The organism is Clostridium ragsdalei P11, assembly GCF_001675165.1.
GTDB lineage: Bacteria > Bacillota > Clostridia > Clostridiales > Clostridiaceae > Clostridium_B > Clostridium_B ragsdalei.
The window spans coordinates 1-107982 of sequence record NZ_LROS01000006.1; the positions used below are offsets into that span (position 1 = coordinate 1).

The following is a 107982-nucleotide window of genomic DNA, read 5'->3' on the forward strand; positions in this document are numbered from 1 at the left end:
TTAATTCAAAGTTTCCACTTTTGTCTGATTCTGTAGACGTCCATATACTTGGTATATATCTCTCGTCCCCAACTACTGATCCTGCTGCTTCCTGCCTATCTCCTCCTGCTGTTATTATTACTGTTCCCCCCGCAGCTATACTATCTTCATCCAAACTTATTGTGTTATTAGATGCATTTGCAGCGGTTGGTGCAGGATTCACTGTTACCGTATATGTTACCTTTGTCGTTCCATCTTCTGCCGTCACTCCTAGCTTGTCTCCACTTAATACAGGATCATGTAGTGAGGCTTCGTCAAAGCTCTCATGAGATTCTCCCTTTGTTATGGCTGCTATGAAATCTGATTTTGTTGTCCCATAAGGCACATTTGTTATACTCTCATCTGCCGTTCCTCCTGCACTTACTGTATAGCTGTCTGATGTCACCGTTGCTACCGTGCTCTTTGCAGGGTTAACTGTAATTGTGTATGTCACTTTCGTTGTTCCATCTTCTGCCGTCACTACTAGCTTATCTCCATTTACTACAGGATCATGCAGTGATGCTTCATCAAAGCTCTCATGGGATTCTCCCTTTGTCAGTGCTGCTATAAAGTCTGCTTTTGTTGTACCATATGGTACATTTGTTATACTCTCACCTGCCGTTCCTCCTGCACTTACTGTATAACTGTCTGATGTTACCGTTGCTATATTACTTGATGAACTAGGGAAAAAATCATTTACATCTCCTGTAATAAATCCATAACTCAAACTAGTGTTATCAAAATAATGAACCATTAATTTATCTATTTGAGGTATAATTGGATATATGGTAACACTATATTGACTTGCTGCATCTTTAAGATAATTTAAGCTGTCAATATCCATTTTACCTTTTGTCCATTTACTGCTTCCTGCCTTCATACCATAAAAGTATAGTCCATTTATTTGCCAACTATCAGGATCATATACTTCCGAAATAAAATACATATTATCATTTGCATCAATTACCAGATCTCCAATGTCTCCACAATTACAAGAAAGTATATCTTTAGCTTCTATAGATGATGTTACCCATGCACCATCATCTCCTGTGTCAGAGACGATTCCATTTCCCCCATTTAAACTATCAGTATACGCTAAGTATATATTGCCTGCCGAATTCGAAACTGCACCGTAAATATCATATACATATCCTTTTGTAGAACCATCAAGTATTTGATTGGGATTATCATATGGATAAGGAAGAGCATATACATCATTACCATTGCTTCTTGTTATAGTATAAATAATGGTAAATTTGTCCAAGGCATCACTAACAAAATACTTTATACTTCCTGATTCACCAGAAGATAAATTCAAAGATAATTCTTTAACTTGTGACCACGTGCTATTTGAATTTGCACCAGACTTAACAACGATATAGCTGTCTGAAGTATTATTACTATTTCTTTTTATGTATGCTAAAGTAATATCACCAGAAGCATTTATTTGCATTTTAGCATATTCATACTGATAATGTGTAACTGAAAGTGACCCATCACTAAGAGCTTGTGTTTCAATTGCATTAAAAGATCCATCCCATGTTCCTGAATTTGTGTTGTATTTTCCAAAACATAGCTCTTTATTGTATTTGCAATATACTCCATTGTCAGTATTGAGAACTGTCCCATTCTCAACAACTACAATATTTAAAATTCCAGATGAATCTATGAGCATAGAAATTCCATCATAATAATTGCTATCTTGGTTTAGTCCTATCTTTGAATTTAAGCTAACAACACTTGTCCATATATTAGTTGAAGGAACATATTTGTATATCTTATAGTCAATGGTACCAGAACCGCCTTTTACACTTCCTTGTACAGCAAAAGCACAATACATATCACCATTTGGCGCTTTTGTAATTGCCATGGGACTTCCATAATAAGAGCTTCCCGAACCATAAATGCCAGAGGTTACGGATGCCTTAACCGGGTTATAATATACAAATGTTAGTAAAATAGCACTAACCATAAATAGAAAAACTCTCATTAAAGTAAAAAAAGCTATTTTTTGTTGTCCAGATACTGTACTTTTTGTACAGTACATATTAACACCTCTTTTCTATAAATTATTAGTCACCTATAATTTAAATTTCAATTCAATCTTATGACGTAAAAATAACTGCTGATAAAAATTAATTTCTTTTACAGCTTAATAGATTTTCCTCCATATTATTGAAAATACATTTCTTATTATAAATCGACTTTTTCCGACATGTATTTATTATATCATGAATTTCTGATAATACAGAAAATTTTTACTAGATATTAAATAAAAACTAATTATATTTATTTCTAAATTTAAGCTTTTCAGATTATATAAAGAAATGATCTCCAAAAAAATTTTTCCCTAGATACTATCCATAGTACCTAAGGAGACAATCAATAATAAATTCACAAATAATGATATAATTATATTATTATTTGTGAATAAGTGAGGTATAGTATGCTGGAAATATTTATTTGTGACGACAACAAATCTTATAGAGATAAAATTAAACAAATTATTGAAAACACTATTTTGAGGGAATCTTTAGATTTGCATATACCCCTCTGCACTAACAGCCCAATAGAACTATTAAAGTATGTAAAAGATCATGCAGCAACTGGGATTTACTTTCTGGATGTTGATTTAAAAAGCAGCATGAATGGAATAAAGCTTGGTGAAAAAATAAGAGACTTAGATCCCTTTGGATTCATAATATTTACAACTATCCATATGGAAATGAGCTATCTCGTATTTAAATACAAAGTTGAAGCAATGGATTATGTTGCTAAAGACGAAGATGATTTTAAAGCACGGGTAACAAGTTGTCTTATGAAGGCTTATAACATTTATACTAGAGAAAATCTTAGTGAAGGATATATTAAAGTAAATGAAGATTCTAGAATAATAAATATAAAGCTATCTGATATCTTATTTATTGAGACAAGCAGTACCCCTCATAAGATAAGAGTACATGAGGAAAATAGACAAATAGAGTTTTATGGAAATCTTAAAGATATGGAGCAAAAACTAACTTCAAACTTTTACAGGTGTCATAAGTCCTATATTGTAAATAAAAACAAGATTGATGAAATAGATCTGAAAAATAACAAAATCATTATGGTAAATGGAGAAGAATGTTTTGTTTCTTTTAGATACAAGAGAGGCCTTATAAAATGATCATCAAAAAATTTCCCATAAGTAAACTTTTTACAGACGTGATCTTCCCTTCACTGCAAATTAGCTTATTATGTTGTATTTCAATATACATATTATTTAAAGATAAAGTTACCTTAAATGTAATGAAAAAGTACTTTCTCATATCTTTTGTAGTTGGAGTGGTGCTTCAAACTGGTTCATATACCATAATACTCCCTATCTTTACAATACTAATAATATTCTTATTAAAAAATAGTAAAGACATAAAAAGTACTATAGAAATACTCATAACCATTTTTACAATATGCTTTATTAACATCATGTATAATGGAATTTTAAAATTAGATGTTTATAAAACAATATCTTTTAAAAATTGCATTGTTGAACTCATAATTATTCTATTTTTTACACTTTTAATATATATAATTAAAAAGTATATTCCATGTAAACTTAGAAAATCAAGAAAAATTTCAATACAGCAAATAAGATATAGGATGATTCTAATTATAAGTATTCCTATAGCCTTAAGTATATTCTTTATTTATCCTCTGGCAGATTCAGCAAATTACTTTGGAATATATTTTATAATTGAATGCTATCTTCCACTTGGGATTCCTCTTATTTCAATAATACTCATACTTATAATAATTTATAATTATGACAAGAGTTTAAAAATTGAATTTGATTTAAAAAGAGAAATTGAAGAAAAAGACAGAATAGAAGAATATGCACATGTAGTTGAAGAAATGTACAGTGAAACCAGAAAATTCAAGCATGATTATATAAATATGCTTATTCCTCTTAAGGAATATATAGATACTTCTAATGTGAATGATCTGAAAGATTTCTTTTATGACAATGTACTCAACATAGACAAAGATATAAAGTGGAATAACACAAATATAGATAAGTTAAAATATATTAAGATACTGCCTTTAAAGGCCCTGATTTCCACAAAACTAATAAAAGCATTATCCTCAAGGATAAATATAAAAGTAGAAATAGTGGAAGATATATCTCAAATATCTATGAACATAATGGATTTATGCAGAATACTTGGAATACTTTTGGATAATGCAATAGAAGCATCACTAAAGTGTAATTTGCCTAAGCTATATTTCTGCATTTGTGTAAAAAAGGATTATGTGGTTATAGCCGTTCACAATAACTTTGGGAATACAAAACCAGTGATACACAAAATATATGAAAAAGGTTTTTCAACTAAAGGAGATGGAAGAGGCCTTGGCTTATATATCTTAAAAGATACTATAGATACAAAATATAATAATGTATTTATAAATACATCCGTTGAGGACAATATGTTTATACAGGAATTATGGATTAAGAATATGCATGGGACATCCTAACTAGGATGTCTTTTTCTTTAACGTAAGTTTTTTAATCTTAACCGTATCAGCTTCTGCTATTTATGAATTCAGGACATCCTTTTTGGACTAATATATAAAATATGCACTAATACCTGTTAATATGTAATGGATGTTTAGGTTTGCAAACTAAAAATTAATCTTTTAAGAAAGGATAAAAAATGGAACCAATTTTAAAAGTAAAAAATTTAAGTAAATACTATAAGAGTCAAAAAGTAATTGACAACATCAATATGAAGGTATTCAAAGGAGACATCTATGGTTTTATAGGTCCAAACGGAGCTGGGAAAACAACAACTATAAAAACTATTTTGCGTTTACTAAAACCTTCAAGTGGTGAAGTCTTCATAGATGGCAAAAATGTATTTAAAAATGGAGAAAACAATCCTTCAGATATAGGAGCCATGATAGACTATCCAAGCTTTTATAATAATTTATCTGGATATAAAAATTTAATACTCTATGCAAATGTCTTGAATCTCAGCAAAGAGAGAGTTTATGAGGTTTTGGAATTAGTAAAATTGATAGATGATAAAGATAAAAAAGTAAGCAATTATTCTATGGGAATGAAGCAGAGGCTTGCAGTGGCAAGAGCATTTTTATCTAAACCCCAAATTGTTATATTAGATGAACCAACTAATGGCCTCGACCCTGAAGGAGTAAGAGATATGAGAAATTTAATTAACAAATTAGCTAGGGAAAATGGTACAACTTTCATATACTGTTCTCACATTTTAAATGAAGTACAAAATATATGTAATAGAGTTGCAATGATAAATAAAGGCAGAATAATTGTTGAAGATTCTATGAAAAATCTACTTAAAAGTGCTAATTCTCTAGAAGACTATTTTATGAAAGCAGTGGGACTCTAATATGATAAAAAATGAATTTATAAAATTTTTTACTCCTTTAAAAATATCAATATATGGAGGTATCATATTTATATTCATTTTATTGAATGATGTAATATTTGGAGATAAAGCCTCCGCTATAGTTACTTTTCACAGCTTGCTTTATAACGATATGTCTTCCCTTGTGTTTATGCTTCCAATAATTTTAGCACCAATAGCTTCCGATATGATTACACGTGATTATGAATCTGGCTGCATGAAATTTGTTGTAATTTATAAAGGCAAAGCAAAAGTACTTTTATGCAAAATAGTTTCTCTTATTTTAATAACAGGCATTATGATAATTTTTACATTTGCTATTTTAAATGTAATCTATATTTTCAAAGATTCAGTACATATTAATTTACTTTTAGATATAAAAATGGGATTGTTGTTTTTAACTGCACTTATGCCAGTATTACTTATATATGTTTTAATTTCTATACTATCCAAAAACAGCACTATACTATCATTGCTCGTATTTCTTTTAATTGTAATGTCAGACTTTATTCCTAAGACAATTGGAAATATAACTCCACGAAGATTTCTATGGGAATGTCTTTTAAAAAATCAAACTGATAAATTTTCTATAATCTTATTTTCAATATACATTATAATTCTTGTATTTTTAAACTTTAAGTTATTCAATAAAAAGGAGCTGATACATTGATACTCAAACTTTTTAAAAATGAAATTATAAAAATGCTGCATTCTAAAAAATTATATGTACTTATGGTATTTGTCATATTCATGATTTCAGCAATATGTTATATGATATATTTAGAGAAAGGACATATAATGAATAATGCACCTATGTCACGCAAATACAACAGTCAGCTTAAAATTGAGATCTTGAACATGAATAGTGTAATATTTTTAAAGCAATTCAGCACAGAATTTATATTTAGGACAGTCGTACCATACTTTGCATTCTTCATGACTGTATTTTCAGTTAGCATATTTGGTGAAGATTTTTTTAGTGGGAACATGAAATACTTTGCAAGATTAACTAAAGATCATGTTAATGTATTTAAAGCAAAAATACTTAGTATTATTTTTTATTCAGCACTAGTAGTTATTTTGACATTGATATTAGGATTTACAATAAGTGCATTTGTTTTTAAATTGAGTTTTGATGGTTTAGGAAGAATTGTATTAATTTATTTTTCTGCAATAATTCCAGTTGCTTCATTTGGATTAATTATAGGAATAATATCTTTGTTTTTTAAAAACACAACAATTAGTATATCTATAGGCATTGTAAGTTCCATATTTTTAACTGTTTCAGACAGACTTACAATCACAAGTAACTTTTCGCCTATAGGAGTACTTGGTCTTATGGAGAAGTTCAGAGCTGACAATATATCATTAATCTCTTTGCTGATGGTAAATGGAGTATCCATTATATATTTGCTAGGTGCTTATTTTATAGGAAGAAAATTGTTCAAAAATAAGGAATTTGCCTGAAACTTTTCTAATCATTTTCAATCTCCAGAGTTAATAATAAAAAAGTACCTTAATCCATTATATTTATATGGTTTAAAGTGCTTTTGTGGTACTTGTCCTATTTTTGATTTTCTTTCATAGAGTTTATTTCTTCAAACCTTTTCTCTGCTGCGTTTATTGCCTCCACTCCTGCTTTACATAAAACATTAATACCTTTAACAATAGTTACAATCACAAATGCTTCTACTAATTCTTCCATAGTCAAACCTGCTTCTATGGCAGCAACAGCATGTGACTTTGCACCACTTACTTCATCATCTAAACTATCCAATATGGCAAAAATTAATTCTCTTGTTTTTTTAGGTAAATGTCCTTCTTGAACCGATTCACGCATGGTTAAATAACCCTTTAATCCATCAGGACAATATTTAGATAAAGCTTTAGCAAAAGGCGGATCCCATTTCAATTCATTCTTATAATAATCAAGTATACTTTCTAAATCTTTCACAATTAATTCCCCCACTTTTATAATATATTATTTTTTCCTTTATTCTACATTTTCATTATAGTATAAAAACTATTTTGAATATAGGGTTTTCTAACTCAAAAATCAACTTATACGCAGGTATATGAAAATCTAAAATTCAAAAAGCTGCTGACAAAATATTTCATCAACAGCCTTACTAATACAAAATACTATATTGTTTAATTTTTAATTAATTTTATCACCATGATACTGCATTCCATAACCAGGCATATTAATGGTAATACCTGTAATTTGTCCATTTGAATTTTTATCAAATGTAGTATCTCCATATAAAATTCTCATAAAGAATTTATCTTGAGATTCAGCAAAAAGCTCATATTTTTGATTTGTTCCATCTGCTAAATAATAAAGATGCCCACCTTCATTTGTTATTGAAATATTTCCCATATCTTTAGATTGATATTTTCCTACATATTTATTTAATACACTATTATCAAGTTTTATAACATTCTTTGCTTTAGGCATACTATAATTATTTTTTCCAAGTGCTATATTTGAAAGAGTGTATGTAAGTGGATTTATAGTATAGTATCCTGAATTTGTAAGTATAATTATACTTAAACCTTTATCTGTATACCTTGCTATATTGCTTGTAAATCCAAGTACATTTCCATCATGAAAAACCTCATGGCCATTATCTCCATCAACTATCATCCAGCCATAACCATAGTAGATGCCGCTTCCTTTTGCCATTTCAACATACTTTGAAAACACTTTGTCCATAGTTTTCTTGCTTACAAGCTTTTCTGTATCAAGTGCCATATTCCATCTATATAAATCTTCTGTAGTAGAATATAAATTACCTGCTCCATGTACCCCATCAACTATAATTTCATCGCTTATTGGTGTAGTATCCAAATATCCTTGATATCCACTTGAATTATACATTTTTTCTTTTCCTATATATCCAATTCCCGTATCATTCATATTTAGTGGTTTAAATATATTCTTATTTAAATAATTTTCATAATTCATTCCACTTACTTTTTCAACTATATATCCAAGTAATAAATATCCTGAATTAGAATATTCAAATTGAGTGCCTGGTTTAAAATTAAGAGGTTTATTCTTAAAAAAGTTAATTGCAGTATTTATATTTTGCAAGTCCTCAGGCTTCATATTCAAAAATCCAGGCATCTCATTTAAACTTTTAATACCAGATGTATGAGTAAGTAAATTATAGATAGTTATTTCATCTCCATGTGGAAAATCAGGTACGTACTTTGAAAGTTTATCTTGTTCACTTAAGAGTCCCTTTTGTTCAAGCTGCATTATTGCCATTGCTGTAAATTGTTTCGTCATTGATCCTATCAAGAATCTAGTCTGAGATGTATTTTTAATATTTTGTTCGAAGTTTGCCATACCATACCCTCTATTTAAGAGTATATTTCCATCTTTAGCAACTAAAACACTTCCATGAAAGTTATCTGATTTTTGTAAGGCAGTTAAATAATCATCCAACTTTGTAGCAATTATTTTATCATTTGCATAAACTAATTGCTTATTCAAGCTATCTTCAGTATTTTTTTTCATATCAGATATTTTGACTATCTGAGTAGTACTGTCCCAATCAACTAATTTATTAAATGCTTCACTAAAAAACTCAAGTGGTACAAAAACTTGTCCATAATTTACTATTGGAATTGTGGAAAGCGTAATAGCCTTACCGTTAGCAGTTACTTTCTCATCTCCACTTTTAAATGTAATATTTACGTTAGAACCTTTTATTGTAATATTACCATCCTTAACCTGTAAAACAGCATCACTTCTGATTTGTTTAAGTATTGGAATAAGTGGCATCATAACTTTTGAATTTGAATTCACATATGGTTTTGGATCTAATATAATTGCTTTATCATTTACCTTTACTACAATTGAACTAGTTTTAGATGCAGTTATAGCTGTTCCAGTCCCAGCAATCGCTTGTGCACTTACAGGTGTTACAGCTGAATAAGTGACAAGAGTAAGCGATACAAGAAGACCTGATATACACTTTTTAATCATTCACACATCCATCCCTTCAAATTTTTGATTGAGGGATTGAATTTTACAAATCTTACTTATCTTCAATAAAATTCCCCCCCTATTAATATATCATTAAATGATACACTGTAAATAAATCATATCATTTAATGATATACGTGTCAATGTATAACTTAATTTCCTATATGCCCAAATTATACCGTCACTTTGATAAGTAATATTAAAGAAAGTCTTAAGAAAAACTTAAGATTAATTCCTCCATTTTCATAATGTATTATTAGTTCCTATATTATAATCTTAAAATTATTTATAATAAACAGAGTTCTAAGCAAAAAATCAAAGAGTTCACAGCTAATTATTGAAAACTGTAATCTCTTTGATACCTATAGTGATTCTAATTTAAATTGAAACTTATGCATGAAATATAATGACAAAATTGAAATCACATTTAAAAACTTTTTCATAAGTCTTAGCGAGATATTTTAGAAAATCTTAGAAGATTAGATATGTCTGAGGTACGAGTTTATCTAATCTTCTTTAGATTTTCAAAATACGAACTTTAGACTTATTAAAAGTTTTTATAGTGATGAAATTTGTTATTATATGATATTGTATAAGTTAACTTTCAATCTAGAAACTCTATAAAAATTTTACTTAGAAAATATTAAAGGTTTTTTTCTTTCTGGTGGAGTCAATTTAGTTTTCATATATCCCATACTCATGGTAGAAACCAATTCATACTTTTCAGGTACCCCATGCTTTTCTTTAAATTCTTTTGTATTTAATAGAGCTTCTGCAAATCCAATCCAGCAAGTCCCAATCCCCATGCTGTGGGCTGCAAGCATAATATTGCCTGCTGCAAGACTGCAGTCATAAACATGCCAGTGAGATTCTTTATTTCCGTAAATAACTAGCACTGTACCTGCATTATTAAATATATTATATTTAGGATTCTTTAACCAACTCTCATATTGACCTAAGTAAGGATATTTTTCAATATTTTTCAATAAATACTGTTTTGTAGCTTCAGATAAAGAATCTATTTCATCCTTGTCCTGAATAACTACAAATCCCCATGGTTCAAGACCTGAACCAGTTGAAGCTTTTGTTCCAAGCTCTATAAGATTAGTTATAGTTTCTTTAGATATTACTTCATCTGTATATGCTCGAACACTTCTTTTACCGCTAATGCATTCTAAAACTTCCATTTTATTACCCCTTTCAAGACCTGTTTTTTTAACTCAACCTTCAGATATACAAAGTTTTGATTAATAGTTAAGAATGAAGAATTAATAGTTAATGTGGATTTTTTTTCCGTTACACTACAAAAAATCTTTGATTAAGCTTTTCACTACTCGTTTTGCTAAAGCAAAATATTGCTGATTTATATAAATTTAAAGATTTTTTGCGACAGCTAAAAATTATCCTTTACTATTAATTTTTCATTATTAATTCTTAACTTGCGAAGCTTTGCTTCGCAAAGTTTTTAAACTGTGAAAGTTGAGTTTTTAATAGTTAGTATTCTATGTTTCTAATTTCTTTATATTTTATTTTTCTTTTCTTGTCAATAAAAAATGCCAAAAAATTTATAAGAATAATTTTTATATATAATTCAAATAATTAAATTAATAACTATTTTTCAATAAAAAGTGAAGGTGATATTAATAATGGGTTATTATGGATATGGAATGATGGGATACGGCTGGGGACTTTTTATGATGATATGTATGATTGCCTTAACAATTTTAGCTGCTGTGGCTCTTATACGCTACCTTCATCAATCAAGTAAGCCAAATAACCAAATAGCTGGAAACAATAATGCCTTAAACATACTTAATGAAAGGTATGCCAGAGGAGAACTAACTGAAGAAGAATATAGAAACAAGAAAACTCAAATTCAATCATAAACAGAGTTCTTAGCATCAGATGGAGTTTTGACTCCACCTGACGCTTAGAAATCGTTATCCAGGGACGTAACTGCTCTTTACTCCCACTTGGAAAAGCGGGAGTATTAGAGCAGGTAGTCATCGGATAACATTATATAAAAAATACCAGCAAAAATTACCTGGTATTTTTTAATTACATCTCTATTATTTCTCTTTCATCTTTTCTGCAAAAATAGCATCAAGCTGTTCTAAAAAATTAATTATATCTGAAAATATTGCTGACTTTTGGGATGACTGCATATTTAAATCACTAATTTCATTTTTTACAACTTTTGAAGAGTTAATTATGTTCCTTATATCATTTGATATTTCTTCAACTTCTTTCTCATTGCTGCTTATAGAACTGCTAATTTCTCCCGATCTTTCTTTTACTTCCTTAGATGAATTAAGAATTTCCGTAAAAACTTGTTCTGTACTTTCTGCCGAGGATATTCCTTCCTTTAAAGCTGAACTAGAATTTTTTATAGCTCCAGATAATTTACCCAAGTTGTCATTCATACCTGACATCTTTCTATTTATGCCTTCCACCAATTCTTTAGTTGAATCTGCAAGTTTTCCAACTTCTCCAGCAACAACTGCAAATCCTTTTCCTGCTTCTCCAGCCCTTGCTGCTTCAATATTAGCATTTAACGCCAGAAGATTTGTCTCATTAGCTATATCACTGATATTGCTTGATAATTCTCCTATATCATTAAAAGAACTTTCAAGTGTCTTAAACATATCGGCAAATTCATTCATACTGCTTTGAATATTACTCATTTTTTTCTCTAAATCACCAACAATAACTTTGGCATCATCTAAAGATTTTATGGAATTATCTGCAGCTGCATTTATATTATTCGAACTTGTCGAAAAATAACTGAAATTATCATTGAAGTTATTTAGCACATCTTCTATTTTACTTATACTTTGAGAAACTTGATTAAATGTATTTGAAACATCATATACAGCCTTTGATATTGTAATTTCACTATCCATAAGATTGGACATTCTTTCTTGTATATAATTCAAACTATAATTAATATATTTATTCTCATCAATATCAACATTTGACTTAGCTTTGCTTTTTTCACTGCAGCTGCTATCTACTATATCCACTTCTTCATTTCTTTTAAATATTTTAAGCATATATGTCCTCCCTTGTATTTATTCAAAAACACCAATTACCATAGTTTGATTAAAATGATAATCCCCCATTTGTTCGCCATAGCTTGCAAATCCTACATAATCTCCAAGTTCACCTAATTGTTTTGCAAATTTCTCTGCAAAACCTTCCTTTTCAAAAAGCATGGTTCTCGCAATACAATTGATCACTATCGCACATGAGATATGATCAAAATCATTGTTTATTTTAGATATGGTGGATTTTAATATTTCTTTATAATTATCCGGTTCAAGTAAAACCACAGTGGTGTTTTTATATAGTCTGCTGTAATAGGAAATTGCTCTATCGTCAATTAGATTCCTATTTGCTGAAATGTATAGATCATTACCTACAACTCTTCCCAGCGGATGAGTATCAAATAGTTCTTTAATACTACTTACAGGAACATTTAAACTTTCAGCAAGGACTTCAGCACAGGGTCTTTCATTGAGCTCATACACAATCCTCTGTTTCGGATCTACTTTAGTAACCAAAAAGGAGTGATTTGTTTTCTTGAATATATTTTCCTTATATATTTTTATTTTTCCACTCAAGTTTCTGATTAACACAAATACACAATTATTACTGTATACCTTTCCATTTAATCCTACATAAGTAGTTTGGAACTCTCCATCATCTGCCGAAGTTCCTCCAAACAAAGGTATCTTATATACTTCTAGTAAAGAATTCATAGTTGATATAACCTTCTCTTCGCTATTGGTCGTCCCAACACAAAACTCAAGACATACTGTATTATTTGTATTCTTAAATTTACTTACAGCATCTTGAAGTCTTTGAATGTACTTTACTGGATACTTGTCTATTTCTTCAATTACACCAGCAAAACATTCTATGCCATCTTCAAAACTCATGGCAAGCAGTGCACCATTCGTAAGTCCATACCTGCAAATTTCTCTATATGCAGAAGAACCAATTAATATGGAATTGGGAAATTTGTCATGTAGTAATTTGCTAAATTGTTCAAATCGGCTCTTACTCGTATAGTAAACTATCAACTTAGGATTAGTAAAATCTTGAGTAGCTTCTTCTAATGCTGACTGGAGATTATTAGATTTTCCTATTCCAACTTTCGTCTTAATCATCTTTAAATTTCTCCTTTTTTCTCAAAGTATATCTTTATCAAGTGATTCTTAGGTTCAGATGGAGTTTGCCTATAAGGATGACTTTATCCAGCTGAACCTTAGAAGAACTTATCCAGGGACATAGCTGCTCTTTGCTCCCACTTAGAGAAAAGCAGATGTCTCAAATTCTTTGATTTGGTGACAGTCGCTTTCACAGAGTACGTGGGGGTATTAGAGCAGGTAGTCATCGGATAAAACAATTTTGCATTTTTTATAATATCATTGTAATCCTTTACCCTACAAATTTCTACATTTTTCAATAATAAAAATCAAACTCAGTTAAAACCTTTTTTGTAAATTTTCGTTAATAATCAAAAAAGATTATCTTTTTAACTATATACAAATCATTAAAAAGTAATCTTTCCATTAATTAAATATTATGACTTATGGATAAATAGGCATTTCACATAATTGATCATCGCACTCACCGGATTGTTTGGAAAAAGCTTTTTCCCAAATAATATAAAGACAATTATAATAACTAATGCCAATATATCTCTATAATCCATTTATCTTACACCTCCAAAATAGTAGCAAAAGATTTCTTTTACATATCTTTATTAGAATATACCTTAAGAGATATGGAATATGAAATTAGCACAGCTAAAATTGCTATTAAAAGTAATATAACAGGCAAGTACTTCAAAATAATATGTATATATTGTACAGCTAAAGGAGAAAATTTTAATTTAGCAAATTTGGATTTGCCAATAACTATGCCAGCAGGTGCTAAAAAAACTAAAAGTATAAGAACACGTGATTTCTCCACTCCAAATTTATAAATAACAGGCAGCGTAACACTTATAAATAAAAAACCACCTGCCATAGCTGCTCCATTGACTGTAAATATTTCTATGACATCTAAATTATGTTTATTAATTCCCTGAGCAAAACTGAGAGCTGTTGCTAGTATTGACCCGATAAAAATTACAATGATGGAAACCATATATTTTGAGAGAACTACATCTCTTCTTGTAACCGGCATGGTAAGTGCATATTTATCCCACTTTGCTGTATTGTCATATGACATAGTATTTATAACAAATATACTTACAAAAAATATTATAAATACATCCCAAACTTCCATATTAATGCCCTGTAAAAAATAAAATAAGCTGAAGACTACAATTGGAATAAACAAAGATTTTCCACTGCTTTTTAAGTTATACAAATCTTTTAAAATCAACCCATTCATTATTTATCACCCCTAATATAAAATATCAGAATATTCCTCTATCATAAAACTTGCTACATATCCTTTAAAATTAAATTAATATACAAAAATACACAAATTAAACATTTTACATATCTCTATTACTATATACTTTTATGGATATGGCATAGGAAATTAGCATAACTAAAATTGTTATTAAAAGTGATATAATAGGCAAGTACTGCAAAATAATATCCATATACTGTTTCTTCAAAGGGGAAAAACTTAACTTTGCAAGTTTAGATTTAGAAATACCTGTAATGCCACCACATACTAAAAAAAATACTAAAAATATAACAATACGCGACTTCTCTACTCCAAATTTATAAATGACAGGTAATGTAATGCTTATAAGCAAAAATCCCACTGCCAAAACAGCCCCAGTAACTTCAAATATCTCCACCATATCTAAGTTATGCTTATAAATTCCCTGAGCAAAACACAAAGCTACTGCAATCCCTGCCCCAATAAGACTTAAAATAATGGAAATCAGATATTTTGAAAGTACCACATCTTTCCTTGTAACTGGCATAGTCAGTGCGTATTTATCCCACTTTGCTATGTTGTCATATGACATAGTATTTATAACAAGCATGCTTGCTAAAATTACCACAAGTCCATTTAAAAAACCCATATTATCTTGTTGAAAAAATATAACCCCAAAACCTATAAGCCAAATAATTAAAAATTTACTACTTTTTTTTAAATTGTATAAATCTTTTAGAATTAACCCCAGCATTATTTATCACCCCTAATATAAAATAACATGATATCTTCTATGGAAGTGTTGTCCACCACAAGTTTTGGATGCTTCTCTATAAAATCGTATTTGTCATTTATTAAAACCTCATACCCAAATTGATTTTTTCTGTAATTTATAAATTCTTCTTTAGAAAGATTATTAAAATCTGAAGTTCCACATTTCAATATACCCATATTTTCTCTCAAATCATCTTTGCTTTTGCTAAAAACTACCTGTCCATCGTGAATGAAAGTAATGTAATCTGCTATCTTATCAAGGTCGCTGGTTACATGAGATGATAACAAAATAGAATGTTCTTCATCTTGAATAAAATCCAAAAATATATCAAGAATTTCTTCCCTGGCAACAGGGTCAAGGCCTCCTGTTGCCTCATCCAAAATCAGAAGTTTTGGCTTATGAGCCAGTGCAGCAGCAATACACAATTTCATTTTCATTCCCCTTGAAAATTCTTTTACAATTTTATCTTTAGGTACTTGAAATTTATCCAGGTAGCTAAAAAAGAGATTGCTGTCCCACTGTTTATAAATCTTTGCCATAAATTTTGAAATGTTTTTTGCATTTAAAGTGTCATGAAAATTACTTTCATCAAAAACTACACCAATCTGTTCTTTTATATACTTTTCATCTTTTATATTGTCATGATCGAGTATTTTTATCTCTCCACTTTCCCTGCTAATCAAATTTAAAATAGCTTTTAATGTAGTAGTTTTTCCTGCACCATTCTCACCTATAAATCCTACGATACTGCCTTTAGGTACAGAAAATGAAACATTTTTCAAGCTAAAATTTTTATAAATTTTGTTTAATCCCCTAACACTTATTGCTTCATCCATAATTATTCTCCTTTATATAATAATTTTAGAATATCTTCTAGTTCCTCATAACTAATGCCACTTACCTTTGCAAGATCCACAGCTTTTTGTAAATGTTCTTCTGCAAGGCGCAGCTGTTCTTCTTTTATAATCTCCATATTCTTGCCTGCTACAAAACTTCCCTTTCCCTTTACTGTTTCAATAAAGCCATCTCTCTCTAAATCTGTGTAGGCACGTTTTGTAGTTATAACACTGATCCTCAGTTCTTTAGCCAAAAGCCTCATGCTGGGCAGAGCATATCCTTCAGCCAAGGAACCTCTTATAATCATGTTTTTTATTTGGGCTGATATTTGTTCATAAATTGGTTTATCGCTGGAGTTGCTTATGATGATATCCAACTAATCACCCCTTATCTTAAATTATGTATTTCATGTATATTGTATATATCATATATATACAATATAGCAATATGTACTCTCTGTCAATAGTAAACTAAAAAAATTTCCTACTGAAGTTGTAACTGAAGTAGGAATTTTTTATACTTAAATATTTTCTTCTTCAAGCATTCGCATAAGTTCATTTAAATCATGAAAATTTAATATACCTTTAAGATAATCCAGCACTATCTTAGCTTCAACAGCTTTTAATTTTTCCACAGCCTCTTCTGTTTTTGGATAATTAACTATAACTTTTATGGTCATAACCATACCCCTTTTAGCATTTTTATCATAATATGAGATTAATTTTAAAAGGTGATTAATATTATATAAATAGATGGGGGTGATAATCATAATAAGGGCTGCCATATATTCAAGGAAATCAAAATTCACAGACAAAGGTGAATCCATAGGAAACCAGGTAGATATGTGCCAGGAATATTTAAACCGGATGTATGATAATATTAAAGAAATAAAGATATATGAAGATGAAGGCTTTAGTGGTTCTAATGTTAAAAGACCTCAATTTCAAAAATTAATGGCAGATATAAAAAAGAAAAAATTTACACACTTAATATGCTACAGACTTGATAGAATATCAAGAAATGTAGCTGATTTTGCAGGTACTCTTGAAATTCTAAATAAATGCAATGTATCTTTCATTTCCATTAAGGAACAATTTGACACATCTTCCGCCATGGGCAGAGCCATGATGAACATAGCTGCAGTATTTGCTCAACTAGAAAGAGAAACTATAGCAGAAAGAGTACGGGATAATATGCTGGAACTTGCTAAAACAGGTAGATGGCTCGGAGGTACTCCACCTCTTGGATTTGAATCTGAACCTATAAAATATGCAAATTCTAATGGTAAAGGGAAAAAAATGTTTAAGTTAAGCAATGTATCAGCTGAAATAAATCTGGTAAAATTCATTTATAAACTATACTTGAGTAAAAAAAATTTTAGTTCCACTGCAAGTTATCTTTGTAAAAATGAGTACAAAGGTAAAAACGGTGGAGAATTTTCCCGGGGCACTGTACAACAAATAATACTAAATCCTGTATACTGTACAGCAGATGAAAGAATATTTAACTGGTTTAAAAGTAAAGGAGCTATAACTTGTGGAATCCCTGACGGAAAGCACGGACTTATGGTATATAATAAAAAAGCAGGAGGCAAAAAAGAAAACTCTATAGATAAATGGATTGTATCTGTGGGAAAACATGAGTCCGTTGTGAGTTCTGATATATGGGTAAAGTGTCACGATATACTAGAGGAAAGTAAGCAAAAATCTTCTCCTCGCTATGGTACTGGCAGAAAATTTTTGCTTTCAGGGATGATTATTTGTGGTGAATGCGGCTCAGGCATGTCCTCCTGGTCTCATTACAATAAAAAGAAAGATTTCTTAGAACGCTATTACCGATGCAATTTAAAAAATAGAGCCAGCAGCAGATGCAAAAATAAAATGCTAAATGCCTATAAGGCAGAAGAATACGTAGAAAAATATTTTTTGCATTTGGATATATCTGCACTTTTACGTATTTATAAATCAGATCCGTCAAATAAGGTGAACAAATATAAGTGTTCCAAACAAATACTTATATTTAAAAAAAAGATTGATGCTAATAACAAAATTCTTAAAGGTTTGATTAGAAAATTCTCCCTTCTGGATGACAATATAGATATTTTGCAAATAATAAAAAAAGAAATGTCTGATATAAAAAAAGAAAATGAGGATTTGGAAAATAAAATAACTAAATTATCAACTTCTACAAATTCAACTGTATGTTCTGAAAAATTTTTAAATTCAATAAAAGATCAGCTTTTGGATTTTAAAAAGTTCTTTGCTTCAATGGATATTGATAGTAAAAAATTGCTTTTAAATTCTTTAATAAAAAATATAGTTTGGTATGGTAAAGACGAAATTTTACAAATAAATCTTATTGGATGTGATAATAATATTAAGAAGACGTAATCTCACAGCTTGCGTCTTCTTGTGTTTTTGATATGGCAGCTTCTGCACCCTGACCTGTTGTTAGATCTATATTTATCCCCTGCTCTTTAAACATTCCCTTATTTATTGCCACATACATAGGCGCATAAAATACAGACCTCGCTACCTCATTCAATTTTACTGTAACTAATGCCTTGCTATCTTTTTTGCCACCGCATCCCGTAAAAATAGTAACTATAAATATAAAGGAGAGTAAAATACAACTTATGCAAAACTTCTTTCTAGTCATAAAATCCTCCAAAAACATTAATATTTATATTATTAATATGAAGGATACTACAATTATGTTAAAATGTTTAGAAATTCTATCATCTCTATAGAATTTCTAAACAAAAAATCAACTCATACCTCAGACAATTCAAAAGTTCTAAGTTTTTACGAATTTTTTTCTAAGACTTATATGCAAAATATTTAAAAGAGCTTCATTATTGTAAAAATATGCTTGCTTATAAGTTGATTTTTAAGTTAGAAAACCCATAATTTTATAGAATGTTTAATTTTACACTTATGGAGTTTTCTAATTGAAATTTAAACTTATACACAAAATGAAATTTGTCATTTCATGATTTGTATAAGGTAACTTTCAAGCTAGAACCCTATATTATTTAGTTCCACTTTGTACGAGCACTGCTTTAGGCACTAATTTCTCTTTCCGTTTCTGAGTAGGAGCTTCGTTTTCCATAGATTTAAATGCCACAGATAGCATAAGTTTTAATCTATTTAACTGATTTACTTCACTTGCTCCTGGATCATAGTCTATAGCAGCAATATTACTTCCCTTGTATCTTCTCTTTAATTCCTTTATCATTCCCTTACCTGTTACATGATTAGGCAGACATGCAAAAGGCTGCATACATACGATATTTTTTGTTCCACTTCTTATAAGTTCTATCATCTCAGCAGTCAAGAACCAACCTTCACCTGTTTGATTTCCTATAGAAAGCACTTTAGAAGCATACTTTGCCAGTTCTTCAATGTCTGATGGAGGAGTGAACCTTTTACTATTTTCAAGGGCTTTTCGCATATGCCTTCTAAAATATTCAATACATTTAATTGCCCATTTATTTATGATATTGTCCTTGTAACTTCCCGCCAAATATTTATATTTGAATTCAGCATCATAAGCACAATACAAAAGAAAATCTGTCAAGTCCGGAACTACTGCTTCCGCACCTTCCTTTTCCAAAACATCTACAATATTGTTATTAGCTGTAGGATGGAACTTAACTAATATCTCCCCTACTACTCCAACTTTAGGCTTTTTAACTTTATTTAATTCAAGATTGTCGAAGTCTTCTACTATGCTGTATATATTTTTTTTAAATTCACTGTGACTTCCACTTTTAACACTTTCCTTACACTTATCAACCCATTTTCTATAAAGGGTATTTGCAGACCCCGGTATCTTTTCATAAGGCCTTACTTTGTACAACACTCTCATAAACAAGTCTCCATATAAAAGTGCAATCATAGCCTTATTTACAAGTCCAATGGTAATTTTAAATCCTGGATTTTTTTCTAATCCCACTGTGTTTAGGGATATTACAGGTATATTTTCCATACCAGCTTCTCTAAGTGCTTTTCTTAAGAAACCTATATAGTTCGTAGCCCTACATCCTCCCCCTGTTTGAGAAATTATTAAAGAAGTATTATTTAAGTCATATTTTCCAGATTTTAATGCCTCTATCATTTGTCCCACTACTATTATGGAAGGATAACAAGCATCGTTATTTACATATTTAAGTCCCTCATCTACTGCTTTCTTATCTACAGAAGGTAACACCTCCAGGTTATATCCAGATGCTTTAAAAGCTTCCTGCAGAAATTGAAAATGTATAGGTGACATCTGAGGACACAATATAGTATGCTTTTTCCTCATTTCTTCAGTAAACAGTACTTTTTTATAATCAGTTCCAACTTTATGAGGTTTAAAACCAGATTTATCTCTCTCTTCAATAGCTGCCTTAAGAGAACGCATTCTTATTTTAACAGCCCCCAAATTACTACCCTCATCAATTTTAAGTACTGTATATATCTTTCCGTATTTATTTAATATTTCCTGAGTTTGATCTGTAGTTACTGCATCTAATCCACAGCCAAAGGAATTTAATTGTACAAGCTCTATATTGTCCTGTTTAGCTACAAAACTTGCTGCAGCATATAATCTAGAATGATATACCCACTGATCTACTACCCTTAAAGGTCTTTCTACTACTCCAAGGTGTGCCACAGAATCCTCAGTAAGTACTGCCATACCGTAAGATGTTATTATATTAGGTATACCATGATTTATTTCCGGATCAATATGATAAGGTCTTCCTGCAAGTACTATGCCCTTTTTACCTGTATCTTTAAGATATTTTATTACTTCTTCACCTTTTGATCTTATATCATTTTTTACCTTTCTACTCTCTTCAAAAGCTTTTGCCACTGCAGAGGATATTTCCTTTTGAGGTATATTAAACTCTTTAAGTTCTTCTCCAAGTCTCTCTGCGAGCTTGGGTTCGTTATTCAAAGACAAGAATGGATTTTTGAAATTAATATCTTTTTCCTTTAGTATATCCATATTGTTTTTTATAACTTCAGGATAAGATGTTACTATAGGACAGTTATAGTTATTATCTGCATTTTCTTGTTCTTTTTTCTCATAAGGTATACATGGATAGAATATAAAATTTACTCCTCTATTTATAAGGTCCATTATATGTCCGTGGACCATCTTTCCAGGATAGCAAACTGACTCAGAAGGTATTGTTTCTATTCCAAGTTCGTAAATTCTCTTTGATGAACGGGAAGATATTTCTACTCTAAATCCCAGATCAGTGAAAAATGTAAACCAAAATGGATAATTTTCGTATAAATTTAACACTCGAGGTATCCCTACTATCCCTCTTTTTGCCTCGCTCTTTTTAAGAGGAATGTAATTAAATATTCTTTTATACTTATAGGCAAAAACATCAGGCACATCTTGACTTTTACGTTCTAATCCTGCACCTCTTTCACACCTGTTTCCAGATATAAATTCTTTTCCATCGGAAAATTTATTTACAGTTAAAAGACAGTTGTTAGCACACTTTCCGCATCTTCTCATAGATACTTCTGATGTAAAATTGCCTAGCTCATTTTCACTTAAAAGTGTACTTTCACACCCAGCCTGATGTCTTTCCTTTGCAATAATTGCAGATCCAAAAGCTCCCATAAGCCCTGCTATATCAGGTCTTACTACTTCCCTGTCAGATATGATTTCAAAGGCTCTAAGTACAGCATCGTTATAAAAAGTTCCCCCTTGTACTATTACCTTTTCTCCAAATTCTTTTGAATTTCTCATCTTTATTACTTTAAATAAAGCATTCTTTATAATTGAATAAGAAAGTCCTGCAGATATATCTCCTACTGAAGCTCCTTCTTTTTGAGCTTGTTTAACTCTCGAATTCATAAATACAGTACACCTGGAACCCAAATCCACAGGTTTTTGGGAAGTTTCTGCAGCTTTTGCAAAGTCTTCTACACTCATATTAAGTGATTTAGCAAAAGTCTCTAAGAAAGATCCACATCCAGATGAGCAGGCTTCATTTAAAATTACGCTGTCAATTACCTTGTCCTTAACCTTCAAACATTTCATATCCTGTCCACCAATATCCAGTATAAAATCTACTCCAGGCTGGAAAAATTCTGCTGCCTTATAGTGGGCAATAGTTTCAACTTCGCCTATATCTACATGCAGTGCTGCTTTTATAAGATTTTCTCCATAACCTGTAACTGCTGAGCTTACTATATGTGCACCTTCAGGCATCTTTTTGTATAGATCCTTTAATATTCTTACAGACGACTTTAAAGGGCTGCCTTCATTACCCTTATAGAAAGAATAAAGTAAATTTCCTTCTTCATCTATAAGTGCCGCCTTAGTTGTAGTTGAGCCTGCATCTATTCCAAGATAACAGTTTCCTCTAAATGTATTCAAGTTCGCTCTTTTTACCACACTGGTACTGTGTCTTTTCTTAAACTCATTTAATTCATTCTCATCTTTAAATAATGGCCTTATAGTTTGTATTTCATCTGCTGAAGAATTGCTTAAATTAGGAAGCCTGTCTACTAAATCTTCAGCAGAAATAACTTTTCCATTTTTAGAAGAAATAGCTGCTCCAAGTGCTACAAACAATTGAGGATTCTCAGGAAAAATCACCTGCCTATCCGTAAGCTTTAAAGTTTCTATAAATCTTTTTCTAAGTTCTGATAAAAAATACAGTGGCCCACCTAGGAATGCCACATTACCTTTTATAACTTTTCCGCAAGCAAGTCCACTTATTGTCTGATTTACAACTGATTGAAATACAGATACTGCAATATCTTCTTTTGCAGCTCCCTCATTTAAAAGAGGTTGTATATCAGTTTTGGCAAATACACCACACCTTGCTGCTATAGGATAAATCACTTTGTAATTTTTAGCTAATTCATTTAGTCCCTGCGCATCTGTTTGAAGAAGAGATGCCATTTGGTCTATAAATGCACCAGTTCCACCTGCACAAGTTCCATTCATTCTTTGATCAATTCCACCATCAAAAAAGGTTATCTTGGCATCTTCACCACCTAATTCTATTGCCACATCCGTCTCCGGTATAAATTGTTCTATAGTATTAGTGCAAGCTACTACTTCTTGAATAAACGGTATGTCAAGCCACTTAGATACAGATAACCCACCTGAACCCGTAACCATTACAGTGATATTTGAATCCTTTAATTTTTCATAGGCATCTTTAATAACTTTAGCTATAGTACTTTTTATATCAGAAAAATGTCTTTGGTATTTATGATATACTATACTATCTTTAATATCTGATATAACTATTTTTACTGTAGTTGAACCTACATCAAGACCTACATGAAATAAATTTTTCATAAGCAATCACCTTTTAATAAAATAATAATTTGAAATAGTACATTGATATTGTAATATATTTTCACCTAACAATAAACAGGAAATAATAGCTTTTATCCATATGCTTTATAGCATGTGCCATCACAACCCATATTTAGAAAATAATTCTACGAATATGCCGCATAGTTACAATACAATTTGGATTTAAACTGTGTTTAAACCTAATTCAGTAATTATATTATAACACATGTTACCCCTTAATTAATTTTAAGTTTAAAATACTACCATAATATAAATTAATATGTGAGTATTTTCATAGTTATGTGTTGAATTTTGTGCTGTTATCGTCTTTTCGTCAGGAACAATAAATTACGAGCCTTCATATAATAAATCATAGTTTGTAATAAGACATTTGAAAGAAAATGCCTAAGCCTAATAAATGCCAATTAATAACTGTAAACTGGCGGGAGATGATATTTTGAGTAAATTAACAGTAAAAGATGTATTTATGAACTACCATTCACTTAAAGGATTTACTAAAGCCTTGACTGATATAAACTTTTCCGTAGAAGAAGGAGAATTTTTAAGCATAGTAGGTCCATCAGGCTGTGGAAAAACTACACTTTTAAATATAATAGCAGGTCTTATAAAGCCTTCTTGTGGTGAAATATTTATAGACAATGAACCCTTAGCTTCTGCTTCTTCAAAACTTGGATATATGTTTCAAAGAGATCACCTATTTGAATGGTCCAGCGTGTGGAACAATATAACTCTTGGTATAAGAATACAACATAAATCACCAGACTTATACAAAGACAAGTTAAATTCCTTACTTAAAAATTATGGTCTTATGGACTTTGTAAATTATTATCCAGACGAATTATCAGGGGGAATGCGTCAAAAGGTTGCCTTAATAAGAACTCTTGCCTTAAATCCTGAAGTTCTACTTTTAGATGAGCCTTTCTCAGCACTGGATTATCAGACTAGATTAAATATAAGCGATGAAATATTTAAAATATTGAAGAGGGAAAGAAAAACAGTCATAATGGTAACCCACGATATATCAGAGGCTATATCTATGTCAAATAGAATAGTAGTACTTTCAAAAAGGCCTGCTAAAATTAAAAAAATATTTGATATAACTTTCAGTGAATCTTATAATTCTCCTTTAAAATGCAGGGAAGATCCAGAATTTAGAATCTACTTTAACAGCATATGGAAGGAGTTGAATTATTAATGTTGGATTACAACAAGGAACACCAAATATATATAAATAATATAGTAACTAGAAAGAAGAAAGTTATATTAAGCAGATTTATAATTTTAATAGCTTTTTTTGCATTATGGGAAATAGCAGGCGACCTTGGATGGATAGATCCTTTTCTAACCAGTACACCCTCTAGAATGTGGAAAAACCTTATAAAGCTCTATGCAGAAGGAACTCTATTTAGACATATTGGCATAACTTGTTATGAAACCATACTGGGATTTTTACTTAGCACAGTTCTTGGAACTATAATTGCCATACTTCTCTGGTGGTCTGACTTCATTTCAGATGTACTTGACCCTTATATAGTTGTATTAAATGCACTTCCTAAAATTGCCTTAGCACCTATAATAATATTTTGGGCAGGAAATGGTATGTCAACTATCATTGTAATCACCATATTAATTTCAGTAATTGTAACCATAATAAATGTATTTCATGGATTTAAAATTGTAGATAGAGATAAAATCAGGCTTCTAAAGACCTTTGGAGCTTCAAAACTTCAAGTTCTCATTTACCTTATAATACCTTCTTCAGTACCTACTTTAATATCTGCTTTAAAAATAAATGTAGGCCTGTCCTGGGTTGGCGTAATAATGGGAGAATTCCTAGTAGCAAAAGAAGGCCTTGGTTTCTTAATCATATACGGAGGTCAGATATCACAGTTAGATACAGTAATGGTCAGCATAATCATACTTTCAATTTTAGCTTACCTAATGTACAGAGCAGTAGAACTTGCAGAGAAAAAGCTGACAAAAATAATGCTTCATTAAATTGCAGGATTGTAAAAAATTAATAGTTAAGAATGAAGAATTAATAGTTAATGTGGATTTTTTTCCGTTATACTGCAAAAAATCTTTGATTAAGTTTTTCACCACTCGTTTCGCTAAAGCGGAACATTGCTGATTTATATAAATTTAAAGATTTTTTGCGACAGCTAAAAATCATCTTTCATTATTAATTCTTCATTATTAATTCTTAACTTGTGAAACTTTGCTTCGCAACGTTTTTATAACCTTCAATCCATTATTGCCATGGTTTATGCAAAATTCTCAAACATTGGTTCAATATACCCTTTAATAAATTTTAATCTATCTTTAGCACGTGGTATAAAAAGAGAAGCAATAGCTACTATCATTTTTTTCTTCGTATTGACATAAATCACATTTCCACCATCGCCCATAGCTGCATAAGCATGTTCTTTGTCATCAATAATCCACCACAGATAGCCATACGACAGCTTCCACTGCTTACATATGCTATGTTCCTTTGTACTCTCATTTATCCAATCTGACGAAATAATTTGTTTACCCTTCCATATTCCCTTATCTAAATATAATTGACCTACCTTTGCCATATCCGTGGTAGTCAGATTAAGACCCCATCCTGCTGTATTTACTCCAGCCCTGTCAGCAACCCATCCTCTAACATTTTTTTCTTTATACCAGTCAAGTTGTTCCTTCTTATTATGAAAGACTATATTGCCTTCCACATGAATATCCAGTGGTAAAAATAAATATTTTGCTGCAAAATCAAGTACAGATTGTCCAGTTGTTTTTGCAAGAATACCAGACAAAATATCTGGGCCTATGAGAGGAGTGTATCTAAATTCTCCTATTTTTCCTTTGCCTCCTAATAAATCAAGTGCACTATTTACCCAGTTATCGCTTGCAAAATATTCTGTGTAGGGTTCTGACTTATATTTATACGGAGCTGTCATTGTAAGCATATCCTTAAGTGTAACATTCTGTATCGTCTTTTCTCCTCTTTTAACTGTATAATCGGGAAAAAAATCCAGTATTTTTTGGTTAATACTTTTGATATATTCTCTATCTATGGCAATGCCAATCAATATAGAAACAATACTTTTGGTAACTGAAAAAACATGGAAAGTACTAGCAGCATTACATTCGTTAAAGTAGTTTTCATATAGTATTTTACTATTTTTTAACACTATCATTCCTCCAATATTGTTATAGCTGCTATTTATTATCTTTTCCATTTTCGTCTTCAAGAGCATATAAGATACCTCCCTGTCTTGGAATTTGGATTAGCTGTAAGCTGTTCTGGTGTTCCTTTCGCAATTATCTCGCCACCCATATCTCCACCTTCTGGACCAAGTTCAATAATATAATCACAGTTTTTTAATACATCTATATTGTGTTCAATGATAATCACTGAATTTCCATTCGTAACTAGATGATCTAATAGTTTTAGCAACAATGCCGTATCATACATGCTAAGCCCGGTTGTTGGTTCATCCAGTACATAAAGCATATTTCCCCCCCGTTGCTTCCCCAGTTCTTTGGCAAGTTTGACTCTCTGCGCCTCACCACCACTTAATGAAGAAGTTGGCTGACCAAGTGTTAAATATCCCATGCCCATATGATCTAAGATATGCAGCGGTTTTGCAATGTTGCTTTGATCTGCAAAGAAAAAAACAGCTTCTATAATACTCATCTCTAACACATCCGTAATGGTTTTTTCTTTATATTTCACCAAAAGACTCTCTTCCTGAAATCGCTTGCCGTGACACGTAGGACAGAGCTTATCAACAGAAAAATTTGAGGTCAAAAATATTCTTTCATATCCACTCCCTCCGCAGTCCGGACATGCCCCTTTGGAATGAAACGAAAAATATCCAGCATTCATGTTTCTTATTTTTGCTTCCGGTTGTTTTGCAAAAAGCTCGCGGATTTTATCCCAGATTCCTATATAGGAGGCAGGTGTAGAAATGGCACTTTTTCCAATAGGCTCCTGCGATATCTTGGCAAAACTGCTTATCCGTTCTACCCCAGTTATACCAGATGCATGACCATATTTTCTGGCACTAGTAATGCGTTTTAATAAAGTGTCTTCTATCAAAGAACTCTTTCCACTCCCAGATAGCCCTGCAATTCCAACCATAACATGAAGTGGAAATGCTACTGTAAGGTCCTTTAAGCAATGAATATTAGCATGTTTTAGGATTATACAGTCTTTCTTATCAAATGTATCTGTTCTACTCTCACATTGTGGCATATCACATTTGTGAGAAAGATACTTGCTAAGCAGTGTATCTGCTTTTACATAGTCTTTATAGTCCCCCTGGTAGACTACTGTTCCACCTTCTATACCTGCTTTCGGACCAATTTCTATTATATGATCAGCCTGACTAATCATCTCTTTATCATGCTCCACCACAATCACTGTATTACCAAGATCTCTTAATTCCTTTATCGCTTCAATCATGCTTTGCTTCTCAGATGGATGTAATCCTGCCATTGGTTCATCAAAGACATAAATCAGTGAATCTAGTTTTGACTCCAGGTGAAGATGAAGAAAGATGCGCTGCACCTCTCCACCACTTAAGGATGACATCTCACGATAAAGAGTTAGATGTCCCAAGCGAAACTTAATCAGCTGATTTAATTTCCGCCTCACATTTTTTATTGCATTCTTACTAAACTGGGAAAGTTCTTCTCCAGGTATTCCATTTAGATAATCAAGGAGACCTTCCAGTGTCATCTGTGCCAGTTCACCAATCCGCTTTCCATGAAAAAAGACTTTTCTCGCATCATCGCCTACCCTTTCACCATGGCAATCTGGGCAGATAATTTTCACATAAACTTCCTCCACATCCTCACCTTTTTCATAAGCATTTCTTAGTATCCGTTCTAAGCAGTAGCTTTGCTTCCCATTATCATACGTTCCATAAACCACTTCGTCTTGAATATCTTCTGGAAGCTGCCAAAATGAGGTATCAAAATACATACCGTATTTCTTCTTTAAAATCCGTAAGAAACCACTGGTTACCTTAAGACTATCATAAACCTCTAATAACGTTGTTGTTTTATCTGGAACTAACTGCTTAAGATTGATATCATAATAAGAACCTCTTCCTTTACAGCTAATACACATTCCATCAGCCGTTGTATAAAGAAATAAACTTGGAGATAGATGTTCCATATGCTCATCCAAAATTTTTCCATCACTGGCATAGATAAGAGCCAGCTGATTTAGAATTCCAGTCTTTGTGCCCACTGTAGAACGTGGATTACTCTGCCTTATGGTGTTCTGGTGTACCGCCACCGTTGGACCAATTCCCTCAATCGTATCGAACCGATCCTCGTTATCAAGTCCAGCCATAATGCCAATCGACCGTAGATACTGGTTCTTACCTTCTTCAAACAAAATATCAAATGCAAGACTGGATTTTCCAGAACCACTGATGCCTGTAATGACTACCAGTTCATGCTTAGGAATCGTTAAATCAATATTTTTTAGATTATGAATTCGTGCTCCATGAATGTTGATTTGTTCCATATACTCACCCCAAATAGATTTTAAGCATATTAGAAATGAATGGACTCAATGGGAACATAAATGTCCACTTTAATGATATGACTCTCGCTGTCATCCGGATTGTTAAGGTATACTTCAAAAGGATATGAATCTCTGGGAATGTAGCCACTGCCCATAAGCCATTCCCGGTACATATAATTCCAGGCATCACTGAACTGTTCCTTCTGAAGCTGAAAATGTCCCACCGCATACAGACCGCCTTCTAACTCCATCCTGCCAAGAACTCCATCTTCTTTAACTGCTATGTCCTTTGGAACCGTCAGACACAGGCTAGTACGAAACTGGCTCTCCTCTCCAAATTCCGGATTGTCATGGTACATGGCAAGCAGCCAATTCTGACCATTCACAAGAAGGTGCTGTTTCTTTGCATAAACAAATAACATCTTTATTAGATTGGCATATTCTTTTGCTAATGTCTCATAAGTACCTGTATGCCTTACATAAACAACCTGTTTTTCCTCGAGATTTTCTATGGTAATCTTACCGGTAACAGAAAAAGGATTACCCGTCCATTCTTTCTTTGCTGTGTCCTTATTATACTCAGACAATAAAAAAGAATCTTTGCAATTCTTGCTATATTCCTTCCGGTATTCTCTTGGACTAACTCCATAATAATTCTTAAATGCCCGAGAAAATACAGCTGAATCCGAAAATCCAAGTTCATAAGCAATGTCCGTTATATTTTTATCTGCCCGGTGTGCCAACAGAAACAATGCCCTCTCCATGCGAATCCGGTTCACATAATGTGCTAACGGTTCATGTAACATACCCTGAAAGATCCGACTGAAATGATATTTAGAAAATCCAGCGGCATTGGAAAGTTCCTCAATGGACAGAGACTGTCCTAAATGATACTCGATGTAATCCTGCACTTTATGAATTCTTCGTATGTACTCTTCCTGACACTTTAGATCTGACATATGAAGACTTTCAAAATGTTTTTTCAATTTTACCTCATCTCCCAATTCTTTATATAAGCAATTACATCTTACTATATAAATACTGTATTCCTTGTTTAAAATCCTTTAGATCCTACAATAATATAAAGCTTCTAAGCACATTTTTAAATATAAATGGAATATTTTTAGAAAATATGGATATAAATTTACTAAAGAACTATGAAATTCCATAGGAACCGAGGAGGATTAAAATGAGCTACTTTCAAGAGGCTAACGAATACTACAATGACAGAGATTACAAAAAGGCTATTGATATGTATGAAAAGGCAATACAAATAAAAGATAATGAAGCATCCTCACTGTATAATTCAGCAGTATGTTTCATAAAACTTAAAGATTACAAAAAAGCAATTAACTTATTAAATTCTGCTCTAAATATAAAGAGAGAAAGTAAATACTTTTTTAACCTGGGATATTGCTACACTATGATAAAAGATAACAAAAAAGCCCTCATATATTTTAACAACGCATGGTGCCTGAATAATGAGGACTCTGATTGTGAAAAAGCAATAAATGCCATATTAAAAAACTATATAACAAAATCAAAATAAGTAAGTACCACTCTAACACAATATGAGTGGAACTTACTTATGCTACCATTCTCCTGCTATCTGTGCATCTTTATGATCAAGTTGAAATCTCCTGCTGTCAAAATAATTTCCCCCTTTGTAAAAGGTAGTATCCACATTTATCCATTTACTTTTTTCAGGGATATATACTTGATTCCACGCATGACTTACCCAGCTTATTCCATTAAATCCCTCTCCAGTTATAAGTCTTACCTTCATGTTATTGGCTCTAGCCATAGCTACATACAGACAAGAATAGTCAAAACAAATTCCCTTTTTAGAATAAAAAGTTGGGATTGCACCTGATTTTACATTGAATTCATTGTTCAATACCTTATTTGCCTTCTCATGGTCATAGCTTATGTTAGTACCTATCCAATTATATAACATTTCTGCTCTTTCATTGGTATTACCCCCTTCTGAGGCAAGTGCTTTAGCTAAACTATTTATTTCACTATTGGATTTTACTCCTTCATCTAAAGTAACTCCATTATAATAAACTACTGTATTGGCTTCATTTTTAACCCTATCTAATTGATCTACACTCTTTGTTTCATTTGAATTTGCATTTCTTATTACTATTTTAAAAGAATTATTTATTACATTTGGCAGTTGTTTTGCAATAGTAGAATTAGTAACGGGAATAACTACTTCTTTGCAAATGCTTTTATAAGGCTTTGAGCCCTCTAAGTATGTGCTCAATTTAGGACTTACATTTAATATAGACATTATATTTAATACAAATACAACTAAAAGAGCATAACATACTGCCTTAGGCAGCTCAAATACCATTCCTGCTATTCTCTTAAACATATTTCCCTTTGGTCTTAAAAACCTATCTATACTATCTAACACAGGATAGAAAATAATACGATTTACTAAATTAAAAAATAATTTTATTATTCTATAACATATAAATATTAGAATGGGAAGAAGGACTGCATATACTATAAAATTATTGTTGTCAAAGTATTGTGTGAGATTTTGAGGTATTAAATTATATATCTTTTCATATATACCCTGGTCATGCTGTATAAATATCTTTTTACCAAAATATATCCCTATTATCAGAGATATTATAAATGAAATGCTTCTGCTTACATCATCAATATCCAATTTTAAATCATTAGAAGAAAACTTAAATAAAAATCCCTTTATGATGGGATATAAAAATATTCCCCCTATCATTAAAGTTATAGGGTTTACTTTCATAATAATAATCACCTCTAAATGGCAAAAAATTTATTGATAGTGATTGTGCATCACTTCATATACAAGCATTCTAATCCTTTAATAATTCATTTAATGTATTCTTTATATCTGTCCATAAATACCCCCTTCTTAAAAGATATTCTCCAAGCCGCCTATATATTTTATTTCTATCTGTTTCTGATTTAGTTATTATCCTATACCTTTTACTTGCCAGATTATATAGTTCATCTTTACTTTTTTCCTGTATACTTTCTTGAAAACTTTCCTTTTCCTCATCTTCTAGCTTGGCATACTTTTTTATGACTTTATCCGATACTGTCCTTGCTTTTTCAAAACTATATCCGCTTCTTGCCAAGTAGTTTCCCAATTTTTCATATACTTTTCTTAAGTTGTTTTCGCTTTTTATAAGCACAGCATACTTTTTTTCTGCTATGTTAAAAGCAGCTTTTTCCTCCTGTTCTTCATCTATAAGATCCAACTTTTTACTTATAATATCCTCGCTTATTCCTTTTTTAATAAGGGAATATCTTATTTTATTTTTACCTTGAGAATAAATCTTTTCTTTTATATAAAGTTCTGTAAACTTATCATCATCTACAAATTTGTATTCTTTTAAAAACTTTATAGTCCTTGAAATAGCATTTTCATCATATTGTTTTTGAACTAATTTATCCTTAATCTGTTTTTCTGTTTTATAAACCCTCTCTATAATTTTCAATGAACTACTTTTACATTTTATAAAATTATCTTCTTCAATTATACTTTTTAAATAATTCACATCAACAGATGTTCCCTTTGATATTCCATAACTATATACAAGTTCTGAACTGCAGGCAAATGCAAATTCTTCATTTATATATACATTTACCCTATCTTTATTTTTCTTTTGTAATTCAATTTTAGTTACTGTATAATTACTCAACCTAGCCCTCCCCCATATTATACATCAATAAATCTTACTTAGTGGGAAAAGCAGATATCCCAAATCTTTGATTTGATGATAGTCGCTTTCTCTTTAGAGTTTTGTTTCTTCCACTAAGTTTAGATGAATTATCTAGGGGCATAGCTACTGTTATCTCCCACTTTGATAGAAGTGGGAGTGTTACAGTAGGTAGCCATCAGATAATTTCATTAGTGAAAACTGCTGCGTTTAGATTCTCTTTTTAAAACATGAATCGTTGGATCTTTTAAGACAGTTCTAGCCACTTCATATATATTTTCTCTAGTTATACTTTCAATTTCATCTATATCATCAATACATTTATATATACTTTCACCTTCTATAGCCTGATGTAAAACATAATTTCCTATATCTGTGGCATCTTCAAGGGTAAATACTACTGCAGTTTTTAATATCTTCTTCATTAAGTTTATAGTATTATCATCAAATTTTATTTCCTCATTCTTTACTTTATATATGCATTTTTCTATAGTATTCATAGCAGATTTTATATTCTTTTCACTGACTGAAGTATATATATAGAGAGTCTTTACTCCCGTAGTTAAATCCAAATCCGTATATACATCATAAGCAAGTCCTTTTTCCTCTCTTAGTTTTCTAAATAAAATAGAATTGCTGCTTTCACCAAATCTATGATTCAATATTTTGAGTGCCAATTCCTCTTTTTCATTTAATCCATAAAAAGTAAAAAGATACACAATAGTACTCTGTTCTATATCTTTTTTATAAGAGACTTCCCTACAGGGTATATTTTGTTCAATTATTATGTCGTTTCTAGTAAATTCCTTGTACTTCCAGTCTTTAAAATATTTCCATACCAAATCATAAATCTCTTCGTGTTCATAAGAAGAAACTACTGTTATGAAGCAATTATTAGGAACATAATAATTATTATAAAATTCAATTAAATCTTTCCTTGTAAATTTAGTTACTCCCTGTTCATCTCCTGCAGTATCATATCTCAATGGACCTTTTTTAAAAGCTAGTTTATTTACTTTTTCAAAACTATAAGCTTCTATATCATCTTTACTGCTTTTTATTTCTGATAATATAACTTCTCTTTCCTTTTCAATTTCTTCATCCGGAAATATAGAATTTATAAACATATCGGAAATAATTTCCACAGACTTTTCTAATTCTTCCCTTAATGAGGTAATACTATACACTGTAGAATTATTGTCTGTATATGCATTATATTCTCCCCCCAGAATTTCTAAATCATTGTTTAATTTTTTATTGTCTCTAGACTTAGTACCCTTAAAAAGCATATGTTCAATAAAATGTGATATGCCCTTTTCCTGAACACTTTCATATATAGCTCCTATTTTAATTCCAGCATGAAAAGCCGCTATATAAGTATCTCTTTTTATAGTAATAAGTTTTATACCATTAGGTAAAACTTTTTGTCTAGCATCAAACATATAAATTCTCCTCTTTAAATAAAAACTATCGTACATTATATTATAATTTATATACAGTGAAATAGAAAGAGCATAAAATTAGACTAATTGTTAATTACAGAAAATTAAATTAAAATTTGATAATATGTATATACTATGATATGATAAACTTTGTTTTGTAATATAAAAAAGAAAGAGGAGTTTTAATGGAAAATATTAATTTTAGTGATTTAAATTTAGATCCTAAGGTTCTTCAAGCAATTGATGATATGGGATTTGAAGAACCATCGCAAATTCAAGCTGAATCAATCCCTGTAATACTAGATGGGAATGACGTAATCGGTCAGGCACAGACAGGTACAGGAAAAACTTTAGCTTTTGGAGCACCTATGTTAAGCAAGATAACTACCAAAAGCAAACACATCTCAGCTCTTATAGTTACTCCCACTCGAGAACTTGCAATTCAAGTAAATGATGAGTTGTCCAGAATTGCTAAATTCAAAAAAGTAGCCCTATTACCTATATACGGTGGTCAACCTATAGACAGGCAAATTAGATCTTTAAAAAGAGGTGTAGATGTAGTAGTAGGCACCCCTGGAAGAATACTTGATCATATAAAGAGGAAAACTTTAGATCTTAGCAATATAGAATTCTTAATACTAGATGAAGCAGATGAAATGTTGGATATGGGTTTTATAGAAGATATAGAAAACATAATAAAAGCCGCAAATTCTGACAGACAGACATTGCTCTTCTCTGCTACTATGCCAGATCAGATAAAAAAGTTATCTTCCAGATATATGAAGTCAAATATTAAGTGCATAAAAATAGCTAAGAACACATTAACTGTAGAGAAAACAAAACAATATTACTATGAGATAAAACAAAAAGATAGATTTGAATCTTTATGTAGAATTCTAGACGTAGATGAACCTTCAAGTGCCATAATATTTTGCAAAACTAAACGTGGTGTAGATGAATTAGTAGAAGGTTTGCAAGCTAGAGGATATAATGTAGAAGGTATGCACGGTGACATGGGACAGAACCAGAGATTAAATACCCTTAGAAAGTTTAAAGAAGGTTCCCTTGAATTCTTAGTTGCCACAGACGTAGCTGCAAGAGGTATAGATGTGGAAAATGTTTCCCACGTTATAAATTATGACCTCCCACAGGACACAGAATCTTATGTCCATAGAATTGGAAGAACCGGAAGGGCAAACAAAGAAGGTATTGCATATTCCTTAGTAACACCTAGAGAATACATACTTTTAAAGCAAATAGAGAAATTTACTAAAAGCAAGATAAGAAGGAAGGAAATTCCTACAGTAGATGATATTTATGAAGCTAAGTATAAAAATATAGAAGAACAAGTTAGAAATATTATATCTGAAGACAATTATAAAAATTTTATTCCTATAGCAACTGAATTAGATGAAGAATACAATCTAGTAGACGTAGCAGCTGCTCTTATGAAAATAATTTTTGACAAAGAATTGAGCTTTGACTATAAGGAAAATTCCTTAACTGTAGATGAAAAAGATGTTAGATTATTCCTATCCATAGGTAGAATGGATAATTTAACTCCTAGAAAACTTTTAAAATTTATAAGTGAAACTTCTTCAGTTGAAGCCTATGAAATAGGTGATATAGATATACTAAATAAATTTACATTTATAAATGTCCCAGAAAGAGTATCTTCTATTATATTGAAAAAAACTAATGGTAAAAAACTTCAGGGAAGAAGAGTTTCAGTTGAAGTGGCTAAAAGTAAAAAATCTCATTAGTTTACTTTTAGTATACTGTTTAAATGTCTTATAATAAAACAATTAAGCCCTATGTCCCAAGGAATATGTCTCAATTTAAGGGTTTTGGGGCTTTTTGTAATTTAAAAATATTGTTTCTAAATTATAATTACAAATTTATATCTATAAAAATTATATATATAATTGCAAAAATTTTTATCATAACAACATTTACCATGATACTTCATATTAAATAGATTTTAAAAGAATAATTTAATAGAAAAGGAGATTTACAATGTCTAAAATATTTTTTAAAGGCAGTTGTATGCTGAATCCTGTACCTTCAGTACTTATAACTTCAAAAAGTAAAAATAGAGATATAAATGTGTTCACTGCTGCCTGGGTAGGTAATGCATGTACTAAACCACCTATGATTACTATAGCCATAAAACCAGAAAGATTATCCTATAAATACATAAAGGAGACAATGGAATTTGCAGTAAACCTTCCTTCTAGAAATTTAACCAGAATTGTAGATTTATGCGGTGTAAAATCTGGCAAAGACTTTAATAAAATAAAAGAATGTAAATTAGAATTAGAAAAAAGTGAAAAAATATCCGTTCCTTGTATTAAAGAATGTGCTGTTAACATGGAATGCAAGGTTAAAAATATAATTCCTCTTGGAAGCCATCATTTATTTATAGCTGAAATTTCATCAGTTCACGTAGATGAAAATCTAATAGACAATAAGGGCAAAATACATTTAGAAAAAGCTGATCTCATATGTTATTCTCACGGAGAATACTTTCCTATAAATTCAAAGCCTCTAGGCAAATTTGGATTTTCCGTCAAAAAGAAAAGGTAGTTTTAAATTAAAATACAGAGTTTCTAAGTAGAAAGTTTACTTATACCAGCCATATACTAACAAATTTCATCACACTAAAAACTTTTTATACTCAAAAAAACCTTCCTGTAGATAAGCCTACAGGAAGATTAATATTCTTCCACTTCTTATCTTTCAGGTAATACCTGCTGGAATTGGCACCGTTGGATTACATCCAGGTTGCCGGGCTTCATAGGGCCAGTCCCTCTACCGCTCTTGATAAGAACTTAATATTTAATTTAATAAAATGTAGCAAACTGCTAATTATTTGTCAACATATTTTCATCAATTTAACTTATAAAAATAAAACATTCAACACACTTATTTTACAATAATTTTTCAACCTGCACATCATAACTTCCATCAGGAGATGCCACAGTTGCCTTTTGACCTACTTTTAGTTTATAAAGTGCCTTTCCTAAAGGAGACTCTATACTTATCTTCATATTCTTAACATCTGCTTCTACTGTACTAACTAAGGTAACTTCTTCAGTTTCATCTACGTCACAAAATTTTACTAATGCGGTTTTATTTATATCGAATACGTCTGCTTCTGAAGAGCTTTCTATTATTACTGCATTTTTGAGCTGAGCTTCAAGTTCCTGTATTCTAGTCTCAGTCATAGATTGATCATCTTTTGCAGCATCATAATCTGCATTTTCACTTAAATCACCTTGTGCACGTGCTGCTTTCAACGCTAACTTAATTTCTACCCTTTTAACTGTTTTTAAGTATTCTAATTCATCTTCTAACTTTTTTTACCTGATTCTGTAAGAATCACATCTTGCATAAAAAAATCACCCACTATTCTAAATTTTATCTGATGGCTACCTACTGTAACACTTTCAATAAGTAAGATTCATTGATAAGGCTTTGCTGCGAAACTTGATAAATTTTGTATAAGTTTAATAGCTTTTATACATTTATTTACTTTACTATTTTATTATAATATTACTAATTAAATAATACAAGTTAAATGTAATCAATTCACAATTCACAATTTCAGTAGATTTTTCTCCACTGTGCTGCGAAAAATTTAAAATTTAAAATTTAAAGCTTATTGAAGCTTTGCTTCAATAGTGCTACATTTTACATTTTCTGAAGTTTTAACAGAAAAAAATCATCCTTAATTGTGAATTAATTGCTTCGCAATGTTTTTAAACTGCGAAAGTTGAGTTAATAAATATTGTATAACATTGACATTAAAATATCTATCATTATATAATATTATTGGAAGTAAATTTAAAAAGACATTCTCACAATGAATTTGTGTGTAATGAGAGCATATAAATCTAAGAATTTCTTACTTGGGTTTTATGTGCTTTTTTTGATGAATAAACTACGAAATTAAATAGAAATTATATATAGGAGGCTTTGACTTATGAAAATAAATTTGAAAGATATTTTTCTTATACTAGTAGGTTCACTTTTTGTAGCTTTTGGCACTTATTTTTTTCTAGCTCCAAATCATATAGCAGCTGGAGGAACAAGCGGTATAGCCATAATTATAAACAGTATATTTCCAAGTATTCCAATAGGTCTTTTAATGATGGGCATGGAAGTTATACTTTTTACCATTGGTATAATTGTAATTGGACCTGTGTTTGGTGGTAAAACCATATTTTGTAGTTTTTCTATATCTGCTCTTGTACTTTTAATGGGAAAAATGTATCCTAATATAAAGCCTTTCAGCAATGATATTTTAATTCAACTCATATTAGGCATACTCATATGTGGATTAGGTATGGGCATTGTTTTTAACTTAAACGCCTCTACTGGTGGAACAGATATAATTGCAAAAATAATAAACAAATACACTCAAATAAGTATAGGCAAATCTGTTTTGATGGCAGACATCGCAATAACTATAGCAGCAACCCTAATACTTGGAGTAAATAAAGGAATGTATGCAATTCTTGGAGTAATATTGAACTCTACTATAATTGATAAAGTTATATTAAGTTTGAACTCCTATAAGCAAGTAGCTATAATAAGTAACAATGGTGAAAATATAAAAAAATATATTGTAAATGAACTATCTAGAAGTGCAACTATCTATTACGCCAAAGGAGCCTATAAAAATAGCAATAAAGAAGTTATAACCACCATTTTGGACAGAAAACAGTTTTTAAAGTTAAAAAATTATATAAAAGTTTTAGATGACAAGGCCTTTATTACTGTAAATGATGTAAATGAAGTACTAGGAGAAGGATTTACTCGTATAATATAAAAAACTTTGTAGTTTTTTATATTTAATTTTCATTGTAGAATAATAATCCAACTCTTGGTAATAATTTAAATTAGTACTTAAACTAGAGGAGGATGTAAAAATGGCACTGCCAAATCACATAGGTATAATTCCAGATGGAAACAGGCGCTGGGCAGTTAAAAGAGGGTTAAGTAAAGAAAAAGGATATAGTTTTGGTCTAAAACCTGGAATAGAATTATTTAAATTATGTGAAAAATTAGGGATAAATGAATTAACCTATTATGGATTCACTACAGATAATACTAAAAGACCATCAATTCAAGCTAAAGCCTTCACCAAAGCTTGTATAGAAGCTGTAAAAATACTTTCAAAAGAAAATGCTTCTCTTTTAGTAGTTGGAAACTCTGACTCTCCTATGTTTCCAAAAGAACTTCTCCCTTATATGGTTAGAAAAAATTTCGGTAAAGGGGGAATAAAAGTTAATTTTTTAGTAAATTACGGATGGGAATGGGATTTAGGTAAAACTAAAAATTTATCAACTACAAATAGACATTCCATTATATCCAGTCTAAATTCCCATGATATATCAAGAGTAGATTTAATAATAAGATGGGGTGGTAGAAGAAGGCTCAGTGGATTTTTACCAGTTCAATCTGTATATTCAGATTTTTACATAATAGATGACTATTGGCCTGATTTTAAAATGGAACATTTAATGCATGCTCTAAAATGGTATAACGATCAGGATATAACTTTAGGTGGTTAATTTTCTTAATTTAAATATAGAGTTTCTAAGTAAAAAATCAACTTATACTTCGTATATTTTTTACAACCTTCAGCTCGTTAAATATTTTGGTAAGTCTAAGTAACTAATTAGCAATTAACAATTAACGATGATTTTCTGTTGTCACAGAAAATCTAAAGATTTAAAGTTCATAGTACTTATTGTTTAGATTTTTCATAACACTTGCGGAGAAAAATCTACTGAAATTGTGAATTGTGAACTAACTATTAAGACTTATATACAAAATATTTAAAAGAGCTTCATTATTGTAAAAATATTCATACGTATAAGTTGATTTTTAAGTCACAATACCCATCTAAATCTATAATGTTTCTAATTGAAATTTTAACTTATACACAAAATGTAATGACGAAGTTGAAAACACCTTTAAAAACTTTTCCATAAGTCTTAGCGAGGTATTTTAGAAAATCTTAGGAGCTTAGATATGTTTGAGGTACGAGTTTAGATAAGGTTCTCAGATTTTCAAAATACCGAGTTTTAGACTTGTCAAAAGTTTTTATGGTGCTGAAATTTGTCATTACATGCTTTGTATAAGGTTACTTTCAAACTTCAAACCCTATAATCATATTTGTTTAATTTACATATAATAAATTGTGTGTTTATTTCCCTATCATTTAGGTTATGTTGAAGTCAATTTTCTTTATCAATTGAGAATACATATCGAAGTAGTTTTCTATTGACTTATAATGATTTTTGTCCTATTATAATAGGTATTAGTTCTTATCACTTGATAACTACTAAATTTTAGGGGAGATGTTTTTTAAATGGATGAAAAAGTAAAAACAGCAAGACTTTCTATAATTTCTAATGCATGTTTAATAACTATGAAATTAATAGTTGGGATAATTACGGGATCAGTTAGTATCCTATCAGAAGCCATACATTCAACTATGGATTTAATTGCAGCTATAATATCGTTTTTTTCTGTTAAAATATCATCCAAACCTGCAGATGCAGAGCATCCTTACGGGCACGGTAAATTCGAAAATGTATCCGGTGTAATCGAATCACTGCTTATATTTGTTGCATCCATATGGATAATAGTAGAAGCTATAAAAAAGATATTAAGCGGAGGAGAAGTAGCCTCATCCAGTCTGGGATTTTTTGTCATGTTTTTTTCTGCTGCAATAAACTTTTTAGTATCCAAAAGATTATATAAAGTAGCTAAAAAAACTGACTCTATTGCTTTAGAAGCAGATGCCCTTCATCTTAAAACAGATGTATATACTTCCCTTGGAGTTGGCTTAGGGCTTTTTCTAATATGGATTACAAAACTGCATTTTCTAGATCCTATAATAGCTGTAATTGTAGCTTTATTTATTTTAAAGGAAGCCTTATGTCTGTTAAAAAAAGCCTTTAATCCACTAGTAGATGTAAAATTATCTGATAAGGAAATTAGCATTGTAAAAGATTGTATATCTAAATACAGTTCCGGATATTGCAGTTTTCACAGATTAAGAACTAGGAAATCTGGAAATAAAAGATATGTAGATGTGCATTTAGTATTTCCTGAAGATATGCATATAAAAGTTGCCCATAAATTGTGTGATGACATAGAAAATGAAATGAGTCACTCACTTCAGAATACGGAAGTAATGATTCATCTGGAATCCTGTGACGATAAATGTAATAGCTGTAGACTTGCTGATACAGCAAAATGCAAAAATAGATAGGATTTTATCATCCTATCTATTTTAATGTTTTTTATTATTTATCTTCTACTTCATTTAAAGCTTTAACTAAACTGTTAACATCAATACCATGTACTGTAGCAGCTTCCTCAACTGTTTCTGCTAAAGATGCAGGACAGCCTATGCATCCCATTCCAAAATTCATCAATGTTTCAGCATATGCTGGCTTCATTTTTACTATTTCACCTATAGTTGTATCTTTAGATATCTTTGCCATAATTTTTAACCTCACTTTTCACTTTTTAATTTATATATTCATTTAATTTTTAATATACTTTTTATTAACAAATTCTAATCCTAAGATAGTGCATTTAATGCCCTTACTAAATTATCTGCATTTAATCCATGTACGTTTGCAGCTTCTTCTAATGTCTCTTCTTGAGATTCACCACAAGTCACACATCCCATTCCAAAAGTCATCAATCTTTCTGCATTTTTTGGATTCATTTTAATAATTTCAGCTATAGTCATATTCTTAGTTATTTCAGACATATTAAATACCTCCACCTACATTATTATAATTACATTAAATATATTTTATACAGCGAACTTACCTTATACTCAAATCTTTATCAATATAAAATTCAAGTCTGTACTTATTATTTAAGTACATTATTACCTAATAGATATTGTCACCATCATAATACTACTAAACTTGTCATATATCAAGTTTTATATATAATTCCTTGCTATTTATTATTTGCCATCTCACAAATAATCGCATATTATAATGTGCAGCAATTATATATTCTACTTCTACCCTTTTCATCCTATTTATCAGATAAAATTATTTTTTATTCATAAGCTTAAAATTCGAATTAGTAATTTCAAATTTACCTTTTAATCCATCTGTAATATAAACTTTTTTATCCTTTGTAATAAATATGGCCTGTAATCCATTTTTTTTGTTTACATAGTCCATTCCCTTATCCACTCCTAGATAAAATATATTTTTAGTCATGGCATCAGCATCTATGGAAATATCTGTGACCAAAGTAACACTAGCTAAATTATTATCCATAGGATACCCTGTAAAGGGATTTAATATATGATGATATTTTTTTCCATTTTTTTCGAAGTACCTTTCATATATGCCTGAAGTTACTACAGTTTTATTTGTAACATTTAAGCCCCCAGCAGGATCTCCTCTTGTTTTAAAAGGGTCTTGTACTCCTATATTCCATGGTTTTCCGTTAGTATTAGTATTTATAGCTAAAATATTTCCTCCCAGGTTCACAATGGCGTGTTTAACTCCATTTTCTTTTAATATTCTCGCAGCCTCATCTGCAGAATATCCCTTTGCAATTCCGCCTAGGTCCAAAGACATACCCTGTCTTTTTAGCATTACCTTACTATCCTTTTCATCTAATAGTAGATCTTTATAATTGATAAGTGATTTCTTTTCATCTATTTCGCTTTGAGAAGGAAGTCTGGCATTATCTGTTCCTATTCCCCATAGTTTAACTAAAGGTCCAACTGTTATGTCAAAAGCCCCTGATGACTGCTCTGAATAGTATTTTCCCTTTTTTAAAACATAAAATGTATCCTTGGATACTTTGACAAAATTCTTGCCTGCAGCATCTGCCACTGCATCCAATTCTGTGCCAGGTTTATTTACACTCATCTTATTTTCAATTTCTTTAATTTTAACAAAAGCCTTATCTATAACTGATTCAGGCTTATTGTCATATACAGTTATAGTACATATAGTACCAAGCATATATTCAGTTTTTGAAACAGGTTGCACATTGTCTTTTACACAAGAAGTTAAAGGAATTATAGAAACTATAATTATGACAATTAAAAATATATTTAGTTTTCTACTATGTTTCATATCATTTAACCTTTCTAATAAAAAATAATTTACTTTAGCTTTATAGGCAAACCACAAGCTACCATATATACTTCATCACTAAAGCGAGCTATAAACTGATTAACCCTTCCTAAAATATCTACAAATACTCTACTTAGCTTATACTCAGACACTACACTATATCCCACTTCATTAGTAACAATTAAAATATGCTTGTCACTATCTTTTATAGAAGATATTATATTGTCTACTTCCTTAATTATATCCTCTTCCAATTTTTCTATGTCTTCAGATGTAATATTGTCAAAGTCATAGTTTTTTTCAAAAATTATATTAGTTACCATAGTTCCTATACATTCTAACATTATGTATTTACTGCTTGATTTTTCTATAGCCTTGTCTAACTTAGTAAAGCCTTCATAAGTTTCCCATTTCTGATTTCTTCTTAGTTTATGCTTCTCAATTCTCTTTTTCATTTCACTGTCCGTAACTACAGCAGTTGCTATATAAAGTACGTCATCTTCATTTTCAAGAATTTTCTCTGCAAAGGTACTTTTTCCACTTCTACTGCCGCCTGTTATTAAAGTTATCTTTCCCATATTTTATCCTCCATCTCATGCCAATAACTCTGTTTATAATAGCTTAGTAAGTATAACAGCAGCTATTATCATAGTAAGTATTTCTACCATTTCATTATCTGCCCCAAATAAATCTCCTGTAAGGCCTCCGATTTTTTTATTGCAAAATACATTTATTAAAAGTGCCATAATCAAAGCGGAAGGTATCATTATAGCAGCATATTTTGGATTCATACCGCAAAGCAAAATGGCAATAGTTACAACGAGTGCTAAAAACATCTGAAGCTTTCCTATATTGCCTATAAAGAAGTTTCCTGTTCCTGTTTTCTTAGCTGTTTTACCTATAAAAGCTATAAATACTATTGAAAATCTACCTATAACAGGTGCAGCTATTATTATAAAAGAAAACCTAGGCACTATAGAACAAAGAAGACTGTATTTTAATATTATATCCATAACTATAGTAGCACAAGCATAACTTCCTATTCTGCTGTCTTTCATTATCTCTATAATTTTGTCATTACCTTTAAAAGCAAAAAATCCATCACTCATATCTCCTAGTCCATCTAAATGCAATGCACCTGTAAGCATTATACCAAGTAAAAGTATGATAGCTACACTTACACTTATAGGGAGTACCATTATACATAGTTTGTACACTATCCATTGAATCCCCCCTACCAATAGTCCTATGACTGGCATAAAGACGGTGCCTCTCCTAAAATTTTCTTGTTCACAAGAGAAGCTTTTATTAATTGGAATTCTAGTCATAAATTGAACCATTAAAAAAAAATCATTTATTAAATTCTTCAAAGTAATTCCTCCTAGTATAATCTATAGTATATTTGAATAAAATTGTAATCAATATTATGTATTAACGTGGGTAATACTATCTATAAATAAATTACTATATTCATACTTAACTAGAGTAACGTCTCCATTTTTTGAAGCAAATTTCCAGAAAAAATCTAGTATACCATCTAAAACATAACAATAAACTGATCTTATAACACCGCTGTGAGTAACTATTAAAACGTTATCTTTGTTTAACTTTAAAATATCATCCATAAAGCTTTTTACTCTAGAATAAAATTCAACGTAACTTTCTCCTTCAGGTGGTGACACACTTTTCCAATCATCACTCCACTTTTTCCATTCTTCAGGATAAAGTTTCATTATTTCTTTGTAATTTTTACCTTCAAACTTTCCAAGGTTCATCTCATTTAATCTTTCATCTATAACAATTTTCTTAGAATTACCTTCTAAAATTATCTTAGCTGTCTGAGATGCTCGCTTTCTGTCACTTACATAAACATCATCAAAGTCTATATTACTTAAAAGTTTTTTTGTCTGTTCCGCCTGACTTAAACCCTTTTCATTTAAAGATACGTCAAGTCTTCCATAATAATATTTATTATTATTTTCATTTGTTTGTCCATGTCTTACAAAATAAATATTCATGAGTTTTATCCTCCTGCATAAAGCCAGCAATGCATGCTAACTTACCTTAGTTATTATATAATATCTAAATAAAATATACAAATTTCAGTATAAACGTAAAAAAATAAGAGGGAAAATCTCCTCTCTTATTTTAAATGAGAATTAGGTATAAAGTATGTTAATTTATTAACTTTTACAAGTTAATAATACCACAATTTTCTTAATAATCAAGACTTTTTATAATAAGAAATATATATTTTATAACTTTTTATTAATTTATGATGATTTTATTACAATTACGTATTGTATATTTATTAACAAGTATATACATGTTATCTTAATAAATATAAGTATATAACACTTATAACAGTAATTACTATAAATTTAATTTTGACAACTAATAACTTTTATTATATAGTAGAATAGATTATAAAATAAGGATGGTGTATATGGATAATTTAACTTCTATTTTTAGAGAAAAAAAGCTAAAACTAACCCCTCAGCGTATTGCTGTATACAAATATTTACAATCTACTAAGAAGCATCCTTCAGCTGAAACCATATATAAAGCCCTTCAGCTAGAATATCCTACTATGAGCCTAGCAACTGTTTATAAAGCTTTAAAAACTTTAGTTGACGTAAAGTTAGTACAGGAAATCAATATAGGAGAAGGTAACTTTAGATATGATGGAAATGTTCATCCTCATTCTCATATACAGTGCATAGTTTGTGAGAAAGTAGATGACGTAGAAGGAATTTGTTTTTCTAATTTAAATGATAAAATTAAAGATTGTGTTGACTACGAAGTATTGAGTAATCAGGTTTATTTTTACGGCATATGTAAAGACTGCCAAAAAAATTCTAAAGAATAATGCTCGTAAGCAGCAAAAATCTAAGGCAGTTATCTTTCATAATTAAGGTAACTGCCTATTTTTAAGAGGACTCATCTACTACCTCATTCCATTCATTTTTAGTGTATTTTCCAGATAGTATACTGTCAACCTTGCTTGATATATTATTTTTAAAACTTTCTGGTACATTATATATAAATGCTATATTGTCTTCCGTGCTGTTTTCTAAGTGAGTTATTACACACTTTTTTATACCATCTTTTGAAATGTCTGAATTTTTAAATCCTGTTACAAAACCTTTGCCACTTAACTTTTTTTGAACATCTTTTCCAAATGCAAACTTTATAAATTCGTTTGTCTCTTCTGTGTTCTTACTACTTATAAGAACACTCATTATGGCATCTGCCATAATTGGAACTTTTAACTGACTTTTAGAATTTGGACTATAATACTCAAAGCATTTTATATTTTTGCTTTTTAAATTGTTCACATAATATGAAGATGCTATTATTACTGGAATGTCTCCTTTATCAAACTTTTTTAAACTTGATTCATTTCCTATTTCAAAAGTATCTTTGCTTATAGATCCATTTTTTACAAGATCATTTAACAAATCGAAACTTTTTTGAACCTCAGTTAACTTTTTGTATGCAGAAGGTCCGCTGTCATATATATTTTCAAGTTTCTTCATAGTAATCATATTGCTTGATATTATAGAAAATAAAGTATTATTAATATCCATTCCTTCATTAAGAACTACAGGTACTCTCATTGATGTAGAGTTCATTATCTTTAAAGAAGCATTAAATTCATCTATATTATTTGGCACTTTTAGGCCTAACTTATCGAAGGCACTTTTATTGCAGAGTATCTCTATAGTATAAGGCATTACAGCAATTCCATAATATCTATCATTAAACCTACCGTAAGATTTTACTGAAGTATAATATTTATCAGTTAATTTATTTTGTTCATACATATTTCCCATATCCGCCAAAAGTCCTTTTCTGACTAACTTTAGCATGTCATTTCTTGAAGCAATTACAATATCTATATCACTGGATTCACTTACATTTTCATCCACTTTTTCTCCTATAGCATTATTTATGTTTACCTTTGCCTTAGGATTTTTCTTTTTATATTCGTCTGTTAAAAATTTTATTATATTTAAAGATTCTTTGTCCTTTACACCTACATATATATTTATCTGTCTGTTTTTTTTGAGTGTCTCTGTATTTTTCCCACATGCAGATAAATTAAATAACAATATTATCATTAATAAAAATGTAATTATCTTATTTTTGAGCATAAATTCTATCATCTCCTTTAAATATAATTTAAGCCCTTTTTCTATAAATTTATTTTGTACATAATAATTAAATATATAATACATTCATATAATTAAGTGGAGGTGAAATTTATGAAATTCAGGATAATATTTCTAAAGAAAAAATACATCTACTTTTTTATATTATTATTGATATTTATATTAGCAGTCATAATTTTTATGGTATCTAGAAGCTCTTCTCCTTCATTTAACACTATTTCAAATAATAAAAAGATAAAAGCAGATTTTAATGGTGATGGAAAAGAAGATATATTATCTATTGTGCGTAATGAAAATAAATATTCAATGAAAGTAATAATTGGAGATAAGTCCTTTAATTTTCAAACAGATAGAAATTCCCCTATAATTGAAAGTTATTCTCCTTATTGGCCCATTAGAGTAATTCTTATGGATGTATCCAGGAATAAGATTCCTGAAATATTTGTACAAGGTTCCATTGCAAATAAACCAGTTCAACGTGTTTTTACATTCAATAATAATAAATTTGATAATATATTTTCAAATTATAACAACATATTAGGATTTATAGACTGTAAAAACAACAAGACGCCAAAAGTAATATCTGGTAAATTCCAAGGAGACAACATGACACTTTCAAATTACATTTTTTTAAACTATAAATTTAAAAATTATAATTATGAGAATGACAATACTTTTATGGGAAAGGATACTATATGCACATTTATTAAATTAATCCAGGGACTTCCTCAAAGTGAATCCTACAAACCTAAAGATATATTTTATTCTAATATATCCAGTGAAAATATGTCTCTAATAGGTAACATGTCCGGTGAAAACAATTCCTATGTATTTCAGGATGCACTGTTCATGGAAAATAAATGTGATGCAAATGGAAATACTTCTGAGTTATCCTGGGCATTAAATTTTAGAGCTATCTCTAACACAGATACCAACATAGTAAAAAACTATACACTAAATTTAGCTCTCATACCAGATAAAAGTAGTGAAAAAAAATATCATTTTAAAATTGCATCTATGTATAGATCTAAATAAAAAAGGGACCGTTCACGCGGTCCCAAGGGGGATGGGGGGTTATTACATCAAATAACATTTTTATTACTTGATGCTAGGAGATTTAAATCTCCTAATTACATTTATTATAATGTCCCATTCTAAACAAATTATTCATAAAAATTAAAATTTTTAATATCTTTTATACAATTCTTCTAATTCTCTCTTTATATCTTTTCTAAGCTCTATAGGTTCAATTACTTCCGCATCTTCCCCAAAGCTCAGTACCCATTTTTTAATATCCTCCAATTCATTCAAGTATATGGTAAAAAGTATTTTTCCCCCTTCAAGCTGGTGTATATGCTGATGTATATGCCATGTAGTATCTTTTATAAATGCAGCTTCCTTCTCGCTAAACTTTATTACTACCTTTATTTTATCTCCCATAAATATACCCCAGTTCTTGTCCAAATATTCTTTTAGTGAAAATGTGTGAGGTCTCATATATATATCTTTACTAATTTTTAAATTTTTTACTCTATTTAGTTTAAAACTACGTATATCACCTTTCATGTGGCAATATCCTATTATATACCAATTTCCTTCTTTAAATATCAAATCGTAAGGATCTATTTTTCTCATAGTTAAATTATTTTTATTTACTGAAAAATAATTTATGCTTAAACTTCTCCCCCTGCTCATAGAATAATTTATCTTAGATATCTTATCTTCTAGATTTTCCATATTTCCCACATAATTTATTGAGAAATTCTTATTACTATTTATTTTACTTAAATCCTCATTTTTATTTACATTTACGCTTTTTACTTTAAAAATAGCATTTTTTAAATCCTTTTCATACACAAAACCATTTTTTGATGTAAGTATTTCCTCCGCCATAAGAAGAGCTTCCAGTTCATTTTCACTTAAGTTGGAAGGTTTTATATAAAAATTTTGGTCTATATAAAATCCGCCATTTCTTCCTTTTCTTGTATATATAGGTACACTTGCTTCATTCAAATTTCTTATATATCTATATATAGTTTTCTTATCCACTTCCAAAATCTCAGATAATTCTGATGCAGTAGTTAAACCTTTATATTGCAGCATTATTATAATTTCTAATAAATTAGAAATTTTAGACATAGTCCTTACCCCCAATATATTTAGTGTTTATAATAATTTATATCGTTACTTTTTATAAACTTTTTAGTAAAACTTTATTCTAAATTAAACTTGTTCTGGTTTAATCTAGAATTTTAGGTATAAGCTTTAATTTTAGTATCAATTTTTTTACCTATGAATAATATATATTATAAATTAATTATGTTTAATTTAAATAAATACAAATCTATTTACTTAAAAATAAGGGGTGAATATGATGTCAAAACACCATCGCAAAAATTACAATACTGGTTTCAATTTAGGTGATATTCTAAATAATATAGATATAACTCAACTTGTCTCAATAATATCTGCCCTAGGTGGTAACTCCAGGAACTCTTCCAATGACCAATTGGGTGCAATGTTGAGTAATCTAAATTTAGGGGATATTTCCAAGAAAAATAATGTGCCTGAGTTTAATCAGTCCAATATAAACTCTCAACTTGCAGAATTGGAAAAGAGATTATCTCAAACGGAAGACAATAGCAGTGGAAAAAGTGAGATATTAGATGCAGTAAGACAACTTAAAAATTCTCCAGATGCAGCTAAAATATTAAATAGTTTTATGAATTCCAATAATAATAAAAAATAATTAAATTACATTTTTTAATTATCTCCTTCAAAAAGGGAGTGTTACAATAGCAATTTTCTAAATTGCTTTGAACACTCCCTGTTTATATTATTACATCATATTAAGTTTTTGCAATAAAAGTGCTGCCACTGTTACTGAATTAAATGCACAATGATTGAACACTGCATACCAGTATCCCTTTTTATTTATTAAATAGCAATTATAAATGCCAATCCATAATATTATAGGGAATGCATTTAAACTAAAATGAATTACTGCAAATATTGAACTGCTCAAAATTGCAGCCAGATATACTCCCATTCTTTTAGTAAATATTTTTTTAAATAAGAGCCATCTAAATACAAATTCCTCAAGTATAGGTGCAAATATTATAACTACAGGTATCATTATCAAAAATTTATTTAAGGACATATTAGCCATATGTGTAACTATATCCTGCTGTTTTAATTCAACTCTAAAATTAGAAAGTATAATAGTTTCAGTTATAGATATACCTATAGTTATCAAATAAAATACCACCACTGCTGCTAAAGCTTTAAAAAATTTAAATCTTCTTATATCAAATTCATATGGTCCATCCCTATGTCTTAAATATCTTATGTTTAAAAGTACAAATATGAAAGGCATAAAGTTTTCCGTAAATATACAGGTAATTACATAGGCTATTCCAATTAACACTAATAGTAAATTACTCTTCTTTTTATCTCTCCAAAACTTTGAAAACACTAAAAATGGTGGTACATATACAATTGAAAATACAAGGACATCCTTTATAATATCCAATTTAAACATGACTAATTTCTCCTTGCTATTATTTGCCTGCATCAATTTAAATTTTATCCTATGAATCCTGCACTAATATTTTACCATTTAGTAGGAATTTATTGTAGACTCCAAAACCTCTAAAATTTTCTCTTTTCCTTGCTTGTTTAATGCAGAAAAAGTTAAAATCTCATCTTTCCCATTAATTTCTAAAGTATCTCTTATAATTTTTAAATTCTTAGACAGTTGATTCTTGGACACTTTATCAATTTTAGTAGCTACAATAGCAATATCATAGTTGTAGTGCTTAATCCACTTATACATAGTTATGTCATCAGCTGTTGGTTTATGCCTGCAATCTAAAATAAGTACTATCTTTTTTAATTGCTGTCTAGCATTTAAATACTTTTCTATTACCTTGCCCCAACTTTCCTTTTCTTTCTTGGAAACTTTTGCATAACCATATCCAGGCAAATCCACGAGATAAAAGTCATTATTTATTAGGAAAAAATTTATTAACCTAGTTTTTCCAGGTGTAGCACTGACCTTAACTAATTTTCTTCTATTTGTTAAAGCATTTATAAGAGAAGACTTTCCTACATTAGATCTGCCCACGAAAGCTACTTCCACTCTGTTATCCACAGGATATTGCCTAGGACTTACTGCTGAAATTATAAATTCTGACTGTTTTATTTCCATAAATATACCCCGCTTAATTATCTCTTAAGATTGCATTTTCAAGTACAGTATCTATATTATCTGCAAGTATATATTTCAATTTGCTTTTAACTGTCTTTGGAATTTTCAAAAGGTCTTTTTCATTTTCCATAGGTATTATAACCGTATCTATACCTGCCCTATACGCTGCAAGACTCTTTTCTTTTAACCCACCTATAGGAAGAACCCTTCCCGTTAATGTTATCTCTCCAGTCATAGCTACATTGTGTTTTACCTTATTTTTGTTAAGTGCAGATATCATTGCAGTAACCATAGTAACTCCTGCAGAAGGTCCATCTTTTGGTACTGCACCTTCTGGAACATGTATATGCAAATCATAGTTTTTATAAAATCCACTTTCTATTCCATATTTATGGGAATTGGCTCTTATATAACTGTACCCAGTTTTAGCTGACTCTTTCATCACATCACCAAGTTGGCCTGTTAATTGCAACTTACCATTTCCAGGCATTACGCTTACTTCTACAGGAAGAGTATCTCCTCCGTATCCTGTCCATGCCATTCCCGTAACTACTCCCACTTTATCTTCCTTATCTACCTTATCATAAGTAAATATTTCAGGTCCAAGGTAAGATTTTACTTTAGTTACAGTAACATTTATATTTTTTTTGCCCTTTTCCATAATCTCTGCTATTGCTTTTCTTATAATGGATGCAACTCTCCTCTCAAGACTCCTAACGCCTGATTCTCTAGTGTAATTGTCTATTAACTTGTATATAGCTGAATCCGAAAAAATAATTTTATTATCCACTAATCCATTTTGTTCTAGCTCTTTAGGTATAAGATGTTCTTTACATATATGGAGTTTTTCTTCACTAGTATACCCAGATATCTCTATTACTTCCATTCTATCAAAAAGTGGCCTTGGAACAGTTTCAAGTGTATTGGCAGTAGTTATAAACATTACATTTGACAAATCAAAATCTAACTCAAGGTAATGATCTCTAAATGTACTGTTTTGCTCACTATCCAATACTTCCAGAAGAGCATCTGCAGGATCTCCTCTAAAGTCCCCGCTCATCTTATCTATTTCATCCAATAAAAATAGTGGATTTTTAGATTTGGCCTGTTTCATTCCATATATTATTCTTCCTGGAATAGCCCCTACATAGGTTTTCCTATGTCCTCTTATCTCAGCTTCATCCCTTACTCCTCCAAGGGACATCCTTACAAAATTTCTATTTAAAGCATGAGCTATAGACTTTGCAATAGAAGTTTTTCCAACTCCAGGAGGTCCTACAAGGCATAGTATTGGACCTTTAAGTGATTTACTCATTTTTTTAGCTGCTAGATATTCAATTATTCTATCTTTAACATCCTTTAATCCATAATGCTCTTTTTCAAGTATTTCTCTAACAGATTTTATCTCTAAATTATCCTTAGTCTGGGCATTCCAAGGTAAATCAAGTATCCAATCCAAATAAGTTCTTATTACTCCCCCTTCTGCAGAATAGGTTCCTGTATTTTTTAATCTATCTAATTCATACAATGCCTTATCTTTAACATCTTTAGGAAGCTTTGCTTTACTTATTTTGTTTTTATACCTTTTCATTTCTTTTTTATCTTCGTCATCTTCCCCAAGTTCTTCTTGTATTGCCTTTAGTTGTTCCTTTAAATAATATTCCTTTTGAACTTTATCTATCTTATTTTTTACTTTTACTCCTATTTTTCTTTCTAACTTTAAAATTTCTATTTCATTTACAAGTACACCTAAAAGTTTTTTAAGCCTTTCTTCTATGTCATAGCATTCCAGAATTTCCTGTCTCTTTTCTTGTTTTAGCATTAAATATGAACTTACAGTATCAGCTAATCTTCCCCAATTATTTAATTCATCTAAGGTTATTATAGTTTCTACTGGTATATTTCCAGATAATTTTATGTATTCATCAAATTTATCTTTAATAGTACGGGCTAAGGCTTCACAATTTTTATTGTCGTCATCTTCTTCTTCATCTTCCAAAATCTCCACTTCTACTTTAAAAAAGGGATCTTTACTTATAAACTCTTTTAATACTGCCCTTGTTTCACCTTCTACAAGTACTCTAACTGTATCTCCTGGTAGTTTTAATATTTGTTTTATATTACAAATAGTACCTGTTTGAAATATATCTTCTTCTTCTGGTTCTTCAATTTTAGCTTCTTTTTGAGCGGTTAAAAATATTTTTTGATCTGCAAGCATAGCTTCTTCTAGTGCAAGTATTGACTTTTTCCTACCTACATCAAAATGTAAAACCATGTATGGAAATACAGTAATACCCCTCAATGGAATTAGAGGAAGAACTTTTAAGTTTTTATCCATCTTTCTCTCCTCACTTTAAATAGTTTAAATTCATATATCAGCATTTTATATACTTAACTATTGCTTAAAAGAGAGTACCGAAACCAGTACTCTCTTTTTAATAACCTATGCAGTTTCAGGGCCTTTTCGTGTTCTTGACTTTTTTAATTTAATAGGCGTCCTCTTTCCATCCTCTGCCTCTATAAGTTCTGGCTTCTTTGTCTCCACTGCATTCTTATCAATTATTACTTTAGCTATTTCCTCTTTTGAAGGTATATCAAACATTACATCCTTCATAGTTTCCTCTATAATAGCTCTAAGACCTCTAGCTCCTGTATTTCTCTTTAATGCTTCATCTGATATAGCTTCCAGTGCATCTTCTTTAAATTCAAGTTCTACATCATCAAATTCAAAGAGCTTTTTATATTGTTTAATCAGTGCATTTTTAGGTTCTTTTAATATTCTTACAAGAGCACTCCTGTCTAATGCCTCCAAAGTTACTATAATAGGAATTCTACCTACAAATTCTGGTATAAGTCCAAACTTTAGAAGATCTCCAGGCATTATATCTTTTAAAAGTTTTCCTATGTCCTTTTCCTTTTTAGATTGTATTTCTGCACCAAAGCCTAAAGTGCTTACTCTAGTCCTACGTTCTATTATATTGTCTATACCATCAAAAGCTCCACCGCATATAAATAATATATTTGTAGTATTTATTTGAATAAATTCTTGATGCGGATGTTTTCTACCACCCTGAGGTGGCACTGAAGCTACTGTACCTTCTAATATCTTTAACAGTGCCTGCTGTACACCTTCTCCTGAAACATCCCTAGTTATAGATGGGTTTTCTGATTTTCTTGCTATTTTATCTATCTCATCTATATATACTATTCCATGTTCAGCTCTTTCTATATCGTAGTCTGCATTTTGTATAAGCTTTAACAATATATTTTCTACATCTTCACCTACATAGCCAGCTTCTGTTAAAGTAGTAGCATCTGCAATAGCAAAAGGTACATTTAAAAATTTTGCTAAAGTTTGAGCTAACAATGTTTTTCCTGATCCTGTAGGACCAAGTAATAATATATTACTTTTTTGAAGTTCTACATCATCATTTTGATTATTTGAATTTATTCTCTTATAATGATTATACACTGCTACAGACAGTGATTTTTTTGCATCTTCCTGACCTATTACATATTGATCAAGGTAATTTTTTATTTCTACAGGTTTAGGTATAGAAGTCATATCTATTTGAACATCTTCTTCAAATTCATCACTTATTATTTCAGAACATAATTCTATACATTCATCACAGATATATACACCTGGTCCTGCAATTAATCTTCTAACTTGATCTTGTGTTTTACCGCAGAATGAGCATTTAAGTTGTTTTTTATCATCATTTTTGGCCATTTCCACACCTCACTAAAGGTTATTTCTTTTTGGTAATAACTTCATCTATCAATCCGTATTCTTTTGCTTCTTCTGCTGTCATAAAGTTATCTCTCTCAGTGTCTTTTTCAACTTTTTCAAGGGGCTGCCCTGTTCTTTCACTTATTATAGTATTTAACTTTTTCTTTATATCTAATATTCTTTTTGCATGAATTCCAATATCAGTTGCCTGACCTTGGAATCCTCCAAGTGGTTGATGTATCATTATCTCTGCATTTGGAAGTGCAAATCTCTTTCCCTTTGCACCAGCCGTAAGCAAAAATGCCCCCATGGAAGCTCCCATACCTATGCATATAGTGGACACATCTGACTTTATATACTGCATCGTATCATAAATTGCCATTCCTGAGGTTATTGATCCACCTGGACTGTTTATATAAAGATATATATCTTTGTCAGGGTCTTCAGCTTCTAGGAATAACAGCTGTGCTACTACCAGACTAGCTGAAACATCATTAACCTCTTCACTAAGCATTACTATTCTATCTTTTAAAAGCCTAGAATAAATATCGTAAGACCTTTCCCCTCTACTTGTTTGTTCTACAACTACTGGTACTAAACTCATAAACTCTCCTCCTCTTATATAACCATTTAAGGCAATTAATATATATTAAAATTAATTTATATCAATCTATAAGGATGAATCCTTTGAACTTTTTTATTTTAAATTAATTGCCAGAAAAGCTCCTGGCAATTAATTTAAATATAATCTATGCTGTTGCTTTATTACTATCTACTAACATTTTTACAACTTTTTCATTAACCACATCTGTCTCTAAATATGATTTTTGATTATTAAAAATTAGTTTTGCAGTTTTTTCTGCTTCTTTATTACCATATTGTGCAGCCATTTCTTTTGCTCTTTCCATAAGTTCGTCATCAGTTGCTTCTATCTTTTCTACTTTTGCTATTTCACCAATTACTAAATCTGTTCTTACTCTTTTTTCTGCTGATTCTTTCATATATTCTCTTACTTTTTCTTCAGTATTATTTGTATATTGATAATATGTCTTAAGGTCTAATCCCTGATATTTTAATCTTAATTCTAAATCTTTAAGCATAGTATCTACTTCTTTTTTTATCATAACTTCTGGTATGTTGATTTCTGCATTTGAGCAAACTTTATCTAAAACTGCTTCTTCAAATTCTCTTTTAGTTCTAAGTTCATTTGCTTCTTTTTTCTTATTCTTTATATCTTCTTTAACTTTATCCAAAGTATCAAATTCTGATATATCTTTAGCAAATTCATCATCTAATTCAGGTAGTTCTTTAATCTTTATTTCTTTAACAGTAACTTTAAATACAGCTTCTTTACCATTTAGCTCTTCTCTTCCATATTCTTTAGGAAATGTAACATGAACATCTTTTGAATCACCAGCATTAAGTCCAATTAACTGATCTTCAAAATTATCTATGAAAGTACCGGATCCGATTTCTAACTGATAATCCTTTCCTGCTCCACCTTCAAACTCTTTGTCATCTACAAATCCATCAAAATCTATTACTGCTATATTTCCCTTTTCTATACTTCCACTTTCTTTGGTTTCTATTCTTGCATTCTTTTGCTGCATTGTCTTTAATTCTGCTTCTACTTCTTCGTCTTTTACGTCATATGTATTTTTCTTAACTTCTAAGTCCTTATACTCTCCAAGTTTAACTTCAGGAAATACAACTATTTTTGCAGTATATATGAATTCTTTTCCTTCTCCTATTTGTACTATATCAATTTCAGGATAATCTACTGGTTTTATATCATTTTCCTTAATAGCTTGTGGATATGTATCATCACAGCAGAAATTTATTGCATCTTCATAAAATACGCCTTCACCATAGTACTTCTTTATTATATTCATAGGGGCTTTACCTTTTCTAAAGCCAGGTATATTGAACTTTTTTGCATTTTTAGCAAATGCTTTTTTCATAGATTCATTAAACTTCTCTGCTTCTACAGTTATTTCCAATTTTACAACATTTTCTTCTATCTTTTCCTTCTTAACATTCATTTATAAAATTCCTCCTACTAATTACTATACATGCTTATATCAACTATGCTATTATACCATATATTTATAAACATTCCTATATGATGTGAGCATTGCCTTTCTTTACTGCTTAAATTGTAAAACTTAATATTGATATTTTATATAATTGCACCATAAAATTCAACTAATATTTTGGTGTACACACAATAATTATATTGTAAAAGTTAAATTTATGGTTTTATTGTATATTTTTCTTATTATTAGGAATTAAATTTAGTATTATAATTATATACCAAAAATCTCAAACTTTATAGTTTTTTTTAATTTTTACAAGCACTTTTCAATATAATCCTTAGAAACTTTTAATTCATCATAGTCTTTATAATTGTCACTGTACACTTCAATTATACCAACCTTATTATAATTTGCTTCTCGCAGCTTACAAAATAACTTCTTATAATTTGTATCACCTTTACCTGGAAGCAAACATGAACTTGTTGAATTTCTATCGTTTATATGTAAATTTTCTATAGCTCCTGACATAATATCTATATATTCTTCAGGTAACCTTCCAGCTCTATAGGCTTGCTTTATGTCCAGTGTAAAATATAGGGAATCCTCATATTTTTCTCTAAGTGTATATAAAAAATCAATATTTCCTGACATACACCAAAATACATTTTCCTGGCACAGTTTTATGCCTTCTTCTCCTGCTGTATATAATAATTTATCATAAACATCAAAAACCAGATCATAGTTAATTACATTATAGAGTTTTTTATGCTTCATTCCATGAAACGTGTAGCACTTAGCTCCAACTTTTCTGGCTAGTTTACATACTTGTTTAAACTGTAAAAATGCGTCATTCCTTCTCCTCTTATATTCATCAAATAAATTAGGTTCAAAAGAAGAAGAAAAGGCATGAACAGAATTTATAGTAAAATTGTTCTTTAATTTCTGTTCCAAAAGTATATCTCCAAAATTTTCACTATATTCACTGATACTATTTAAAAATATTTCTCCTAAATTAAATCCTAAATTTTTCATCAAAGCTATACTATTTTCCGTATTTACATTTGGGTAAAAGCTAGCTGATGACAATCCTATATCCATAATTCCTCCAAAGTTATCATATACTTCTATCGTAAAAATAACCAGTAGAAGGCTGCACCTTCTACTGGGTAACGGAACCTGATGCCGTTAAGTAAACAGTTTTACCATCTACAATGGCCGTAAGTCCCTTTTCATTTATTCCCTGAAACTTTATATCTTCACCTTCTATATTCTGAACCATAACATGATTCTTATTCTGCAAGCTTTCTATCCACACGTATTTTGCAGTTTTCCCAATCCATGGAAGTTGGCTTACATAGGCAATATTATTGTCGTCTATAAATTTAGGTGAAGAACACCATACATATCCTGGATTATTAGTTAATTGAAAATCTTTTGCTATTACAGTTCCTGTAGTAGATACATACTGTGGATTTGTTATATCCTGTTTATTCCCATTTGCATCCACTAACAATATACTCTGAGATTTATCATCAAACAAAAGTGCATTCTTACCTGATGGGCTTACATCATATGTACCGCTGCTATCTGCCTTAAATACTTTGTCATTACCCTTAACTTGATATATTAAACTTACATCTTTTCCACTACTCAATTTTATTTTATATGAATTCTGACTTGCTGCATCCTTAGACTTAGTTTGAGTATTTGGTTGAGATGATTTTTGACTATCCGTATTATTCTTTGTCTGTTTGTTTTCAGAAACAATATTGTTCTTTACCTTACTTGTTTCCTTTACTACATCCCTAAATGCTCCCCTTATGTAAACTACAACTAACACTGCTACCATCAGACATGCCACAATAAGTATAACTTTATTTCTCTTATGCCGCTGCATTTTCTTTTCATATTCTTTGCTAAAAATACTTGGTTTACCCACTAAAAAACTCCTCCTATACTTAGTATTAATAACTATGGGAAGTTAAATCACCCATTATAAAAAGTGGTGATTCCCTGATTAATATTCCCAAAGGATTATCCATTATATAAAATTATACGCAATGAAAAATCATTATAACCCTTCATGTATATAATAAATAATATTGTAGGAATTCATTACTTATTATACCTCAAAAATCTTATAAATAGTAATAATTTTTTGTAAAACTCCATAAAATTGTGAAAGGCAAATTTAAGCTATTTACTTAAATAAGCCTATTCCTAAAAACACAGTTAATGTGCTATAGAAATAGGCTTATTTTTAAGTAATCAATTCACAGTTCACAATTCACAATTTCTGTGGATTTTTCTCCGTGAGTGTTATGAAAAATCTAAAATCTAAGAATTTAATTGTGCATCGTTCATTGTACATTGATTCTTTCCCCTTATTTGAATACTCTACTTCCAGGCTTTACATATTCTTGTCCTTGCTTACACATAGGACAATTTTCCTTATCATAAGTGTTTATATCAAGTTTTACAGCACTATAAATTGGATATTCTATTTTGACACCTTCTGCTCTTCTGTCTACTATGCAGCATATGCCTACAACCTCTCCACCTAATTCCTGAATTACCTTAGCAACCTCTACAGAGGATTTCCCTGTAGTTACCACATCTTCGGAAATTATAATTTTTTCTCCTTCTTTTATTTCAAATCCCCTTCTTATAGTCATATTTCCATTTTGCCTTTCAGCAAATATTCCTGGTTTGCCCGTTTGCCTTGCAAGTTCATAGGAAACTAATATCCCCCCCATTGCAGGTCCAACTATTTTATCATAGTCAACATTCTCTAATTTGTCTGCAATAACTGCTATTACATCTTTTGCCTTGTCAGGATATTGTAAAAGTTTTGCACACTGACAATACCTATCACTGTGTTTTCCTGAAGAAAGTAAAAAATGTCCTTCCAAAAGTGCTCCTACTTCTTTCAATGTATTTATAACTAAATTATCCATAACTGTCCTCCTAAATTATTCCTCTTATTTCACTTAAATCTTTTATATTTTCATCTTTCATATATTTCTCTATACCATCTATTATATCCAAACATATATCTGGTTTTATAAAGTTTGCAGTGCCTACCTGAATTGCATAAGCTCCTGCCATTATAAATTCTATTGCATCTTGAAAGCTTACTATTCCACCTATTCCAACTACAGGAACTTTTACAGCTTTTGAAACTTCATATACCATTCTTAATGCAATGGGCTTTATTGCCGGACCCGACAATCCGGCAGTTATATTATTAAATACTGCCTTCCTGTTTTTAATATCTACAGCCATAGCCTTAAATGTATTTACAAGGGATAAGCTATCCGCTCCTGCTTCGCAGCACTTATATGCCATATCTACGATATCTTCAGCATTAGGAGATAATTTCACCATAAGTGGTTTTTTGCAGACTTTCCTTACAGCACTTACTATTTCATAAGCTACCTTTGATTTTATTCCAAAAGCCATACCCCCACTTTTTACATTAGGGCAAGATATGTTCAGTTCTATAATGTCTACATCCGAGCTACTTAGCTTCTCCACGGATTCAACATAATCATCTATAGTACTTCCGCCTATGTTAGCTATAACAACTGTATCAAATTTTTTCATTTTAGGAAGTTCAAAATTTATAAAATGTTCTACTCCTGGATTTTGAAGTCCCACGCTATTTAATATACCTGCTTTAGTTTCATAGCTTCTTATGCCATCATTTCCTTCTTTTCTTTTTAATGTAAGACCCTTAGAACATATTCCTCCCAATTTTGATACATCATAAATTTGATTATATTCTTCACCAAATCCAAAGGTTCCAGATGCTCCGATTACAGGATTTTTAAAATTCACACCGCATATATCTATCAATTGGTTAAACTTCCTTTCCCCTTCTATATTTAGGCATTTGAAAGAAAATAGTCCAGCATACTGACTAGTTATTTCTTTAAAAATACCTTAAGCGTCACAGTACTATATCGCTTCCTAAGAAAACTGGTCCATCTTTACATGCTCGTTTATTACCTTTAATAGTACTACAAGTACATACAAGACATGCTCCCACTCCACAGGCCATACGATTTTCCATTGAAACATATACGGTTACCTGCTTTTTTCTACACATACTTATTACTTTTTTCATCATGACTTCCGGTCCACAGCATAATACAGTATCATAGAGTTCAGGCCTAAATTCATCAGTTACATAGCCCTTTGTACCCTGGGTTCCCGTTTCTGTAGAAATGTGTATATCATCTACAAAAGGTTTAAATTTATCTATAGAATATACACTATCTCTAAAACCAGCATAAAGATCTAATTTACAATTCTCATGTTGTTTTCTTATGCTTTGAGCAAGATAAAACATTGGGGCAATTCCTATACCTCCTGCAATAATAGCAGTTTTTGTTTTCAAATTCTCTATATCAAATCCATTTCCCAAAGGCCCTAAAAGTTTTATTTCATCGCCAGTTTTCAATTTGCTTAACTTTTCAGTACCTTGCCCTACTACTTGATATAAGAAAACTATTTTATTTGTATCTAAATAATGTACGCTTATAGGCCTTGAAAGCAGCGGTTCTAATTTCCAACATCTCAGCATATAAAACTGACCTGGTTTGCCCTTAAATTTCCCCTGAATTTCAAGCTTATAAATACCTTCAGCTGTTTTTTCATTTTTATATACTTTTTCAGTGGTATAGCTTAACTCATTTTTCAATACATTTCTTCTCCATTTCTAAATATTTTTTGATACCTTAAGGCATTTGAAAGAAAATAACAAGTTAAAGATGCGACGGATATTTTTTATCCGATGACTAACCCGCCCTAATACTCACTCTTTTCCAAGTGTGAGTAAAGAGCGGCTATGTCCATGGATAACAATTTCTAAGCATCAGGTGCTAAGAACTTTGTTTATCAGACAAGGAGGCAGGTTCCGCAGATAGTGAATCCTATCTAAGGGTTCTACCGACGCAGTATGATAAAAAATAGACTAGCATACTGACTGGTTATTTCTTTGAAAATACCTTAAATATATCATCTCTAATTCTAATACATTCTTCTCTAGCACATTCTCCATAATTCTTTTCACCGTTTTCTCTTTTTCTATATGCTAGAAGTATTCCTCTTGAAGAATTCACTACACCGCCATTGCCCTCTTTAAGATAAGCAGCAATGTCTTGTGCTGTTCCCCCTTGGGCTCCATATCCAGGTATTAAGAAAAATACACTGTCTAGATTCCTCCTAAGCTGTACTCCCTCTTCCTGATGAGTACACCCTATTACCCCACCTATGGAACTATAGCCGCAGCCTCCTAAATATTTCTTTCCAAGAAAATTTACTTTTTCTCCTACTACATTGTACAGTTTTTTATCTTCTTTAGTATCTATATATTGAATATCTTCTGCTCCTCTATTTGACGTACGTATAAGCACAAACATTCCCTTATTGTCATTCTTAATGTAAGGTAAATAAGGCTCTAATGTATCAAATCCCATATAAGGATTTAAAGTTATGAAATCACTTTCAAATTCGCCTTTAAAATGTGCCTTTGCATACATTTCTGCTGTTTTTGCTATATCTCCTCTTTTAATATCTGCAATCGTTAAAACCTTCTTATTTCTTATATACTTCAAGGTTTTACTATAGGCCCTGAGTCCTTCCATACCCAAGGCTTCATAGTATGCAATTTGTACTTTATAACAAGCAGCTACATCACAAGTACTGTCTATTATAGTTTTATTAAATTCAAATACAGCATCTTCTATATTTTCATGTGAACTTAGCACATGTTTTGGTATATATTCTAAGGCAGTATCTAGTCCCACACATACATTTCCCTTTTTTAAAACATCATCGTACAATTTATCTATAATCATAAAGAGCCCCCTCTTTAAATATAATTTTCCTTTGTTTTAAAGATATTTCGATAAATTCTCATATATCTGGTCACAATATTCACATCTATAGGACCCTGTTTTTTCGTCCACCAGGTTAAAAATATGAGGTATATTTTTTTCTACAGAAGTAACGCATCTTGGGTTTTTGCATTCTATTATATTTTCAATTTTATCTGGAAGTTTCAATTTTATCTTTTTATATATTTTTTCGTCTTTTATTATATCAATTGTAATGTTAGGATCTATAAATCCAAGCACTGTAAAATCCAGTTCCAAATTATTTTCTATTTTGATTATATCTTTTCTTCCTAACTTTTCACTTACCGCATTCATTATAAGTGCCACAGAATACTTTGCCTTGTTTAATTCCAGGTAATTAAATATTTTCATTCCGTACCCTGCTCTTATATGGTCAATTACAATACCGTTTTTTACACTATTTATTGTAAGCATATTTATCTTCCTCCCCTACCTAATTCCAAGTAATTTCAGCATTAATGCCATTCTCACGTACATACCATATTTAACTTGTTTAAAGTAACAAGCTCTTGGATCACTGTCTATTTCATATGGAATTTCATTTACTCTTGGAAGTGGGTGAAGTACTATCATATCTTTGCCCGCTTTAGACATTTTATCTTTGCTTAATATATATATATCTTTAAGTCTTATATAATCTTCTTCATTAAAAAATCTTTCTTTCTGTACTCTGGTCATATAAAGTATGTCAAGAGAACCTATAGCATCTTCCAAATTTTTAGTTTCACTGTAGTTAACACCTTTTTTATTTAATTCCTTTTTTACGTAATCAGGTACTTTCAATTCTTCCGGGGATATAAGAGTAAAACTATTGTTTTCATATCTAGACATAGCGTTTATGAGTGAGTGTACTGTTCTTCCAAACTTCAAGTCACCGCAGCAGCCTATTTTTAGATTGGATAATGTTCCTTTTATAGATTTAATGGTTAAAAGATCTGTAAGTGTTTGTGTTGGGTGTTGGTGACCACCGTCTCCTGCATTTATAACAGGTACTGTAGAATACATAGATGCTATCTTAGGTGCACCTTCTTTAGGATGCCTCATAGCTATAATATCTGCATAACATCCAATTACCCTTATTGTGTCTGCTATACTTTCACCTTTTGAAACAGAACTTGAATTAGGTTCTGAAAAACCTACTACCTTGCCACCTAACCTAATCATAGCAGATTCAAAACTAAGTCTAGTTCTAGTACTTGGTTCATAAAATAAAGTTGCTAGAAGCTTTCCATCACATACCTTTGAAAAATCCTTCTCTTTTGAGATTATTTCATTTGCAAGTTTGAATATCTCATCTAATTCTTCTATTGAAAAATCCATTATATCTATTAGATGTCTTCCTTTTAACATTAATAATTCCTCCTTCTCAGCCTCTCCGTGCTAAATTTAAAGGTGTAAAAAAATGCCTTCCTTTACGGAAGGCATTATTATACCACAATATAATAATTTTATATTCTACAATATGCCTTCCCAGTCTCACAGGACTAGTTTTAAAGGTCTTTTACTGTTTAATTTTTACTGTGTTTAGGATATCACAGTTTCAAATCAAAGTCAACATGTTATTTTAGTTTTGAAGCTGAAAGAGCTGCTCCAATAGCACCTGCATATCTTCCAAATTTATTGCTTTTAACAGGTGATCTTAATTTTTTAGAAAGGGTGTTTATTATATACTTATTTTGACTTAAACCACCAGTTAAAAAATAATTAAATTCTTCTCCATGCTTTTGACATAAAGATTTTACTTTACTTGTAATAGAATCAACTACTCCAAAAGCTATATCTTCTCTCATGGTACCATTTCCAATTAAACTTGTTATTTCAGATTCAGCAAATACAGTACACATAGAACTTATAGTAACTCCATTTCCACTTTTAGCTTTTTCACACAGTTCATCTATGGTGAACCCTAAAGTGCCAGCCATTAGCTCTAGGAATCTTCCTGTACCTGCTGCACATTTGTCATTCATAGTAAAATTAGTAACTCTACCACCTTTTATGGTAATTATCTTGGTGTCTTGACCACCTATATCGATTACTGTACAGTCATCTTTTAAAAGGTAGTAAGCGCCTTTTCCATGACAAGTAATTTCAGTTATAGTTTTATCAGCATAGGGAACAGATACTCTTCCATACCCCGTAGCTACTATTTTACAATTATCTTTCCCTAATCCTATTTTTTTTAGTCTATCTTTTATAACACCAGCAGTTTTTACACTACTCCAACCTGTTGGAAGTGCAAATGTTTCCCTAATTCCACTGTCATATATACAAACTTTTGAAGCAGTAGAACCTATGTCTATACCTACGTAAATCACAAAATTCCACCTTTTATATTAAGATAAGTTAATAATTAATAATGAAAAGTTAATAGTGAATGATGATTTTTAGCTATAGCAAAAAATCTTTTAATTTATAAGAACCAGTCATAAACCAGCCATGTTTCGCTTTAGCGAAACGAGCTACCAAAGATTTAATTAAAGATTTTTTGTAGTGTAACGAAAAAAATCCACAATAACTATTCATTATTCACTCTTAATTATTAACTAAAAAAGTTGAGTTATTTATAAGTAGGGATTCACAATTTTTTTATCTACACAGTGAAAACCTAAGGTTTTTACATTATGCTGTTGTGCCATCAGCTTTATTTCTTCTTCATCCTTCTTGCTATACATTATAGATATGCCACAGCAGGATGAAATTTCCCTAGGTGTAGGCACAATTGTATATTCTAATTTACTCCCTTTTAATAACTTTTCCATCTTCATCCCTTCAGTATGAGATGGAAAAAGTATATAGTATCTTTTATTGTCCATACTATAAATCTCCTACATTATATCATCTCTAAAAATGCCTCTACTCTTGTTTTTATCTGTCCTGAATCCTCTGTAGAATAATCCGTTTCTATCTGAATTAAAGGTATATCTTTTTCTTTTAACACTTTTTCTACATCCTTATGTTCTACTGCATAAGTATGGCAAAATGAAAGATTAAAATCAATTACACCATCTACATGATATTCATCTACATATTTTATTATATCATCAATTCTTCCTGTATTTGGAGTAAAGCAGGCACAGTTTATCTTCATATATCTGTCAGCCAAATTTTTTACTAAATCGTCTATAGTTTCCCCCTCTTCACAAACTTCATTTTCAAAGTACCTAGTTCCTGTACATGTTTCTTCAACTACTACCTGTGCATTTAATCCTTCTATAATAGAATGAAGTTTCCAGTTAGGCAGTGCCATTGGGGTTCCTGTTATCATAATCCTTTTTTTACCCTCATCTACACCTTTTTTAACTCTTTCATCCAATTCATCGCATAGTTCGTTTAATTTTTCTACAAATCTATCTGGATCATCATAGAAAGCAATTTGCGATATCAATAAAACATCTAATCCACTTATTGGAGACGGCTTATATTTTCTCAAATTATATAATCTTTTAAGTGCCCTTCTCTTCGCATTTGCAGTCTTTATGCCCTGTCTTAAACTTTCTACAGTTACCTTATTTTCCGTAAGTTCTTCCATCTTGCTTATAAATTCCTTTATTTCTTCTTCCCAAGCCTTACAATTTTTTTCTCTTTTCATCTGTGGTAATTCCATAACATGAACTGGAACATAGTCATTTAATATTTCCCAGGCTTTCTTCTTTCCATCACAGGTTGTTTCTCCAATCAGCATATCACAGGATTGAAAATATGGACACGTTCCTCCAACTTTTGCACCCATAAGTGCCTTAATTAAAGGGCATAGGTTCCTTGGTAAAACCTTTTCACCATCTTCAACCCAAAATTGGGATCCTGAGCAAAGACCTACCCCTATTGCTTTTGCTGCAAGTATAACTTCATCAGGAACAAACACACAAAACGTTCCTACTACTTTTCCACCTTGTGCTTTATAGTCATCCAGTTCCTGTATCCTTAATCCATGAACTTCAGCTACTACAAGATTAAAATAATTCATTCCCTCTGGTCTATTTTTTTGGGTTAAATAAACGCCACCGTATAATTCTGGAAGTACTGCACATAATTTATCATGTTTTTCTAAATCTATTCCTAATTTACTCCATAGTTCTCTATAATCTGCCACTACATATTCCCCCTTAACTCTAGATATTATAACATTTAATTTTATAATATCACATTTAACTCTGTCCTCTTATTTGATTTACAAATAGTTATAGAATCAACTATAATATATTTTTATACATGCTTTCTAGATTAAAAGTTATCTTATATCAAATCACATAATAGCAAGTTTGAATAGGAATCCCTATAGTGTCACTTTGAAAAATAAACATATATGTAATAATTTAAATTTTATGCTTAACATAGTATGACAACTGTTTTAATTTATACTCAAATACAGATTCTATAACTTAAAATAGGCTTATACGCAGGCATATTTTTACAATAAACAAGTACATTTAAAAACTTTGTATATAAGTCTTAGTGGAAAATTTATAAAAAACTTAGGCCTTTTGAATTGTCTGAGGTATGAGTTTTCAAAAGGCCTTATGTTTTTATAAATTTTCTGCTTAGACTTATCAAAGTATTTAATCGTACTTGTGATTGTAAAAAATATCCGGAGTATAAACTCATTTTTATTTAGAAAATATCTTTATTTTGCTACATCATAATGTTCCATATCTATTTCAGAGAAATGTCTTATATATGGTTTTTTATAAGCTAGTTTCCATGCAACTCCACAAATTAGTCCTATTACAGCATTTACAGCCCCTATTACAAAAACTTGATTGGACCAATTAAATGAAACAATAACCATGCCTACACTTCCCATAATCATTGCAAATCCACCTATAAGTGAGGATGCTGAACCTGTATCTTCCTGCTGCTGCTCAAGCATCAAATTAGTACTTGGCGGACGCATGCAGCATGATGCTATAGTAGAAGGCAAGAGAGCTAATGCAAATACCCAAGGTTTGCTATTGTCAAATATACAAATTAATATACCGCTAGCTATCATTACAATAAAGCAAATATCAATGATAGATTCACGTTTAAAACGACCTACAAGCTTAAGATAAAGAAACGGACCAAATAACATTCCCACTGCATTTAAAGTAAAATAATAACTGTACACTTCGCTTGTAAGTTTAAAACCATCTTGATATATATAAGATGAGGCAGATATAAAGGCCATACATGCTATATTTACTACAGAAAATATAATTAACATAGAAAAAAATCCTGGATTTTTAAGTACTACGCCTAACCTTCCTAATGTCTGCATTACTGTACCTTTATTGTAATTTGTTAAAGTTTCATTTAGCAATATAGATCCTACTAGAGATGCTAATCCTATGAGGGTAAGACCTACGAATATTTCTCTCCATGAAGTCACTTTTAAAATCCATGAACCTAAAACTGGGGCTACAGCTGGAGAAATTACTGTCATAGATTGAACAATAGATAAAACCGATTCACGTTTTTTGCCACTGTAAACATCTTTAACAATAGCTGTAGCCACTGCACTAGCTGCACTTCCTCCAACAGCTTGAATAATTCTAGAAAATATTAAAAAGGTCATATTTGGAGCAAATACACACATTACACTTCCTATTGAATAAAATACAAGGCCCATAATAAGTACTGGTTTACGTCCGTATTTATCACTTAAAGGTCCAAAAACAAGCATGCCTATGCTAAAAAATACAAAAAACATTATGAGCGTAAGGTTAGTAACAACCTGCGATACATGGAAATATTCAGACATCATAGGCAGGGCTGGAAGATAAAGATCCGTAGATAAAGGCACAAATGCACTTAATAAGGAAATAAGAATTATAAGGCCTTTATTTCCTAGATATTTTTGTTTTACTTCATCATTTTTAGATAACTTTGACATATCACTTTTTACCATAAATACCTTCCTTTCAAATTTATATATTAACGTATAAAAATAAGCCCTACGGGCTATTATGTCAATCTATATATGTCATTTATCATATATAGTAAATCATAACATAATTCATAATATGAAATATTCAATTCACAAGAAACGATGATTTTCTGTTGTCACAAAAAATCTAAAAATTTAATATTCATACTAACTAGTTTTTAGATTTTTCACAACATTAGTGAAGAAAAACCTACTAAAACTGTGAATTGCAAATTGTGAATTAATTTGAGTTCCACTATTTTCTAATTATTAAAAATATATAGCCGTGAATAATGTCATGTACTGCTGATACTTATCCACGGCTGCTTCATTTCTACTTTTTAAATGCTGTCTTGATCAGTTAAAATAATAGGTCCATTTTTCGTTATAGCAAGAGTATGTTCATACTGTGCTGAAAGACTTCCATCTGCAGTACGTGCTGTCCAATCATTACTATCTACTACAGTTGAATAAGTACCTATATCTATCATAGGTTCTATAGTAATTACCATACCCTCTCTAAGTTTAAGTCCTCTTCCCGGCTTACCATAATGTGGTACACATACATCGTCATGCATTACTTTTCCTATGCCATGTCCTGTATAATCTCTTACTACTGAATATCCTAGTGGCTCTGCATAGCTTTGTATTTCGTGTCCTATGTCACCTATTCTATTTCCAACAACAGCTTTCTTTATACCTCTGTAAAGACATTCTTTTGTAACCTTCATAAGGTCCTCGGCTTCCTTAGATATATTTCCTACTGCATAGGACCATGCAGAATCAGCCAACCATCCATTTAAATTTACAACCATATCTATAGTTACAATGTCCCCCTCTTTTAAAGGTTTGTTGCTTGGAAATCCATGACATATCTCATCATTTACTGAAGCACAGGTAGCATATGGAAAACCCATATAACCTTTTTGCTCAGGGGTTGCCCCATTTTCTTTTAAATATTTCTCCGTAAAAGCATCTATTTCCATAGTAGTTATACCTGGCTTAATCATTTTTCTAATTTCTTTGTGACACGATGCTAGTATCTTCCCTGCTGCAGCCATATATCCTATTTCTTTTTCAGTTTTTATATCTATCAAATTTCTCGCCTCTATCTTAAAATTTATCCATACCTATTTCTATTTTAACATATTAATCTACAAAAAACCGTTGTCAATTATTAATTATTATATACTACAGTTTACATATTTTCTACAGTTTTGTATTATAAACTTTGAAAATAATTAACTATAAATTTATCCGATGGCTACCATCCGTAACACTCCCATCCTCTTTAGGTGGGAGATAACGGCTGATACACCCCTGGATAAGTTCTTCTAAGACTCAGATGGAGAGAGGTATTTCTCATAAGCAAACCCCACCTTAGTCTAAGAATCACTTGATATCACGTCTATTTACCAAATCATTACTCATATTTTTTTGTTCTTAACTCCACTATATAATTTAAATCCCTGCCCTAAAACTTCATGGGTATCACTTATTATTATAAATGAGTCTTTATCGATATTTTTTATGAAAGTTTTAAATCTGTTCAATTCTGATTGATCCATAACCACCATTAAAACTGTACGTTTTTCCTCAGTATAACCACCAAAGCCAGACAGCACGGTAACACCTCTGTTTAAATCCTCTAATACAGCTTTTTTAATTAGTTGTGATTTATCAGAAATTACAAAGGCAACTTTTGATCCACTAAATCCTAACTGCATTAAATCAATAGCCTTACTAGTTATATATATGGATATAATCGCATAAAGTGCCTTTTCTGCACCAAATACAAAACCAGCAGCAATAATTACAGAGCCATCTATTAATCCTTGAGAGTTTCCTATGCTCAAGGCCGTATATTTATTGGCAATACTAGCTATTATTGAAGTTCCTCCTGTAGATCCATCACTTTTAAAAACTAAGCCAAGTCCTATACCTGATAGTACTCCCCCATATATAGCACCTAAAAGAGGATTTAATGTCAAAGCATGAAAATGTGTTGTAAAAAGTATGCATAAAGGTAAAACCAAAGAACCAAATACAGTTCTCGTTGCAAATTTTTTCCCCATAAAAAATAGTCCTACAAAAATCAGTGGAATATTTGCACACCATTGTGTAATGGCAGGCTCTACATTAAATACATGCTGTACTAATATAGATATTCCAACCGTCCCCCCAGAAGCTATTTCATTGGGCTTTAAAAATAGATTAAATCCAAAGGCTACTATTATACACCCTATCATCATTTGTAAATACTGTTTTATATATTGATACATAGTACTTTTATTAGTCCAAACATTGTCGTTTGTCATTTCCAATTTCCTTTCCGTAAAAATCATCTAAACTTTTAAAAGCCCTATAGCATAAAACTATAGGGCTTTAATAAACACTTTATTATCTTCTGAATCCTCTGTTGTTCTGTTGTTTTCTTTTTCTTCTACAATCAGGACATCTCTGAGGTTCATTTTCAAAACCTTTTTCTTTATAAAATTCTTGTTCGCCTTCAGTGAATACGAATTCTTCTCCACAGTCTTTGCAAACTATAGTTTTATCTGCCATTTAAACATACCTCCTTTTCCAAAAATCAAGATCTAAAACGATTCACAAATATATTTCTAAAAGAGATATGTTGTTCATCCAATCAAATCTAAGCATCAGTTATCACTAATACTTATTCAGTGTATCATACTAGTATTTAATTTGCAATATAATTGAACTCATTTTAATAAACTTCATCAATTACATAGCCGCTCCTATTCTTATTTCTTTTGGCCTGTTTTTTTAAAGTGCTCATATATTCACCAATTTCATCTACATCTTTAAATCTATTGACATTTCCATACATTCCTCCAAATGCAATTGATGTAAGTGGAAAAATATCTTTATTACCTTTTCGATCAAAAGATTCTATGTAATTATTTTCTTTATCTCTTTCATTAAAAAAATTAAGTATTTTCAAATCAAATTCCTGGATCATCTCTTCACATAATTTATAACATTTAGCAGCAGTATCTTCTATTATGCACACAAAGTCATCTCCTCCTAAATGTCCTATAAAACTATTGTATGGAAAAGACTCCTTAATTTTATTTTCTAAAAAAATTGAAGTAAATTTTAACACCTTATCTCCATTTTCAAAACCATAGGTATCATTATATACTTTAAAATTATTTAAATCAGCATAAAGAAGTAAAAAATTATTTTTATAGCCAATCATATCTTTAAGAGTTTTATTTATAATAGCATTACCCGGTAGTCCAGTCAAAGGATTGAGATTTTTTGCATAATTTTTTTCAAATTCCACTGTATATTCAAGTAAGCATTTAACTGTTACAATTCCACAATATTTGCTATTCTTTGTAACTATTACATAATCATAAATCTTACTATTTTCTCTTGTCATTGCAGTTTTTGATACTTCACTTATAGAATCATAATAGTCTACTATAAGAGGTGAACAATCCATAATTAAGGATATAGGTCTTTTTAAGAACACTGAGATTCCATATTTTGTAGCAAGCATAGAATCAAGATTGTGTTTCATAATTAAACCCGTTGGAAAATCTTCATTTACTATACATACTCCTGTAACACTTGATTGTTCAAAAAATTTTTTTATATTTTCACTTTTAGTTGATACCAAAAATGTTTTATTTTCTTGGGCAATATCTCCAATATAACTTTTTTCAAATTTAACTTTGTTATCAGATATTTTATTATAATCAGCTATTTTTTCTCTTACATTTTGAGGAATATCTAAAAATGTTCCTGCTGGTCTTTGAAGAAAATATCCCTGTCCAGCACAAACACCTATTTTAATTAAGGTTAAAAGTTCTTCTTCCGTTTCAATTCCTTCTGCAATAAGTTTCATATTAGTAGATCTGGCTAAAGTTACAAATGTTTTCATAAGTTCCTGTTTAAATAAATCTTTATCTACATTTTTTATGAGAGAAATATCAATTTTAATATAATGAGGTTTTGTTTCCATTAAAGTTTTAAGTCCTGAATAACCTGCCCCTGTATCATCAATTGCAATTTTATATCCCTGATTAGTATAATTTTCAAGAGCAGTTTTAAAACTTTTATAATCTTCTATAGCAGTTTTCTCCGTAATTTCAAAAATAATTAAGTCTGGAGACATATTGTGTTTCTCTAAAAAATCCTTTGTAAACCCACTTTTAAATCTTTCATCTCTAAATATTTTAGGATCTACATTTATAAATAGTAACTTATTTTTATCAATTGAATTTGCCTTTTCAATGGCTTTTACCCTACACAAAAATTCAAGTTCCCATGTTTTATTATACTTTTCTGCAGCCGAAAAAAGTTTATCTGGAAAATACAAAGGTGAACCTTCAGGTCCGCGGCTAAGTGCTTCATATCCTATAACAAAACCATTTTTCAAAGAAACGATAGGCTGAAAAACAGTATTGATACTTTTTTCTGCTAATATTTTCTCAAGTTCATTCTCTATGCTCATTTAACACACCTCATTAATTTGACTTCAAAAAAAGTATACATTTTGCAAGTTAACTATATGTTATCTATACCATAACAGTTTGTTAAAAACGTTAAGTCCTAGTTACTAAATAACCCTATTTCCCATGTGCATCAGTAACACTTTTAACCTACATTACATATTTTACAGTAGTGAAAGAACTTTAGCCTAGACTAACAAATTTTTTATAAAGAAGGTAATTTTAGAATATGGAAAACGAGTTAAATGTATTAAAGAAAAATAGAGGAATACTTAGAAAAAGTCGTGAATTATCCAAATTTTTAGGGCCTGCTTTTATAGTAAGCGTGGCTTATATAGATCCTGGAAATTTTGCTACAAATATAAGTGCTGGCTCCCAATTTAACTATACTCTCCTATGGGTAATCCTGTGGAGCAATATAATGGCCATCTTCCTCCAGTCCATGTCTGCAAAGCTAGGCATTGCCACAGGACACAACCTACCTGAAATGTGTGGAATGATTTTTTCAAAAAAAACCAATTGGTTTTTATGGATTTGTGCCGAACTTGCTGCTATGGCAACAGATTTAGCAGAATTTCTAGGCGGCACCCTTGGATTGTATCTACTATTTAAGATTCCTATGATTTATGCAGGCCTTCTCACTGGATTAGCAACTTATATTATTGTATATATGGAGAAATATGGTCAAAAGATAATAGAAGCAATAATCACCACATTGGTAACTGTTATATGCATTGCATATTCTATGGAATTATTTATAGCTAAACCTGATTGGACATCTGTTGGGATACATACCCTTGTTCCCATACTGCCAAACGGAAGTGCTGTATTGATAGCTGTAAGTATGCTAGGAGCTACTGTTATGCCCCACGTTATATATCTGCATTCTCAATTGGTTCAAAGTCGTAATCATAAAAATGACAGCATAAAAACTAAACTTGGTCACTTAAAAATGGAGAGAATTGATATAATAATTGCCATGAACATTGCATTTATCGTAAATGCAGCAATGTTAATAGTTTCAGCTGCAGTATTTTATAAAAATGGAATGGCTGTAGACTCCATCGAACAGGCACATAAATCTCTAGAACCACTAGTAGGTTCCTTATCCAGTGGAATTTTTGGCATAGCCTTAATTGCATCTGGATTGTCTTCATCTGCAGTAGGAACATTAGCAGGACAGACTATTATGAAAGGTTTTGTGAATTTAAATATACCACTTAATGTTAGAAGACTTATAACTATGACACCTGCAATGGTTATTATATGTCTCGGAATGAATCCAATGAAAGCTTTAGTGCTAAGCCAGGTTGCATTAAGCTTTGCCCTCCCCCTTGCAATAATACCTATGCTGCTTATAACCAGTCGAAAAGATCTTATGGGGCACCTTGCCAATAAGCCTCTTACAAAAACTGTGGGATGGATTATAACCTGTGTAATAATAGGATTAAATGCTTTACTCATATGTTTAACTTTTACAGGCAATGTTTAATACAACATTGCCTATATGATCTGCAAAGGTTATAATTACCTTAAATATATCAATTTGAAAGGAAGATAACGTTGGATAAAGAAAAATATCATCATGGCAATTTGAAAGAAGAAATGATAAAAAAGGGAATTGAACTTCTAAACAATAGTGGATATGAAGATTTTTCTTTAAGAAAAGTAGCTAAAATGTGCAGCGTGAGCCATACCGCACCCTATAAACATTTTAAAAATAAAGATGAACTCATTTCTGCAATCATTATGGAAGTATCAAAAAGCTTTGAAAACTCTTTGAATGAAATTGTAAACAAATATCCTTCCGATCCAAAAAAACAACTTGTTGAACTCGGAAAACAATATGTAAAATTTATGATTGAAAATCCAGATTATTTTAAATTTATTTTCTTAAGCGATTTTAGTAAACCTGTAAATATAAGCAAAGATAATACTTCATCCTATGAAGGTGGAGCCTTTCAAGTATTTAAAGCAAGTGCCATTAATTACCTAAAATCTGTATATAAAAATACTACAGAAGAAAAGGATCTATCTTTAGATATATTAACTATGTGGAGTGTGGTACACGGTATTTCTGTATTACTATTAAATAATAGTATAAAATACGATGGAGATTACATTGATTTAGTTGATAAAATGTTGAATGAAAAAATAATAAAAATATATAATACTATTAAATTGCCCTGTAACTCTTGCAAATAAGATAAGGCTATAAGCTAACATACTCATAGTCTTACTTATTTAAATTTCTAAGCTAATTGCTTAACTTTTTTTATAGTTTTAATTACTTTCTTACCACTTAGTATATCTCCAGTAGGACATACATTTGCACATAAATGACATCCCTCGCATTTATCTTCAATAAGCTGTGGTTTTCTAAATTCATAGTTCCATTTTATAGCTTGATGCCCTCCATCAAAACAAGATATATAACATCTTCCACATCCAACACAATTGTGATCTCTAAATTCAGGATAAATTATATAATCCCTTTCAAGTTCGTCTGCATTCACTACATTTTTAACTGCCAGTCCCACTAAGTCTTCTACTTTTTCAAATTTTTTGTCTTCCATATAATAGGACAATCCACTTATCAAATCCCTTATTATTCTATATCCATATTGCATAACAGCTGTAGTAATTTGAATATTAGATGCTCCTAGCAGTAAAAATTCTACTGCATCTTCCCAAGTTTCTATTCCACCTATTCCACTTATAGGAATTCCTTTTAGCTTTTCACTCTTAGCCAGGTCACTTATAAATCTAAGAGCTATAGGCTTGATTGCCTTTCCTGAGTATCCAGATATAGCTGATTTACCATTTATTATTGGATAAGGTGAAAACTTATCCAAATCAATCCTGGTTATACTTTTTACAGTGTTTATAGCAGCTATTCCATCTGCGCCACCATGTATTGAAGCTGCTGCAGGGATTACCATATTTCCTATATTGGGAGTCATCTTAGCAAGTACAGGAAGTGAAGTTCCTCTTCTTACAGATCTGCAGTATTTCTCTACAAGTTCAGGATTTTGACCTACATCTGAACCCATAGATTCTTCAGCCATCTGAGGACATGAAAAGTTACATTCAATTATATCTGCTCCTGCTTTTGTAACTAACTCTGCGAGTGTAGTCCACTGCTGTTCATTTTCTCCCATAATGGATGCAACAATAACTTTATCTTTAAATTTTCTCTTCAATTTACTTATACATTCCAGATTATATTCTAAAGGATGCTCTGATATCTGCTCCAAATTTTTAAATCCTATAAAAGGAGTATTCTCTTTGGCTATTACATCAAACCTAGGAGATACCTCATCTGCAACATAAAAACCTATAGTCTTAAATACCACACCAGCCCAGCCCATGTTTAGGGCTTTAGCGCACATTTCAAAGTTATTGCTGATTACAGAAGAGGACAAGAAAAATGGATTTTCGCACTTTATACCACAAAACTCTATAGAAAGGTCCCTCATTTTAAATTACCTCCTCCACTTTTAAGCTCTCTTCATGAAGAAATTTGTGTATCATCCTTATCTTTATGGGCCTATCTATTTTTCCCCTTATACAATTTCTCTGACAATACATCTTATTATTGCATGCAAGACCACATTCACCAGATTTATCTAAGTCATCCATAAACTTATGACACGCTCCTTTATAATTTTTAAATCTTAGAGACATTATAATGTCTGCTGCATTTTTTCCTCCCGGGCATGCTTTGCTGCAAGGTGGATCATAACATAAAAGACATCTAGAAACTTCTTCTATTATCTGACTAAATCTCATATCATTTTTCTTTTCCATATTAAGTCCTCCTATTAGGGCATTTGAAAGAAAATGCCTAATTACCTCTTTATCTTTCTCTTTAAGAATTTTCCCCAACCAGGTTTTCCTACAAATTCTCCATCTTTAAATACAAGCTTTCCTCTTGATAAAGTCATAACTGGATATCCTTTCAATTTAACTCCTTCCCATATGGTATAATCTACATCAGAATGCATATTATCCTTTGAAATTGTAAATTCCTTTTTAGGATCATAGATTACAATATCAGCATCTTTTCCTACTACAATACTACCCTTTTGATTATCACATCCAAATATCTTTGCAGGGTTTGCACTGCAAACTTCTACTGCCTTGTTAAAGGAAATTATTCCTTTATTTGCCTCATTCAACATATATGGATACATATTTTCTATGCCCATACATCCATTTGGTATCTTTGTAAAATCATCTTTTCCCCAATCTTTTTCAGAGCTTTGAAATGGACAATGATCTGTAGCTATGGTAGAAATATCACCTGTTTTTATGCCTTCCCACAGGGCATCTAAACTTTCTTTTCCTTTCATTGGTGGGGAACATACAAAATTTCTGCCGTCTTCTCTCTTGTAAACTTCACTTGTAAAATATAAATATTGAGGACAAGTTTCTGCATATATTTCATAGCCTTCATCTTTTGCTTTCTTTACTTCTTCCATGCCTTCTTTGTTTGCAAGATGTACTATATAAAGGGGAGCATTTAGTGACTTTGCCCAGTGTATTGCCCTCTTATCTGCCTCTGCCTCTACAAATTCAGGTCTTGACATATAGTGATACCAAGCAGAAGTTTTTCCTTCTTTCAGATATTTCTCCGTTCTTATGTCTATTAAATCCGGGTTTTCTGCATGCACTGAAATAAGTGCTCCTGTTTCTTTGGATTTTTCAAGCACCTGGCAAAGTACTCCATCATCTGCCATAAGTCCTTCCTTTTTATATACCATATACACTTTAAAGCTGGGCAGTCCGTAATCTACTGCAGCTTGAAATTCATCTAAAATTTCTGGTCTCAAATCAGATATAACTACGTGAAATGCATAATCAACACAAGCTTGTGGTGCACAGAGTTCATCTCTTTCTCTAGCCGTTTGAATTATGCCGTGACCTTTCTGCTGCAGTGCAAAATCAAAAACTGTCGTTGTACCTCCACAGGCAGCAGCTCTCGTTCCTGCCTCATAGCTATCTGCAGATATGGTGCCCCCAAATGGCATTTCAAGATGTGTATGTGCATCTATTGCCCCTGGTAATACATATTTTCCTTCTGCATCTATTATCTCTTCTCCACTATCCTCAATTTCTTTTCCTATGGCTACAATTTTTCCATTCTTTATACCTATATCTGCTTTATAAGTGTCTTTAGCCGTTATTATAACTCCGTTTTTTATAATCAAATCCATAATTATCACCTCATAAAATAATCTAAAAGCTTTGTTCTTCAAGTTCTTCAGGTTGGCTATTAATTTTACCTGAATTTTTAGATCCTGCACTTAATAAATAATAAACAGCAAATGAAACTCCAAAGCCTACAAACCAAGCATAATTTACTATTCCGCTCAAGCTGGGAACTATTTTACCTATAAGAGCTGCAAAAATTCCTAAAACAAGTGCAATAATTGCTTTTGGATTGAAACCTTTCTTATAAGTGTATAACCCTTTTATAAGATACAGATCTTTAAGATTTACCTTAGTCTTTTTTATAAGCCAGTAGTCACATATGATTATTGCAGCTACAGGTCCAAGTATTCCAGAATAAGTATCAAGCCATGTATACACATATCCACTAGGATCTGCTAAAAGCTTCCATGGCATTATGAGTATTCCTATAATACCTGTAATAAGTCCACCCATTTTAAAACTTATATGTTTCGGTGCTACATTTGAAAAATCATTTGCTGGTGAAACAATGTTTGCAGCAATATTAACAGAAAGAGAAGCAACTACTATACCAAAGAAACCAACTAACATTGCAAAAGGATTTGAAAATTTTGATATTATATCTACCGGGCTCCACATGCTTTTGCCAAATATTACTGCAGTAGCAGAAGTTATTATTATACCCATAGCGGAAAATACTGTCATAGTTATAGGAAGTCCTAAAGATTGTCCTATTAACTGTTCTTTTTGCCCTTTTGCATATCTTGTGAAATCTGGTATATTCAAAGACAGTGTTGCCCAAAATCCTACCATACTGGTAAGTGAAGCAGGAAATACTTTCATAAAGTCATTCATAGTATGCAATTTCCCCGTTGAACTTAAAAGTGGTCCAAAGCCATGAGCAGATTTAACTGACCAAGCCATCAAAATAAGAGCTAAAACCATAACCAGAGGAGCTGCCCAGTTTTCAAATCTTTTCAGCTGCTCCATGCCTTTAAATATAACAAACATCTCAAGGCCCCAGAATATCATAAATGTTATACCAGACGGCAAACTAAGTCCTGCTATTTGAAAACTTCCCCCAAGAGTTTTCCATCCTGGAATTATAGCTGAAAACAATACATTCAATGCACTTCCACCTATATAAGTATTTATTCCAAACCACCCGCAGGCAACAACTGCCCTTAAAATTGCAGGTATATTTGCGCCAAATACCCCAAAGGATAACCTTGAAAACACTGGAAAGTTAATTCCATATTTAGTACCTGGATGGGCATTCAATAAAATTGGTACTAAAACTATCAGATTTCCAAGAGTAATTGTAAACAATGCCTGCTTCCAGCTCATTCCCAGTGATATCAAGCTTCCTGCTAACATATAGGTAGGTATACAGTGAGCCATTCCAATCCAGAGAGCAGTGAAATTATAGGTATTCCAGGTTCTTTCCTTAACTGGAACTGGTGCGTTATCGCCATTGTACAGTTTACTTTCCGTAACAGTTGTGTCGGATTGATCTAATTCATATATTTCTTTTTCTACTGGCTGTTCCATATAGATCCCCTCTTTCTTTTAATAGACTTATAATCAAATTTACATCTTATCGATGTCTAGTATAGTTTGAAGCAGTACATTGGCACCTTTTACACAATTATCCAGAGGAGTTTTTTCTATTTCACAGTGGCTGTGTCCCCCAATACTTGGAACAAATATCATAGTTACAGGAAGCATATCAGCTGCAAATTGAGAATCATGTCCAGGACCGCTGTACATTCTCATATTGGAGTATCCATAAAGATTTGCATTTTTTTCAACCAGATTTACTAATTCTTTATTAAAACTGACAGTTTTACGTGCCCACAACTCCTCATAGCTAACTTTGCAGCTTGCAAGTTCAGATGGAATGTTCTTAATTATATCAACTACCTGCTGTACTACTTTTGGATCTTGATGTCTTGCATCCAAAGTAAATTTAACATCATCTGGTATAATTGTATGAACATTTGGTGAGCAGTTAATTCTTCCAGTAGTATAAACTAACTTGCCATCAAGTTTATCCAGTTCCTTGTGAAGATATAAAATGCCTTCAGAAGCTGCCAAAAGAGCATCCTTTCTTAATTTTTGTGGAACAGTTCCTGCATGTCCAGCTTGACCTATAAATTCGAATTCATAGTTAACCATTCCAACAACGCCTTCTACAACTCCAATATCCTTTTTGGCAGCTTCAAGCACTGGTCCCTGTTCAATATGCAGTTCTAGAAGAGCCATATAGTCTTTAGGATTTATTCTCTTTTTTTCATCACCCTTATATCCACTTGCATCCAAAGCTTCACCAAAAGTTACGCCTTCTGGGTCCTTTGATGCCAGCATCTTTTCTTTATCAAACTTACCAGTAACAACACCAGATGACATCATAGCAGGATCAAAACGTGCTCCTTCTTCGTTAGTCCATATCATAACCGTAATTGGATGGCGGTGAGGAATGTTTTCCCTAGCTATAGTTTCAGCTGCTTCCATTGCAGTCATTACTCCTAAAATTCCATCATAATTTCCACCTTGTACTACTGAATCACAATGAGATCCCATTGCAATATGGGGTAGATCTTCCAGTCCTTTGAAAGTAGCATACATATTTCCCATATCATCTGTTACAATATCTGCACCTAGTGATTTCATTCTCTTTGTGAACTCTGCTCTTGCTTGAAGAGCCGCTTCTGATAGAGATAACCTTGTTATTCCACCATGTCCTGTAGCACCAAATTTACTAAAAGTAGTGATTTTATCTTCCATTCTTTCTTTATCACAACTAACTTTTTTCATATCTTTTACTTCCATAATCAATATCTCCTTTACATTTTTTTTAATTGGTTTATAATATAATTGGTTAATTAATTTTGAGTGTCCTATTTTTGCAGAAAAGGGACGCTTATTTTTTTAATTTTTTTACAAATTCATCTATGGAATACATAACCTTATCAAAAATATCCATAGCTTCTTCCAATTCTTCTTTATTTATAATAAGTGGAGGTGCTACCATCAAGCAGCTCTCATGAGAATAAGTTGAAAATCCTGCCTCTTTTAACATCCCAACTATCTTTGACATTATTCCATCTGGATCTTTTCCATAAGGCACTAGAGCCTCTCTAGTTTCTCTATCTTTTACCAGTTCTACTGCTGAAAACAATCCTATATATCTAACATCTCCTACACTCGAATGCTTTTTCTTTATTTCCTCTAATTTTTGTCCTAAAATTACCCCCATCTTCTTAGAATTTTCTATTAGATTTTCTTCATCATATACATCTAATGTTGCGCAGCCTGCAGCACAAGCTAGTGGATGTGCATTGTATGTTAGTCCACACATAAGTACATTATCATCAAAAAACTTCGCTATTTTCTCACTCACAATTACTCCTCCAAGAGGTACATATCCACAGGTAATTCCTTTTGCAAATGTGATAATATCTGGTTTTACATCCCAATTATTGCAGGCAAACCATTCTCCAGTTCTTCCCCATCCAGCCATAACTTCATCACAAACCATAACTATTCCAAATTCATCACATAGATTTCTTATTCCTTGGAGATAACCTTCAGGTGGTATGATTACACCATTGCTGCCAGTTACACTTTCAACAACAATAGCTGCTACTTTATCCGTACCCTCATATATAAGCTGCTCTCTAAGTTTGCTTAAATAAAATTTTGCAGCTTCTTTTTCACTTTCAAATCTTACTTTTTCTCTGTAAATATAAGGATCAAAGAACTTTACAAATCCAGGTATTCCAGGTTCACAAGTATATCTTCTTGGCTCTCCACTTAAATTTGCAGCTCCAAAACTTGCTCCATGGTAAGAACGATATCTCGAAAATATCTTAAATCTTCCAGTAACCATCTTGGCTATTTTTATAGCATTTTCATTGGAATCTGATCCTCCTAATGTAAAGAATACTTTAGCCATATTATCTGGTGCCTTTTCTATTACCCTAGCAGCCAATTTTGCCCTTACATCTACAGCATATCCAGGTCCCATAAATGGCATTTTTTCTGCCTGCCTTTTTATAGCTTCTATTATCTTTTTATTTCCATGTCCTACATTTACATTAACTAATTGAGAGGACATATCAAAATACTTTTTTCCATCACTGTCCCAAAAATAAATTCCTTCGGCCTTTGTAATTACAAGGGGCTTTAGATTTTTCTGTGCACTCCAGGAATGCAAGTTGTACCTTTTATCATACTCTCTAATTTGATCAACCTCTAAATCTAACTCAGTATCTTCTAAAACTGCCATTTGAATTCCTCCTTAATATATCTTTTCATATATTTCTACTAACTGCTCTAGTGTAGGTTTTCTCGGATTAAGAGCTGTAGTTTTGCTTTCCATAGCATCTTCTGCCATCTTTCTAAAATTGTCTTTGTCTACACCAACTTCTTTAAGTGATACTGGAAGTCCTGTTTCCAAGAAAATAGACCTTATAGTATCTACTGCAATCAAGCTTGCCTCTCTTACAGATTTTCCTTCTACATTTTCTCCCATAGCTTCCGCTATAACTTTAAATCTTTCAGCACAAGAAGCTCTATTAAATTTCATAACCTCTGTAAGCAAAATTGCATTTGCCATTCCATGGGGAACTTTATAGTAAGCTCCTAAAGGTCTTGACATTGAATGAACAAGTGCTGTAGATGCATTGCTAAAAGCAAGTCCTGCATACATCTGTCCAAGCAACATTTTTTCTCTGGCTTCAATATCACCTTTAAGCACTGACCGTGAAATATTACTGCTTATAACATTTATTGCCTTTATTGCAAATGTATCTGACATTGGCTGTGCAGCCTTTGAAATATATGCCTCAATTGCATGAGTGAAAGCATCCATCCCTGTAGCTGCCGTAACTTGAGGCGGCATCATCATAGTCAAAAGTGGATCTAAAATTGCTATTTCAGGTATTATAAAGTTACTTGAAATAAGCATCTTTATCTTTCTTTCAGTATCTGTTATTATAGAAAACTTACTAACTTCACTTCCAGTTCCTGCTGTAGTAGGAACTGCTATAATAGGTATTCCATAAGTTTTAGGCTGAACTTTTTCATAATCTAAAATATCCCCTCCATTTCCTATAACCATACTTATGGCTTTGGCTGCATCCATAGCACTTCCTCCACCTAAGGCAACTATAAAATCTACTTTTTCTTCTTTTCCTACTTTCACTCCTTCCCTTACAGTAAAAACACTAGGATCTGATTCTACTTTATTAAATATAACAGGATCTATTCCCTGATCTTTTAAACTATAGTAAACTTTATCTAATGCACCTGTCTTTTTTGATGAATGTTTTCCTGTAACTATCATTGCCTTATTTCCAAACACCGCTGCTTCATTTCCAATGAAATTTGCGGTATTTTTTCCATACATTATTTTCTTGGGACTTTGAAAAACTGAATAATCCATAATTCCATCACCTTGCTTAGTTAATTTGTAATTTGTTAATTTAAGTGCTGTTTATTTAACTATTTATTAAATTTAATGTATACAATTTACCATATTTTCAACTTAATTAGTATGTCCACTATAAACAAATATATGGATAAATTTTTGTTCAACATATAGAAATTGAATTTAAATCAATCTTAAAAACACCCCAATTTTTATGCAAAGCATAATATTAAAGACAGCTTCATCATCCTTCAAATCACAGTTTAATATTTCCTCTATTCTGTTTATCCTATATTTTATAGTATTTCTATGGATGTAAAGTTTTTCTGCAGTTTTACCCAAGTTTCTATTCTCCTTTAAATATGCAATTAATGTTTTTACTAACACAGAGGAGTTTTTTTCATCATACATTTTAAGTTTAAGTAAACTTTCATCAAATAGTTTTTTCATCTCTGCATTAGTTTCTATATCAAAAAAAAGCCTAAATATGCCTAAGCTTTTATACCTTATAACACAATTTTTCTTTCTAAAAATCTTAGATAACTTTAATGCTTTCATTGCCTCTAGTATTACATATTTAAAATCTTCTAGATCACTGCAATCATCTCCTATTCCTATGCTTACAGTAATATCACACATTCTCTTTGATATTTCCTTTCGTATAGATTCTGCAATCCTGTCTATATTTTCTACACTGGAACATACCATAAAATAAAATGCATCACTTTGAACTGCATAAAAATATTTTTTATTATTTTCATCTAAAACGTATTCTACTATATCTTGTACACGGTTTTTTATATTTGCTATAATCTCTTCATCAACTATATTTTTTTTCTTTATATAAGAACTAAAGTTGTCAATATCAACTACCAAGCTGCAATATTTCTTTTCTCTTTTGTATCCATATAAAATTGCCCTGTCCAACATTTCCTCATCAATATTTATATCTTCAAAAATCACTTCTCGCATAAAATTATTCACAGATTCCTTATGTGCATTTCGTGCAAAAATAGCCCTACAGATAGTTTGAGTTACATCTATCAATTTAACCTCAAAAGGTAACTCAAATATAGGAAAATCTGCAGTATTTGCAAAATCTATAACTTCTTTAGGTGTCTCTTTTATATAAGGACCTATATTTATAACAAGACCAGATAAATTTCTAGAGGTAATATCTTTAATAAATTTAAGGAGAACTTCTGAATTATTTCCTATTGCTATACCAGTAATAAATAAAAGTTCTCCTCCTTTTACAAAATCACTAACATCAGGGACTTCTATTACATGTGCCCAGGTAATTCCCCTGTCTAAACCTCCCTTTCCAGCTACAACTTTCATTTTTTCAAGTCCTGGTAAATTCAATATATTTCTACAGGTAACAATCATATTTTCTATCCCTCTTTTATAATTTAATGTATATTTAATAAAAATATGCTAATATTTTTATTATTTATTTAAAATATACCTGTGTATAATTATAATATATTAATATTTTTTTGTAAAAGTACAAAAATGAAAATTGAATATTTTTACCTGTAATGCAGAGAATAAGCATAAACAGAGTTCTTGGCATGAGATGCTTAGAAATCGTTATCCAGGGACGTAGCTACTCTTTACTCGCACTTGGATAAGTGGGAGTATTAGAGCAGGTAGTCATCGGATAAATTATAAAATAATTTTTTCTAGGAGAGTGATCTTTAATTGTGAAGAAGTTTTTTAATTCTAAAAACACTTCAGATCCTATTTATGTGCAAAAGTTATCTGATGATAGATATAATTTGCCCTTAAATAAATCTCTTTCAAATAATTTAAACGTATTGCATGAATTATTTTCAAATTGTGCTGATGTTGTTTACCATAAATTTGTTATACATTCAATGAAATGTTCCTGCGTACTTATTTTTTTTAATGGACTTTCAGATATAAGGTCAATTAATGAAAGCATATTACCTTCTATCATGAATATTAAAGAAGTTACTGAAAATGATTTAAAATGTGATCATACTGTAGAAATAATTAAAAAATATTTTCTTCAAATTACAAAAATAGGTGAAGTATCAACTATTGGGCAAATTACAAATGCTCTCCTAAATGGAAATACTATACTTCTATTAGACGGTGATGATATGGCTTTAGAAGTGGTAACTCCTGGATGGAAAGAAAAAGACGTATCGGAAACTGATGTTGAAAAGATCATAAGAGGGCCAAATGAAGGATTTACACAAAATATTTCCATCAATATCTCACAACTCAGGAGAAAAATTAAATCTCCAGAGTTAAAAGTTGAAGATTTTATAATTGGAAAACAAACACAGACAAAAATAAGCATTTCCTATTTACAAGGAATAGTAGATAACCATATTGTTGAAGAATTAAAAGAAAGGATTGGAAAAATAAACATAGATTCCATTTTAGAAAGCGGCTATATAGAAGAACTGATAGAAGATACTCACTATACATTGTTTCCCCAAATTCAGCACAGCGAAAGGCCAGATAGAGTTGCCGCTGGAATTTTAGAAGGTAGAGTAGCTGTCTTAGTAGATGGCACTCCTTGTGTTTTAATACTTCCTGCTACCTTAATTCAATTTTTGCAAACTAGTGAGGATTATTATGAAAGATATACTACTACCATATTTGTACATTTCATAAGGTTAATTTTCTTTGTGCTTTCGCTGCTGCTTCCTGGATGTTTTGTTGCAATTATTTTATATCATAAAGAAATGATTCCTACACCTTTACTTATTAGCATTATGGGAGCTGCCCATGGAGTTCCTTTTCCTATTTTTATTGAAGCACTGTTAATGGAAACAGCTTTTGAAGCACTTAGAGAAGCAGGCATCCGTCTTCCTTCACCAGCTAACCAAACTGTAGGTATTGTTGGTGCCCTTGTCATAGGTGATGCAGCCGTTAGAGCTGGGGTTACTTCTCCTATTATGGTTATTGTTATAGCAATTACAGCTATAGCTTCTTTTAGCATTCCATCTTATGATATGGGCTACGCCATTCGTATTTTACGTTTTTCCATGCTGTGTTTAGGAGCATTTTTGGGGCTATATGGGATTTTATTAGGCATCATTATACTTTTAATCCATCTATCATCATTAAGTTCTTTTGGTGTAAATTATCTTTCTCCGCTAGCCCCCTTAAATTTAAAGGATTTGAAAGATACTTTAATAAGATTTCCCTGGCCTTATATGAAATGCAGACCTCACTTTGCCAATGCTAATAATCTACATCGGCAAAAATCATCATCAGAAAACAGCAAAGACGAGAAAGGATAACAAAATATGAAGTATAAATCAACATTATTTTATATTTTAATCTTTATATTTTCAATTTCACTTTACGGTTGTAGTAGTGATAAGAGCGAACTAAATGAAATTTATGTTGTGGGTGGCATGGGTATTGATAAAATATCCAGTAATAACACTTTTCTTGTAACATTAGAAATTATTAATCCCAGCCATTCAAAAAGTGATACTTCTATATCTAAAAGAGAAAATAAATCCATTATTCAAGTAAGCACTGGTCATTCTATTTTTAGTGCAATGCAAAACTTTTCAAAAAATAATCATCAATTACTGGACTTTTCACATGCCAAGGTAATCATTTTATCAAGAGAGTTATGTGAATCAGAATCAGGAGTTTCTGAGGCAATGGATTATTTAAATAGAAATCGTCAAATTCGAAGTACTAGTTGGGTATTTGTTTCAAATAAATCAGCTGGAGAAATTTTACAAAGTGGAATACTTGGTGACTCTGCAACTTCAAGTGCTATAAATACCATGATGAGCTTATTTAAAAAAAATGGACCTATTGTACCTGTAAATATAAATAATTTTATTATAGAGTCAAAAAATGAATCAAAATCGGCCTTTGCCCCTGTAATCGATATAGAAAAATCAAAAGATAGTACTGCTGCCAAAATTGTAGTTGAAAAAATGGCCATTTTTAAAAATAATCATTTAATAGGAATACTTACAAGTGAAGAATCTAAAAGCCTTTTGTGGGTGGTTGATTATGCAAAGGGTCATGAAGTTATCTTTCCTATTAAATCAGGCATAAGTGGTAACGTAACTATAGATGTATTTAAAAAATCTGCCGTGATAATTCCTCATATTACGGAAAATGGCATTAACATGGAAATTGAATGCAGGGGAAATGCTTTTATTGAGCAAGCAGAAAATATTAGTATAAGCCCTACAGCTATAAATAATCTTGAATATGATATTGAATCCACACTAAAAAGTCACTTAAATAAATTAATATATAAATCCCAAAAAGATTTAAATACAGACTTCATTGGTTTTTCAACCAAAATATACAACAACAATCCAAAAGAATGGATTAGTATAAAAAAAAATTGGTCTCAAATATTTCCAAATGTAAAATATGACATTACTTTTAAAATTAATTTAACTAATTTAGGAATAATTAAAGATCCTGTTATGACAAACAAGGAGGAAAATGCTAAATGACTGCAATTGTAATTATTTCATCGTTACTAATAGGAACACTTGAGGGAATAGCTCTAGTTAAAAAAAAAATGTGGAAAGAATTATCATGTGTTGTGATTTTATTAATTATAGCTTTATGTTTTCAAACTAGTAAAAATTTAGGTATGGCAACTCCCATAGATTTAATAGAAAAATTACTTGAACCTATTGGAAAAATATTTTTTAATAAGTTATAAGTTTCGGATTGAGGTGAATAAATATGCATAGAAAAGAAGTTATCACTACAAATCAATTTATATGGATGCTTTTTTGTATAATTACATCTTTTACCGGACTGCACGTAATTCGATTGCTAATTTTTCAAGCAAGAAGAGATGCCTGTTTATCTGTAATTTTAGCCTGGGTTTTAGATGTACTCCTTGCTGTTGTCTATGCTTATATGGGCATAAGATTTCCAGGTCAGAATATGGTGCAGTACAGCATGACTATTCTTGGGAAAAGGTTAGGCAAAATTATAGGCATATTATTTCCTGTTTTCTTCTTGCTCGTATCTTCTGCACTACAAAGAGGACTGAGTATAATACTTAATACTGCATTTTTTCCAAAAACTCCAGTAGAAATAATTCTTATTTCCTCTTATCTTGTGGTTGGATACGCTGTTTTAAAAGGAATAGAAGTACTAGGAAGAGTATGCGAAATTTTAGGTCCCTTTTATTTATTTAGTTGTATTGTACTATTTTTGTTTTTTACTCCTGATGTAAGAATAGATAGACTTAAGCCACAACTAGAAGCTGGCCTATACCCAGCTTTAACAGGTACTCCTCTTATTCTATCCTTTATAGGAATATGTATTATTATGGGCATGTATATTCCCATTTGCAATCATCCAGAAAACGGATTTATTGCAAAATTTACTGCTGTCAGTTTAGGTACTTTCGTCATTTTGTCACTTGTTATCAGTGCAATAGGAATTTTTAGTTATCCACAAGCTAGAAATATGATTAATGTCAGCCTTGAACTCACAAGATTTGTTCATTTAGGTGATTTTTTTGAACGTGTGGAAGCTATCTGGCTTATGATTATCATAGGTGCAGCAATTACAGCATCTGCAAGTATGATATGGGCTTTTAGCGTGGGTATATCTCAAATTGTAGGACTAAATGCATATAAGTCTCTGGTCCTTCCTTCCATACTACTTTCTTTTGTTATCGGTATAACTTCCTTCAAAAATAGCTTGGATCTAGTAACCTTTAGTTTGTACTCATATCCTCTTATGGCTACATTTGTTGAGACAGGATTAGAAATGTTTCTTTTCTTTGCAGCTTTAATCTTAAAGAAACGGGGCTAGCTTAAATCATCATCTTTATCTGCTATATTCTTTACTTTATTTTTGTATTTACTAAAGAGATACTTTTGGAAAAAATAAAAGATTAAAAAACAGGTTAAAACTAAAAATATTCCTATAATAATGGAAATAAAGTTATTGACACCTATTCTATCCATACTTATGCCTCCTCTCTTACAATATATTTCCCAATATTATAGATTTCATTAATTTTGTAGAGTTTCTAAACGAAAAATCAACTTATACAATATCATATAATGACAAATTTCATCATCATAAAAACTTTTAATAAGTCTAAAGCTTGGCATTTTGAAAACCTAAAGGAACTTAGATAAACTCGTACCTCAAACATATCTAAGTTTCTAAGGTTTTCTAAAATGCCAAGCTAAGACCTATTTATAAAAGTTTTTAAGTATGATTTCAATTAGAAACCCTCATATATTGCAGCTAAAAATCAACTTATGTGCAGGAATATTTTTCATTTAGGAACTTTATATTTAATGTTTTTTTAATTGTTCTTGATAAACTTTTTCTATTTTCTTAATAATACTACATTCATTGAAGCTTCTATTATAAATACTAGAGACTTTCATTATCCCCATAATGCTGTTAGTTAAAAAAACACTATCTGCTGACATTAAATCCTCCTTACTGAATTCACCTTCAGTAACGTCGAAGTTATTTATTATAAACTTTCTTACTGTACCCTCAAGTAATCCACACTTTTTAGATGGAGTATATATTTTTTCATTCTTTGTAAAAAACACATTAGATACACTGCCCTCTGATAGTTTATCTTCCGTATTAAAAAACAGCACCTCATTGTATCCATCATCAATACATTTTTCATGTTCTAATATATTTTCTAAATAATTTAAAGATTTTAAGTATGTAAGCTGAGAAAATTCATTTCTCCTAACAGAACTTATTTTAACTTTAAAACCTCTTTTATACTGTTCCTCAGTATAATTGTTCTTTCTAGTATTGAACAACGTATTTTCCTCTGTAACTACTAACTTCAGCACACAATTATTACACTGAAGCTTGTTAACAGCATCCATAACTTCGTCTTCAGTAATTTCTTTATCTATTCCTATAATAGAAAGACCTTTATTTATCCTATATAAATGATTTTCAAGAAAAAGTGGATCATTGTTTACAAGCATAGTTTCAAAAAGTCCTCTTCCAAAGTAAAAGCCGGTATCTAAAAAAACTTTATCATCTTCTACCATCTTACCATTTAAGAGCATCATAACTGCTATTCACCCCTTTATAATACTTTCATTAAAGCTCTAGCCTTATCAAGTGTTTCATCATATTCTGCTTCATCATCAGATTCCCAGGTAATTCCTCCACCAACACCTAAATAAGCTTTTCCATTTTTTATAAGTATAGTTCTAATAGCTATATTTAAATCCACATTACCATCAAAACCTAAATATCCTATGCACCCTGTATAAATATTTCTTCTAGTAGGTTCTAATTTTTCAATTACCTCCATAGACCTGACTTTAGGTGCACCAGTTATGGAACCACCTGGAAAACATGCTTTTATACAATCTATTGCTGTATACTTATCTTTTAATTTTCCTACAACAGTTGATACCAAGTGAAATACTGTACTATATTCCTCTAATTTGAAAAGTTCTGTTACCTTTACAGAATATGGCTTGCATACCTTGCTTAAATCATTTCTCTCTAAGTCTACAATCATTAATAACTCAGACCTATCTTTTTCACTATCTATAAGTTCTTGTCTGTTTTTTAAATCTTCTTCTTTATTTTTACCTCTAGGTCTTGTCCCTTTAATAGGTCTTGTTTGAACAAGGTTATTTCTTACTTCTAAAAATCTCTCCGGTGAAGAAGATACTATACTAAAATCTTCAACATTCATTAATGCAGCAAATGGTGCTGGATTAATATGCCTTAAATCTTTATATACTTCATAAGGATCTTTTTTTGTTTCACAGCAGAATCTTTGGGTTAGATTTGTAATATAAATATCCCCATTTCTTATAAACTGTCTAACCTTTTCTACAGTTTCTACATATTCCTCCCTGCCAAAGTTTGATACAAATTTTGTATCACTATCATTTACTTTTCTATATTTAATTTTATGTCCTTTGGATATTTTATCTTTTATTTCATTAATGCTGTCTTTTTCTGACTTTAATATACCTAAAGATGTAATATAATTCTTCTTTTTTAAGTTATCTACTATTACTGCATTATCATAGAAATAAAAATAGCAGTCAGGTATTTTTATTTCTTCTATAGTCATAACAGGAAGCTCTTCTATAGTTCTCCCTATATCATAAGATAAATATCCCATAGCCCCAGCTATATATGGAAGCTCTGTATTATTTTCAATTTTGTACTTTGCAATAAGTTTTTTAAGTTGGTCAAAAGGGTCGCCATTAAATTCTTTTTTATTTATAGTACAAATATTATTTTCATATTTAAAAGTAGTAAAAGAGTTTAATCCTATAAAAGAGTATCTGCCTAAATCTTCGGCTCCCATGCCGCTGTCTAAAATGGTAACTGTTCTGTCTTCTTTAAACAGCGAGTAAATATCAAAAGCATCTAATTCTGTTTTTATTTCTTCAATGAAGAACTTCATATAATTCCCCCTTACTAAACATTCTTGCTTCTTCTATAAAATTATTAAGCATTTCATGTCCACATTCTGTGAGCTCTGCTTCGGGATGAAATTGTACTCCTTCAACAAGATACTTTTCATGCCTAATCCCCATTATAACTCCATCTGAAGTTTCACAGGTTATATTAAGACACTTAGGAAGTGTTTCCTTTTCTATTACTAACGAATGATATCTTGTAACCTCTACAGGATTTTTGATTTCTTTAAATACTCCTATATTTTTATGATGGACTTTGAATGTTTTACCATGTACAGGCTCCTTACCCTTTATTATATTAGCACCAAAGGCATACCCGATACATTGATGTCCAAGGCATATACCTAAAATAGGAATTTTACCACTAAATTTTTTAATTATATCCACACAAATGCCCGATTGCTCAGGTGACTTAGGTCCTGGAGAAATTATAATCCCTTCTGGATGCATTTTTTCCACATCTTTCAATGTTAATTTATCATTTCTACAAATCTTAACCTCTTCATTTAGTTCTTCTAAATACCTTACCAAGTTGTATACAAATGAATCATAATTATCAATCATAAGAAACATGAATTTTCACTCCTCGGCATTAATTTATATTGGTTTTTAACCTTATTCATTTACATTTCAGTACAATTATTTTTACAATTTTCACCACTTTTATCATAATTCTTTTGGTTAGTTTAATAGATAATCAACGGTTCTAATCAATTACCTCCCTTATCAAGTGATTCTTAGGTTCAGGTGGAGTTTGCCTATAAGGAATACCTTTTCTCCATCTGAACCTTAGAAGAACTTATCCAGGCGCGTAGCAATGCTTATCCCCCACTTTGAAGAAGCTGGGGGTGTTAGCAATGGTAGCGATCGGATAAAATATTTTTATTATATTTAAAAATAAAAAAAGCACATAGCGCATTTAATTTATCCAATGTTATCATCCGCAAACAACTCGCCTGCTTTACAAAAGCTGCAAGTTTTATGCTGTGTATAAAGAACTCTTTGGCTTTAATCCATTAGAGTTCTTATGTACATAGGTTTGCTAAACCCTGGATAAGTTTTATACACTATATGCCTTTATTTTTAAATTCTATTATTAATAAAAGATACTAATTAAAATCTTAAATTTCTATAAGTAAGTATATCACATTTCAATAAATCATATCAATAATGACAAATTTCAATTAGATTACTGCTGCCAATATTAGTTATTACAAGTTAGGAACATCACTTAATAAGTTTCTCTAAGTATACTAATTCGATAAGTAATTAATTTTATTTTATACATAACTTTTTCTGAATATAAGGTTGTATAATTGGTTATCACTATATAATGGAGGTGATTATATATGACAAACATAAAAAATAATAAAACCCCTCATATTAAGTTTAAACATTCTAATGATAAATTTAATATGGAAGCCGCAAGAGAATTAGGAATTGATTTTCCTAATTTTAATCAAACAACCTCAAAAATTATATATGCTTATGAGCTTGGATTAAACGATAGGCTCTAATCTTATCTGCACTGATATTTACAGTATAATAATTTGAATTTCGTACATTCTATTATTATAAGAATATCAATGTATTAAAGCTACTAAATGTTTAAGTTTTAGATAAACCAGAATATTCTTTCTTCAATACATTGATAATTACCTTTATGCTGGGGATGATGAATCCCCAGTATTTACGTTATTTATAGTTAGTTTTGTATAGTAATATTACTTTCTTTCATCCAAAACTTCTTTTGATACACTTAATCTGCCTATGCACTGACAACCTTGTTACGACATTTTTTGGCTTCATATAAAGCTTCATCTGCAGTCTTAATAAATTGTTCAATAGATAACATATCAGACGGAATAACAGTATAAACTCCTAAACTAATGGTAATATAATTGGAAATAGAAGAGTACATATGTGGAATAGCTAACTGTTCAACCTTTTTTCTCAATTGTTCTGCAAATTCCAACACACTTTCCTTTTCCATGTAGGTAAGTACAACAGCAAATTCCTCTCCCCCATATCTTGCAACAGTATCTGAAGAACGCCTTGCAGAAGATGAAAGTACCTTCGAAACTTGCCTTAAACAATCATCTCCAGCTTGATGACCATAATTATCATTAAATGCCTTAAAAAAATCAATATCTATCATAATTAATGACAGTGGTATAAAATAGCGTCTGCACCTATCCCATTCTGCTTCTATTGTTTTATCAAATACAAAACGGTTGAAGATACCTGTTAAACTATCAATTTGAGAAAGTTTTTCTAATTTTTGATTTACCCGTTCTAATTCATCGCTTTTTTTCTGTATTATTTTTTTATTGTTAAAATCATCTACTTGATTTTTATATCTTATACATGATATCATCCAGGATATTATTAAAAAAATAGTACTATTAGTACAATTTGCATACAATATATCGCTGGATTTCTGAAAATATGGCAGAAGAAAAAGAAATGGTAAATGAACAATTAAATACATAATCAATAATGTAATTGGTTTAAAAATCGGAGTTACAGCAACTGCTATAATTGATATGGCATATACAATAATCTGCCCAGAATATAATTGATCCAACAAAGATACACCTGCACACCAACACAATATCATGATTGTAAAAGATACTCCAACAACATTAATACTTGTCTCATGTTTAGAAATGTTATTTTCTAATTTAGCAAATATAAATAAATATACCATCATTATCAAAATTAGTAATATATCCATAGTTGAATAATATATGTCGGTTTTCTTTGGAAAAATATTTTCCCCTATAGTAAACAAAATTACAAGCTCTGCAGCTTCTATAACAATGAAAGTTACTGCTGTAATTTTTCCCCTAGTTAAATTAATTCCATTAATATTTACAACAAATTCTTCTTTATACTTGTCCAATACTGATGCCAATATAAAACTTCTTATCAATCTAAATATTTTAAGAAACATCTTTTTCACCTTTATTTAAAAGATTTTTATCTCATAAACTACTTTTATCAATTAGGATATAAATAAATTATATCATCATTTATAAGAATTTTCTCCTACTATTTATTCTTCTTTTATCCATACTTATCAATGTTAACATCCTATTCACTTATTTGTAATAAAGCTGTCACAGAGCAGTGAGATTATGTGATAAATCAAAGAAATATTTAGGAGGTAATTAAAAATGTTAAAAAGAAACGTTAAAATAATATCTGCTTTAGCCCTTATGGTATCAATTGGTACAGGATTTACTACAGTTAATGCAGCTTCACTTTCTAACAAGACACCAAAATCAGTATATTGTTCTAGTAAAAATTTCAAAACAAAAAATAATGAAAATTTCTTAAAAACTAAACTTGATCCTCTAGTAACATCAGGTACCATCACTAAGGATCAAGAAACTGCCGCATTAAATCTTCTAACTCCTTCTAAAACTAATAAAAAATCAAATACTCAAGTTAAAAAGGAAAAGTCTAAAGATTCATTGAAGACTACTCTTGATTCCCTGGTAACTTCAGGTACCATCACTCAAGATCAGGAAACTGCTATATTAAATAGCAGTAGTCAAGAAAAATCTCAAAAAAAAGCTGAAATGGATAAAGTCAAAAATATGACTCAAACTGAACGTAAAGCTTATTTTCAAAGTAAAAAAACTGCAAGAAAAACTAACTTCTTAGACTCTCTAGTAACTTCAGGCACTATTACCAAAGACCAAGAAACTGCTATAAAAAATCTACTTACTTCTAATAAAAGTGAAAACATTCAAGCTAAGAAAGAAAAATTTACGAATTTGTTAAAAACTAAGCTAGATACTCTTGTAACTGCTGGTACCCTTACTCAGAATCAAGAAACTGCTATGATAAATGCTTTAACCTCTTCTACTAGTAAAAGCACAAAAAATTTAAAATAGTTTTTAATAAAAAATGTGGTCATTTTATATGGTCACATTTTTTATTTAATTTTTTATGCAATTCAGCTAAGGGAAAAGAAATAGGTTTTAGGCCTATTTCTTTTCCTGGTATTTTATAACGGCTGATATAGCTGCCTTTAGATTTTCAACAGATTTGACTAAAAGGTCAATCTTATTTTCAAATCTCATAAGCAGATATATGCTAACTGCTATGGGAAACCCAACGGTACTGATTAAACTAACCAGCTGGTCATACATAAATATCACCTTCCCTTTTGCCATTACAAATAATATATATGCTATTTTAAATATTTTTTCAACTTATTCAATGGTTCTTTTTTAATCAAATACTTGTGTATTTTTTATAAAATATGCGGAATAAATAAAGTATAGTGCATTGTAATAACTTAAAAACTATGAGGGAGGTGATAATAATGAATGCTACTATGCGCTATTTTATAACCTTAAAATGTATTAAGTGCCACAAATGTGCAAATGAATGTCCTGTAGATGCAATATACGAAGGAAATGATAAATTTGAAATTAATGACACCAAATGCATAACCTGTGATAAATGCAGAGAAATATGTCCTGTAGATGCAATACATTATGAAGATGACGAATTTAGAAGTATAAATAGGGAAATGGATTCCTATTTTGGTGGGGGAGCATGGCCATCACCAGGAAGGTATAACAATTTAGAATAATGGAGGTCTCAAAATATGAACGCAATAACTTTAGTTATTATCGCTGCATTAGTTTTAATCATTGCATATCGTTATTATGGATATTTCATAGCTACTAAAGTCTTAATGATAGACCCAGACAGGGAAACTCCTGCTAATAAATTTAATGACGGAAGAGACTATGTGCCAACTAACAAATGGGTAGTTTTTGGACACCACTTTGCTGCCATAGCTGGTGCAGGCCCACTTATAGGTCCAGTTCTTGCTGCACAATTTGGATACATGCCAGGCTACTTGTGGCTGCTTATAGGAGCAGTGCTAGGTGGTGGAGTACATGATATGGTAATTTTATTTGCTTCAGTTAGACATGATGGCAAATCTTTAGCAGAAATCGCGAAGGAAGAAGTTGGTAGGATTACAGGGACAGCCAGCAGTATAGCAGTCCTTTTAATAGTAATTTTGTCTATGGCAGGACTTGCCATCGTCATAGTAAATGCTCTTTACTCTAATCCTTGGGGTACCTTTACAGTAACAGTTACTATACCAATAGCTATGTTTATAGGAATATATATGAGATATATTAGACCTGGAAAGATAGGAGAAGCCTCAGCTATAGGCGTTATATTAGTACTTTTAGGAGTAGTACTAGGACCTGCAGTCAAGGCATCTAGTTTAGCAAGCTATTTTACTCTTAACGAAACCCAATTAAAACTTGTCCTTCCAGCTTACGGCTTTCTTGCTGCTACTTTACCTGTATGGTTTTTACTAGCTCCAAGGGACTATTTAAGTTCTTATATGAAAATAGGCACTATACTTGTCCTAGCTTTAGGCATAGTATTTGTTAGACCTACAATTGCAATGCCTGCAGTAACTAAATTTGCAGCTGGTGGAGGCCCTATAATACCAGGACCGCTGTGGCCTTTCTTGATGATAACTATAGCTTGTGGAGCAATATCAGGTTTCCACGCCTTAATATCCTCAGGAACTACGCCAAAGCTTATAGATAATGAAAAAAGTATTCCTATGATAGGATATGGTGCTATGCTAGCAGAATGTTTTGTAGGAGTAATGGCACTAATTGCAGCTACAGTTCTTCAACCTGGAGACTATTTTGCCATAAATACTAGTGCAGCAGCCTTTAGCAAACTACAGGCTGCAGGTTATAAAATTGTTAACTTGCCTCAACTTTCACAGCTTGTTGGAGAGAATATAGCACATAGACCCGGCGGTGCAGTATCTTTAGCAGTAGGAATGGCTTATATATTTTCCAGAATACCCTTTTTAAAATACTTAATGTCCTATTGGTATCAATTTGCAATAATGTTTGAGGCTCTATTTATATTGACAACTATAGATGCAGGTACTAGAGTTGGAAGGTTTATAGTTCAAGATATAGCAGGAAAAGTTTATAAACCTTTGAAAAGGACCGATTGGTGGCCAGGAATTATAATAACTAGTGGTTTGGTATCTTTTGCTTGGGGATATTTATTGTTTGGAGGAAGCATATCAACTATCTGGCCTATATTTGGTGTGGCTAACCAGCTTCTAGCAACTTTAGCCTTAACTATAGGAACTACTATAATATTAAAGCATAGTAAAAAAAGAAGTTATGCCCTCATAACCTTAATTCCAATGTTAGCTTTACTTGTTACTACTGTAGGTGCTGGTACATGGTCCATATTCAAAACCTATATTCCTAAAAATATGATATTAAATTCTTTTCTTATGACAATAATGATTGCTATAGTAATAATAGTAGTGGTAGATTCCGCATCTAAATGGAGCAAAATTATTAAGGATTAAAAATAACTGTAAATCAACTTTCTAAATTGGAAATTACATTATACAATATTATATAATGACAAATTTCATCATCATAAAAGCTTTTAATAAATCTAAAGCTTGGCATTTTGAAAACCTAAAGAAACTTAGATAAACTCGTACCTCAGACATATCTAAGTTTCTAAGATTTTCTAAAATACCAAGCTAAGACTTATTTATAAAAGTTTTTAAGTATGATTTCAATTTTGTCATTATATTTCACGTATAAGTTGATTTTTCGTTTAGGAACTCTATAACTGTTAATTGTGAATTAGTTTGGCAGCTCTAATTATTTCATCAGCTGCTTCGGAGCATAAACCAGCTAAATCTTCTACATGCAGCTCATTAACTGCAGAACAATCATAAAGGATAGCAGCATCTGCTGGAAATTCCTCATCTGCTGTCCATAACCCAAATATCATAGGCACATTAGGTAATACATCAATCTTTATTCCCACATCTCCAACATCAACTTTTTTTCCACCTAACTTAATACCTGCTTTCAAGAAAAGATCTCCCTTATGCCCGAAAAACTCAACTAATTTATCTATACCGCGATCTGCAAATCCCTGATAAGCATGACCAACTCCTTTTAATTCTCTAAGAGGCACCCACTTATTTGTTAGACTGCTATTAGCAGACCTGTATAGATAACTAAGCATAAGCATTTTAATCATAAGCATTGTATTTATATCTACAGATGGATCTTTATCTCTATTATTCTTTAATACAATATTTCCATCTGGATAAGAAATTAAGTATTCTTTGTTAAAACAGGTTAATGTAAATTGTTTCTTTTCAAGATCATAATAAGCCCTGCTTTTTTTAGCGACTTCTTCTGGATCATATTTAACAAATTCCTTACACATATTTTCATAACAAATCTCATAATTATTTTCCTTGTTCATACTTTCACCCCTTAAATACATAATAACATATGTTACTAATAGTTTTTGCTTAGCTTATACTAATAATGCAAAAGTATTTTTTAGGTTTACTTAAATACTCAACTTTGACACATATAAAATTTTTTAAAGAACAAAGTTCAAATATCAAATAAGGATGATTTTTAGCTGCCGCAAAAAATCTTTAAATTTATATAAATCAGCAATGTTTCGCTTTATCGAAACGAGTGATGAAAAACTTAATCAAAGATTTTTTGTAGTGTAACGGAAAAAATCCACATTAACTATTAATTCTTCATTATTAACTATTAATTATTAACTATTAATTAAAAAAGCTTTGCTTCGCAAAGTTTTTAAACTGGGAAAGTTAAGTAAAACAATAAACACACTTGCATTTAGTGAAAGCATATGATAATATTTATTTATTAATAGTTTATATTAATAAAAAGGAGATGGCAAAATGGCATTTAAATGGAAAGAAGAATTTAATTTAAATATCGATGAAATAGATAAACAACATAAAAAACTAATGGAAATAGGGAAAAAAGCCTATGATATTGCAGTACTAGATGATGGATATGATAGATATGATGAAATAATGACAATACTTGATGAGCTTTTAGAATATACAAAATATCATTTTGAGTATGAAGAAAATATGCTAAAAAAATATAATTATGATCATATTCATGATCAAGAAGAAGAACATGGATTTTACGTATATAAAATAAATGAAGTTGCTTCTAGAGAGGATATAGATGATAATCAAAGAAAAGTAATATTAGAAATTATAGATTTTTTATCTGAATGGATTAGTAACCATATTATGATAGCAGACAGAAAATATGCAGTATTTTTAAAAACTGTTTAATAAAAGAACGAGAGTAAACTAAAATAGTTTTTACTCTCGTTGTAAGTTTCAAAAATAATTTGGTTGTTTCTACTTACCAGTAGCAGCTGAAACCATAGCTTTTACATTTTCAACCTTAGCATTAAATGGTATTGTACATCCTGAAGAAAGAATTAATCCGGTACCATCAAAATCTTTAATAAGTTTAGTACAATAATTATATACCTCATCCGGCGTAGCAAGAACAAGCATTTGTGCAGGCACATCTCCCTTAAAACACATACGACCCCCAAGTAACTTTAAAAATTTTTCCTTATCAGTTATACCATCCGATTCGAAGATACATGACCCCTTTGGAAATGCAGTAAAATACTCCAAGTCTCTAGTCCAGTTTGAATCTACATGGAACATAACTTTGAATCCTGCCTCAATGGCAACATCAGTTGCCTCCTTCATATATTTCCATATGAACCTCTCCCAAAGTTTAGGCGTAAAGAACTCACTAGCACCACGACAGGAACCCCCTAACATTATTGGAGGTTGCTTTTTATTCTTTTTTACTTCCTCAAGCTGCTGTTTCAACTGAGCAATTTCTTCTTCCTGTATAACATTTAATACAGCTTCTACCTTATCCGGCATCTTGTATAAATCTCTTATAAATTTAGACAGTGAACGTCCAAAGCTTATATGTTCCGTGACATTTCCCATAAATGCAGATGTAGGAGCAATATACCCTGCATTTTCAAATTTTTTGGCTGCTTTTGGAGCAAAATCTAAAGTTGCTTTAAGTCCATTAAAATCTAATTTTAGTCTATTTTCTAAAAAATCCTGTAAAAAGTTGTTCCATCCTTTGCTAAGTATGGTATCATAATCTTCAATATTCAAATTTTCTGCTTCGACTACTTGCCAAAGTTGATTGTCAGGAAGCTCTTTTCCAGGAAGTTTAACATGTGAAAGTAATCCAAAGGAAAACATAAGTGGATTTGCATAATTACTGGCACAACCATCTACATCTCCTAGCTGTGATACAGAATTAAAAATTGTATCACAAGATAATTGAAGGTTTGAAACAAAGTCTGAAAGTTTCACACCCATATGTTTTGCACAAAAGGAATCCCCATTAATCATCACCGGAGTCCTATCAGTTTTCATAAGTGCCACAGTTTTCATATAACGATCTAAATGTTCATCGTACAAGCTTTGACCTGTTTTCATTTTATACACCTCTTAAATTATACTAATAACTTTAACTTCTGTTATTCAACACTTATTGACTCTGGCTTTGATGTCTTTAGATTAACCAATGATTGAACAATTGAGTAGATCACAAGACATACAGCGCCAAATACAAATGGAAATCTCATAGATGATATATTAAAAGTACTCTTAACAAAAGCAAAGAAGAAGCTTGAAACAAAACCACCTATACTCATAAATGCAAGAGCTATAGAAATTGCAAAAGGCTGTGCTGACTGAGGCACCGGCATACCAACATACATAATTACAGCTGGTACTACAAGTCCAAATCCCATTCCAACAATAGTTGCTGCAACAGTAAACATAAAAGCACTATTACCATAGATCAAAATCACAAATCCTATAGCATGGAGAACCGTTCCTACAACTATGGTGTACTTTGCAGCTATATGATATAATTTTCCAAAAATCGCACCAGTGAACATTCCACCTATGGAGAACATAGTAAGCGCCATCGCTGCACTAGCTGCAGTTCCTAATTTATTGTCAACTATTAAAGATGACATACCAGTTAACATTGGGTAATTTATTAAAGTATAAACTAGAAAAATTGTTGACCATACATATACCATACCAGGCATCTTTACTTTTTCATTCTTTGCCTTTTCTACCTTCGCAGGCTCAGGTAACATGAAAATAACTACGATAAGAGATATAACAGCCAAAAGATAAGTTAAAAAGGTAGTTCGCCAGCTAATAACACATAAAAATCCTCCAAGCATCTGGAACACAATACCACCTATATTCTGAATAACACTATTGTAACCCATGAGGTTTTCTACATCTTTTCCCTGGAAAAAGTTCATAATAAGTGCTGATGGCATTGGAGATATTAAACCTACGCCAGCTCCCATTATAGCTCTCATAATAAGAATTAGGACAAAGCTATTTGCAAAATAAGGAACAGCACCACCAATGATAGTAAGAATTATTCCAATAATTGTAACACTTCTAAATGTCATAATATTACCAGCTAATTTTCCTCCTATCATTGAAAATGGAATCGTAGTTAAACATGGTAATGTAGCTATAAGTACCACTACACTAAAATCTATTTTTGGGAAAGCTTGACCTATACTTGCAAGTGCAGGAGAAGTTGCTCCTTGTGCCATAACCAGAAATGAAAAAGAAAATATTGCGAATATAGTTGCTGATTTACCTTTACTCATACCTTTACTCATAACTTTAAACTCCCTTCTTCTCTCTTTGATTTTAAAAAAACTTACATATAAATTTTTATACTTTAAAAATGAAATAACACTAATCAATCAGGAGGCATTTTCTATTATTACTTATTTAATGGTTGTCCTAATGTTGCTAAAATAACAGCCTCTATGTTCTCACGTTTTGCATTAGGTGGAACACTACACCCTGAATTCATAATGAAACCAGTATCACCAAATATGTCAATAGTCTCCTTAGCATATTTATAGCATTCTTCAGGTGTTCCTACTGATGTAAGTGCTGGTGGAACGTTACCTGTAATACACATTTTATCTCCAAGTATCTCTTTCATCTTTATATTGCTGGTTACATGATCAGGATCCCATACACATTGAGCTTTTGGAAATTCTCTAAAGTAAGGAAGGAATGTTTCCCAATTACCATCCATATGGAACCAGGTCTTTACATTATTTGCCTGCATTGCAGGTACTACCTTCTGATAATATGTAAAATAGAATTTTTCAAAAACTTTTGGTGATATGAAATCACATCCTGAACGAGTTCCTCCTATAAATCCATATACTCCCGGTAAAGCTTTTATTGCCTTAACCGTATTCTCTACTTCTTCCTGTTCTATAATATCTAGAGCAGCTCTAACCTTATCTGGCATGCGGTACAGATCTCTAAAAAATTTGGGCAATTTACGTGCACCACTTAAAGTCTCAAAAGGTGGCATAGGTAACAATCCGCCAGCCATTCCAACACTTGTTTTTCCAAGAGCAGCTATTTTTTCATTTACCTTACCCATATATTCTGAATCTGGTTGAGGTAATTTTTCTGGATCAAAGCCAATTCTGTTAAGAAGCTCTTGTTTAAGTACTCCCCATCCTTTATTTATAATTGTGTCATAGTCTTCTTCAGTCATAGGTCCCTGCTCATCAATCTGCCAAAGTGCATCTTTAGCTATATCATGTCCTGGAACCTTCATTTTTGCAAACCACATAGCTGCAAAATTTTGCTGCATAAAATCCATAGGTACTCCAGTTGCTGCAGGAACTGAATCCATTTCGTCAAGTATAGGCAATTGAGCAGCTTTTATAAGATTTTCTTCTACAAGTTCTTGCCTTTCCCACCAATCAGATATAGTCATTGTTGGATCTATAAATTTAAAATACATCTGCCCGGAAAGCATAATTGGAATTCTATCCGGTTTTTCCATGTTTAGTGCAGCTAACATTCTTTTATCACGTACTGCAGTCATCTCTTTTGGTGTCATATTATTTCACCCCCATAATTTTTTTGAAATAACCTTGAATTTTTTAAATCTTCTGTATGTATATAGTATAATATTTATACGTTTACATTTCACCCTACATGATGTAGAAATTTATGATAATATTTTATACATTTATGTAAGATAAAATTTTTGTATATGTTTTAAACTTTTCTAAATTGTTTTCATTTAAAATAATTATTCTTGCTCCTTTAGCAAAGCCTTTTTTTCCGTAAGAGTTGTATCCTGTCTTACGCCCATACCCTAAAGTAATACCATTTAAATCTCCTATATAGTCGTTAGTATGATCATGCCCTACAAATACACCTTTCACATCCCCCATTTCAATAAGTGCAGAAAACAATCCACTATCAACAGATTGTGGGGATTCTTTTTCATTTCTTTCTCCTATAGCTTTTCCACTTTGCCATACCTTATATTGCTGCTGCAGTGGAATATGAAAAAACATAAGTGATGGAATTATCTTGCCAAATTCTTTTTTTAGATTAGTTGATAATTTTTTATACCAATCTATTTGTTCTTTTCTTATATACCCATACCCTTTTATGTCATAGCTGCCTGAATCAAACATGTAAATATTAAATATAGGTTTATCATTTTTAGAGTTCTTGATGATGAGGTTATAATCCCCTGCTCTACCAATTGCACTTGAAAAGCTTTGACTAAGATTATACTTGTACGACATATACATTTTCATCTGATTTTTTCTATTTACCATACATAATTCATTATCATGATTACCTAAAACTACTGCCCAGGGGATTTTTCTATCTTTCATTGGTTTGGCAATATTTGCAATTGCCTTTTTAACTTCTTCTTTTAGTTTACAAAACCTACCGTCTATAATATCTCCAGTTAGTACAACAAGATCTGGCTGTTCAGTGTCTAACACATTTTCCATAAGCCTTATAGTTTTTTTATTTTTCAAAGAATACTCATGCAAATCTGTAAATTGAACAATTTTAAATTCCCCATTTTGATTGAATTTTAAATTAATTTTCTGTGGAATTACTCTATACTTTTTTTTAAAAATACCCTTAAAAAAATTTAGTATTGATTTTAATGCATTATCTATCATTTTGTACCTCCATAATTAAATTTTTAGACAAAAATAAAAGGAAGCCTTTCTGCAGATAAAGCGCTTCCTTTGTTAATATATATAATCCACCTTCTATTTTTAAATTATGCCAGGAATGTTTATTTTATTACCTATGAGATAGTCCAAATTTGAATTGAATTTGAACTATCTGCTAATACACAAATTAAGAATATTATTCATTACCTGATTTAATAACTGGCTTTCCATCTTTATCAACCAACAACGTTAATCCCCCAGCATATCCATCATAACTAAATAAATATTCAACACCTGTTTCTTTATCTACTATCACCTTATATCCAGATGTAGTACCCTCTTTAAAAATTACCTCAAATCTTTTATTAGACTTTTCACCAAACATTCTTTACTTCCTCCCTCAATTAACTTTATTTTCCACTAGCCTACTATCATAAATTCTTTTTAATCTTTAATCTTCTATTTTTACAAACAAAAAGAGTTTCCCAAACAATAAACATTAAAAAGTACCTTCTTTTAAGGTTGCAGAAATTTACCGCTGCTCATTAACCTATAAGTAAATTATATCATTTCATACAATATCTCTCTATTATTTTTTATGACGGTTATCTTCACTTCTCACGGATTCTTCTTTATAATGAATGGTGTTATAATATTATGTATAATAATTCTATCATGGAGAGGATGTGTCAAGCTTGTACATAAATGAAACAAAGGTAGTTGTTAGATATGCAGAAACTGATAAAATGGGTATAGTTCATCATTCTAATTATTATATATACTTTGAAGAAGCTAGAACACAGTTTATAAAAAAGACTGGTATAAGTTATTCACAAATGGAGAAAGACGGTATAATGTTTCCTCTAGTTGAAAGTAATTGCAGATACTTACATGGTGCAAAATATGAAGATAAACTAATAATAAAAACTTGGATTAAAGAATTAACACCAGTTAAAGCGGAATTTAACTATTCGGTTATTAGAGAAAATGACCAAAAGGAAATTGCAAAAGGAAGCACATTACACACTTTTGTTAATAATAATTTTAAGATAATTAATTTAAAGAAAAAGCATACAGAACTATTTGAAAAATTACAGTCACTAATATGATAAAAAAGTTAGTTGATAATTCAAATAAAATAATTTATATAGGAATAGTGTATTTATGAAGGATGATATACAAATTAATAAATATTTAGAAAAAGCAGAGGAAGCCTTTGAAGAAAATAAATTAATTAAAGCATTAAATTTATATAATAAAGTTTATGAACTTTCAAATGGTGAAGATGTAGATTCAATAATTAATTTAGCTTTAATATATGACACTTTGGAAAAATCAGAAAAAGCTAAGGCGTATTACAAAGAAGCTTTAAGTATAGATGACTACGAGGAAAGGGCTTACTATGGTTTGGCTGCAATATATGATGATGAAAGAAATTATGAACAAGCTATAAAATTATACAATAAAGCTATTTATATAAATCCAAATTATCATAAGGCTTACTTTTTCTTAGCAAATGCTTACGATGTATCTGGAGAAAAGGATTTAGCAATAGAAACTTATGAAAAACTTTTAAGTTTAAATCCTGCAGATTTTTGGGCAAATTTAAACTTAGGAAGTATCTATAGGGTTTCTAACTAAAATATTAACTTATACAGAATAATTAAAATTCTTCTCCAAATACTAAATGTACGGAGAAAGGAGTTTTAATTATGGGAAGAAAATTATTTGAAATAGAATCACTGTATGATTATAAAATTGAAGATTTAATTGAGCTAAAAAACACTACGAATTCTAAATTTACTAGATTAGTATTAGCTGTGGTTACTATGAGATATCGAGGATGCTCAAAT

99 protein-coding genes, 2 pseudogenes and 1 riboswitch are annotated in these 107982 nt (G+C 30.9%); of the genes and pseudogenes, 31 read left to right on the forward strand and 70 right to left on the reverse strand.

The window, feature by feature from the left end; translation table 11 throughout:
- Positions 1-2065, reverse strand: a 2065-nt coding sequence (locus CLRAG_RS02780; protein WP_420808089.1) for a hypothetical protein, incomplete at its 3' end; no start/stop codon positions are given.
- A gap of 399 nt (positions 2066-2464) precedes the next feature.
- Here CLRAG_RS02780 and CLRAG_RS02785 point away from each other — a divergent pair.
- The 5 genes from CLRAG_RS02785 (at position 2465) to CLRAG_RS02805 (ending at position 6905) form a co-directional block, all read left to right on the forward strand.
- A complete protein-coding gene (locus CLRAG_RS02785) occupies positions 2465-3184 on the forward strand; it encodes a LytR/AlgR family response regulator transcription factor (RefSeq protein WP_065076974.1) in 720 nt (239 codons plus the stop codon).
- A complete protein-coding gene (locus CLRAG_RS02790) occupies positions 3181-4530 on the forward strand; it encodes a sensor histidine kinase (protein ID WP_065076975.1) in 1350 nt (449 codons plus the stop codon). Before CLRAG_RS02785 ends, CLRAG_RS02790 begins: the two co-directional genes overlap by 4 nt.
- A 179-nt stretch (positions 4531-4709) precedes the next feature.
- A complete protein-coding gene (locus tag CLRAG_RS02795) occupies positions 4710-5420 on the forward strand; it encodes an ABC transporter ATP-binding protein (protein ID WP_065076976.1) in 711 nt (236 codons plus the stop codon).
- A gap of 1 nt (position 5421) precedes the next feature.
- Entirely contained in the window at positions 5422-6108 is a 687-nt protein-coding gene (locus CLRAG_RS02800) for an ABC-2 transporter permease (protein WP_065076977.1), read from the forward strand.
- Positions 6105-6905 carry a hypothetical protein gene (locus CLRAG_RS02805; protein ID WP_065076978.1) on the forward strand — a complete coding sequence of 267 codons (801 nt, stop codon included), beginning with the start codon at positions 6105-6107 and terminating at the stop codon, positions 6903-6905. Before CLRAG_RS02800 ends, CLRAG_RS02805 begins: the two co-directional genes overlap by 4 nt.
- A 97-nt stretch (positions 6906-7002) precedes the next feature.
- Here CLRAG_RS02805 and CLRAG_RS02810 read toward each other — a convergent pair whose 3' ends face one another.
- The 3 genes from CLRAG_RS02810 to CLRAG_RS02820 all read right to left on the reverse strand — a co-directional run bounded on the left by CLRAG_RS02810 (position 7003) and on the right by CLRAG_RS02820 (position 10622).
- Positions 7003-7392, reverse strand: a complete 390-nt coding sequence (locus tag CLRAG_RS02810) for a carboxymuconolactone decarboxylase family protein (protein ID WP_065076979.1) — start codon at positions 7390-7392, stop codon at positions 7003-7005.
- A 204-nt stretch (positions 7393-7596) separates the two neighbouring features.
- Positions 7597-9435: a serine hydrolase gene (locus CLRAG_RS02815; RefSeq protein WP_065076980.1), complete on the reverse strand. Its 1839-nt coding sequence runs from the start codon at positions 9433-9435 to the stop codon at positions 7597-7599.
- A 629-nt stretch (positions 9436-10064) separates the two neighbouring features.
- A complete protein-coding gene (locus CLRAG_RS02820; RefSeq protein ID WP_065076981.1) occupies positions 10065-10622 on the reverse strand; it encodes a nitroreductase family protein in 558 nt (185 codons plus the stop codon).
- A gap of 459 nt (positions 10623-11081) precedes the next feature.
- Here CLRAG_RS02820 and CLRAG_RS02825 point away from each other — a divergent pair, with 459 nt between their 5' ends.
- Positions 11082-11321 carry an SHOCT domain-containing protein gene (locus CLRAG_RS02825; RefSeq protein WP_242872079.1) on the forward strand — a complete coding sequence of 80 codons (240 nt, stop codon included), beginning with the start codon at positions 11082-11084 and terminating at the stop codon, positions 11319-11321.
- Positions 11322-11504: 183 nt separating this feature from the next.
- Here the strand turns inward: CLRAG_RS02825 and CLRAG_RS02830 are convergent, their stop codons facing one another.
- From CLRAG_RS02830 to CLRAG_RS20370, 7 genes are all read right to left on the reverse strand, one after another.
- On the reverse strand, positions 11505-12488 hold the full coding sequence (locus CLRAG_RS02830; protein ID WP_065076982.1) for a methyl-accepting chemotaxis protein: 984 nt from the start codon (positions 12486-12488) through the stop codon (positions 11505-11507).
- A gap of 18 nt (positions 12489-12506) precedes the next feature.
- The gene (locus CLRAG_RS02835) at positions 12507-13607 is read right to left on the reverse strand and encodes an FIST signal transduction protein (protein WP_065076983.1); all 1101 of its coding nucleotides are present in this window, start codon (positions 13605-13607) and stop codon (positions 12507-12509) included.
- 586 nt (positions 13608-14193) lie between these two features.
- Positions 14194-14841, reverse strand: coding sequence for an ABC-2 transporter permease (locus CLRAG_RS02840; protein WP_065076984.1), 648 nt, complete (start codon positions 14839-14841; stop codon positions 14194-14196).
- Positions 14842-14947: 106 nt separating this feature from the next.
- Positions 14948-15598 (reverse strand): ABC-2 transporter permease, encoded by a 651-nt coding sequence (locus CLRAG_RS02845; protein ID WP_065076985.1) that lies wholly within the window; start codon positions 15596-15598, stop codon positions 14948-14950.
- On the reverse strand, positions 15598-16455 hold the full coding sequence (locus tag CLRAG_RS02850; RefSeq protein WP_065076986.1) for an ABC transporter ATP-binding protein: 858 nt from the start codon (positions 16453-16455) through the stop codon (positions 15598-15600). Before CLRAG_RS02850 ends, CLRAG_RS02845 begins: the two co-directional genes overlap by 1 nt.
- Positions 16456-16457: 2 nt before the next feature.
- Entirely contained in the window at positions 16458-16832 is a 375-nt protein-coding gene (locus CLRAG_RS02855) for a GntR family transcriptional regulator (protein WP_065076987.1), read from the reverse strand.
- A gap of 144 nt (positions 16833-16976) precedes the next feature.
- Positions 16977-17135, reverse strand: coding sequence for a hypothetical protein (locus CLRAG_RS20370; protein WP_154104924.1), 159 nt, complete (start codon positions 17133-17135; stop codon positions 16977-16979).
- A 73-nt stretch (positions 17136-17208) separates the two neighbouring features.
- On the opposite strand from CLRAG_RS20370, the gene CLRAG_RS02860 reads away from it, so the two are divergent.
- Positions 17209-18846 (forward strand): recombinase family protein, encoded by a 1638-nt coding sequence (locus CLRAG_RS02860; RefSeq protein WP_083985519.1) that lies wholly within the window; start codon positions 17209-17211, stop codon positions 18844-18846.
- On the opposite strand, the gene CLRAG_RS02865 is transcribed toward CLRAG_RS02860, so the two are convergent.
- Together CLRAG_RS02865 and CLRAG_RS02870 are read right to left on the reverse strand one after the other, a co-directional pair.
- Positions 18833-19114: an ABC transporter substrate-binding protein gene (locus CLRAG_RS02865; protein ID WP_065076988.1), complete on the reverse strand. Its 282-nt coding sequence runs from the start codon at positions 19112-19114 to the stop codon at positions 18833-18835. The two genes, CLRAG_RS02860 and CLRAG_RS02865, sit on opposite strands and share 14 nt — an antisense overlap.
- A gap of 372 nt (positions 19115-19486) precedes the next feature.
- On the reverse strand, positions 19487-23782 hold the full coding sequence (locus CLRAG_RS02870) for a 2-hydroxyacyl-CoA dehydratase (protein ID WP_065076989.1): 4296 nt from the start codon (positions 23780-23782) through the stop codon (positions 19487-19489).
- Positions 23783-24239: 457 nt separating this feature from the next.
- On the opposite strand from CLRAG_RS02870, the gene CLRAG_RS02875 reads away from it, so the two are divergent.
- Together CLRAG_RS02875 and CLRAG_RS02880 are read left to right on the forward strand one after the other, a co-directional pair.
- Positions 24240-24998, forward strand: a complete 759-nt coding sequence (locus CLRAG_RS02875; protein WP_065076990.1) for an ABC transporter ATP-binding protein — start codon at positions 24240-24242, stop codon at positions 24996-24998.
- On the forward strand, positions 24998-25801 hold the full coding sequence (locus CLRAG_RS02880; protein ID WP_065076991.1) for an ABC transporter permease: 804 nt from the start codon (positions 24998-25000) through the stop codon (positions 25799-25801). The genes CLRAG_RS02875 and CLRAG_RS02880 overlap by 1 nt, the downstream gene beginning before the upstream one ends.
- Before the next feature lie 266 nt (positions 25802-26067).
- Here the strand turns inward: CLRAG_RS02880 and CLRAG_RS02885 are convergent, their stop codons facing one another.
- Genes CLRAG_RS02885 through CLRAG_RS02895 form a run of 3 tightly spaced genes read right to left on the reverse strand, consistent with a single transcriptional unit; the run spans position 26068 to position 30292 of the window.
- Positions 26068-27048 (reverse strand): serine hydrolase domain-containing protein, encoded by a 981-nt coding sequence (locus CLRAG_RS02885; RefSeq protein WP_065076992.1) that lies wholly within the window; start codon positions 27046-27048, stop codon positions 26068-26070.
- Positions 27039-29333 (reverse strand): excinuclease ABC subunit UvrA, encoded by a 2295-nt coding sequence (locus CLRAG_RS02890; protein WP_065076993.1) that lies wholly within the window; start codon positions 29331-29333, stop codon positions 27039-27041. Before CLRAG_RS02890 ends, CLRAG_RS02885 begins: the two co-directional genes overlap by 10 nt.
- Positions 29334-29362: 29 nt before the next feature.
- Entirely contained in the window at positions 29363-30292 is a 930-nt protein-coding gene (locus tag CLRAG_RS02895) for an AraC family transcriptional regulator (RefSeq protein ID WP_065077059.1), read from the reverse strand.
- A 230-nt stretch (positions 30293-30522) separates the two neighbouring features.
- Between CLRAG_RS02895 and CLRAG_RS02900 the strand changes: the two genes are divergently transcribed.
- Positions 30523-30882 carry a tetratricopeptide repeat protein gene (locus CLRAG_RS02900; protein ID WP_065076994.1) on the forward strand — a complete coding sequence of 120 codons (360 nt, stop codon included), beginning with the start codon at positions 30523-30525 and terminating at the stop codon, positions 30880-30882.
- Positions 30883-30924: 42 nt separating this feature from the next.
- Here CLRAG_RS02900 and CLRAG_RS02905 read toward each other — a convergent pair whose 3' ends face one another.
- From CLRAG_RS02905 to CLRAG_RS02915, 3 genes are all read right to left on the reverse strand, one after another.
- Positions 30925-32112, reverse strand: a complete 1188-nt coding sequence (locus CLRAG_RS02905; RefSeq protein WP_065076995.1) for a transglutaminase-like domain-containing protein — start codon at positions 32110-32112, stop codon at positions 30925-30927.
- A gap of 70 nt (positions 32113-32182) precedes the next feature.
- A complete protein-coding gene (gene recX / locus CLRAG_RS02910) occupies positions 32183-33034 on the reverse strand; it encodes a recombination regulator RecX (RefSeq protein WP_065076996.1) in 852 nt (283 codons plus the stop codon).
- Between the two features lie 209 nt (positions 33035-33243).
- Entirely contained in the window at positions 33244-34494 is a 1251-nt protein-coding gene (locus CLRAG_RS02915) for a M16 family metallopeptidase (RefSeq protein ID WP_065076997.1), read from the reverse strand.
- A 185-nt stretch (positions 34495-34679) separates the two neighbouring features.
- Between CLRAG_RS02915 and CLRAG_RS02920 the strand changes: the two genes are divergently transcribed.
- Together CLRAG_RS02920 and CLRAG_RS02925 are read left to right on the forward strand one after the other, a co-directional pair.
- On the forward strand, positions 34680-36257 hold the full coding sequence (locus tag CLRAG_RS02920; RefSeq protein ID WP_065076998.1) for a DEAD/DEAH box helicase: 1578 nt from the start codon (positions 34680-34682) through the stop codon (positions 36255-36257).
- Positions 36258-36510: 253 nt separating this feature from the next.
- On the forward strand, positions 36511-37080 hold the full coding sequence (locus CLRAG_RS02925) for a flavin reductase family protein (protein ID WP_065076999.1): 570 nt from the start codon (positions 36511-36513) through the stop codon (positions 37078-37080).
- Positions 37081-37223: 143 nt separating this feature from the next.
- Positions 37224-37324: riboswitch (SAM riboswitch) on the reverse strand.
- Positions 37325-37424: 100 nt separating this feature from the next.
- Here the strand turns inward: CLRAG_RS02925 and greA are convergent.
- Positions 37425-37888, reverse strand: a pseudogene (gene greA, locus CLRAG_RS02930) (transcription elongation factor GreA).
- A 591-nt stretch (positions 37889-38479) separates the two neighbouring features.
- On the opposite strand from greA, the gene CLRAG_RS02935 reads away from it, so the two are divergent.
- The 3 genes from CLRAG_RS02935 (at position 38480) to CLRAG_RS02945 (ending at position 41785) form a co-directional block, all read left to right on the forward strand.
- Positions 38480-39328 (forward strand): YitT family protein, encoded by an 849-nt coding sequence (locus CLRAG_RS02935; RefSeq protein ID WP_065077000.1) that lies wholly within the window; start codon positions 38480-38482, stop codon positions 39326-39328.
- Positions 39329-39428: 100 nt separating this feature from the next.
- A complete protein-coding gene (locus tag CLRAG_RS02940; protein ID WP_065077001.1) occupies positions 39429-40073 on the forward strand; it encodes an undecaprenyl diphosphate synthase family protein in 645 nt (214 codons plus the stop codon).
- Positions 40074-40876: 803 nt separating this feature from the next.
- A complete protein-coding gene (locus CLRAG_RS02945; protein WP_065077002.1) occupies positions 40877-41785 on the forward strand; it encodes a cation diffusion facilitator family transporter in 909 nt (302 codons plus the stop codon).
- 34 nt (positions 41786-41819) lie between these two features.
- On the opposite strand, the gene CLRAG_RS02950 is transcribed toward CLRAG_RS02945, so the two are convergent.
- From CLRAG_RS02950 to cobC, 6 genes are all read right to left on the reverse strand, one after another.
- On the reverse strand, positions 41820-42020 hold the full coding sequence (locus CLRAG_RS02950; RefSeq protein ID WP_065077003.1) for a DUF1858 domain-containing protein: 201 nt from the start codon (positions 42018-42020) through the stop codon (positions 41820-41822).
- 80 nt (positions 42021-42100) lie between these two features.
- On the reverse strand, positions 42101-42295 hold the full coding sequence (locus tag CLRAG_RS02955) for a DUF1858 domain-containing protein (protein ID WP_065077004.1): 195 nt from the start codon (positions 42293-42295) through the stop codon (positions 42101-42103).
- Between the two features lie 295 nt (positions 42296-42590).
- Positions 42591-43637 (reverse strand): FAD:protein FMN transferase, encoded by a 1047-nt coding sequence (locus CLRAG_RS02960; RefSeq protein WP_065077060.1) that lies wholly within the window; start codon positions 43635-43637, stop codon positions 42591-42593.
- Positions 43638-43666: 29 nt separating this feature from the next.
- Complete coding sequence (gene cobU, locus CLRAG_RS02965) at positions 43667-44215, reverse strand: bifunctional adenosylcobinamide kinase/adenosylcobinamide-phosphate guanylyltransferase (RefSeq protein ID WP_065077005.1); 549 nt, start codon at positions 44213-44215, stop codon at positions 43667-43669.
- Between the two features lie 33 nt (positions 44216-44248).
- Positions 44249-45007 carry an adenosylcobinamide-GDP ribazoletransferase gene (cobS, locus tag CLRAG_RS02970; protein ID WP_065077006.1) on the reverse strand — a complete coding sequence of 253 codons (759 nt, stop codon included), beginning with the start codon at positions 45005-45007 and terminating at the stop codon, positions 44249-44251.
- 54 nt (positions 45008-45061) lie between these two features.
- Positions 45062-45655, reverse strand: a complete 594-nt coding sequence (cobC, locus tag CLRAG_RS02975; protein ID WP_065077007.1) for an alpha-ribazole phosphatase — start codon at positions 45653-45655, stop codon at positions 45062-45064.
- Positions 45656-46083: 428 nt separating this feature from the next.
- On the opposite strand from cobC, the gene perR reads away from it, so the two are divergent.
- Complete coding sequence (gene perR / locus CLRAG_RS02980) at positions 46084-46506, forward strand: transcriptional regulator PerR (protein ID WP_065077008.1); 423 nt, start codon at positions 46084-46086, stop codon at positions 46504-46506.
- Between the two features lie 61 nt (positions 46507-46567).
- Here the strand turns inward: perR and CLRAG_RS02985 are convergent, their stop codons facing one another.
- A complete protein-coding gene (locus tag CLRAG_RS02985) occupies positions 46568-47794 on the reverse strand; it encodes an ABC transporter substrate-binding protein (RefSeq protein ID WP_065077009.1) in 1227 nt (408 codons plus the stop codon).
- Positions 47795-47905: 111 nt separating this feature from the next.
- Between CLRAG_RS02985 and CLRAG_RS02990 the strand changes: the two genes are divergently transcribed.
- On the forward strand, positions 47906-48847 hold the full coding sequence (locus tag CLRAG_RS02990; RefSeq protein WP_065077010.1) for an FG-GAP repeat domain-containing protein: 942 nt from the start codon (positions 47906-47908) through the stop codon (positions 48845-48847).
- A gap of 150 nt (positions 48848-48997) precedes the next feature.
- Here CLRAG_RS02990 and CLRAG_RS02995 read toward each other — a convergent pair whose 3' ends face one another.
- A complete protein-coding gene (locus CLRAG_RS02995; protein WP_065077011.1) occupies positions 48998-49951 on the reverse strand; it encodes a helix-turn-helix transcriptional regulator in 954 nt (317 codons plus the stop codon).
- 235 nt (positions 49952-50186) lie between these two features.
- On the opposite strand from CLRAG_RS02995, the gene CLRAG_RS03000 reads away from it, so the two are divergent.
- On the forward strand, positions 50187-50561 hold the full coding sequence (locus tag CLRAG_RS03000; RefSeq protein WP_065077012.1) for a hypothetical protein: 375 nt from the start codon (positions 50187-50189) through the stop codon (positions 50559-50561).
- A gap of 90 nt (positions 50562-50651) precedes the next feature.
- On the opposite strand, the gene CLRAG_RS03005 is transcribed toward CLRAG_RS03000, so the two are convergent.
- The 22 genes from CLRAG_RS03005 to CLRAG_RS03110 all read right to left on the reverse strand — a co-directional run bounded on the left by CLRAG_RS03005 (position 50652) and on the right by CLRAG_RS03110 (position 74103).
- Positions 50652-51353 (reverse strand): CPBP family intramembrane glutamic endopeptidase, encoded by a 702-nt coding sequence (locus CLRAG_RS03005; protein WP_065077013.1) that lies wholly within the window; start codon positions 51351-51353, stop codon positions 50652-50654.
- A 78-nt stretch (positions 51354-51431) separates the two neighbouring features.
- Positions 51432-52022, reverse strand: coding sequence for a ribosome biogenesis GTP-binding protein YihA/YsxC (yihA, locus tag CLRAG_RS03010; RefSeq protein ID WP_065077014.1), 591 nt, complete (start codon positions 52020-52022; stop codon positions 51432-51434).
- Between the two features lie 13 nt (positions 52023-52035).
- Entirely contained in the window at positions 52036-54360 is a 2325-nt protein-coding gene (gene lon, locus CLRAG_RS03015; RefSeq protein ID WP_065077015.1) for an endopeptidase La, read from the reverse strand.
- Between the two features lie 105 nt (positions 54361-54465).
- Entirely contained in the window at positions 54466-55755 is a 1290-nt protein-coding gene (gene clpX / locus CLRAG_RS03020; RefSeq protein WP_065077016.1) for an ATP-dependent Clp protease ATP-binding subunit ClpX, read from the reverse strand.
- A 19-nt stretch (positions 55756-55774) separates the two neighbouring features.
- Complete coding sequence (clpP, locus tag CLRAG_RS03025) at positions 55775-56359, reverse strand: ATP-dependent Clp endopeptidase proteolytic subunit ClpP (protein ID WP_013240188.1); 585 nt, start codon at positions 56357-56359, stop codon at positions 55775-55777.
- A gap of 145 nt (positions 56360-56504) precedes the next feature.
- On the reverse strand, positions 56505-57797 hold the full coding sequence (gene tig / locus CLRAG_RS03030) for a trigger factor (protein ID WP_065077017.1): 1293 nt from the start codon (positions 57795-57797) through the stop codon (positions 56505-56507).
- A gap of 306 nt (positions 57798-58103) precedes the next feature.
- Positions 58104-58889 (reverse strand): sugar phosphate isomerase/epimerase family protein, encoded by a 786-nt coding sequence (locus CLRAG_RS03035; RefSeq protein WP_065077018.1) that lies wholly within the window; start codon positions 58887-58889, stop codon positions 58104-58106.
- A 61-nt stretch (positions 58890-58950) separates the two neighbouring features.
- Positions 58951-59730 carry a hypothetical protein gene (locus CLRAG_RS03040; RefSeq protein WP_083985521.1) on the reverse strand — a complete coding sequence of 260 codons (780 nt, stop codon included), beginning with the start codon at positions 59728-59730 and terminating at the stop codon, positions 58951-58953.
- 445 nt (positions 59731-60175) lie between these two features.
- A complete protein-coding gene (gene pyrE / locus CLRAG_RS03045; protein ID WP_065077019.1) occupies positions 60176-60748 on the reverse strand; it encodes an orotate phosphoribosyltransferase in 573 nt (190 codons plus the stop codon).
- A gap of 10 nt (positions 60749-60758) precedes the next feature.
- The gene (locus tag CLRAG_RS03050; RefSeq protein ID WP_065077020.1) at positions 60759-61649 is read right to left on the reverse strand and encodes a dihydroorotate dehydrogenase; all 891 of its coding nucleotides are present in this window, start codon (positions 61647-61649) and stop codon (positions 60759-60761) included.
- Between the two features lie 94 nt (positions 61650-61743).
- Positions 61744-62496 (reverse strand): dihydroorotate dehydrogenase electron transfer subunit, encoded by a 753-nt coding sequence (locus CLRAG_RS03055; RefSeq protein ID WP_065077021.1) that lies wholly within the window; start codon positions 62494-62496, stop codon positions 61744-61746.
- A gap of 289 nt (positions 62497-62785) precedes the next feature.
- The gene (pyrF, locus tag CLRAG_RS03060; RefSeq protein WP_065077022.1) at positions 62786-63655 is read right to left on the reverse strand and encodes an orotidine-5'-phosphate decarboxylase; all 870 of its coding nucleotides are present in this window, start codon (positions 63653-63655) and stop codon (positions 62786-62788) included.
- Between the two features lie 36 nt (positions 63656-63691).
- The gene (locus CLRAG_RS03065) at positions 63692-64129 is read right to left on the reverse strand and encodes an aspartate carbamoyltransferase regulatory subunit (protein WP_063556175.1); all 438 of its coding nucleotides are present in this window, start codon (positions 64127-64129) and stop codon (positions 63692-63694) included.
- Between the two features lie 15 nt (positions 64130-64144).
- Positions 64145-65065 (reverse strand): aspartate carbamoyltransferase, encoded by a 921-nt coding sequence (gene pyrB / locus CLRAG_RS03070; RefSeq protein WP_063556176.1) that lies wholly within the window; start codon positions 65063-65065, stop codon positions 64145-64147.
- A 209-nt stretch (positions 65066-65274) separates the two neighbouring features.
- Positions 65275-66030 carry an acyl-CoA dehydratase activase gene (locus CLRAG_RS03075; RefSeq protein WP_065077023.1) on the reverse strand — a complete coding sequence of 252 codons (756 nt, stop codon included), beginning with the start codon at positions 66028-66030 and terminating at the stop codon, positions 65275-65277.
- Between the two features lie 246 nt (positions 66031-66276).
- Entirely contained in the window at positions 66277-66528 is a 252-nt protein-coding gene (locus tag CLRAG_RS03080; protein WP_065077024.1) for a putative Se/S carrier protein, read from the reverse strand.
- 17 nt (positions 66529-66545) lie between these two features.
- A complete protein-coding gene (locus CLRAG_RS03085) occupies positions 66546-67805 on the reverse strand; it encodes a double-cubane-cluster-containing anaerobic reductase (protein WP_065077025.1) in 1260 nt (419 codons plus the stop codon).
- A 531-nt stretch (positions 67806-68336) separates the two neighbouring features.
- On the reverse strand, positions 68337-69599 hold the full coding sequence (locus tag CLRAG_RS03090; protein ID WP_065077026.1) for a multidrug effflux MFS transporter: 1263 nt from the start codon (positions 69597-69599) through the stop codon (positions 68337-68339).
- Between the two features lie 359 nt (positions 69600-69958).
- Positions 69959-70714 carry a type I methionyl aminopeptidase gene (gene map / locus CLRAG_RS03095; protein WP_065077027.1) on the reverse strand — a complete coding sequence of 252 codons (756 nt, stop codon included), beginning with the start codon at positions 70712-70714 and terminating at the stop codon, positions 69959-69961.
- A 330-nt stretch (positions 70715-71044) separates the two neighbouring features.
- Positions 71045-71935 carry a YitT family protein gene (locus tag CLRAG_RS03100; protein ID WP_065077028.1) on the reverse strand — a complete coding sequence of 297 codons (891 nt, stop codon included), beginning with the start codon at positions 71933-71935 and terminating at the stop codon, positions 71045-71047.
- Between the two features lie 82 nt (positions 71936-72017).
- Complete coding sequence (locus CLRAG_RS03105; protein WP_013240204.1) at positions 72018-72182, reverse strand: zinc-ribbon domain-containing protein; 165 nt, start codon at positions 72180-72182, stop codon at positions 72018-72020.
- Between the two features lie 163 nt (positions 72183-72345).
- The gene (locus CLRAG_RS03110; protein ID WP_065077029.1) at positions 72346-74103 is read right to left on the reverse strand and encodes a GGDEF domain-containing protein; all 1758 of its coding nucleotides are present in this window, start codon (positions 74101-74103) and stop codon (positions 72346-72348) included.
- A gap of 227 nt (positions 74104-74330) precedes the next feature.
- Here CLRAG_RS03110 and CLRAG_RS03115 point away from each other — a divergent pair, with 227 nt between their 5' ends.
- Positions 74331-75593: an Nramp family divalent metal transporter gene (locus CLRAG_RS03115; protein ID WP_065077030.1), complete on the forward strand. Its 1263-nt coding sequence runs from the start codon at positions 74331-74333 to the stop codon at positions 75591-75593.
- A gap of 71 nt (positions 75594-75664) precedes the next feature.
- Positions 75665-76306 (forward strand): TetR/AcrR family transcriptional regulator, encoded by a 642-nt coding sequence (locus CLRAG_RS03120; protein WP_065077031.1) that lies wholly within the window; start codon positions 75665-75667, stop codon positions 76304-76306.
- A gap of 47 nt (positions 76307-76353) precedes the next feature.
- Here the strand turns inward: CLRAG_RS03120 and preA are convergent, their stop codons facing one another.
- From preA to CLRAG_RS03160, 8 genes are all read right to left on the reverse strand, one after another.
- Positions 76354-77580 carry an NAD-dependent dihydropyrimidine dehydrogenase subunit PreA gene (gene preA / locus CLRAG_RS03125; RefSeq protein ID WP_065077032.1) on the reverse strand — a complete coding sequence of 409 codons (1227 nt, stop codon included), beginning with the start codon at positions 77578-77580 and terminating at the stop codon, positions 76354-76356.
- Between the two features lies 1 nt (position 77581).
- Entirely contained in the window at positions 77582-77911 is a 330-nt protein-coding gene (locus CLRAG_RS03130; protein ID WP_065077062.1) for a hypothetical protein, read from the reverse strand.
- Positions 77912-77952: 41 nt separating this feature from the next.
- Positions 77953-79320: a dihydropyrimidinase gene (hydA, locus tag CLRAG_RS03135; protein WP_065077033.1), complete on the reverse strand. Its 1368-nt coding sequence runs from the start codon at positions 79318-79320 to the stop codon at positions 77953-77955.
- A gap of 22 nt (positions 79321-79342) precedes the next feature.
- On the reverse strand, positions 79343-80848 hold the full coding sequence (locus CLRAG_RS03140) for an NCS1 family nucleobase:cation symporter-1 (RefSeq protein ID WP_065077034.1): 1506 nt from the start codon (positions 80846-80848) through the stop codon (positions 79343-79345).
- Positions 80849-80887: 39 nt separating this feature from the next.
- Positions 80888-82114, reverse strand: coding sequence for a Zn-dependent hydrolase (locus CLRAG_RS03145; protein ID WP_065077063.1), 1227 nt, complete (start codon positions 82112-82114; stop codon positions 80888-80890).
- A gap of 106 nt (positions 82115-82220) precedes the next feature.
- Positions 82221-83588 carry an aminotransferase class III-fold pyridoxal phosphate-dependent enzyme gene (locus CLRAG_RS03150; protein WP_065077035.1) on the reverse strand — a complete coding sequence of 456 codons (1368 nt, stop codon included), beginning with the start codon at positions 83586-83588 and terminating at the stop codon, positions 82221-82223.
- Positions 83589-83600: 12 nt separating this feature from the next.
- Positions 83601-84746, reverse strand: coding sequence for an iron-containing alcohol dehydrogenase (locus CLRAG_RS03155; protein ID WP_065077036.1), 1146 nt, complete (start codon positions 84744-84746; stop codon positions 83601-83603).
- 168 nt (positions 84747-84914) lie between these two features.
- Positions 84915-86120 (reverse strand): PucR family transcriptional regulator, encoded by a 1206-nt coding sequence (locus tag CLRAG_RS03160; protein WP_065077037.1) that lies wholly within the window; start codon positions 86118-86120, stop codon positions 84915-84917.
- A 317-nt stretch (positions 86121-86437) separates the two neighbouring features.
- Here CLRAG_RS03160 and CLRAG_RS03165 point away from each other — a divergent pair, with 317 nt between their 5' ends.
- The 4 genes from CLRAG_RS03165 to CLRAG_RS03180 are packed head-to-tail and all read left to right on the forward strand — an operon-like array spanning position 86438 to position 90539.
- Positions 86438-88015, forward strand: a complete 1578-nt coding sequence (locus CLRAG_RS03165; RefSeq protein ID WP_065077038.1) for a spore germination protein — start codon at positions 86438-86440, stop codon at positions 88013-88015.
- 6 nt (positions 88016-88021) lie between these two features.
- Positions 88022-89212, forward strand: coding sequence for a Ger(x)C family spore germination protein (locus tag CLRAG_RS03170; protein WP_065077039.1), 1191 nt, complete (start codon positions 88022-88024; stop codon positions 89210-89212).
- Positions 89209-89427, forward strand: coding sequence for a hypothetical protein (locus CLRAG_RS03175; RefSeq protein ID WP_065077040.1), 219 nt, complete (start codon positions 89209-89211; stop codon positions 89425-89427). Before CLRAG_RS03170 ends, CLRAG_RS03175 begins: the two co-directional genes overlap by 4 nt.
- 23 nt (positions 89428-89450) lie before the next feature.
- Positions 89451-90539 carry a GerAB/ArcD/ProY family transporter gene (locus tag CLRAG_RS03180; protein WP_065077041.1) on the forward strand — a complete coding sequence of 363 codons (1089 nt, stop codon included), beginning with the start codon at positions 89451-89453 and terminating at the stop codon, positions 90537-90539.
- Here CLRAG_RS03180 and CLRAG_RS20380 read toward each other — a convergent pair.
- The 4 genes from CLRAG_RS20380 to CLRAG_RS03195 form a co-directional block, all read right to left on the reverse strand.
- Complete coding sequence (locus CLRAG_RS20380) at positions 90536-90694, reverse strand: hypothetical protein (protein ID WP_154104925.1); 159 nt, start codon at positions 90692-90694, stop codon at positions 90536-90538. The genes CLRAG_RS03180 and CLRAG_RS20380 overlap by 4 nt on opposite strands.
- A 339-nt stretch (positions 90695-91033) precedes the next feature.
- On the reverse strand, positions 91034-91789 hold the full coding sequence (locus tag CLRAG_RS03185; RefSeq protein ID WP_065077042.1) for an aminotransferase class IV: 756 nt from the start codon (positions 91787-91789) through the stop codon (positions 91034-91036).
- Positions 91790-91806: 17 nt separating this feature from the next.
- A complete protein-coding gene (gene pabB, locus CLRAG_RS03190; RefSeq protein ID WP_065077043.1) occupies positions 91807-93156 on the reverse strand; it encodes an aminodeoxychorismate synthase component I in 1350 nt (449 codons plus the stop codon).
- Positions 93140-93745 carry an anthranilate synthase component II gene (locus CLRAG_RS03195; protein ID WP_065077044.1) on the reverse strand — a complete coding sequence of 202 codons (606 nt, stop codon included), beginning with the start codon at positions 93743-93745 and terminating at the stop codon, positions 93140-93142. The genes pabB and CLRAG_RS03195 overlap by 17 nt, the downstream gene beginning before the upstream one ends.
- Positions 93746-94521: 776 nt before the next feature.
- On the opposite strand from CLRAG_RS03195, the gene CLRAG_RS20385 reads away from it, so the two are divergent.
- Complete coding sequence (locus CLRAG_RS20385; protein ID WP_154104926.1) at positions 94522-94689, forward strand: hypothetical protein; 168 nt, start codon at positions 94522-94524, stop codon at positions 94687-94689.
- 251 nt (positions 94690-94940) lie between these two features.
- On the opposite strand, the gene CLRAG_RS03200 is transcribed toward CLRAG_RS20385, so the two are convergent.
- On the reverse strand, positions 94941-96128 hold the full coding sequence (locus CLRAG_RS03200; RefSeq protein ID WP_065077045.1) for a GGDEF domain-containing protein: 1188 nt from the start codon (positions 96126-96128) through the stop codon (positions 94941-94943).
- Between the two features lie 223 nt (positions 96129-96351).
- Between CLRAG_RS03200 and CLRAG_RS03205 the strand changes: the two genes are divergently transcribed.
- Positions 96352-97077 carry a hypothetical protein gene (locus CLRAG_RS03205; protein WP_065077046.1) on the forward strand — a complete coding sequence of 242 codons (726 nt, stop codon included), beginning with the start codon at positions 96352-96354 and terminating at the stop codon, positions 97075-97077.
- 93 nt (positions 97078-97170) lie between these two features.
- Here CLRAG_RS03205 and CLRAG_RS03210 read toward each other — a convergent pair whose 3' ends face one another.
- Positions 97171-97335, reverse strand: coding sequence for a YvrJ family protein (locus tag CLRAG_RS03210; RefSeq protein ID WP_065077047.1), 165 nt, complete (start codon positions 97333-97335; stop codon positions 97171-97173).
- Between the two features lie 176 nt (positions 97336-97511).
- Between CLRAG_RS03210 and CLRAG_RS03215 the strand changes: the two genes are divergently transcribed.
- Both CLRAG_RS03215 and CLRAG_RS03220 read left to right on the forward strand, forming a co-directional pair.
- The gene (locus tag CLRAG_RS03215) at positions 97512-97784 is read left to right on the forward strand and encodes a DUF362 domain-containing protein (protein WP_065077048.1); all 273 of its coding nucleotides are present in this window, start codon (positions 97512-97514) and stop codon (positions 97782-97784) included.
- Positions 97785-97799: 15 nt separating this feature from the next.
- Entirely contained in the window at positions 97800-99566 is a 1767-nt protein-coding gene (locus tag CLRAG_RS03220) for a carbon starvation CstA family protein (protein ID WP_065077049.1), read from the forward strand.
- 278 nt (positions 99567-99844) lie between these two features.
- On the opposite strand, the gene CLRAG_RS03225 is transcribed toward CLRAG_RS03220, so the two are convergent.
- Positions 99845-100492: a DUF3786 domain-containing protein gene (locus tag CLRAG_RS03225; protein WP_065077050.1), complete on the reverse strand. Its 648-nt coding sequence runs from the start codon at positions 100490-100492 to the stop codon at positions 99845-99847.
- 457 nt (positions 100493-100949) lie between these two features.
- Here CLRAG_RS03225 and CLRAG_RS03230 point away from each other — a divergent pair, with 457 nt between their 5' ends.
- The gene (locus tag CLRAG_RS03230) at positions 100950-101360 is read left to right on the forward strand and encodes a bacteriohemerythrin (RefSeq protein ID WP_065077051.1); all 411 of its coding nucleotides are present in this window, start codon (positions 100950-100952) and stop codon (positions 101358-101360) included.
- A 69-nt stretch (positions 101361-101429) separates the two neighbouring features.
- Here CLRAG_RS03230 and CLRAG_RS03235 read toward each other — a convergent pair whose 3' ends face one another.
- The 5 genes from CLRAG_RS03235 to CLRAG_RS03255 form a co-directional block, all read right to left on the reverse strand.
- Positions 101430-102554, reverse strand: a complete 1125-nt coding sequence (locus CLRAG_RS03235) for a uroporphyrinogen decarboxylase family protein (RefSeq protein ID WP_065077052.1) — start codon at positions 102552-102554, stop codon at positions 101430-101432.
- A 41-nt stretch (positions 102555-102595) separates the two neighbouring features.
- Positions 102596-103777 carry an MFS transporter gene (locus CLRAG_RS03240; RefSeq protein WP_242872080.1) on the reverse strand — a complete coding sequence of 394 codons (1182 nt, stop codon included), beginning with the start codon at positions 103775-103777 and terminating at the stop codon, positions 102596-102598.
- Positions 103778-103884: 107 nt separating this feature from the next.
- Positions 103885-105036, reverse strand: a complete 1152-nt coding sequence (locus tag CLRAG_RS03245) for a uroporphyrinogen decarboxylase family protein (protein ID WP_065077053.1) — start codon at positions 105034-105036, stop codon at positions 103885-103887.
- A 124-nt stretch (positions 105037-105160) separates the two neighbouring features.
- Positions 105161-106132, reverse strand: a complete 972-nt coding sequence (locus CLRAG_RS03250; protein WP_065077054.1) for a metallophosphoesterase family protein — start codon at positions 106130-106132, stop codon at positions 105161-105163.
- 193 nt (positions 106133-106325) lie between these two features.
- Entirely contained in the window at positions 106326-106514 is a 189-nt protein-coding gene (locus CLRAG_RS03255; RefSeq protein ID WP_065077055.1) for a DUF6440 family protein, read from the reverse strand.
- 310 nt (positions 106515-106824) lie between these two features.
- Here CLRAG_RS03255 and CLRAG_RS03260 point away from each other — a divergent pair, with 310 nt between their 5' ends.
- Together CLRAG_RS03260 and CLRAG_RS03265 are read left to right on the forward strand one after the other, a co-directional pair.
- Entirely contained in the window at positions 106825-107238 is a 414-nt protein-coding gene (locus tag CLRAG_RS03260; RefSeq protein WP_065077056.1) for an acyl-CoA thioesterase, read from the forward strand.
- 55 nt (positions 107239-107293) lie between these two features.
- Positions 107294-107767, forward strand: a pseudogene (locus CLRAG_RS03265) (tetratricopeptide repeat protein); the annotation flags it as partial.
- Positions 107768-107982 lie beyond the last annotated feature (215 nt).

Bases quoted from the DNA above. Each gene is read 5' to 3' on its own strand.
- CLRAG_RS02785 (WP_065076974.1), top strand. From the start codon at position 2,465: ATGCTGGAAATATTTATTTGTGACGACAACAAATCTTATAGAGATAAA.
- CLRAG_RS02790 (WP_065076975.1), top strand. From the start codon at position 3,181: ATGATCATCAAAAAATTTCCCATAAGTAAACTTTTTACAGACGTGATC.
- CLRAG_RS02795 (WP_065076976.1), top strand. From the start codon at position 4,710: ATGGAACCAATTTTAAAAGTAAAAAATTTAAGTAAATACTATAAGAGT.
- CLRAG_RS02800 (WP_065076977.1), top strand. From the start codon at position 5,422: ATGATAAAAAATGAATTTATAAAATTTTTTACTCCTTTAAAAATATCA.
- CLRAG_RS02815 (WP_065076980.1), bottom strand. From the start codon at position 9,435: ATGATTAAAAAGTGTATATCAGGTCTTCTTGTATCGCTTACTCTTGTC.
- CLRAG_RS02820 (WP_065076981.1), bottom strand. From the start codon at position 10,622: ATGGAAGTTTTAGAATGCATTAGCGGTAAAAGAAGTGTTCGAGCATAT.
- CLRAG_RS02825 (WP_242872079.1), top strand. From the start codon at position 11,082: ATGGGTTATTATGGATATGGAATGATGGGATACGGCTGGGGACTTTTT.
- CLRAG_RS02830 (WP_065076982.1), bottom strand. From the start codon at position 12,488: ATGCTTAAAATATTTAAAAGAAATGAAGAAGTGGATATAGTAGATAGC.
- CLRAG_RS02835 (WP_065076983.1), bottom strand. From the start codon at position 13,607: ATGATTAAGACGAAAGTTGGAATAGGAAAATCTAATAATCTCCAGTCA.
- CLRAG_RS02840 (WP_065076984.1), bottom strand. From the start codon at position 14,841: ATGAATGGGTTGATTTTAAAAGATTTGTATAACTTAAAAAGCAGTGGA.
- CLRAG_RS02845 (WP_065076985.1), bottom strand. From the start codon at position 15,598: ATGCTGGGGTTAATTCTAAAAGATTTATACAATTTAAAAAAAAGTAGT.
- CLRAG_RS02850 (WP_065076986.1), bottom strand. From the start codon at position 16,455: ATGGATGAAGCAATAAGTGTTAGGGGATTAAACAAAATTTATAAAAAT.
- CLRAG_RS20370 (WP_154104924.1), bottom strand. From the start codon at position 17,135: ATGACCATAAAAGTTATAGTTAATTATCCAAAAACAGAAGAGGCTGTG.
- CLRAG_RS02860 (WP_083985519.1), top strand. From the start codon at position 17,209: ATGGGGGTGATAATCATAATAAGGGCTGCCATATATTCAAGGAAATCA.
- CLRAG_RS02865 (WP_065076988.1), bottom strand. From the start codon at position 19,114: ATGACTAGAAAGAAGTTTTGCATAAGTTGTATTTTACTCTCCTTTATA.
- CLRAG_RS02870 (WP_065076989.1), bottom strand. From the start codon at position 23,782: ATGAAAAATTTATTTCATGTAGGTCTTGATGTAGGTTCAACTACAGTA.
- CLRAG_RS02880 (WP_065076991.1), top strand. From the start codon at position 24,998: ATGTTGGATTACAACAAGGAACACCAAATATATATAAATAATATAGTA.
- CLRAG_RS02885 (WP_065076992.1), bottom strand. From the start codon at position 27,048: ATGCTCTTGAAGACGAAAATGGAAAAGATAATAAATAGCAGCTATAAC.
- CLRAG_RS02890 (WP_065076993.1), bottom strand. From the start codon at position 29,333: ATGGAACAAATCAACATTCATGGAGCACGAATTCATAATCTAAAAAAT.
- CLRAG_RS02895 (WP_065077059.1), bottom strand. From the start codon at position 30,292: ATGTCAGATCTAAAGTGTCAGGAAGAGTACATACGAAGAATTCATAAA.
- CLRAG_RS02900 (WP_065076994.1), top strand. From the start codon at position 30,523: ATGAGCTACTTTCAAGAGGCTAACGAATACTACAATGACAGAGATTAC.
- CLRAG_RS02905 (WP_065076995.1), bottom strand. From the start codon at position 32,112: ATGAAAGTAAACCCTATAACTTTAATGATAGGGGGAATATTTTTATAT.
- CLRAG_RS02915 (WP_065076997.1), bottom strand. From the start codon at position 34,494: ATGTTTGATGCTAGACAAAAAGTTTTACCTAATGGTATAAAACTTATT.
- CLRAG_RS02920 (WP_065076998.1), top strand. From the start codon at position 34,680: ATGGAAAATATTAATTTTAGTGATTTAAATTTAGATCCTAAGGTTCTT.
- CLRAG_RS02925 (WP_065076999.1), top strand. From the start codon at position 36,511: ATGTCTAAAATATTTTTTAAAGGCAGTTGTATGCTGAATCCTGTACCT.
- CLRAG_RS02935 (WP_065077000.1), top strand. From the start codon at position 38,480: ATGAAAATAAATTTGAAAGATATTTTTCTTATACTAGTAGGTTCACTT.
- CLRAG_RS02940 (WP_065077001.1), top strand. From the start codon at position 39,429: ATGGCACTGCCAAATCACATAGGTATAATTCCAGATGGAAACAGGCGC.
- CLRAG_RS02945 (WP_065077002.1), top strand. From the start codon at position 40,877: ATGGATGAAAAAGTAAAAACAGCAAGACTTTCTATAATTTCTAATGCA.
- CLRAG_RS02950 (WP_065077003.1), bottom strand. From the start codon at position 42,020: ATGGCAAAGATATCTAAAGATACAACTATAGGTGAAATAGTAAAAATG.
- CLRAG_RS02955 (WP_065077004.1), bottom strand. From the start codon at position 42,295: ATGTCTGAAATAACTAAGAATATGACTATAGCTGAAATTATTAAAATG.
- CLRAG_RS02960 (WP_065077060.1), bottom strand. From the start codon at position 43,637: ATGAAACATAGTAGAAAACTAAATATATTTTTAATTGTCATAATTATA.
- cobU (WP_065077005.1), bottom strand. From the start codon at position 44,215: ATGGGAAAGATAACTTTAATAACAGGCGGCAGTAGAAGTGGAAAAAGT.
- cobC (WP_065077007.1), bottom strand. From the start codon at position 45,655: ATGAATATTTATTTTGTAAGACATGGACAAACAAATGAAAATAATAAT.
- perR (WP_065077008.1), top strand. From the start codon at position 46,084: ATGGATAATTTAACTTCTATTTTTAGAGAAAAAAAGCTAAAACTAACC.
- CLRAG_RS02985 (WP_065077009.1), bottom strand. From the start codon at position 47,794: ATGCTCAAAAATAAGATAATTACATTTTTATTAATGATAATATTGTTA.
- CLRAG_RS02990 (WP_065077010.1), top strand. From the start codon at position 47,906: ATGAAATTCAGGATAATATTTCTAAAGAAAAAATACATCTACTTTTTT.
- CLRAG_RS02995 (WP_065077011.1), bottom strand. From the start codon at position 49,951: ATGTCTAAAATTTCTAATTTATTAGAAATTATAATAATGCTGCAATAT.
- CLRAG_RS03000 (WP_065077012.1), top strand. From the start codon at position 50,187: ATGTCAAAACACCATCGCAAAAATTACAATACTGGTTTCAATTTAGGT.
- CLRAG_RS03005 (WP_065077013.1), bottom strand. From the start codon at position 51,353: ATGTTTAAATTGGATATTATAAAGGATGTCCTTGTATTTTCAATTGTA.
- yihA (WP_065077014.1), bottom strand. From the start codon at position 52,022: ATGGAAATAAAACAGTCAGAATTTATAATTTCAGCAGTAAGTCCTAGG.
- lon (WP_065077015.1), bottom strand. From the start codon at position 54,360: ATGGATAAAAACTTAAAAGTTCTTCCTCTAATTCCATTGAGGGGTATT.
- clpX (WP_065077016.1), bottom strand. From the start codon at position 55,755: ATGGCCAAAAATGATGATAAAAAACAACTTAAATGCTCATTCTGCGGT.
- clpP (WP_013240188.1), bottom strand. From the start codon at position 56,359: ATGAGTTTAGTACCAGTAGTTGTAGAACAAACAAGTAGAGGGGAAAGG.
- tig (WP_065077017.1), bottom strand. From the start codon at position 57,797: ATGAATGTTAAGAAGGAAAAGATAGAAGAAAATGTTGTAAAATTGGAA.
- CLRAG_RS03035 (WP_065077018.1), bottom strand. From the start codon at position 58,889: ATGGATATAGGATTGTCATCAGCTAGCTTTTACCCAAATGTAAATACG.
- pyrE (WP_065077019.1), bottom strand. From the start codon at position 60,748: ATGGATAATTTAGTTATAAATACATTGAAAGAAGTAGGAGCACTTTTG.
- pyrF (WP_065077022.1), bottom strand. From the start codon at position 63,655: ATGATTATAGATAAATTGTACGATGATGTTTTAAAAAAGGGAAATGTA.
- CLRAG_RS03065 (WP_063556175.1), bottom strand. From the start codon at position 64,129: ATGCTTACAATAAATAGTGTAAAAAACGGTATTGTAATTGACCATATA.
- pyrB (WP_063556176.1), bottom strand. From the start codon at position 65,065: ATGTTAAAAGGAAGACATCTAATAGATATAATGGATTTTTCAATAGAA.
- CLRAG_RS03080 (WP_065077024.1), bottom strand. From the start codon at position 66,528: ATGGACAATAAAAGATACTATATACTTTTTCCATCTCATACTGAAGGG.
- CLRAG_RS03090 (WP_065077026.1), bottom strand. From the start codon at position 69,599: ATGGTAAAAAGTGATATGTCAAAGTTATCTAAAAATGATGAAGTAAAA.
- CLRAG_RS03100 (WP_065077028.1), bottom strand. From the start codon at position 71,935: ATGACAAACGACAATGTTTGGACTAATAAAAGTACTATGTATCAATAT.
- CLRAG_RS03105 (WP_013240204.1), bottom strand. From the start codon at position 72,182: ATGGCAGATAAAACTATAGTTTGCAAAGACTGTGGAGAAGAATTCGTA.
- CLRAG_RS03110 (WP_065077029.1), bottom strand. From the start codon at position 74,103: ATGAGCATAGAGAATGAACTTGAGAAAATATTAGCAGAAAAAAGTATC.
- CLRAG_RS03115 (WP_065077030.1), top strand. From the start codon at position 74,331: ATGGAAAACGAGTTAAATGTATTAAAGAAAAATAGAGGAATACTTAGA.
- preA (WP_065077032.1), bottom strand. From the start codon at position 77,580: ATGAGGGACCTTTCTATAGAGTTTTGTGGTATAAAGTGCGAAAATCCA.
- CLRAG_RS03130 (WP_065077062.1), bottom strand. From the start codon at position 77,911: ATGGAAAAGAAAAATGATATGAGATTTAGTCAGATAATAGAAGAAGTT.
- hydA (WP_065077033.1), bottom strand. From the start codon at position 79,320: ATGGATTTGATTATAAAAAACGGAGTTATAATAACGGCTAAAGACACT.
- CLRAG_RS03140 (WP_065077034.1), bottom strand. From the start codon at position 80,848: ATGGAACAGCCAGTAGAAAAAGAAATATATGAATTAGATCAATCCGAC.
- CLRAG_RS03145 (WP_065077063.1), bottom strand. From the start codon at position 82,114: ATGAAAAAAGTTAGTTGTGATAAAGAAAGAATGGAAGATAAAATCACT.
- CLRAG_RS03150 (WP_065077035.1), bottom strand. From the start codon at position 83,588: ATGGCAGTTTTAGAAGATACTGAGTTAGATTTAGAGGTTGATCAAATT.
- CLRAG_RS03155 (WP_065077036.1), bottom strand. From the start codon at position 84,746: ATGGATTATTCAGTTTTTCAAAGTCCCAAGAAAATAATGTATGGAAAA.
- CLRAG_RS03160 (WP_065077037.1), bottom strand. From the start codon at position 86,120: ATGATTGTTACCTGTAGAAATATATTGAATTTACCAGGACTTGAAAAA.
- CLRAG_RS03170 (WP_065077039.1), top strand. From the start codon at position 88,022: ATGAAGTATAAATCAACATTATTTTATATTTTAATCTTTATATTTTCA.
- CLRAG_RS03175 (WP_065077040.1), top strand. From the start codon at position 89,209: ATGACTGCAATTGTAATTATTTCATCGTTACTAATAGGAACACTTGAG.
- CLRAG_RS03180 (WP_065077041.1), top strand. From the start codon at position 89,451: ATGCATAGAAAAGAAGTTATCACTACAAATCAATTTATATGGATGCTT.
- CLRAG_RS20380 (WP_154104925.1), bottom strand. From the start codon at position 90,694: ATGGATAGAATAGGTGTCAATAACTTTATTTCCATTATTATAGGAATA.
- CLRAG_RS03185 (WP_065077042.1), bottom strand. From the start codon at position 91,789: ATGATGCTCTTAAATGGTAAGATGGTAGAAGATGATAAAGTTTTTTTA.
- pabB (WP_065077043.1), bottom strand. From the start codon at position 93,156: ATGAAGTTCTTCATTGAAGAAATAAAAACAGAATTAGATGCTTTTGAT.
- CLRAG_RS03195 (WP_065077044.1), bottom strand. From the start codon at position 93,745: ATGTTTCTTATGATTGATAATTATGATTCATTTGTATACAACTTGGTA.
- CLRAG_RS20385 (WP_154104926.1), top strand. From the start codon at position 94,522: ATGACAAACATAAAAAATAATAAAACCCCTCATATTAAGTTTAAACAT.
- CLRAG_RS03200 (WP_065077045.1), bottom strand. From the start codon at position 96,128: ATGTTTCTTAAAATATTTAGATTGATAAGAAGTTTTATATTGGCATCA.
- CLRAG_RS03205 (WP_065077046.1), top strand. From the start codon at position 96,352: ATGTTAAAAAGAAACGTTAAAATAATATCTGCTTTAGCCCTTATGGTA.
- CLRAG_RS03210 (WP_065077047.1), bottom strand. From the start codon at position 97,335: ATGTATGACCAGCTGGTTAGTTTAATCAGTACCGTTGGGTTTCCCATA.
- CLRAG_RS03215 (WP_065077048.1), top strand. From the start codon at position 97,512: ATGAATGCTACTATGCGCTATTTTATAACCTTAAAATGTATTAAGTGC.
- CLRAG_RS03220 (WP_065077049.1), top strand. From the start codon at position 97,800: ATGAACGCAATAACTTTAGTTATTATCGCTGCATTAGTTTTAATCATT.
- CLRAG_RS03225 (WP_065077050.1), bottom strand. From the start codon at position 100,492: ATGAACAAGGAAAATAATTATGAGATTTGTTATGAAAATATGTGTAAG.
- CLRAG_RS03230 (WP_065077051.1), top strand. From the start codon at position 100,950: ATGGCATTTAAATGGAAAGAAGAATTTAATTTAAATATCGATGAAATA.
- CLRAG_RS03235 (WP_065077052.1), bottom strand. From the start codon at position 102,554: ATGAAAACAGGTCAAAGCTTGTACGATGAACATTTAGATCGTTATATG.
- CLRAG_RS03240 (WP_242872080.1), bottom strand. From the start codon at position 103,777: ATGAGTAAAGGTATGAGTAAAGGTAAATCAGCAACTATATTCGCAATA.
- CLRAG_RS03245 (WP_065077053.1), bottom strand. From the start codon at position 105,036: ATGACACCAAAAGAGATGACTGCAGTACGTGATAAAAGAATGTTAGCT.
- CLRAG_RS03250 (WP_065077054.1), bottom strand. From the start codon at position 106,132: ATGATAGATAATGCATTAAAATCAATACTAAATTTTTTTAAGGGTATT.
- CLRAG_RS03255 (WP_065077055.1), bottom strand. From the start codon at position 106,514: ATGTTTGGTGAAAAGTCTAATAAAAGATTTGAGGTAATTTTTAAAGAG.